This window comes from Sphingobacterium corticis (assembly GCF_042684745.1).
Lineage (GTDB): Bacteria > Bacteroidota > Bacteroidia > Sphingobacteriales > Sphingobacteriaceae > Sphingobacterium > Sphingobacterium corticis.
In genome coordinates this window covers 57,672-163,607 of sequence record NZ_JBHUMA010000007.1, presented here as the reverse complement: position 1 = coordinate 163,607, position 105,936 = coordinate 57,672, and the positions used below count along the sequence as shown (strand labels likewise).

General features: G+C 41.6%; 91 protein-coding genes and 3 tRNA genes (1 of these 94 cut by a window edge). 48 read left to right on the top strand and 46 right to left on the bottom strand.

What is annotated here, in order from left to right:
* Positions 1-413: 413 nt before the first annotated feature.
* On the bottom strand, positions 414-1,025 hold the full coding sequence (locus ACFSQ3_RS13940; protein WP_380870177.1) for a helix-turn-helix transcriptional regulator: 612 nt from the start codon (positions 1,023-1,025) through the stop codon (positions 414-416).
* A 534-nt stretch (positions 1,026-1,559) separates the two neighbouring features.
* On the opposite strand from ACFSQ3_RS13940, the gene ACFSQ3_RS13935 reads away from it, so the two are divergent.
* Entirely contained in the window at positions 1,560-4,037 is a 2,478-nt protein-coding gene (locus ACFSQ3_RS13935; RefSeq protein ID WP_380870176.1) for a TonB-dependent receptor, read from the top strand.
* 8 nt (positions 4,038-4,045) lie between these two features.
* On the top strand, positions 4,046-5,452 hold the full coding sequence (locus ACFSQ3_RS13930) for a hypothetical protein (protein WP_380870175.1): 1,407 nt from the start codon (positions 4,046-4,048) through the stop codon (positions 5,450-5,452).
* A gap of 67 nt (positions 5,453-5,519) precedes the next feature.
* Here ACFSQ3_RS13930 and ACFSQ3_RS13925 read toward each other — a convergent pair whose 3' ends face one another.
* On the bottom strand, positions 5,520-5,867 hold the full coding sequence (locus ACFSQ3_RS13925) for a phage holin family protein (protein WP_380870174.1): 348 nt from the start codon (positions 5,865-5,867) through the stop codon (positions 5,520-5,522).
* Between the two features lie 134 nt (positions 5,868-6,001).
* Between ACFSQ3_RS13925 and ACFSQ3_RS13920 the strand changes: the two genes are divergently transcribed.
* The 3 genes from ACFSQ3_RS13920 (at position 6,002) to kbl (ending at position 8,521) form a co-directional block, all read left to right on the top strand.
* Complete coding sequence (locus ACFSQ3_RS13920; RefSeq protein WP_380870173.1) at positions 6,002-6,682, top strand: hypothetical protein; 681 nt, start codon at positions 6,002-6,004, stop codon at positions 6,680-6,682.
* Positions 6,683-6,782: 100 nt separating this feature from the next.
* Positions 6,783-7,193, top strand: coding sequence for a DUF2147 domain-containing protein (locus ACFSQ3_RS13915; protein WP_380870172.1), 411 nt, complete (start codon positions 6,783-6,785; stop codon positions 7,191-7,193).
* A gap of 137 nt (positions 7,194-7,330) precedes the next feature.
* Positions 7,331-8,521: a glycine C-acetyltransferase gene (gene kbl, locus ACFSQ3_RS13910; protein WP_380870171.1), complete on the top strand. Its 1,191-nt coding sequence runs from the start codon at positions 7,331-7,333 to the stop codon at positions 8,519-8,521.
* An 84-nt stretch (positions 8,522-8,605) separates the two neighbouring features.
* On the opposite strand, the gene ACFSQ3_RS13905 is transcribed toward kbl, so the two are convergent.
* Positions 8,606-9,268, bottom strand: a complete 663-nt coding sequence (locus tag ACFSQ3_RS13905) for a GDSL-type esterase/lipase family protein (RefSeq protein ID WP_380870170.1) — start codon at positions 9,266-9,268, stop codon at positions 8,606-8,608.
* 114 nt (positions 9,269-9,382) lie between these two features.
* On the opposite strand from ACFSQ3_RS13905, the gene typA reads away from it, so the two are divergent.
* The 3 genes from typA to ACFSQ3_RS13890 all read left to right on the top strand — a co-directional run bounded on the left by typA (position 9,383) and on the right by ACFSQ3_RS13890 (position 13,157).
* Positions 9,383-11,188: a translational GTPase TypA gene (typA, locus tag ACFSQ3_RS13900; RefSeq protein WP_380870169.1), complete on the top strand. Its 1,806-nt coding sequence runs from the start codon at positions 9,383-9,385 to the stop codon at positions 11,186-11,188.
* 119 nt (positions 11,189-11,307) lie between these two features.
* Positions 11,308-12,174, top strand: a complete 867-nt coding sequence (locus ACFSQ3_RS13895; RefSeq protein WP_380870168.1) for a hypothetical protein — start codon at positions 11,308-11,310, stop codon at positions 12,172-12,174.
* 110 nt (positions 12,175-12,284) lie between these two features.
* Positions 12,285-13,157 carry a hypothetical protein gene (locus tag ACFSQ3_RS13890; RefSeq protein ID WP_380870167.1) on the top strand — a complete coding sequence of 291 codons (873 nt, stop codon included), beginning with the start codon at positions 12,285-12,287 and terminating at the stop codon, positions 13,155-13,157.
* A 97-nt stretch (positions 13,158-13,254) separates the two neighbouring features.
* Here ACFSQ3_RS13890 and ACFSQ3_RS13885 read toward each other — a convergent pair whose 3' ends face one another.
* The 7 genes from ACFSQ3_RS13885 to ACFSQ3_RS13855 form a co-directional block, all read right to left on the bottom strand.
* On the bottom strand, positions 13,255-13,944 hold the full coding sequence (locus tag ACFSQ3_RS13885; RefSeq protein ID WP_380870166.1) for an OmpA family protein: 690 nt from the start codon (positions 13,942-13,944) through the stop codon (positions 13,255-13,257).
* A gap of 111 nt (positions 13,945-14,055) precedes the next feature.
* Positions 14,056-14,823, bottom strand: a complete 768-nt coding sequence (locus ACFSQ3_RS13880; RefSeq protein WP_380870165.1) for a hypothetical protein — start codon at positions 14,821-14,823, stop codon at positions 14,056-14,058.
* 59 nt (positions 14,824-14,882) lie between these two features.
* Positions 14,883-15,281: a hypothetical protein gene (locus ACFSQ3_RS13875; protein WP_380870164.1), complete on the bottom strand. Its 399-nt coding sequence runs from the start codon at positions 15,279-15,281 to the stop codon at positions 14,883-14,885.
* A gap of 4 nt (positions 15,282-15,285) precedes the next feature.
* Positions 15,286-16,692 carry a 23S rRNA (uracil(1939)-C(5))-methyltransferase RlmD gene (gene rlmD / locus ACFSQ3_RS13870; protein WP_380870163.1) on the bottom strand — a complete coding sequence of 469 codons (1,407 nt, stop codon included), beginning with the start codon at positions 16,690-16,692 and terminating at the stop codon, positions 15,286-15,288.
* A gap of 66 nt (positions 16,693-16,758) precedes the next feature.
* Positions 16,759-17,235, bottom strand: coding sequence for a thioredoxin family protein (locus ACFSQ3_RS13865; protein WP_380870162.1), 477 nt, complete (start codon positions 17,233-17,235; stop codon positions 16,759-16,761).
* Positions 17,236-17,239: 4 nt separating this feature from the next.
* Complete coding sequence (locus tag ACFSQ3_RS13860; RefSeq protein ID WP_380870161.1) at positions 17,240-19,600, bottom strand: TonB-dependent receptor; 2,361 nt, start codon at positions 19,598-19,600, stop codon at positions 17,240-17,242.
* Between the two features lie 169 nt (positions 19,601-19,769).
* A complete protein-coding gene (locus tag ACFSQ3_RS13855) occupies positions 19,770-20,147 on the bottom strand; it encodes a hypothetical protein (protein WP_380870160.1) in 378 nt (125 codons plus the stop codon).
* An 89-nt stretch (positions 20,148-20,236) separates the two neighbouring features.
* On the opposite strand from ACFSQ3_RS13855, the gene ACFSQ3_RS13850 reads away from it, so the two are divergent.
* Entirely contained in the window at positions 20,237-20,773 is a 537-nt protein-coding gene (locus ACFSQ3_RS13850; protein ID WP_380870159.1) for a 3'-5' exonuclease, read from the top strand.
* Between the two features lie 60 nt (positions 20,774-20,833).
* Complete coding sequence (locus tag ACFSQ3_RS13845) at positions 20,834-21,664, top strand: UDP-2,3-diacylglucosamine diphosphatase (protein ID WP_380870158.1); 831 nt, start codon at positions 20,834-20,836, stop codon at positions 21,662-21,664.
* 5 nt (positions 21,665-21,669) lie between these two features.
* On the opposite strand, the gene ACFSQ3_RS13840 is transcribed toward ACFSQ3_RS13845, so the two are convergent.
* A complete protein-coding gene (locus ACFSQ3_RS13840; protein ID WP_380870157.1) occupies positions 21,670-22,191 on the bottom strand; it encodes an NADPH-dependent FMN reductase in 522 nt (173 codons plus the stop codon).
* Positions 22,192-22,411: 220 nt separating this feature from the next.
* On the opposite strand from ACFSQ3_RS13840, the gene ACFSQ3_RS13835 reads away from it, so the two are divergent.
* From ACFSQ3_RS13835 to lepB, 5 genes are read left to right on the top strand one after another with little or no spacing between them, the layout of a single operon-like run.
* Positions 22,412-23,212: a ParA family protein gene (locus tag ACFSQ3_RS13835; RefSeq protein WP_380870156.1), complete on the top strand. Its 801-nt coding sequence runs from the start codon at positions 22,412-22,414 to the stop codon at positions 23,210-23,212.
* A 2-nt stretch (positions 23,213-23,214) separates the two neighbouring features.
* Positions 23,215-24,150 (top strand): ParB/RepB/Spo0J family partition protein, encoded by a 936-nt coding sequence (locus ACFSQ3_RS13830; RefSeq protein WP_380870155.1) that lies wholly within the window; start codon positions 23,215-23,217, stop codon positions 24,148-24,150.
* A complete protein-coding gene (locus ACFSQ3_RS13825) occupies positions 24,113-24,904 on the top strand; it encodes a DUF5683 domain-containing protein (RefSeq protein ID WP_380870154.1) in 792 nt (263 codons plus the stop codon). The genes ACFSQ3_RS13830 and ACFSQ3_RS13825 overlap by 38 nt, the downstream gene beginning before the upstream one ends.
* A 27-nt stretch (positions 24,905-24,931) precedes the next feature.
* Positions 24,932-25,675, top strand: coding sequence for a 4-hydroxy-tetrahydrodipicolinate reductase (gene dapB, locus ACFSQ3_RS13820; RefSeq protein WP_380870153.1), 744 nt, complete (start codon positions 24,932-24,934; stop codon positions 25,673-25,675).
* A gap of 5 nt (positions 25,676-25,680) precedes the next feature.
* Entirely contained in the window at positions 25,681-27,123 is a 1,443-nt protein-coding gene (gene lepB / locus ACFSQ3_RS13815) for a signal peptidase I (protein ID WP_380870152.1), read from the top strand.
* A gap of 66 nt (positions 27,124-27,189) precedes the next feature.
* Here the strand turns inward: lepB and ACFSQ3_RS13810 are convergent, their stop codons facing one another.
* Positions 27,190-27,909 (bottom strand): pyridoxine 5'-phosphate synthase, encoded by a 720-nt coding sequence (locus ACFSQ3_RS13810; protein ID WP_380870151.1) that lies wholly within the window; start codon positions 27,907-27,909, stop codon positions 27,190-27,192.
* Positions 27,910-27,971: 62 nt separating this feature from the next.
* Between ACFSQ3_RS13810 and cdaA the strand changes: the two genes are divergently transcribed.
* Entirely contained in the window at positions 27,972-28,766 is a 795-nt protein-coding gene (gene cdaA, locus ACFSQ3_RS13805) for a diadenylate cyclase CdaA (RefSeq protein WP_380870150.1), read from the top strand.
* A 92-nt stretch (positions 28,767-28,858) separates the two neighbouring features.
* Here cdaA and ACFSQ3_RS13800 read toward each other — a convergent pair whose 3' ends face one another.
* Positions 28,859-29,701, bottom strand: a complete 843-nt coding sequence (locus ACFSQ3_RS13800; RefSeq protein ID WP_380870149.1) for a DUF2911 domain-containing protein — start codon at positions 29,699-29,701, stop codon at positions 28,859-28,861.
* Positions 29,702-29,823: 122 nt separating this feature from the next.
* On the opposite strand from ACFSQ3_RS13800, the gene miaB reads away from it, so the two are divergent.
* Genes miaB through secG form a run of 5 tightly spaced genes read left to right on the top strand, consistent with a single transcriptional unit; the run spans position 29,824 to position 34,538 of the window.
* Positions 29,824-31,257, top strand: a complete 1,434-nt coding sequence (gene miaB / locus ACFSQ3_RS13795; protein ID WP_380870181.1) for a tRNA (N6-isopentenyl adenosine(37)-C2)-methylthiotransferase MiaB — start codon at positions 29,824-29,826, stop codon at positions 31,255-31,257.
* 26 nt (positions 31,258-31,283) lie between these two features.
* On the top strand, positions 31,284-32,567 hold the full coding sequence (locus ACFSQ3_RS13790) for a sigma-54 interaction domain-containing protein (protein ID WP_380870148.1): 1,284 nt from the start codon (positions 31,284-31,286) through the stop codon (positions 32,565-32,567).
* A 9-nt stretch (positions 32,568-32,576) separates the two neighbouring features.
* Positions 32,577-33,101: an LptE family protein gene (locus ACFSQ3_RS13785; protein WP_380870147.1), complete on the top strand. Its 525-nt coding sequence runs from the start codon at positions 32,577-32,579 to the stop codon at positions 33,099-33,101.
* Positions 33,102-33,113: 12 nt separating this feature from the next.
* Positions 33,114-34,151 (top strand): tetratricopeptide repeat protein, encoded by a 1,038-nt coding sequence (locus ACFSQ3_RS13780; protein ID WP_380870146.1) that lies wholly within the window; start codon positions 33,114-33,116, stop codon positions 34,149-34,151.
* Positions 34,152-34,163: 12 nt separating this feature from the next.
* Positions 34,164-34,538, top strand: a complete 375-nt coding sequence (secG, locus tag ACFSQ3_RS13775; protein WP_380870145.1) for a preprotein translocase subunit SecG — start codon at positions 34,164-34,166, stop codon at positions 34,536-34,538.
* A gap of 86 nt (positions 34,539-34,624) precedes the next feature.
* Here secG and xylA read toward each other — a convergent pair whose 3' ends face one another.
* Together xylA and ACFSQ3_RS13765 are read right to left on the bottom strand one after the other, a co-directional pair.
* Positions 34,625-35,953 carry a xylose isomerase gene (xylA, locus tag ACFSQ3_RS13770; RefSeq protein WP_380870144.1) on the bottom strand — a complete coding sequence of 443 codons (1,329 nt, stop codon included), beginning with the start codon at positions 35,951-35,953 and terminating at the stop codon, positions 34,625-34,627.
* Positions 35,954-35,958: 5 nt separating this feature from the next.
* Positions 35,959-37,446: a xylulokinase gene (locus ACFSQ3_RS13765; RefSeq protein WP_380870143.1), complete on the bottom strand. Its 1,488-nt coding sequence runs from the start codon at positions 37,444-37,446 to the stop codon at positions 35,959-35,961.
* Positions 37,447-37,533: 87 nt separating this feature from the next.
* Between ACFSQ3_RS13765 and ACFSQ3_RS13760 the strand changes: the two genes are divergently transcribed.
* Positions 37,534-38,568, top strand: coding sequence for a LacI family DNA-binding transcriptional regulator (locus ACFSQ3_RS13760; RefSeq protein ID WP_380870142.1), 1,035 nt, complete (start codon positions 37,534-37,536; stop codon positions 38,566-38,568).
* Here the strand turns inward: ACFSQ3_RS13760 and ACFSQ3_RS13755 are convergent.
* Together ACFSQ3_RS13755 and ACFSQ3_RS13750 are read right to left on the bottom strand one after the other, a co-directional pair.
* Positions 38,565-39,080: a TlpA family protein disulfide reductase gene (locus ACFSQ3_RS13755; protein ID WP_380870141.1), complete on the bottom strand. Its 516-nt coding sequence runs from the start codon at positions 39,078-39,080 to the stop codon at positions 38,565-38,567. The genes ACFSQ3_RS13760 and ACFSQ3_RS13755 overlap by 4 nt on opposite strands.
* 28 nt (positions 39,081-39,108) lie before the next feature.
* The gene (locus ACFSQ3_RS13750) at positions 39,109-40,320 is read right to left on the bottom strand and encodes an alanine dehydrogenase (protein WP_380870140.1); all 1,212 of its coding nucleotides are present in this window, start codon (positions 40,318-40,320) and stop codon (positions 39,109-39,111) included.
* Positions 40,321-40,571: 251 nt separating this feature from the next.
* Here ACFSQ3_RS13750 and ACFSQ3_RS13745 point away from each other — a divergent pair, with 251 nt between their 5' ends.
* The 9 genes from ACFSQ3_RS13745 to ACFSQ3_RS13705 all read left to right on the top strand — a co-directional run bounded on the left by ACFSQ3_RS13745 (position 40,572) and on the right by ACFSQ3_RS13705 (position 50,562).
* Positions 40,572-42,329 carry a polysaccharide biosynthesis protein gene (locus ACFSQ3_RS13745; protein ID WP_380870139.1) on the top strand — a complete coding sequence of 586 codons (1,758 nt, stop codon included), beginning with the start codon at positions 40,572-40,574 and terminating at the stop codon, positions 42,327-42,329.
* An 80-nt stretch (positions 42,330-42,409) separates the two neighbouring features.
* A complete protein-coding gene (locus tag ACFSQ3_RS13740) occupies positions 42,410-43,081 on the top strand; it encodes a tetratricopeptide repeat protein (RefSeq protein ID WP_380870138.1) in 672 nt (223 codons plus the stop codon).
* Positions 43,082-43,146: 65 nt separating this feature from the next.
* On the top strand, positions 43,147-43,635 hold the full coding sequence (gene ribH, locus ACFSQ3_RS13735; RefSeq protein ID WP_380870137.1) for a 6,7-dimethyl-8-ribityllumazine synthase: 489 nt from the start codon (positions 43,147-43,149) through the stop codon (positions 43,633-43,635).
* Positions 43,636-43,800: 165 nt separating this feature from the next.
* The gene (locus tag ACFSQ3_RS13730; protein ID WP_380870136.1) at positions 43,801-44,805 is read left to right on the top strand and encodes a hypothetical protein; all 1,005 of its coding nucleotides are present in this window, start codon (positions 43,801-43,803) and stop codon (positions 44,803-44,805) included.
* Positions 44,806-44,935: 130 nt separating this feature from the next.
* Entirely contained in the window at positions 44,936-47,248 is a 2,313-nt protein-coding gene (locus tag ACFSQ3_RS13725) for a GH92 family glycosyl hydrolase (protein WP_380870135.1), read from the top strand.
* 5 nt (positions 47,249-47,253) lie between these two features.
* Positions 47,254-48,201, top strand: coding sequence for an endonuclease/exonuclease/phosphatase family protein (locus tag ACFSQ3_RS13720; protein WP_380870134.1), 948 nt, complete (start codon positions 47,254-47,256; stop codon positions 48,199-48,201).
* A gap of 420 nt (positions 48,202-48,621) precedes the next feature.
* Positions 48,622-49,182 carry a biliverdin-producing heme oxygenase gene (locus ACFSQ3_RS13715; RefSeq protein ID WP_380870133.1) on the top strand — a complete coding sequence of 187 codons (561 nt, stop codon included), beginning with the start codon at positions 48,622-48,624 and terminating at the stop codon, positions 49,180-49,182.
* An 88-nt stretch (positions 49,183-49,270) separates the two neighbouring features.
* On the top strand, positions 49,271-49,501 hold the full coding sequence (locus ACFSQ3_RS13710; protein ID WP_380870132.1) for a 4a-hydroxytetrahydrobiopterin dehydratase: 231 nt from the start codon (positions 49,271-49,273) through the stop codon (positions 49,499-49,501).
* Positions 49,501-50,562, top strand: coding sequence for an AI-2E family transporter (locus ACFSQ3_RS13705; protein WP_380870131.1), 1,062 nt, complete (start codon positions 49,501-49,503; stop codon positions 50,560-50,562). Before ACFSQ3_RS13710 ends, ACFSQ3_RS13705 begins: the two co-directional genes overlap by 1 nt.
* Before the next feature lie 18 nt (positions 50,563-50,580).
* On the opposite strand, the gene ACFSQ3_RS13700 is transcribed toward ACFSQ3_RS13705, so the two are convergent.
* The 3 genes from ACFSQ3_RS13700 to dnaK all read right to left on the bottom strand — a co-directional run bounded on the left by ACFSQ3_RS13700 (position 50,581) and on the right by dnaK (position 54,797).
* On the bottom strand, positions 50,581-51,720 hold the full coding sequence (locus tag ACFSQ3_RS13700) for a BamA/TamA family outer membrane protein (RefSeq protein ID WP_380870130.1): 1,140 nt from the start codon (positions 51,718-51,720) through the stop codon (positions 50,581-50,583).
* 295 nt (positions 51,721-52,015) lie between these two features.
* Positions 52,016-52,732 (bottom strand): hypothetical protein, encoded by a 717-nt coding sequence (locus tag ACFSQ3_RS13695; protein ID WP_380870129.1) that lies wholly within the window; start codon positions 52,730-52,732, stop codon positions 52,016-52,018.
* A 160-nt stretch (positions 52,733-52,892) separates the two neighbouring features.
* A complete protein-coding gene (gene dnaK / locus ACFSQ3_RS13690) occupies positions 52,893-54,797 on the bottom strand; it encodes a molecular chaperone DnaK (protein WP_380870128.1) in 1,905 nt (634 codons plus the stop codon).
* 235 nt (positions 54,798-55,032) lie between these two features.
* On the opposite strand from dnaK, the gene ACFSQ3_RS13685 reads away from it, so the two are divergent.
* Positions 55,033-55,584, top strand: coding sequence for a thioredoxin family protein (locus tag ACFSQ3_RS13685; RefSeq protein ID WP_380870127.1), 552 nt, complete (start codon positions 55,033-55,035; stop codon positions 55,582-55,584).
* A gap of 6 nt (positions 55,585-55,590) precedes the next feature.
* Positions 55,591-55,956: an MmcQ/YjbR family DNA-binding protein gene (locus ACFSQ3_RS13680; protein ID WP_380870126.1), complete on the top strand. Its 366-nt coding sequence runs from the start codon at positions 55,591-55,593 to the stop codon at positions 55,954-55,956.
* 481 nt (positions 55,957-56,437) lie between these two features.
* On the opposite strand, the gene ACFSQ3_RS13675 is transcribed toward ACFSQ3_RS13680, so the two are convergent.
* Positions 56,438-57,400 (bottom strand): isopenicillin N synthase family dioxygenase, encoded by a 963-nt coding sequence (locus tag ACFSQ3_RS13675; protein ID WP_380870125.1) that lies wholly within the window; start codon positions 57,398-57,400, stop codon positions 56,438-56,440.
* A 151-nt stretch (positions 57,401-57,551) separates the two neighbouring features.
* On the opposite strand from ACFSQ3_RS13675, the gene ACFSQ3_RS13670 reads away from it, so the two are divergent.
* The 5 genes from ACFSQ3_RS13670 (at position 57,552) to ACFSQ3_RS13650 (ending at position 64,099) form a co-directional block, all read left to right on the top strand.
* Complete coding sequence (locus tag ACFSQ3_RS13670) at positions 57,552-57,998, top strand: MarR family winged helix-turn-helix transcriptional regulator (protein ID WP_380870124.1); 447 nt, start codon at positions 57,552-57,554, stop codon at positions 57,996-57,998.
* A 266-nt stretch (positions 57,999-58,264) separates the two neighbouring features.
* Positions 58,265-60,691, top strand: a complete 2,427-nt coding sequence (locus ACFSQ3_RS13665) for a 3-hydroxyacyl-CoA dehydrogenase/enoyl-CoA hydratase family protein (RefSeq protein ID WP_380870123.1) — start codon at positions 58,265-58,267, stop codon at positions 60,689-60,691.
* Between the two features lie 34 nt (positions 60,692-60,725).
* Positions 60,726-61,085, top strand: coding sequence for a four helix bundle protein (locus tag ACFSQ3_RS13660; RefSeq protein ID WP_380870122.1), 360 nt, complete (start codon positions 60,726-60,728; stop codon positions 61,083-61,085).
* Positions 61,086-61,112: 27 nt separating this feature from the next.
* A complete protein-coding gene (locus tag ACFSQ3_RS13655) occupies positions 61,113-62,285 on the top strand; it encodes an acetyl-CoA C-acyltransferase (RefSeq protein ID WP_380870121.1) in 1,173 nt (390 codons plus the stop codon).
* A 23-nt stretch (positions 62,286-62,308) separates the two neighbouring features.
* A complete protein-coding gene (locus ACFSQ3_RS13650; protein WP_380870120.1) occupies positions 62,309-64,099 on the top strand; it encodes an acyl-CoA dehydrogenase family protein in 1,791 nt (596 codons plus the stop codon).
* Positions 64,100-64,176: 77 nt separating this feature from the next.
* On the opposite strand, the gene prfB is transcribed toward ACFSQ3_RS13650, so the two are convergent.
* A protein-coding gene (gene prfB, locus ACFSQ3_RS13645; protein WP_380870119.1) for a peptide chain release factor 2 occupies positions 64,177-65,260 on the bottom strand; the annotation gives its coding sequence in 2 pieces (ribosomal slippage) (positions 64,177-65,199 and positions 65,201-65,260; 1,083 coding nt in all).
* A 140-nt stretch (positions 65,261-65,400) separates the two neighbouring features.
* Here prfB and pgi point away from each other — a divergent pair.
* From pgi to ACFSQ3_RS13630, 3 genes are all read left to right on the top strand, one after another.
* Positions 65,401-67,047, top strand: coding sequence for a glucose-6-phosphate isomerase (gene pgi / locus ACFSQ3_RS13640; protein WP_380870118.1), 1,647 nt, complete (start codon positions 65,401-65,403; stop codon positions 67,045-67,047).
* A gap of 121 nt (positions 67,048-67,168) precedes the next feature.
* A complete protein-coding gene (locus tag ACFSQ3_RS13635) occupies positions 67,169-68,776 on the top strand; it encodes a M20/M25/M40 family metallo-hydrolase (protein ID WP_380870117.1) in 1,608 nt (535 codons plus the stop codon).
* A 245-nt stretch (positions 68,777-69,021) separates the two neighbouring features.
* Entirely contained in the window at positions 69,022-71,142 is a 2,121-nt protein-coding gene (locus ACFSQ3_RS13630; protein WP_380870116.1) for a carboxy terminal-processing peptidase, read from the top strand.
* A 1,102-nt stretch (positions 71,143-72,244) separates the two neighbouring features.
* Here the strand turns inward: ACFSQ3_RS13630 and ACFSQ3_RS13625 are convergent.
* Complete coding sequence (locus ACFSQ3_RS13625; RefSeq protein ID WP_380870115.1) at positions 72,245-73,321, bottom strand: tetratricopeptide repeat protein; 1,077 nt, start codon at positions 73,319-73,321, stop codon at positions 72,245-72,247.
* Between the two features lie 111 nt (positions 73,322-73,432).
* Here ACFSQ3_RS13625 and ACFSQ3_RS13620 point away from each other — a divergent pair, with 111 nt between their 5' ends.
* The gene (locus ACFSQ3_RS13620; RefSeq protein WP_380870114.1) at positions 73,433-74,713 is read left to right on the top strand and encodes a replication-associated recombination protein A; all 1,281 of its coding nucleotides are present in this window, start codon (positions 73,433-73,435) and stop codon (positions 74,711-74,713) included.
* Between the two features lie 7 nt (positions 74,714-74,720).
* Here the strand turns inward: ACFSQ3_RS13620 and ACFSQ3_RS13615 are convergent, their stop codons facing one another.
* Positions 74,721-75,635: a nucleotidyltransferase family protein gene (locus ACFSQ3_RS13615; protein ID WP_380870113.1), complete on the bottom strand. Its 915-nt coding sequence runs from the start codon at positions 75,633-75,635 to the stop codon at positions 74,721-74,723.
* Between the two features lie 239 nt (positions 75,636-75,874).
* Between ACFSQ3_RS13615 and ACFSQ3_RS13610 the strand changes: the two genes are divergently transcribed.
* Complete coding sequence (locus ACFSQ3_RS13610) at positions 75,875-76,522, top strand: carbonic anhydrase (RefSeq protein WP_380870112.1); 648 nt, start codon at positions 75,875-75,877, stop codon at positions 76,520-76,522.
* A 61-nt stretch (positions 76,523-76,583) separates the two neighbouring features.
* Here ACFSQ3_RS13610 and ACFSQ3_RS13605 read toward each other — a convergent pair whose 3' ends face one another.
* Positions 76,584-77,846 carry a hypothetical protein gene (locus ACFSQ3_RS13605; protein WP_380870111.1) on the bottom strand — a complete coding sequence of 421 codons (1,263 nt, stop codon included), beginning with the start codon at positions 77,844-77,846 and terminating at the stop codon, positions 76,584-76,586.
* Between the two features lie 88 nt (positions 77,847-77,934).
* On the opposite strand from ACFSQ3_RS13605, the gene ACFSQ3_RS13600 reads away from it, so the two are divergent.
* Positions 77,935-79,605: a glutamine--tRNA ligase/YqeY domain fusion protein gene (locus ACFSQ3_RS13600; protein ID WP_380870110.1), complete on the top strand. Its 1,671-nt coding sequence runs from the start codon at positions 77,935-77,937 to the stop codon at positions 79,603-79,605.
* Between the two features lie 585 nt (positions 79,606-80,190).
* Here ACFSQ3_RS13600 and ACFSQ3_RS13595 read toward each other — a convergent pair.
* Positions 80,191-80,913, bottom strand: a complete 723-nt coding sequence (locus tag ACFSQ3_RS13595) for a hypothetical protein (protein ID WP_380870109.1) — start codon at positions 80,911-80,913, stop codon at positions 80,191-80,193.
* A gap of 21 nt (positions 80,914-80,934) precedes the next feature.
* Complete coding sequence (locus ACFSQ3_RS13590; protein WP_380870108.1) at positions 80,935-83,196, bottom strand: glycosyltransferase family 117 protein; 2,262 nt, start codon at positions 83,194-83,196, stop codon at positions 80,935-80,937.
* A 114-nt stretch (positions 83,197-83,310) separates the two neighbouring features.
* Here ACFSQ3_RS13590 and proB point away from each other — a divergent pair, with 114 nt between their 5' ends.
* Together proB and ACFSQ3_RS13580 are read left to right on the top strand one after the other, a co-directional pair.
* Complete coding sequence (proB, locus tag ACFSQ3_RS13585) at positions 83,311-84,345, top strand: glutamate 5-kinase (protein ID WP_380870107.1); 1,035 nt, start codon at positions 83,311-83,313, stop codon at positions 84,343-84,345.
* Positions 84,346-84,431: 86 nt separating this feature from the next.
* A complete protein-coding gene (locus ACFSQ3_RS13580) occupies positions 84,432-84,830 on the top strand; it encodes a hypothetical protein (protein WP_380870106.1) in 399 nt (132 codons plus the stop codon).
* Positions 84,831-84,847: 17 nt separating this feature from the next.
* Here the strand turns inward: ACFSQ3_RS13580 and ACFSQ3_RS13575 are convergent, their stop codons facing one another.
* Positions 84,848-85,984 (bottom strand): acyl-CoA dehydrogenase, encoded by a 1,137-nt coding sequence (locus ACFSQ3_RS13575; protein WP_380870180.1) that lies wholly within the window; start codon positions 85,982-85,984, stop codon positions 84,848-84,850.
* 196 nt (positions 85,985-86,180) lie between these two features.
* Between ACFSQ3_RS13575 and ACFSQ3_RS13570 the strand changes: the two genes are divergently transcribed.
* On the top strand, positions 86,181-86,816 hold the full coding sequence (locus tag ACFSQ3_RS13570; protein WP_380870105.1) for a peroxiredoxin: 636 nt from the start codon (positions 86,181-86,183) through the stop codon (positions 86,814-86,816).
* Positions 86,817-86,906: 90 nt separating this feature from the next.
* On the opposite strand, the gene ACFSQ3_RS13565 is transcribed toward ACFSQ3_RS13570, so the two are convergent.
* The 8 genes from ACFSQ3_RS13565 to ACFSQ3_RS13530 all read right to left on the bottom strand — a co-directional run bounded on the left by ACFSQ3_RS13565 (position 86,907) and on the right by ACFSQ3_RS13530 (position 92,956).
* Complete coding sequence (locus ACFSQ3_RS13565; protein ID WP_380870104.1) at positions 86,907-87,986, bottom strand: S1C family serine protease; 1,080 nt, start codon at positions 87,984-87,986, stop codon at positions 86,907-86,909.
* 33 nt (positions 87,987-88,019) lie between these two features.
* A complete protein-coding gene (locus tag ACFSQ3_RS13560) occupies positions 88,020-88,604 on the bottom strand; it encodes an RNA polymerase sigma factor (RefSeq protein WP_380870103.1) in 585 nt (194 codons plus the stop codon).
* A gap of 495 nt (positions 88,605-89,099) precedes the next feature.
* Positions 89,100-89,594, bottom strand: coding sequence for a TetR/AcrR family transcriptional regulator (locus tag ACFSQ3_RS13555; protein WP_380870102.1), 495 nt, complete (start codon positions 89,592-89,594; stop codon positions 89,100-89,102).
* Positions 89,595-90,597: 1,003 nt separating this feature from the next.
* Positions 90,598-90,671, bottom strand: a tRNA-Asp gene (locus ACFSQ3_RS13550).
* Between the two features lie 36 nt (positions 90,672-90,707).
* Positions 90,708-90,784 (bottom strand) — tRNA-Asp (locus ACFSQ3_RS13545).
* 68 nt (positions 90,785-90,852) lie between these two features.
* Positions 90,853-90,926, bottom strand: a tRNA-Asp gene (locus tag ACFSQ3_RS13540).
* A gap of 74 nt (positions 90,927-91,000) precedes the next feature.
* Positions 91,001-92,074: a peptide chain release factor 1 gene (gene prfA / locus ACFSQ3_RS13535; RefSeq protein WP_380870101.1), complete on the bottom strand. Its 1,074-nt coding sequence runs from the start codon at positions 92,072-92,074 to the stop codon at positions 91,001-91,003.
* 126 nt (positions 92,075-92,200) lie between these two features.
* Entirely contained in the window at positions 92,201-92,956 is a 756-nt protein-coding gene (locus ACFSQ3_RS13530) for a UDP-2,3-diacylglucosamine diphosphatase (protein WP_380870100.1), read from the bottom strand.
* 151 nt (positions 92,957-93,107) lie between these two features.
* Here ACFSQ3_RS13530 and ACFSQ3_RS13525 point away from each other — a divergent pair, with 151 nt between their 5' ends.
* Complete coding sequence (locus ACFSQ3_RS13525; protein WP_380870099.1) at positions 93,108-95,258, top strand: prolyl oligopeptidase family serine peptidase; 2,151 nt, start codon at positions 93,108-93,110, stop codon at positions 95,256-95,258.
* A gap of 284 nt (positions 95,259-95,542) precedes the next feature.
* Here the strand turns inward: ACFSQ3_RS13525 and ACFSQ3_RS13520 are convergent, their stop codons facing one another.
* The 10 genes from ACFSQ3_RS13520 to ACFSQ3_RS13475 form a co-directional block, all read right to left on the bottom strand.
* Positions 95,543-96,727, bottom strand: a complete 1,185-nt coding sequence (locus tag ACFSQ3_RS13520; RefSeq protein ID WP_380870098.1) for a C1 family peptidase — start codon at positions 96,725-96,727, stop codon at positions 95,543-95,545.
* 66 nt (positions 96,728-96,793) lie between these two features.
* Positions 96,794-97,858: a TerC/Alx family metal homeostasis membrane protein gene (locus ACFSQ3_RS13515; protein WP_380870097.1), complete on the bottom strand. Its 1,065-nt coding sequence runs from the start codon at positions 97,856-97,858 to the stop codon at positions 96,794-96,796.
* A gap of 2 nt (positions 97,859-97,860) precedes the next feature.
* Positions 97,861-98,832, bottom strand: coding sequence for a polyprenyl synthetase family protein (locus tag ACFSQ3_RS13510; RefSeq protein ID WP_380870096.1), 972 nt, complete (start codon positions 98,830-98,832; stop codon positions 97,861-97,863).
* A gap of 66 nt (positions 98,833-98,898) precedes the next feature.
* Positions 98,899-99,465: a DUF3109 family protein gene (locus ACFSQ3_RS13505; RefSeq protein ID WP_380870095.1), complete on the bottom strand. Its 567-nt coding sequence runs from the start codon at positions 99,463-99,465 to the stop codon at positions 98,899-98,901.
* A 9-nt stretch (positions 99,466-99,474) separates the two neighbouring features.
* On the bottom strand, positions 99,475-100,263 hold the full coding sequence (locus ACFSQ3_RS13500) for a DUF3108 domain-containing protein (protein WP_380870094.1): 789 nt from the start codon (positions 100,261-100,263) through the stop codon (positions 99,475-99,477).
* 31 nt (positions 100,264-100,294) lie between these two features.
* Positions 100,295-100,810 (bottom strand): DUF2480 family protein, encoded by a 516-nt coding sequence (locus tag ACFSQ3_RS13495; protein ID WP_380870093.1) that lies wholly within the window; start codon positions 100,808-100,810, stop codon positions 100,295-100,297.
* A 67-nt stretch (positions 100,811-100,877) separates the two neighbouring features.
* Positions 100,878-102,980: a peptidylprolyl isomerase gene (locus ACFSQ3_RS13490; protein WP_380870092.1), complete on the bottom strand. Its 2,103-nt coding sequence runs from the start codon at positions 102,978-102,980 to the stop codon at positions 100,878-100,880.
* A 145-nt stretch (positions 102,981-103,125) separates the two neighbouring features.
* Positions 103,126-103,722 carry an LPS export ABC transporter periplasmic protein LptC gene (gene lptC / locus ACFSQ3_RS13485; protein WP_380870091.1) on the bottom strand — a complete coding sequence of 199 codons (597 nt, stop codon included), beginning with the start codon at positions 103,720-103,722 and terminating at the stop codon, positions 103,126-103,128.
* 1 nt (position 103,723) lies between these two features.
* On the bottom strand, positions 103,724-104,965 hold the full coding sequence (locus ACFSQ3_RS13480) for a hypothetical protein (RefSeq protein WP_380870090.1): 1,242 nt from the start codon (positions 104,963-104,965) through the stop codon (positions 103,724-103,726).
* A 201-nt stretch (positions 104,966-105,166) separates the two neighbouring features.
* Positions 105,167-105,936 carry the 3' portion of a DUF6427 family protein gene (locus tag ACFSQ3_RS13475; RefSeq protein ID WP_380870089.1) on the bottom strand. The gene runs 214 nt beyond the window's last position, so only the last 770 of its 984 coding nucleotides appear in the window; the start codon falls outside the window, past its right edge; its stop codon occupies positions 105,167-105,169.

Here is a 105,936-nt window from a genome sequence, read left to right as displayed (position 1 = left end):
CGCCAGAGCCGATGGTATTGCCGTAACAGGTGGGAGAGTAGGTCGGTGCCTAATTTTATACTAAAAGCCCTTGCATAATCGCAAGGGCTTTTTTGCGTTTATAGGTTTACATTTCTATATTCATATTCTATTCGAATGATAGTAGTTATTCGTGACCAGCGGTACTAGTTAAAGGGTTACACAGGTTACTGGTCAAAAAGGGGAATTCCGATTTTGTGTAATATTAAAGAATATTAGGAGCTCTTAAATTACGAATGAGCTACAACATCCTAACGAAATCATTGTAATAACTCCTATAATGATAATAATGTATTCAATCATACCTAAAATTACCCTATACAGTTTAACAACTTCATGACTTTTTCATCCTAAGCGGCCACCAACTCAATTAACTATTTCGATATCTTAATTTCTCAAATAACCAAACTTGTAAGACCTAGTTCAAACGCCTCAAGACTAATATTTATAATCAGAAATTTATCCGCAAATGTTTTAAGTTTATTGGATGCAGCGGGTTTCATTCCAAAATATTTTTTGAATGTTTTGGTAAAGTGCGTAGCGTATTTATAACCCGTCAATTCGGCAACTTCGCTCACTTTATAACTATTTGGATGGGAAAGATATTCTTTAGCAGATTCCATTCTACGGCGTAGTATATATTGATAAACAGTAGAGCCGAAAGCTATTTTGAAATGTCTCTTTAAGTATTGTTCGTTTGTACCAACTTCGCGTGCTAACCTGCCGATAGTAAGATTTTCTTTAAATCGTTCATCGATAATGCGTTTTACAGCAGAAACTCGATCAAGTTCTAAAGATTTAAGTTGCTGCTCGCAGTAGGTTCTTTGGTCAGAATCCGTTAAGAATTCTAAGCAGTTTTGAAGATGATGTAGCACAGTCATCTTAAGATTTAAATAATTAGTTTTTTTGTTAGCGATTAAATCCGAAAGGTCTTGCGCTTGTGTTGGAAAACAGTGATTAATGGATCGACGATATGTGATGCAATCGGTTTCCTCGAATTGATTCAAGTCAACTGTATCGTCAAGTAGGTAATTGAAATAGGATCTTCGGATAATCGCAAATAAGGATAGGTGCGTTTTCTTTGGAATCAGTAACCTATAGTATCCGTTTTTCAAGAAGACGATTGGATTCCTCGGATGATGGCTTATGCTTTCGGAATCGCTTGATATGGTGTGTTGTTCATTGTAAAGAGGGAGCAAAATCTGTTCTTCCTTTGACACAAATCTAAATACCGATGCGCTCTCGGATTTGGCTTTTATTACCAAAATATCCTTTGAAAATCTTAAATCAAAAATTTTTTCAGGATCAATCAAATTGTCAAGATTATGTATTCGACCAGAATCTAACATGATATTAAAGTTGACTTTATGTGTTTCTTCATTAGCTGAAATTATCACGACCGTTCATATAGTGTTAAAAGGATATATTTCCGATTTTATAAGTTTTATTTCCGATGTTATACTTTATAAATTCCTTTTGAATGTATTTTTGTGCGCCAAGATTTATTTAGACTTTGTCTAAATATACAGTTATTATAGTTTATGTTCAAATACATTTTTACGCTAATTGCTCTTTTTTCTTTCTCAATTGTTATTGCGCAAACAACTTCAACAGTTCGCGGTAAGCTAAGCCTAGCTAACGGCAATCCTGCTGCACAAGTTACGGTGCAAATTGAAGGAACCAATTTAGGATCGGTGTCGGATTCTGATGGGTTTTATATGATTAGTAATATTCCTTCCGGCTCGCAATATATAATTTTTTCCTCTATTGACATCAAGCGCCATCGGCAGCGTATTTTGGTAGACAAGGAAGAGTTGAGTGTGAATGTCAAGCTCGTTACACGCGATGACACGGATATTGAGGAGGTAGCAGTTTCGGGTACAACTGTTAAACGTAACATGGAAACCAGTGGATTTGCAGTTGGTGTTATTGAAACGAAAGAAGCCTCACTTCGTAACTTGACTACGAATGAACTGCTTGATCGCGCAGTAGGGGTGCGGGTGCGTCAGAATGGCGGAGAAGGATCTCCTATTGAGTATAATCTGAATGGAATGTCGGGGAGCACTATCGGATTATTTTTAGACGGTATTGAGATATCAACTTACGGATCATCTTTCAACCTAAACAATATTCCTCCGGCAATGATAGAACGCATTGAAGTGTATAAAGGTGTACTTCCAGCACATCTGAGCGGAAATTATGTTGGTGGTGCTATAAATGTGGTAATGAAAAAGGATGCGTCTGCAAATAATATCACAGCTTCCGTTTCGTATGGTTCCTTCAATACGTATAGAGCTGATATCGGCGGATTGTACAGAAACCAAAAAAATGGATTTACAGCCAGAGCATCGGCCTTCTACAGCTCTTCCGATAATAATTACGAAATGTGGGGGAAATTTTCAAAATACACAACACAAAATGGGCGTGTCGAGCGATATAATCGTACTAGACGACCGAACGATAAATTTGAAACCATTGGAGGGCGTTTTGAACTTGGATTTACGGATGTAAAGTGGGCAGATCAATTTTTCCTAGGATATAATGTTTCCGATTCCTATAAAGAAATTCCTCATGGTTTAACGATGACGAAGCCGTATCAAGGTAGATTCAATGAGTATCAGGCGCACGTAGTTAGTCTAAATTATATCAAGAAGGATTTATTTACTGAAGGATTGACGCTAAACGTGAATGCAGTTCATAGTATGAGAAATACGTATTTGCAAGATACTGTAAGTCGACGTTACAACTGGGCGCGAGAAGGAAGTGATAATTATGAGTTGGAGTTATTGCTGGCGCCGCCAAACGAACGTGGCGAAGTACGGCCGCTTCCTTATCAACCGGGGATGGGACAACAGGGCGTAGCTGTGATAAGTGATATTGATAGGACAATATCAAATGTGAGATCGAATTTATCGTACGAAATTTTCAATGGTCACCGTATTTCCTTAAATCACAAATTTGAACGTTCTACTCGCGACGATAAAGATTTGTTAAGACCGGATCGCAGTCGATGGATTACGAAAAATAATTTGCTAACGAACATTTGGGCACTAAACTATGAGTTGACGGGATTTGACGGTAGATTAAGAACAAATGTGTTTGGAAAATATGCCACCGTGCGCACCGATCAAATCATTCCAGTCAGTGAAGTGGATGGCGTCATGAATTATCAAAGACCATCTTCCTCACGTAGTAACCAAGGTTTTGGCGGAGCAGCATCGTATGAAGCAATAAGAAATGGTTTTGTAATTGTATCCGCTGAAAAATCTTTTGTGATGCCAACGGAGCGTCACGTCTATGGTGAACCGGAAAATAATTTATTGGCAAACCCAAATATACTTCCGGAAATGGCGGTCAATTTTAATGCCGGAGCAAGGTATGGCATGTTGGAAATTGGAAAACATAAGCTGAATTTCTATGGAAATATGTTTTGGAGAAATGGCTATGATAAAATTATTCTGCAAACGCGCGTTGATCCGGTAATAGAAGGTCGTGAAAATCAGGTAGAGGATATTCAAGTATCCCAATTTGTAAACCTTTCTAAAACACAATCGATAGGATTTGAGGGGGAGATCAACTATATATACGATAACAAATTAAATGCGATGATTAATTTCTCCAAATTCAATTCTCTTTTTAAGGTAGAATTGGATGAACGAGGAAATCCCCATAGCCTATATGATAAGCAAGTTCCCAATGAACCATTCTTTACGGTAAATGGAAACGTCCAATATCGATTTTTAAATGTATTTCAGCCGAAGTCAGCGTTGAATGTCTATTACAATACTGGATATGTAGCACCGTTTAATACCATTTGGTTTGAGTCAGAATGGTTCACTACACCTACACAGTTTTCTCACGATTTTGGAGCTAGCTATAGATTTCCAAGTAGAAAGCTGGTGGCCAGTGTAGACTGTAAAAATGCACTTAATGCAGAAATGTACGACAACTTTGGTGTGCAGAAACCAGGTCGCGCATTCTACTTAAAATTAAACTATACAATAAATAATTTCAATTAGATAATAGTATGAAAACTACAACATTAAGATCAATCGTCTTAGGCTCGGTCGTAGCTTTAGGAACAATGGTTAGCTGTGAAAAAAGTAATAATGGATCAGAAAATGATGGACCATCTGGACCAGATATTTGGGGGAGGAAGTTTATTACCTTAACTGCAGCGTTTCCAGATGGAGAAGGGACTGCTGGTAATGGTGGTACGAGAGCATTTTCTATTACACCCGAGCAGGCAGCAGATCCGAATTTCGAAGTAGATGCAATTGGACAAGGTTATGTTTTAAGATCTCAGAGAACTGCGCGCGTTCAGGGTTCCGTAAATGGCAATTTCTTATATAATATTCAATACACGGGTGCAGATGGCGGTATTTTTAATAAATACCGAGTGGAAGGGCAAGCAAAATTTGCTGATACTAGAGAGGAATTAGATACTGAGCCGATCTTAGGCCAAGCTCCACGTTGGGTGGTAGCTGCTGAAGGAACTGGCGTCGGTGTTTATGCATCAGCAACAGTTCAAGCCTCTAAAGAAGGTGCGGATGCCGACTTTATTGATGTAAAAAGTAACGCAAGAATAGCCGTAATCGATTTGGATAATCCTGAAATTTCACGTCAAACGGAGTTCGAAATTCCGCTTACTGCCGAGCAGACAAAAAATGGATACCAAATCGGTCGTATAGATGTTCCTATCATTAATGCAGCAAAAAACAAGTTGTTTATCGGTTGTAACTTAACACGTATTGATGTTACTAAAAAGTCTACATTGAATAACTCTGGCAACCAAACTTGGTCGTCTGCCACAGCAACTTTAGGAACAGCCACTTTGGTTGTCGACTATCCGTCTTTAGCTAATCCAAAATTGATCTATTCGACAAATAGCCGTGCGAATAATCATTCTTACCGCACGATGACTCAGTACCTAGGGTCTGACGGCAATATCTATCAAGCTACGGCAACTAGTGGTTCCCAAATTCTTCGTATTTCTAGTTCGACAGGTGAATATGACGCTAGCTATAACTTCGATGTGAAGGCTGCTCTAGGCGCTGGTGGAAACGTACAGATCAGGGCTTGGAGATATATTCAAGATGGTACAGCAGTTGTTATGTATACTGAAACTGGAGTTAATGGTGGTTTCTTGGCAGTATTGGATTTGAATGCTAAAACGGCCACAAAAATTTCTACCGAAAAGCAAAGTGATGTAGGTTATTCAGGTCTTTCTGCCAACCAAAATAATGGTACAGCATTGACTGGAACATTTGGACAATTCCAACATATCGCAGTTTCTGGAGATAACGTATACATTCCGATGACTCCAAATGGTGTTGATGGAAACTTGTATGTCATTAACTGGAAAACAAAACAAGCGGTTAAAGGCGCTAAATTGAAAAATCAATCTGGTAGTTTCTACATCGGAGCATACTAAGATATCCGTTGATAAATTACAAAAGGCAGCCATTTGGCTGCCTTTTCTTGTTGTAAGCTTTTTCGAATTAGTCTTTTTTATCGACCAAGCCGCCTAAAATCATTTCCATGACAGCCACTGCAATGGCGAAGAAGAAAGCCGACCAAAATCCGTCCACCTGAAATTTGTCGCCCATAATATTGCTGCTTAGCATAATCATCAAAACAGTGATGATGAAGGATACCAAACCGAATGTTAGCCAATTTAATGGGAAAGTGAAAATGCGAAGTATTCCGCCGACAATTCCATTCACTAATCCGATTACCAAACCAGTGACGATTGCCCAGCCAAAGCCTGCCACCTGAACGCCGGGAATAATAAAAGATGCGCCAGCAATAATAAGTCCTGTAAGAAGTAGAGATAGTATGAAATGCATGATCTGATTGATTTAGTTGTAATTTTTAAAATCTAGTCAAAATAGATGCCAAATCGTTTGCAGAGCTTTTCCGTTTTTCTTATTTTTAAAATACTTTAACCCTAAGTTTGGATCAGCTTCAAAGTTTCCGCATTATGAAAAAATCATTGACTGCTTACGAAGTTTCGGTTGTGCAGGAGTTCATTATCAAAAAGGGATTCAAATCGAAGGATATGCTGCACGCGATTGCGGAACGTTTTGTGCCGCTCGTAGAACAGGCACGGTTTAATCAACCTGAACTTCCACTTGAAGAAGCTATCCGAAAAGCACATGCTTCGCTTGGTTCGGCTGGTTTCAGTTCGATCGAAGATGCTTATCAACGAGATATTCAAAGCCAACATTGGAGAAACCTGAAAATGGATGCAAAGAATTACGTGCTGTCCATTCAAGGTGTTTTATCGTTTGTAGGAGTGATGATTTTAGCATACTATGCATTCAAACATGGCAACGACGATTTTTTGGAAGGTGCGCGTTATGGTATGATGATCGCAATCTGTGTTGCGGCTGTAACTACGGGGTTGATGTATCGTCCAGTCTCATGGAGGTACACGAAGTACAAGTCCTTTCTTGGCTTTGCCACGGTGATTCTGTCGTTGCTCATTAATTTACAGGTATCAATAAATACGACGTCTCTGCATGTGAGTTTAGCTTGGCAATGCAGTCTTTTAGTCGTCATAATCTACTCGACGGCAATTTTTATCCATGTATTTAATAATGGTTTGAAACGCGTTGTGGTCGATGTAGATGAACTTGAATTGAACTACGCAAAAGCTTAAAACCAATTCGTATTTCCATCTGTTTATATCGAACATAAAACTATGTTAGCATAGTAAATTATTTGTATATTCACGTTGACTATTATAAACAACAAAAGCTATGAAGAAATTAATGTTATCATGCATGGCAATGCTACTGAGTTTGGCCGTGTTCGCGCAAAGCAATGATCCTGTTATCGGAAAATGGGAAAACTCCAGTAAAGAAGGTCGTATTGAAATCTACAAGAAAGGCGATAAGTATTTCGGGAAATTGTATTGGATCAAAGATGCTTCGAAAAAAGATGTCAACAACCCAGATGAAAAACTAAGAAGTAGAAATATCCAAGGATTGGAAATTCTGACAAACTTCACTAAAAAAGGCAAAACCTACGAAGGTGGTGAAATTTACGATCCAAAATCTGGCAAAACATACAGCTGTAAGATGACACCAAAAGGTGACAAGCTTGAAGTGCGCGGATTCGTTGGCGTAAGTTTATTAGGCAGAACGGAAGTGTTTACAAAGATAAAGTAAGAACTTAAAATCAAATAGAAGAGCAATTTAGGTTGCTCTTTTTTTATGGGCATTACTCAGGTGCGGTATCGCATTCAGCGAGAGCTGTAAAAATGTTGTATCTTTGGTAAGACTCCAAATTAAACGTATTTAAGCTTATGTATAACAAGTTACAAACTGCTTTACAACAAGAATTAGCAGAGATCAAAGAAGCAGGACTTTACAAAACGGAAAGGATTATCACCACACCGCAGGGCGCTGATATTAAAATCAGTACCGGTCAAGAAGTAATCAATTTTTGTGCGAATAATTACTTAGGATTATCTTCTCATCCAAAGGTTATTGAGGCTGCTAAAGCAACAATCGATGCGCACGGTTACGGTATGTCGTCCGTTCGTTTTATCTGTGGAACACAGGATATACATAAGCAATTAGAAGATAAAATTTCTCAATTTTTGGGTACAGAAGATACGATTCTGTATGCTGCAGCATTCGATGCGAATGGTGGTGTTTTCGAGCCTTTGTTCAGCGCAGAAGATGCCATCATTTCAGATGAATTGAATCATGCTTCTATTATCGACGGCGTTCGTCTTTGTAAAGCGCAGCGTTTCCGCTACAAAAATTGCGATATGCAAGATTTGGAAGCGCAATTGCAAGCTGCATCTGGAGCGCGCCATAAAATCATCGTAACCGACGGTGCATTTTCAATGGATGGTTCGGTTGCGCCTTTGGACAAAATTTGCGATTTAGCGGATAAATACGATGCATTGGTAATGATTGATGAATCTCACTGTTCCGGATTTATAGGAAAAACTGGTCGCGGAACGCATGAGTTGTGCGATGTGATGGGGCGCATTGATATTATTACTGGAACTTTAGGAAAGGCGTTAGGCGGTGCTTCTGGTGGTTTCACGTCAGGGAGAAAAGAAATTATTGATATGTTGCGTCAGCGTTCAAGACCATATTTGTTTTCTAACACATTAGCTCCAGCAATCGTGGGTGCTTCGATCGCCGTTTTAGATATGTTGAGCGAAACCACGGAATTGCGCGATAAGCTGGAAAACAATACGACCTATTTCCGTGAGAAAATGACTGCAGCAGGTTTTGATATCAAACCGGGCGTGCATCCAATCGTTCCGGTAATGTTATACGACGCAAAGTTGGCGCAGGAATTTGCTGCAAAAATGTTGGAAGAAGGTATTTACGTGATCGGATTCTACTATCCTGTCGTGCCGAAAGATAAAGCGCGTATCCGCGTACAAATCTCGGCTGGTCATGAAAAGGAGCACTTAGATAAAGCGATTTCAGCATTTACTAAAGTCGGAAAAGCACTTGGCGTGATTTCGTAACAATAGAAAATACATTAAAAGACAAATGCGAGCCGAACGGCTCGCATTTGTTTTTTAATATTCTTGAAGAAAATAGTTCTTCGCTTATTTTTTCAACTTAGCTTGTAAAACCTCTTCCATGATTTCGTAAGCTGGTCCTGTCGGATGTACACCATCTTTCGCGAATTTTTCCGGCAACCCATTGCGATCATCTTTTAGTGAGGAATGGTAATCTACATAATCAAAACCTTCTTTTTCTGCATATGCGCGAATCATACTATTTAGTTTAATGATTTGATCGGCCGCATCTTTTATTGCTGGTCGCCAATCGAACGCATAAGCGGGCAAAACCGAAGTAAGATAAACTTTGATGTTATTGCTCCTCGCTAATTCCGCCATTCCCTGAATATTTTTTAAGATATCTTCTAAGGATATATATCCTTGATTTTGCGCGATATCATTGGTTCCGGCCGAAATCACAACCGCTCGAGGTTTCAGCGCTACGACATCATTCGGAAAGCGAGCAAGCATTTGAGCGCTCGTTTGCCCACCAATACCGCGGCCAATGTATTTGTTTGCTTTGAAGAAGTCCGGCCGCCAGCGCGCCCATCCTTCGGTAATAGAATTACCCATAAATACGACTTGTCCTTCTTCTTCGTGTGTATTCGCCGTTTCGTATTTAGCAAAATTTGCCCAATCTTTCTTATTCTGTGCCATAGATGTTTGTGTTATCAAACCCATGATAATCACGGTTAAAAGCTGTTTCATATTAAGGAATCTTTACTATTCAACTATTCCAAATATATCATTAAAAAAGTAGCGGTTAGTTCTTTTTATTTTTTTACTTTTGCACCTTAGAATTTTTATACGACAAGCTGTAGCATGCAGAACATCAGAAACATAGCGATTATCGCTCACGTTGACCACGGTAAAACGACGTTGGTTGACAAGATTCTTTATTTCACGAATCAATTCAGAGAAAATGAGAATGCAGGAGAATTAATCCTGGACAACAACGACTTGGAACGTGAACGTGGTATCACTATCGTTTCCAAAAACGTATCAGTTACGTACAAAGATGTGAAAATCAACATCATTGATACTCCTGGTCACGCGGATTTCGGCGGTGAAGTTGAACGCGTATTGAAAATGGCTGATGGCGTTGTGCTATTGGTGGATGCTTTCGAAGGCCCAATGCCACAAACTCGTTTCGTAACGGGTAAAGCGTTAGGTTTAGGTATCAAACCAATTGTAGTTGTCAACAAAGTCGACAAAGAAAACTGTCGTCCGGATGAAGTATACGAAAATGTATTCGATTTATTCTTCAACTTAGGCGCAACAGAAGATCAATTGGATTTCCCTGTATTGTACGGTTCTTCTAAACAAGGATGGATGTCGACCGACTGGAAACAGCCGACTACCGATTTCACCGATTTGTTAGAAGCAATTTTAGCACATATTCCTGCTCCTAAAGTATCTGAAGGTACTTTGCAAATGCAGGTAACTTCTTTGGATTACTCAACATTCGTTGGTCGTATCGCGATCGGTCGTGTTGCGCGAGGAGTTATCAAAGAAAATCAACCGGTATCTTTAGTGAAACGCGATGGTAAAATCGTGAAATCACGCGTAAAAGAATTGCAGGTTTTTGAAGGTTTAGGTCGTATTAAAGTGCCTGAAGTTCATGCTGGAGATATTTGTGCAGTAGTTGGTATTGAAGGTTTTGATATTGGTGATACCATCGCTGATTTTGAAAATCCAGAGCAACTAGAAGTAATGACCATTGATGAACCAACAATGAATATGTTGTTCACCATCAATAACTCTCCTTTCTTCGGAAAAGAAGGTAAATTGGTTACTTCTCGTAATATTTATGACCGTTTGCAGAAAGAGTTGGAGAAAAACTTAGCATTGCGCGTAGTTCCTACCGAATCTCCTGATGCGTGGTTAGTATACGGTCGTGGTATCCTTCACTTATCTGTATTAATCGAAACAATGCGTCGCGAAGGTTACGAATTGCAAGTAGGTCAGCCACAGGTTATCGTGAAAGAAATCGACGGTGTGAAATGTGAACCAATTGAAGAATTGGTGGTTGACGTTCCTGCAGATGTTTCTGGTAAAGTAATCGAGTTGGTAACACAACGTAAAGGCGAGCTTTTGATTATGGAAGCTAAAGGTGATATGCAGCACTTGGAATTCTCTATTCCTTCTCGCGGTATCATCGGTTTGCGTAACAACGTTTTGACTGCGACTGCAGGTGAAGCGGTAATGGCGCACCGTTTGAAAGGTTACGAACCTTGGAAAGGAACTATTCCTAAACGTATGGCAGGTGTATTGATCTCTTTAGATACGGGCTCTACAACAGCATATTCAATCGATAAATTGCAAGATCGTGGTCGTTTCTTCGTTGATCCAGGTGTGGAAATTTATGAAGGGCAAATTTTGGGTGAGCACATTCGTGATAACGATTTAACAATCAACGTAACCAAAGGTAAGCAGTTGACAAACATGCGTGCTTCCGGTTCGGATGATAACACACGTATTGCTCCGGCAATCAAATTCTCTTTGGAGGAATGTATGGAATACATCCAGGCAGACGAATACATTGAGGTAACACCACAAAGTATGCGTTTGCGTAAGATCTATTTAACGGAAAACGAGCGTAAAGTAAATGCGAAAAAATTCCAGTAAGTCGTTAATATTATATTTATATTAAATATGAGAATATTAAGCTCTTAGCCATTCGGTTAGGAGCTTTTTTTTATACCTTGGAAGGTAGAATCAAATTAATGTTATTAACTACTATCCACATGAAATTTATTTATCTATCGGTGTTGTTGATTTTGCTGGGAAGCAGCTGTTCAAAAAATAAAAACATTGTCGAGCCTGAGGTGGATCCTGAACCTAAACCGGAAATTACAGAAGCATTTCCTCTGCATTTAGATATGCGCGCAGAGCGTGTTTCAATTTTTAAAGGTGTGAAATTCTCTTTGCAGGATAGTTTAAGCCCGCTTGAAAATGGGGCGAATGTAATGAAATATGATTTTCTTGATTCGTTGATTTGGACAATTGATGGAGCAAGTAAGCCGCTTCAACTGATACAACGAAGAGAGAATAGTGAAAATTATAAAGGCTCATGGACGCATTATTTTTACGAGCCTGGAAACTTCAAGGCTTATCTTAAAGGATATTTGAAAGGTGACCTTGTTGTTAATGACTCTACTAATATCGCTGTTTCTTTAAATAATGAAAATGATTTTCTTTTTGTTTCTTGGAAGGATATAAAGGGCGACATGAAATCGGGTAATATAGGTTATCCCGTAAATGGTTTGGAGGATTACTCATATAGTGTTTTTCATGGCGTTTACGACGGAGTGAAATCTGCGACATTAAATCTACAGTTTGATGATATTTACAAATTATCGTTGGAAGAGCGGTTCGCTCGCAAGAAGAAAATCTTTAGCGATTACATAACCAAGCTTTATGGTAGCGCTAAACAATTTGCATCTGATGTAGAAGCAAACACTTTTTACACGGAAAATTTTAAAAAGCCTCTAGATGAAGCGTCTGTCATTCAAATTTGGCAAACGGAAAAAGCAAACATCGCGCTAATTGGCGAATCAAAAGATTTGGGCGATCGAGGAGATTGCTTTATATACGCTGAACCTCGAAATTAAGAAGCAGAATATTCTATACAAACTCCCAGCAGTTTTTGCTGGGAGTTTTTTATTGCCCCAATCGCTTTATATTCATATATTTACGAATATTCCAAGCTAGCTATCTCTTTATGAAAATACTTTACGTCTTATTTGCTGTAGCGATTTTGGGCACAGCGTGCTCGAAAGATGAAATTATTGTTGATCCAGAGCCGGAGCCACTTCCCGAAAAGCAATTGCCGGATTCCTACCCCGTTTTTCTAGAGGTTGATGGTAGCAAAACGTCCATTTTCAAACAAGTTATCTTTACGCTGCGAGATAGTTTATATCACGGAGAAAACGAGGATATAGCATTGTTTTTAAATTATGATTTTCTGGATTCTTTAGTTTGGACTATAAATGGAACTAAAAAATCCAAGCACTTGATAAAGAGAACATCCGCAGGTTCCAATACATTTACATCATCTTGGTCGCATAATTTCTATGAGCCCGGGAATTATGAGGTTGCGTTGAGAGGTTATTTCAAAGGGAAGTTGTTAATTAACGATTCAACAAGGTTGAATGTTGTTGTTGGCGATATGGAAGACTTTCTGCACCTTTCTTGGAAAGATGTGGTCGATTCCGCTTCAAACGGATTGACTTATGAGAATAATGGTTTCCAAGATTACATGCTTAGTATCTACGCCGGCATTCATAATGGAGTTAAATCTGCTTCGCTAGAAACGATGTTTAATGATGCCAAATCCATGGATGCAGCGGATGCCTCGGGTCGAAACGTAGAGATTTTGATCTCCTACATCACAGAACTATACGGCGAACCTAAAGCGATCGAATCGACGGATTCCCTTATAGCATACTATGAGAAGCATTTTAAAAATCCCCTCGGTAAAGATGCCGTATATCAAGTTTGGCAAACTGAAAAAACGAACATGGCGCTCATTAAATACCTGAATGAAATGAGTTCAAGAGAACGATATAAAATTCACGCGGAACCACGGCTTTAGTTATTTATAATGCCGAGGCATAAAAAAGCTCCAAACGATATTTTCGTTCGGAGCTTTTCTGTTTTTATGGATTTTCGCTAGAGCGGATTAGAACAGCTTATTGTCCTGCTTCGCGTTTCGCGTCTTGTTGCATTTTTTCACTCGCAACAATAACGATTTCTACACGGCGGTTTTCCGCACGTCCAGATTCTGAATCGTTACTTGCAATCGGCTCCGAATAGTTTTTACCTTCAGTTTTGATTCTTCCGCCTTTCAAGCCTTGAGAAACCGCGTAATCGCGAACGGATTTTGCACGACCTTCAGAAACTTTTTGGTTGGCATTCATCGAACCAACATTATCTGTATGGCCAATTACCATAATCTCAGTATCTGGTTCTTTGTTCAACGTCTCCACCAATTTGGCGATGTTTGTTTTAGCATCACCTTTCAACTGCGTACTGTTAAAATCGAATAGAATACCGCTATCAAATTTCACGATAATACCTTCATCTGCTTTGATTACTTCAGCACCAGCTACGGCATTTTCGATTTCTTTGGCTTGGTTATCCATTTTACGACCGATCAATCCACCAGCTGCACCACCGATTACCGCACCAGCAATAGCACCCACTGCAGTATTACCTGCTTTACCACCAATCACAGCACCTAACGCACCACCAGCAGTAGTACCAATTACAGCACCTTTTGTTGTGTTACTTGTATTTTGAATGGTTGAGCAACTAGCTAATAACATAGCTGATGTTGCTAATGACAAACCATACACGGAGATTTTCTTATTAAATTTCATAACGTAAAAGTAAATGTCTACGAAATGGATATAATCAAAGCGGATGCCAAAATGCAATTTTCGATTGTAATTCGATGGATTCTATCCCGCTGTCCGTTAGAAATGAGCGGTTTACTTTTCCTGTTCAGGAATCTCTAGCTTCGGTAATTTTTGGGATTTCGGACGGCCATTTGCCTCCCATGATTCAAAAGATTTGTTGATATACACCATCAAATCATATCTTCCCCAACGTTCTGCGGTTGCCAAAGATGGTCGATACCAATCCATGAAGGATTGCAATTCTTCGCCCTCCAATTTGGTCAATTCCGACACGATGGTTTTATTAAAGATTCGATCGATCTTGGTTTCTTCCAGCTCCTGATCCATGTATTCTTGGAAACGGCGCGCATTCTTTGGTTCTTTACCAAATAGGTTATATAATGCCGTAGCCGGACTTCCTAAGTAAGTGCCCACCGAGTTCTTTCCGCCACGATAAACGCCCTTTCTTTCGTAATCCTTCATCATGCCACGCATTTCTGCTTCGCGTGTTCCGCGAGAAACCACAACCGTTTCGATCTGCAAGCCCGGTTGCATATCAAGAATAATATCCTCAATCGTGTTGACACTCGTTTTAATAGGCCCGTAACCTACTTTTTCAATGGAAATACTATCGCCAATAGCGACAGCAACGGTGAAAATGCCCATACTGGATGTCCGTGTCGATTGTCCAGTAACCAAATTTACTACATTGGCATCAGCAATTCGTGTATTATTTGTGCCGCGCTCCAGCACCATGCCCGAAATATTTTTCCGTTCTGGTGTTTCCGTTTGAGCATAGGTGTTCGATATGCCGAAAAACAGCATACAAAGTAAAAATGGAATGTATAGCACGGAGCGCATCATGTCGAATTCTAAATTAAATAAAGATTGGGAATCGGGATGTTAAATAACGCTAAACCTTACTTGTAAGGATAGAAGACGAAATTTGCACCTTCCGGAACCACGACGAATAGACACATAAAATCTTCCGCAGGTTTAAACTGCTTCAGGAAATAGTCTTTTCGATCCTCTTTGATTAATCCTTGCTCCAAAAACTCTTCCAAAGTGCTCACATTGATCGTCCAAGATGTATTTAACTCCATCTTGTCTAAAATCACTTCGCCGATTTTTACGCTATGTTGATGCGCGATAAAGATGGGGTGAGCAGTATATTCGGCCGCCAATAAATCGTAAGAAACTTCTTTTATGGCATCGCTATAAAAATCTAAATCTACTTTCAAGCTTTCCAATGGACTACTTGATTTGCCCTTTTCACTGCCGTTTCCGGATTGGTCTGCTAATAATTCTTCGATGTTCATGCGTTTATTTTCTACTTAACAAAACGACATTCTCCACATGTTGTGTATGCGGAAACATATCTACCGGCTTAATGCGATCCACCTTGTACTTTTCGGAAAGGAGTTCCAAATCTCGCGCTTGCGTAGCCGCGTTGCAACTTACGTAAACAATTTTCGGTGCTTCCACTTCTAGAAGGCATTTGATTACATCGCCGTGCATGCCCGCTCTCGGTGGATCGGTGATGATTACATCCGGCTTTCCATGTTCTTCCACGAAAGATACCGTTAAGACATCTTTCATATCGCCCGCATAAAACTTCGTATTCTTCACGTCATTTATTTCGGAATTGATCTTTGCATCTTCAATTGCCGATGGCACATATTCGATACCAACCACCTGCTTTGCGTGGCGTGCTACAAAGTTAGCGATCGTGCCAGCGCCGGTGTACAAATCGTATACCACTTCATTTCCGGTAAGGCCGGCAAAATCGCGAGTAATTTTGTATAGTTCGTACGCTTGTGCGGAGTTTGTTTGATAGAATGATTTCGGCCCAACTTTAAATTTTAAGCCTTCCATTTCCTCATAAATAAAATCGCGTCCGCTGAACACTTCTATCTCCTGATCAAAAATGGTATCGTTACGTTTTTGATTGACGATATATAATAAAGACGCCAAATTTGGGAATTTACTGTTCACAAATTCCATCAGTTGATCGATTTGCTCTAGAGTTGGATAAGCAAAAACAACAATTACCATGACTTCCCCAGTGGATGCTGTGCGAATAATTACGTTGCGTAAAGCGCCTTCATGCGCACGTAAATCGTAGAATGAAATTCCATGGTTTGTGGCAAATTCACGAATGCTATTGCGGATGTCGTTGGAGGGATCGGCTTGCAAAAAGCAATGATCGATATCCAATATTTTATCAAAACGACCCGGAACGTGAAAGCCCAGAGCATTCATGTCGCGGTCGGCTGTTTCTTCGTCTTTGTTGGTTAACCAGCGTTTGTTGGAAAACGTATATTCCAATTTATTGCGGTAGTAAGCCGTTTCTTCCGATCCTAAAATCGGCTCCATAGATGATGTGTCTACTTTGCCAATGCGGCTCAACACATTATCCACATATTTGGCCTTGAACAACAATTGTGCATCGTAGTTCATATGTTGCCATTTACAACCTCCACATACACCGAAATGCGGGCAGAACGGTTCTACGCGGTGTGGCGATGGCGACTTCACGGCCGTCACTTTCCCTTCTACCAAATTCTTTTTCTTGCGCAGCAATTCGACATCCACGATGTCTCCCGGAATTGCTTTCTCGATGAACATCACCAGCTCGTCTCGTTTTGCAACGCCTCTGCCTTCTTCTGCGATGTCAATTATCTCTATATCAGCGACAAATTTCTTGTCCTGAGGTATTCTCTTTCCCATTTGCGCACAAAAATACGCTTTTAATTTTATATAAGTTACGGTGGAGAAACTTGCGCGTTTTGGAACTTATTTTTTGCGCAGCAATGTAAGCAGTTTCTTGCTGTGAAGGTATTCGAATCGACGTTCCTTAATGAAGAAGTTTTCATCCAAAATAATGGTAGTCGGTAGCACTAAATCGCCACTGCGGTTTCCAAGTAATAAAGCCAATTCATGGTATTGGCCGCGACGTTTTTCTTTCGATTTATTCGCAAATACTTGTCCGTCGAATGTAATCTCTTCGGTTGATTCCACATCAAGTTGAACGGCGTAATAATGTTTGTTGATCTCTGCAATAACCTTTGGATTAGTTAAAACTTCTCGCTGCATTTTTTTGCAGTAAACGCACCAATCGGCATGAAAGAAGATCAACGTTTTCTTGGGCTTTTGGCTCAATGAATCGGAGAGATTCTCAAAAGAAAGCCAATTAATAGCCAAATCTTCCTGCGCGATGGCTGGCGCAGGAAGAAGAAGCACTAAGATCCATATATAGAATCGACGCTTCATGTTTTTAGTGGGTGAAATTTCCAATTTTCAGACCGATGAAATACGTGCGCGGTCTAGCCGGGCCATATACATAATCCGAATCGCGACCTGCTCCGCTGTCAAAATCTTTTTGGTAGCTGTTGAAGATGTTCTGAACACCACCGCTCAACTCCAAAGAGAAACTTGGGTGAACGTGAATAACACGCGATAAGCGCAAATTCATTTCCATAAATTCTTTAGTTCGTACCAAATCCATGAAGCCTGATTCACGAACGACATGAGGAACTACCATTGAGCCCGTGTAAACGCCCGTAACATCAATGCCGAAATCTTCGGTCACACGCCAATTGGTGTTTAGGTAGCCATAGCTATCCGGTGTACGCACCAACTTTTGTACAAATACCGCGGGGTCACCATTCGGATCTTCTTCACCTTCAAAGAGTTCTTGCTCTTCGCGATATTTATTGCTTTGTATAGTTCCGCCCAACTGAAACGTCAAACGATCAGAAGGAGCAATGCCAATTTCTATGTTGCTGCCGGTTACATAAAGGCCTTTACCATTAATCATCTGTTCTAAACGTAGATTTTCGCCGACCTTACCTTGGGAAACATAAGTAAATGGATTACGCAAATCCGTGTAGAAACCTTCTAGTAAGATGTTTGTTTGAGTACTGCCCATTGCTTTGTTGAAGTTAAGCGATGCGGTGTACGTATTGGAAAACTCCGTTTTTAAATCATCACTCAACAAAATAAACTGTTGATCGCCACCAACGGATGAAACGTGCATATCTTCGTTGAACGCTTGCGGTGCGCGGAACCCACGAGCATAGCCTGCACGCAATTGAAATGCAGTATTGATATCGTAAAGCAAGGTTAAACGTGGGCTAAATGCAGAAACTGAAACATCAGATGCACGCGTAATATCGCCCAAAATGTAATTTCCGGAAACATCGACGTGATCGAAACGCCCACCTAATAACGCTTTAAAACGATCAATCGGTTTCCATTCGTATTGCGCATAAACGCCAGTACTGTTTACGTTTTGCTCGATCGCGCGGTTGTACCCTTGAATTTCGTCGTCCACCTGATTGTGGTTAAATTCTACTCCGGCCGTGAAAACGTCTTCGTTTCTTAAAGTATGTGCAATTTGGCCGCCACCTACGAAAGCAAAATCTTTGGTGGTTCCGTAAGCATTGGCCGCAAGTAAGCTGTCCGCTGCCGTGCGCCCACCGCCCAATCCGCCATAATAGCTTTTACGCATGGTGCGCTGTGCGGACGCGTACGCGCTGAACTTCGTGCGCTGATCCTTTGTGTATTGATCGAACGTTAAGCCACCCATAAAGGTGTTGTGATCCAATTGCTCTGTAATATCTGTGAAATGCGGCGCCAAATCCAAACGATCGCCACCGCGGCGAAATTCTTTAATCGCACTAAAATCCAAAGTCAACTTATTCAGATCCGAAAACTTGAAAAACGCTTTCGATCCGAAGGCAGTACTTTCCAATTCGGTAATTTCCGTAAAACCATCGCTGTTAGCATCGAAGGCTTCTCGGCTTCTTTTCGCACCATAGAATGTAGCACCATGCGTCAAATCTTCGCTAACGATCGAAGAATTAAATGTCAAACTATTATCCAATGCTTTTCCGTTAATCAATCCGGTATTGTTCTGTACTTCCCAAGAGTTGACTACTGGATCTTTGGTAATAACGTTGATTGTTCCTGCAATCGCGTTGGATCCGTATAACGCCGATCCGCCTCCGCGAACCACTTCTATACGCTCAATCATGCTGGTTGGAATTTGATCCAAACCGTAAACGCCATTTAATGCGCTAAAGATCGGGCGGCTATTCATTAAGATTTGTGAATACGCGCCTTCCAATCCGTTCATGCGAACTTGCGTAAATCCACAGTTTTGACAGTTCACTTCCAAACGTACACCGGGTTGATAGTTTAATGTTTCAGACATCGCCACACTTTGCGTAGCATTCATCAATTTTGAACCGATTACATTCACAATAACGGGCGATTGTTTCCGATTGACATCGTAACGCGTGGCGCTAATCACCACTTCATTTAAGTTCAATCGGTCGGATTCTAAAGTTGCTTGAAAGGTTGTGGTTTGTCCTGCAGTTAAGCTTACGGATTTTTTTAGTGGAACATAGCCAATAGCATTGACCAAAACGCGACGTTGACCTGCCGGAATTCCGGTAAGTGTGAAGTTTCCATTTTCGTCGGTCGTTGTCGCCAAGGATGTACCTTCGATGCGAATGGTAGCTGTCGACCCGCCGTCTTTTGTAGTGATTTGTCCTTGTAACGTACTTTTATCCTGCGCATATAATGATAAGGCAGAAAGAAAAAATATGATAGTATATAAAGTTGTTTTCATAAAGAATGTGTTGCTTTCTCAGCAATAGAATAATGATGATATGAGCACGAAATTGTGCTTATACATATACTTAATAAGTAATTTTTTGGCAGCATGCCCACAAGAATCTTGTGCGCTATTGCGGTTTACATGAAATGACTGCTATCAATAGCAGATTTGTCAGAAAATATTATGAGAATAAATGATGGCGGATTGCCGGAGGACCACGCAGTGTCGGAGAATCGTGGTATGGATAACGTACAATGCCTTCGTCAGCAACGATGGGATCGTATGCAAAAATGACGCAAGGAATAATTTCTAAAATAGCAGCAAGTGATTCTTGTTGAACGATTCCTTGGTGTGCCAAGAAATCATAGAAAACCATCTCGTCATCGCTGTGCTCGTGCGCCGGAACATCATCTTTCGTGTTGTCCCAAGCATACGGGTGCACGTGCATTACCAAATGCCCATGCGAAACGTGGCTGTGCATGAACAACGCGTTGCTAACCAGGATAGCACCAAGCAGTACTAACTGGAAATAAGCTAAAAAAGATCGCGTTATTCTCATGTGTCGTTTCGGGCATTCAAATGCCAATTCGGTCGCTAAGTTAACAAATAACCGTCAAAAGGTATATCTTTGCATCACAATTGATGCACATGTTGAATTTTACAGCGATTGACTTTGAATTAGCTACAGCAGATTATAATAGTATTTGTGCTGTTGGAGCTGTGCGCGTGGAAAACGGTGAGATCGTGAAAGAATTTTTTAGTTTGGTGAAACCTCCAAACAACAAATACATGTGGCAAACTTCTCGCGTGCACGGCATTAAAGCAAAAGATACCGCTGAATCGCCCACATTTGCTGAACTGTATCCCGCCTTAGCGGAATTGTTGCAAGGGCAAGATATGGTGGCGCATAACGAAAAATTCGATCGTTCGGTATTGAAGCAAACGATGCAATTATATGGATTGAAGTATGCTGATTTGCGAATCAGCGACCAATGGTTGTGTACCAGTATCCTTTATCAGCAACTTGGATTTGCGCGCACCAAATTGAATATGTGTTGCCAAATCATGGATATTCCACTAAATCATCATGATCCATTGTCGGACGCGCGTGCCACTGCACTACTGTATTTGCGAAGAAATGATGCGCCTGAGCGGCTTAAACAAAGCTTAGGCGATTCTTTATAAAATCTTAATCGTCTGAAAATGATGGCTTAACAATGCGCGCGTTTATTTGTAAAAACGCCCATGAGAAGAGCTTTGGATATTGCGGTCATTTCCGATGTGCATTTAGGGACACACGGCTGTAGAGCGGACGAATTGTTGCAGTACTTGCATTCAATAAAGCCCGAATACTTGGTTCTAAACGGAGACATCATCGATATTTGGCAATTCAAAAAAAGCTATTTTCCGGAATCTCATTTTCGCGTGCTGAAATGCTTGCTTGATATGGCCTACTCAGGCTGTCAGGTGGTTTACATTACCGGAAATCACGATGAAATGCTGCGTAAGTTCGGTCCAATGACCTTCGGTAAAATTCAGTTTGCCAATAAGCTTCTCCTCGATGTTAATGGAAAGAAAACCTGGATTTTTCATGGCGACGTTTTCGATGCTTCCATTCAACATTCCAAATGGATTGCTAAATTGGGAGGTTGGGGTTATGATCGACTAATCCAGCTCAATACGTTTATCAATGCTGTTCTTGTGCGTATGGGTCGAGAAAAATATTCCTTATCAAAACGGATTAAAAATTCGGTCAAGAAAGCAGTCAAGTTTATTTCAGACTTTGAGAAAACAGCTTCTGAACTTGCTATTGAAAATGAATACGATTATGTGATTTGTGGGCATATTCATCACCCAACCATCCAGCAAGTGGAAACCAAAAAAGGTTCATGTACATATATGAATTCCGGCGACTGGATTGAAAACCTTTCCGCTTTGGAATATAAAAATAACAACTGGAGTATCTTCTCATATGAAGAACAAAAGCATTTGCTGAATCGCGAAGTGCACGACGAATATAAGTTTAAGCACTCGATAGAAGAGTTGCTTACCAGCATTATCAAGGGAGATTTGTAATAATTCTACAAACGTACAATATCATCGACTTGCTCTTGAATGTATTTCACGGTAAGCGGATTGCTAAAATTTCCTTCCTCATCCAGTTCGTTCTGAATATGTGAAATATGAATCTTCAGCGGCATAACGTGCATACGCATATAATGACAGACGCCCGTGAAATGATCGATGCCACGCACGTTTCCGTACTTTCCGGTCGAAAGTCCAACCAATGCGGCCTTTTTATGGTGAAAGGAAGCGGGGTAAGCACATGCGTCCATAAAAACCTTCAAAACGCCAGGGAAACTGCCGTTATATTCCGGAATGACAAAGATAAATCGCTTCGCTTCGGAAATGCGTTCCTGTATCGGCGTAAACGCTTCGCTACGTTTTCCGTATAGATCAGAAACGATAATTTCTGTAGGTAAAGTATCGAGGTAGAGAATGTCCCAATCTTGCCCTCTAGCCGCCAGTTCACGTTGGTAATACTGAGCAACTTTCGTTGAATTATTTTTGGGACGGTTGGTTCCTACAATGATTAAATCCATATTTTAATTGTTCAATGTCCGTTGGCAAATGCGATAATCAAATGACGGACTACATCTATTTTTTTGTAACTTAGCGTCCTGAGATTTGAGGCCGTTCTGGGTTAGCAAAAGTAGCAAATTTAACATGTTTTAAGTAGGATGAATATCATCAGAATGTTATCTTGCTAACGCGTAACCGTCGGCTAATTAGCATCAAACTCAGTTACAGGTTATCATCAATATGGGAAAAATCATTGCAATTGCAAATCAAAAAGGCGGTGTAGGTAAAACAACCACTGCTATCAATCTTGCAGCTAGTCTTGCAGTATTGGAATATAAAACCTTACTGATCGATGCTGATCCGCAGGCGAATTCTACCTCCGGAATTGGTTTCGATCCGCGCGAAATTAAAACCAGCGTTTATGAATGCTTGGTAAATGATTTGGCGCCACATGATGCCATTCGTCCGACCGAAACGCCACATCTAGATTTGTTGCCTGCACATATTGATTTGGTGGGTGCAGAAATCGAGATGATCAATTTGGAAGAGCGCGAATACCGCATGAAAAAGGTATTAGATCAAATCAAATCCGAGTACGATTTTATCATCATTGATTGTTCTCCATCGCTTGGTTTGATTACTATTAATGCACTTACTGCGTCTGATTCAGTAATTATACCAGTGCAATGTGAGTATTTCGCTTTGGAAGGTTTAGGTAAATTGTTAAATACAATCAAAATTGTCCAAAACAGGTTAAATACTGAACTTGAAATTGAAGGAATTCTATTGACCATGTACGACGTGCGTTTACGCTTATCAAATCAAGTAGTTGAAGAGGTGCGTACGCATTTCAATGATTTGGTGTTCGATACTATTATTCAAAGAAATACACGCTTAAGCGAAGCGCCAAGTTATGGTATTTCCGTGATTATGCACGATGCATCCTGTAAAGGTGCTATCAATTATTTGAATTTGGCGCGTGAAATTTTGCAGAAAAACGGACTTTTGTCGATAGAAAATAAAGAGTCAGCTACGGTATAGATATGGCAGCACAGCAACGAAAAATTGGATTGGGTAGGGGATTAGGTGCTTTACTTCAGGATCAAGATATTAGTAGAGGATCGGCTACGGAAAAAACTGCTCAAGCTCCTAGTGTAAATAAATCGGACGCACAGCCCATGGGCAATATCAATTTCATTGAGGTAAGTCAAATCACAGTAAATCCTTTTCAGCCGCGTACAGAATTTGATGCGGTTGCCTTGCAGGAATTATCGGATTCTATCCAATTGCAAGGGCTGATCCAGCCAATTACCGTGCGTCAGGTCGGTAAGGATGCTTACCAACTAATCAGTGGTGAGCGCCGTTTGCGTGCATCGAAATTGGCAAACATCACGTCCATTCCAGCTTACGTTCGTACGGCGAATGACCAACAGATGTTGGAAATGGCACTGATCGAAAACATTCAACGTGAAAATCTGAATGCGATAGAAGTGGCGTTGAGCTTTCAGCGAATGATTGAAGAATGTAACTTGAAGCAAGAAGAGTTGGGTGATCGTGTTTCGAAAAACAGAAGTACGGTAACCAACTATTTGCGTTTATTGAAGTTGCCTCCGGTTATTCAGGCTGCTATTCGCGACGGGCAAATTACGATGGGACACGCACGCGCGCTGATCAATGTCGGTGAAATTGAAAAGCAGATTTATGTTTTTCAGCAGATCGTAGAACAAAGTTTGTCTGTTCGTAAAACGGAGGAATTGGTTCGCGCGATTCAACAAGGAAAAGAAGCGAAGAAATCAGCTGCCGCTGGAGAAAAGAAACCATTAAATTTCCAATATCAAAAGATAGAAGATGATTTGGCTTCCCGTTTCTCCACGCGCGTGAAGCTTAATTTAAAAAGCAAAAAAGGAAAAGGTGCTATTGAGATTCCATTTGATTCGGAAGATGATCTTGGACGTATATTGGAATTGCTTGACTGGTAATCGTATGCGTTATCTAGGGATTTTAGCGGTGATTTTGTTGTGTTGCCAAAGTGCAAACGCACAGCAAGATAGCATTATCCGTAGGACGGACAGTTTAGCGAATACCGTTTTAGCGGATTCTGTGTTGGTTGCCGATTCGATCAAAACGAAGGAAACCAGAGCGGAGCGTCGAGCACGTACCAAAGAAGAAAAGGAACGCGATAAATATTATTTTAAAGGTATTAAGAAGGATTCCGCACGCCTAGAAATTGAACGGATTTCACGCGTTGCGTGGCGAAGATCATTATTTGTTCCCGGTTGGGGACAATACACGAACGGTGGGTTGTGGTGGATTAAAGTGCCCGTTATCTACGGTGGATTTGTCGGTGGATATTTGGTTTTTGATTATTGGCAGTATTTCTATCGCGAATATCAAACGGAGCTTCAGTTTCGATTTAATAATAATGGAGATGTTTCTGACGGTCCGTTAGGCGATTCTAGAATCAATGAGCAGGCACTAATTCGTCAGCGAGATTTTGCCCGCCGGAATCGTGATATTACAATCTTGGTAACTTTAGGTTGGTATGGATTGAATGTGGTGGAGGCGTATGTAGATTCTATGTTGAGCAATCGCTGGAACATTAGTGATGACCTTTCTTTCAAAGTAACACCGACAATTATTCCGACATTCGCATCAGCACGATCAATAACATCCTATGGCGGCGTTTCATCGATGTTCACACCAGGATTGAAACTGACGTTCAATTTGAATTAGTATATTAACCAATTACAACGATTAAACATGAAAATTGGATTATTAGGATATGGAAAAATGGGGCAGCTCATTGAACGGTATGCCTTGAAACGCGGACACGACATTGCCTGGACTGTCGATGCAAATAACCGCGCAAATATTTCCGAGATGGATTTGTCGTCCGCGGATATCGCCATTGATTTCAGTACGCCCGATGCGGCGTTAGAAAATATCAGCTTATGCTTCGAGAATAATTTGCCGATCGTTGTAGGTACGACGGGTTGGTACGAGCATTTGGAAGAAGTAAAAGCTACCTGTCTAGAAGCCGATCAATCCATGTTGTATGGTTCCAATTTTAGTATTGGCGTTAATATTTTCTTTCACGTCAATCGCCTGTTGGCTCAAGCAGTTAGTCCATATAAGCAATACGATGCGCAAGTGGAAGAAATTCATCATATCCATAAATTGGATGCACCGAGTGGAACGGCTATAACTATTGCCGAAGGCATATTAGATGCTTATGACGAAAAAGATCGTTGGATTAATCGTTTGGACGGCACAGAGGATGAGGTAATTCCAGCGAAGAATGAATTGTTAATCGAAAGTTTGCGTCTGGAAGAAGTACCTGGAACGCATACCGTGTTGTACAGTTCGGAGGTTGATCAGATCGAGTTTAAGCACACCGCTCATAGCCGAGATGGTTTCGCTTTAGGGGCAGTTGTAGCTGCTGAATGGTTGGCTGGTAGAAAGGGATTCTATCAGGTAACTGAAATGTTTGATTTTAATAAATAGTATATATGATTTATTATATTTTTTTGGCGATATACTTTATCGGATCTTGGGTCGGACTTTCGCTTCTTTTTAAGAAGGCCGGAAAACCGACTTGGGCAGCATTCGTTCCCTTTTATCGGGAAGTTGTTATCGCTGAATTGGTTGCTCGTCCAAAGTGGTGGGTGCTTTGGCTGTTAGTGCCAATTGTGAACGTTTTTGTTTTCTTTGGGCTATATTTTGATTTGATTAAAAGCTTCGGAAAGCGTCGTTTTTGGGAAACAGTTGCGACCGCTTTGGTACCTTTTATCGTGTTGCCAATGTGGGGAAATGATCCCGCCGTGCGTTATTTGGGACCATCTAATACTGAAGAATTCAAAAAGAAATATCCCTACAAGAAATCTGCGGTTCGCGAATGGACGGATGCGATCATCTTCGCTACCGTAGCAGCATCGTTGATCCGTAGTTTCCTAATCGAGCCTTATGTGATTCCGACAGGATCTATGGAACGTAGTTTATTGGTTGGCGATTTTTTGTTTGTTAGCAAATTGAATTACGGTCCGCGTATTCCGATGACGCCATTGGCGTTTCCGTTTGCGCATCATACCATGCCAATTACCGGCGGTAAAGCTTATAGCGAACTGATTAAAATTCCTTATAAGCGTTTGCCAGGTTTTCAAGAAATAAAACGTAATGATGTAGTGGTTTTCAATTATCCGATGGATGCGGATGCGCCATACAATCGTCCGGTAGATAAACGCGAAAATTACATCAAGCGTTGTGTCGGTATGCCAGGTGATGTACTTACCATGAAGGAAACGAAACTGTTTGTCAATGGTGAAGAAGGTTACGAAAGTAAAAATTTGCAACCCAGCTTTATCGTCGTTACGGAGCAACCTTATGGTTTGGATCCAGAGCGCTTAAAAGAAAAGCGTTACGAATTGGCGAGCAGCGATCCCTCTCGTGGCGTATATGTATTGCTGATTACACGCGAAGAGGCGGAGGAACTTCGTCAGTGGAACAACGTGAAAGAAGTTATCGAGCAAATTTATTCCGCCGATGATAATTCTGCTGAAATTCAGGCTTTTCCATTTTATGAAGATGGCACGATTTGGAATTACGACAACTTCGGTCCATTTACTGTTCCTAAAAAAGGCTGGAGCGTTAAATTGGATAGCAAAACATTACCTTTATACCGCCGAGCGATCAGTATTTACGAAGGGAATACATTGGAAGAACGCAACGATGGCGTTTATATCAACGGAAAACTTGCCGATAGCTATACCTTCAAAATGGATTACTATTGGATGATGGGGGATAACCGCCATAATTCATTGGATTCAAGAGGTTGGGGATTTGTGCCGGAAGATCACATTGTCGGCAAGGCCGTGATGACGTTCATGAGCTACGATGAAGATGGTAGTTTCTTAACAAAAATCAGATGGAATAAGTTGTTCCGAGGAATTAATTAATCCTTAGAATCGAATCATAAGCGAAGGCGTATTCAAGATGTGGAATCTTGAATACGCCTTTTTTCTTTATGCTTTCAGCGCAGCTAAATAGCGCTTGATGGTTTCTTCCAATCCTAAAAATAAAGCATCTGCAATCAGTGCATGACCAATACTTACCTCCAAAAGATCGGGAATGTGTTGATTGAAATAGGCCAAGTTATGTAAATCCAAATCATGTCCTGCATTCAGTCCTAAGCCCATTTCACGGGCTTTTACAGCTGCCTTGTAATAAGGAGCAATCGCCTTTTCTTTATCATAAGCAAATTCAGCAGCATAGGCTTCGGTATATAATTCTACGCGATCTGTTCCGGTGCTCGCTGCTGCTTCCACCATATCTTCCACGGGATCAACAAACAAAGAAACGCGAATGCCCTGATCTTTAAACACCTTCACCATATCGCGAAGATAATCTTGATGCTTAATCGTATCCCAACCGTGGTTAGAAGTGATTTGTTCATTCGCATCAGGTACCAAAGTAACTTGCGTAGGATTATTGGCCAAAACCAATTCTACGAATTTTGCTTCCTGACAATTTCCTTCGATATTAAACTCGGTTTGAATATCTTTTTTCAAATCAAATACATCTTGGTAGCGAATATGACGCTCGTCCGGACGAGGATGTACGGTGATTCCTTGCGCGCCGAAACGCTCGCAAGCTAATGCTGTCGTAAGCACATTTGGGATATTGCCTCCGCGCGCGTTGCGAAGCGTGGCTACTTTATTGATATTTACAGATAGTTTTGTCATTCCGAAACGGTTGTTGTTTCACAAATATAGTTATTAAAAATATTCGTTAAATTGCCGAGTATATGCAAGGTCTGGATTTCAATATGCTCAGTGGTTTTCGGCTGTTCGATTTTATCGATATTCTGTTGGTTGCCATTATTATTTACTATGTATATAGTTTGATAAAAGGTACCATCGCCGTAAATATTTTGTTGGGCGTTTGGCTTTTCTACGTGATTTATTTGGTGGTAAAGCAATTGGAGATGCGTTTGCTTACCGAAATATTTGGTGGATTTATTTCCGTTGGATCTATTGCTCTAATCGTCGTGTTTCAACAGGAGATACGTCGATTCTTGCTTCACGTCGGAAAGAACATCTCTATGCGTCGGAAGAAATATCTTTGGTCATTTTTTGGTGCCCGGCGGGCCGTGGAAGGGGATCGTTCTGAATTGATAAAGCCAGTTATCGAAGCGTGCCGAAGCATGTCGCGATCACAAACCGGTGCGCTATTGGTTTTCTCCCGTCATTTTGATGAAGAATATTATCAATCCAGTGGTGAATATATTGACGCACCTATTTCTAAACGCCTGTTAGAATCTATTTTTTTCAAGAACTCGCCGTTGCATGACGGCGCTGTCGTGATTGTGGATTTCCGGATTATGACGGCAAGTTCAGTTTTGCCGTTGTCGGATAGTGAAGATTTGCCGCCACAGTTCGGTTTGAGACATCGAGCAGCCATTGGTGTTACCGAAGTTTCTGAGGCAGTTTCCGTGATTGTTTCAGAAGAAACCGGGGAGATTTCCTTTGCCAAAGATGGCAATGTAAATATGAATCTTTCTCCAGAAGAATTGGAAGCGATTCTGAAAGAAGAATTGTAGATATTATTCGCAAAAAATCCGTTTGTTCGGCGCTCTAATTTATGGATAGCCAGAACGAACGGATTTTCAGTTATTGGATCAAAAACCTTTGATTACTTTGCCGCTTTCAGCGCGTCGGTATTCAATTTGATGTATTCTACATTGTTGGATTGCTTCGCAATCTCAATACCTTCTTGTGCTGCTTTTGCTGCACCAGCTTTGTCGCCAGCTTTGTTTAAGATCTGCGATTTCCAGTATTTGATGTATGGAGCTTTCGTGTTGCCTTTGTCCGCTTCTTCTACCCATTCTTTCGCTTTGTTAATATCTAATCCGTTTTGGAAATAATATTGAGCAGCTTGGAAATACGGTTTCTTCTCTCCTTTCATTGCAGCTTCCAAAGAAGCCATGATTTCTTCCTTCTGATCCACTTTAATGGTAAATGGAATAGCTACATTTTCCCAACTTAAAACCACATCTAGGCTGCTGCTTGTTACATTCTCAAAGTTGATGCTGAACGTTTCTACTTTTTTCGCCAATTTGGTCGGCTTCACGTTGAAACGCAAAACATCATCTTCTTGCTTGTATGTATAAGAACCCCATTGCTCGTAAGTTTTGTTTAGAATTACCGTCCAATCTCCTTTCGTTGGGATCGTGAACAAACCGTATGTTCCGGCCGGAACTTTCTTTCCAGCAATTTCTACTTCGCTAGCAAAAGTAATAGCCGTTGCGTTATTGGCACCAGTACGCCAAACCTGATCGTAAGGCACTAACCCGCCGAAGATAGTCCGGCCATTTGCGCTTGGTCGTTGGTAGGTTAATTCAATTTTGCTAATTCCCAATCCTTGGGAAACGTGCTGAGAACTACTTGCAGGAGGTAATTTTGCTTGAGCGAATGCGCCCGATGCGGTAGCGAATAAAACGCCAGTTACGCAAAGTAGTGTTAGGATTTTTTTCATGTTTGAAATTTTTCTTCTAAAGTATCAAAGATTACAGGCATATGCAAGGATAGCGTCACAGATGACATCTTGTCACGCATTCTAAGATTTAATTATTAACTTTGGAGCTTTGAGAAATGGACATGTTAGACTTATTGCATACAACCAAAACACACGACGAAACGCGCCAAGGCGAAGCGTTGGATATGGTGCCCACAGGCGCTAGTAACGGTCGTAAATTATATATTGAAAGTTACGGTTGTCAAATGAATTTTTCCGACAGTGAGATTGTGGCATCTATACTGATTGATAAGGGTTTTGAGACAACGAAGGAATATAAAGATGCCGACGTAGTATTTATTAATACGTGCTCGATTCGCGAGAACGCTGAACAGCGCGTTCGTAAAAGATTGAAAGAATTTGAATCGGCTAAGGCGAAAAATCCGGGAATGATTGTCGGGGTTTTAGGCTGTATGGCGGAACGTTTGAAAGCGAAATTTCTGGAAGAAGAAAAATTAGTTGATGTGGTTGTCGGTCCGGATGCTTACCGCGATTTGCCTAATCTCATTGAGAAAGTCGACGATGGGAACAAAGCGGTGAATGTGTTGCTTTCACGCGAAGAAACCTATGCGGATATTTCTCCGGTTCGGTTGAACTCGAACGGTGTTTCTGCGTTTATTTCCATTATGCGCGGTTGCGACAATATGTGTTCGTTCTGCGTCGTGCCATTTACGCGTGGTAGAGAACGTAGTCGCGATCCACAATCAATCGTACAAGAAGCAAAAGATTTGTTTAACGCAGGCTATCGCGAGGTAACACTACTTGGTCAGAATGTAGATTCTTACAAGCATGCACCAAAAGTGGATGAAAGCGGTGAAATTGTTCCAACGGTAAATTTTGCGCAACTCTTGGAAATGGTTGCTCAGGTTGATCCCTTATTACGGGTTCGTTTCTCCACATCACATCCAAAAGATATTACCGACGAAGTGCTGCACACCATGGCACGCTACGAAAATATTTGTAAATACATTCACCTTCCGGTGCAATCAGGCAACTCACGCATATTGGATATCATGAATCGTACATACGATCGCGAATGGTATATGGAGCGTGTGGATGCGATTCGTCGTATCATTCCAACGTGTGGAATTTCTACGGACGTGATCACGGGATTCTGTACGGAAACCGAAGAGGAACATCAGGAAACTTTATCGATGATGGAATATGTGAAATACGATTTTGCGTATATGTTCGCGTATTCAGAGCGTCCTGGAACACTGGCTGCAAAACGTTTTGAAGATGACGTGCCGGAGGAAGTGAAAAAACGTCGTTTGACAGAAGTGGTCGATCTACAACGCGCGCATGGTTTGTATCGGATTGAAAACTTTGTTGGAAAAGTACATCGCGTTCTTATCGAAGGTTTATCGAAACGTTCGGATCAAGATTTCTGCGGACGTAACGACCAAAATACGATGTTAGTTTTCCCGAAAGACGATCGCTTTAAAGTGGGCGAATATGTCAACGTTTTAGGCGAAAGCTGTACATCAGCAACGCTAATTGGACGTATTATTGATTAAAATTTTATACCCCAAAATTCAGACCTGTGGATCATCAAGATATAAAAAGTAGATTTGGAATCATTGGCAATTCGCCATTATTAAATCGTGCAATTGATATTGCTCGACAAGTTGCTCCTACAGATATATCGGTGTTGATTCAAGGGGAAAGTGGTTCGGGTAAGGAAGTGTTCTCACACATTATCCATCAATTAAGCACGCGTAAGCACGGGCCTTTCATTGCAGTAAACTGTGGCGCGATTCCCGAAGGAACGATCGATTCTGAATTATTTGGGCACGAGAAAGGATCGTTTACCGGGGCTACCGAAGCGCGTAAAGGCTATTTCGAAGTAGTGGATGGCGGAACGATCTTTTTGGATGAGGTGGGTGAGTTGCCGTTGGGAACGCAAGCGCGCTTGCTGCGCGTATTGGAATCCGGCGAATACATTCGCGTAGGCTCTTCCAAAGTACAAAAAACCAATGTGCGCGTCGTTGCTGCCACAAATGTGGACATGTACGGAGCGGTGCAAAAGAACAAATTTCGCGAAGATCTTTATTATCGCTTAAACACGGTTCCATTGCGCATTCCTGCATTGCGCGAGCGTCCGGAAGATATTTATTTATTGTTCCGGAAATTTGTGGTGGATTTTGTTGATAAATACCGCACACCAAGCATTCAGCTTACGCCGGATGCACAAGAATTGTTGGTAAGCTACGGTTGGCCAGGAAATGTGCGTCAGCTAAAGAATATTGCGGAGCAGGTTGCCGTGCTTGAAAAAGAGCGTGTAATCAATGCGCCGATTTTGAGTAATTATATTCCGGTGGATGCGAAGCAATCCAATCTTCCTGTTTTCGTTAACGAGCAAAATAAGGAAGATTTCTCCGAAAGAGATTTATTGTATAAAGTGCTTTTTGACATGAAGCGCGATATGGTCGACTTGAAGAAGTTGGTGGTAGAATTATTACAAAACGGTATTGATTCGGGTACATACGAGCAGAATTCGCCGATTATTAATCAGCTTTACAAGGACGTGGATAGCAACAGCAATGGAAATGCATTGGCACGTTTGGGAGATGATTACAGTTTGCGTGCTCCCTCAACTTTGACCATTCACAATCCAAATCGTCCAAAACCTGCAAACGGTGATTACCATTACAATACGCAGGATGTGGAAGAGGTGGAGGAATCGCTTTCGTTGGTAGATAAGGAATCTGACCTGATCAAGCGCGCATTAAAAAAGCATAAAGGAAAGCGTAAAGCTGCGGCGCAAGAACTAGGAATTTCGGAGCGAACGCTGTATCGTAAAATCAAAGATTTAAACTTAGATTAAGGGCTTTTCATGAAAAACTATTTTTCTATTCGTGCCATCGTGATAGGCTGCATCTTATTGATGGGCAGCACGCAAAGTTGCGGTGTAAAATACAGCTTAAGCGGAGGGAGTATTCCCGAAAATATGAATACCTACACGGTGCTATTCTTCGAGAATATTTCCGCAATGGTTATCCCAACATTAAGTCAAAACTTTACCGAGGGTTTAAAAGAACGTATTCGTACGCAATCGCGTTTGAATCAAGTTGATCAAGATGGCGACGGGACATTTGAAGGTGTGATTACTAACTATGCGATTGGCTCTTCCGGCGTTGAAGCAAATACGGGTCTAGCGGCATTAAATCGACTGTCTATCACCGTTAAGGTAAAATATACCAACCGCAAAGACGAAACTGGAGAAAGTGATTATGAAGAATCCTTTACACAGTTCAAAGAATTTCGTGGCGATATTAGTACAAATGAGGAGCAACTTACCCGTGATATCATTTTGATGCTCACGGAAGACATTTATAACCGCACATTTAATAATTGGTAATAAGGAAAGTTGATGAGCAGCGCGATGAATTTAGATGTGAAGCAATTATTTGCTCAAGTATTAAAGAATCCAAATTCCGTTTCGGACGAGGAATTCGATTTTTTGCTTGATGCTTATCCATATGCGCAATCATTGAGCTTTGCTCGCCAACGCAGAACAAAATTTTCAGAAAATCAACAGGTTGACGTTTCGCAGAAAGCTTTGCTGCATACCGACAACGCTTATTGGCTTTATGAATTTGTTAACGAAATGTTTGTTGTCGAAGAGCAGGAAGTGGGTGGTGAGCCTGTTTTTTCTAGCGAAACCAATGAAGAAAAGCAGGAGATTACCGCAAAGCATACTGAAAACAAGGAATTAGAAGAATTGATACTCGGCCAAATGCAATCGGCGGATTACTTTGCTTTAGAAGAGGTGCAAAGCGTTGATCAAATGCATTCTGCTGAGGCAGAAGAAGCTGCTCCATTTCTTCCTGATGTGGTAAAGTCAGAAGTGGAAAAGGATCAGATCAATCAAGAACAAGATGATGTCAGCGTGTACGATGATGCGCTGATGCCTTACAGTTTTCGTTGGTGGTTGTATAAAACGCGATTGGCACATGCTGATACGTATCAGCCATTCGTAACCAAGGATACACTTTTACGTACGGATGCGCATATTTTCCAAAAGAATTTCGATGAAACGATTTTGGATCATCAAATCCGGGAGAATATTTTTCATCTGCAGAATCCGGAAGATAAATTGAGCGATGCGGTAAAGCAGAAAACCGTTGAAGTGGTGCTCCCAAAACGTACCGATGCAATCATCGAACGCTTTATCCGCGAAGAACCACAAATACAACCGCCAACGCCGGATGTTGTCAATAATGAAAATAAGGCGAGAAAAAGCGCAGAGGATCGATTCTCTTTAGTGACGGAAACGTTGGCTAACATCTATATAGAGCAAGGTTTATATCCGAAAGCAATTGATGTTTTTCGAAAATTAATTTCGATTAATCCAGAGAAAAAATTGTACTTTGCGAGCCGAATTGAAGAATTAGAACAAAAAACTTAATTACAATATAACATGGGTACCCTATTCATTATTTTAATCGTGTTGGCCAGCGTTTTACTTGGTCTTATTGTTTTGATCCAAAACCCAAAAGGTGGAGGTTTGTCATCTGGCTTTGCAGGTGGTTCAAATTTAATGGGTGTACAGCGTACGGGAGATTTTTTGGAAAAAGGTACTTGGACTTTGGCGATCGCTTTGATGGTTTTCTGTTTGGCATTAAACATGGTTGGAACCGAAGGTGCTGGTTCTCCAGATCGTTTGAACGATCAGTTGGAAGCGCCTGTACAAAATAATCCAGGGTTGAATCTTCCAGGAACACAAGGTCCTGCTTCTTCAGCCCCAGCTCCTGAAGCCACTGCTCCAACTGCTGGAGATACTAGCGCGAACTAACAACTAAAATAAAGTTGTAATCATAAAAACGGGCTCGACAATTTGTCGAGCCCGTTTGCTTATGTTGGTTTTCAATACTGCTATTTTTAAATGTAGCGATTGATCAAATTTTCCAGATATTCCTGACGACCGCTAATTACGGCCGGCTCGCCATTCGCTACCGCGAAATCACGTAAGCTTTCTAAACTATGTTCGCCTTTTTCAAAGGCTGCGCCAGCTCCGCTGTCAAAGGAAGCATAACGCTCCTCGCGAATTTTCTTGTATTCCGACTGCGTCAGAATTTTGTCGGCTGTCACCAATGCACGTGCAAATAAATCCATTCCACCAACATGGGCATAAGCCAGATCCAACGGATCGGTCGAGTTTCGGCGAATTTTTGCATCAAAGTTTACACCACCGCCTTGAAAACCACCAGCTTCTAAAATAATCAGCAAACTTTCCGTCAGCTCCATAATATCATTTGGGAACTGATCCGTATCCCAACCATTTTGATAATCGCCACGATTCGCATCGATAGATCCAAGAAGTCCGGCATCAGCCGCTACTTGCAATTCATGTTGAAAGGTATGTCCCGCAAGCGTCGCATGATTTACCTCTAAATTCAATTTAAAATCGCCCAACAAATCGTATTGTCGCAAAAAGCTAATCACTGTTGCAGCATCATAATCGTATTGATGTTTGGATGGTTCGCAAGGTTTTGGCTCGATGAAGAATGTTCCTTTAAATCCATTTTTACGTGCATAATCTTTGGCTAGGTGCAGGAACTTTGCTAAATGTTCTTGCTCTCGTTTCATGTTTGTGTTGAGCAGGCTCATGTATCCTTCGCGTCCGCCCCAGAATACATAATTCTCTCCGCCCAAGGCAATGGTTGCGTCAATTGCTGCTTTGACCTGAGCAGCACCGTGCGCCAATACGTGAAAATCAGGATTTGTTGCTGCACCATTCATATATCGACTATGGCTGAACAAATTTGCTGTCCCCCAAAGGAGCTTAATGCCGCTTTCCTGCTGTTTTCCCTTAGCATATTCGACCATGCTTTGCAGCCCTTGCTCGTTTTTCTCTATGTCATTGCTGAAGTCAATCAAATCGACATCGTGAAAGCAATAGTAAGGCATTTGCAATTTCGTCATGAACTCAAAAGCCGCATCCATTTTGTCCTTCGCGCGAGCCAATGGATCGGCTTGTCGATCCCAAGGAAAATGATGTGTTGCTCCGCCGAAAGGATCGCCGCCATCGCCATTGAAAGAATGCCAATAGGCACAAGCAAATTTAAAATGTTCTGCCATTGTTTTTCCGGCAATCACTTGCTGCGGATTATACCAGCGGAACGCTAAGGGATTATCGCTTTCCAGCCCTTCGTATGTTACTTGTTTCAACGATTTGAAATATTCGGTTTCACCCGTTATTATTTTCATATTCATCAATTATTAAGTTTGTCGATTAATAGTTTTTTCCAATTTTGGTAATGTTCTTCGTATTGCTCGGTTTCGAGCTTTTTAGGTTCTATACTGGATTTACTTGCCAAATTTTTAATTCCTTCGGAAGCATCTTTATAAACTTTTGCACCAATGCCCGCTCCGATAGCAGCGCCGACGCTTCCATCATTTTCGTACAACTCAAGGGGCGTATTTGTTACACCGACAAATGCCTGACGGAACACGTCACTCAAGAACATATTAGCGTTTCCCGCGCGGATATTACTCGGCATCATGCCATTCGCTCGAAGGATGTCCAAGCCATAACGAAAAGAAAAAGCAACGCCTTCTTGAGCCGAACGAAATAGTTCAGCCTGAGTGTGTCGATTAAAATCAATTTCGTTAACGGAAGCTTGAAGCACACGATCGCGAAGCATACGTTCTGCACCATTTCCAAAAGGTAACGTGTACAATTTTTTTGCTCCAATAGGCGAATTTTCCGCAATAGCATTCATTTGTTCATAGGATTGGGAAGCTCCGGTAATTTGACGAATCCAGCTATTCGTAATGCCAGTTCCGTTAATGCAAAGCAGTACACCCAATCTAGGAAGTTCTCGGCTATAATTAACATGAGCGAAAGTGTTTACACGGGAATGTTCATCGTGTACAAGCTGGTCGGTTACGCCATAAATAACGCCCGAAGTGCCAGCAGTGGCTGCAACTTCTCCGGGCTCTAAAGCGCCTAATGAAAGTGCATTATTGGGCTGATCGCCGGCTTTATATGTAACGCGAATATCCGTACTCAAGCCTAATTCATGGGCAACCGTCGGTAGTATTTTTCCGTGGTCTTCAAAAACCGAGTGGACATCTGGGATTAGGTTTCGGTCAAATCCATAATGATCCAATAAGGTATTGGAAATGTTTTTCTCACGGAAATTCCAAAATATACCTTCAGATAGTGCACTAATGGTGGTGTTAGCTTCGCCAGTAAATCGGTAGGAAACGAAATCGCCCGGCAGCATCAAATGATGTATTTTTTCAAAAATATTCGGTTCGTATTCCTTTACCCATTTTAGTTTTGATGCAGTAAAATTTCCTGGAGAATTAAGATGATCTTTCAGAAACTTTTCTTCTTTTAGCGTTAACAAAGCATGCTGACCAATTTCTACAGCTCGGCTATCGCACCAGATAATAGCATTTCGCAAAGATTCACCTTGCTTATTTAATAACACCAATCCATGCATTTGATATGCAATTCCAATATATTTGATGTCGCTTGGCTGATAGAGATGCGAAGCGTTGAGCTTAAGAATTGCTCCTTTAATATGTTGCCACCATGTATTAGGATCTTGCTCTGCCCATCCGCTTTGCGGTGAAATGATGGGCGTTTCTTTGTCCGGAAAACTTGTCGATGCAATGATCTTTTGCGACGAAGCATCCATTACGGATACTTTAATAGAAGATGTGCCGAGATCTATACCAAGTAGGAGCATAGCAAATGATTTAAGGTTTATGTGCAAGCGCTTGCATAAAAGTAATTAGATTATTCTATATTTACAACACCTTATAAACATCAGCCGGTGAAAAAGAGAGCAACCATTTATGACATAGCAAAAGCATTAGGAATAACGATTTCTACCGTTTCGAGAGCATTAAATAATTCTGATCTTATCAGTGCGACGACTAAGGATTCGGTGCTACGGATGGCCAAGCAATTAGATTATCGACCAAATCGTTTGGCATCTTCGTTAAGTTCCGGAAAAACGTATATTATCGGTGTGATCGTGCCTAGTGCGGAGATTCATTTCTTTTCATCCTTCGTTTCCAGCCTGGAAGTAGAATTCAAGCGTGCCGGATATTCCATTTTGCTTTATCAAAGCAATGAGTCTTTCCAGTCGGAAGAAAATGGTGTAACCACGCTGTTAGAAGCGCAGGTGGATGGACTAATTATTTCGCCGTCTTTGGCTACAACAAATTTTAAGCATTTAGAGCGGTTACATCAGGAGAATAAACCATTGCTGGTTTTCGATCGTACAGATAATCGGATAGCTGCGCCACAAGTAGGTATTGATGATGAAAAAGCAGGTTATCTGGCTGCATCCCACCTTGTACAAGCTGGTTATCAACGGATCGCGTTTGTTTCGACAGCCAGTGAAATCACTATTTTCAAAAATCGTTTTGAAGGTTATCTTCGGGCATTAAAGCAATTTAAAATTCCGTTCGATTCGAGTTTGGTAGTTAGGAAAGGTATGTCGATCGATGCCGGGATTAGCGGAACGAATGAATTGTTAAAATTAAGCAGACGTCCGGATGCAATCATCGGGGGCGATGATTTTACCGCATTGGGAATTCTTAACGCTTTGAGCAAAGCCGGGATACAGCCTCCAGAAATCGGGGTTGTAGGTTTTGCAAACCAATTGTTCTCGGCATACATCACACCGTCGCTCACAACGATTGATCAGCAAGCAACAAAAATGGGCGCTGAATCAGCAAAGTTATTCTTAACGATGTTGCAATCTGCATCTCCACAAGAAATGGCCGAAAAGCGTGTTGTTTTGGAGCCGATTCTAATTACCCGAAATACTACTTCGTTAGAAAAACAGGTTTTAGATTAATAGGGTTGATCTAAGTGAAGTTGAATTAAACGTACCATTTCATCGAACTCTTTCGGTTCGTAACCAATTTCCTGATAAATAATTTTTCCGGAACGATCTAGTACGACATTTCTTGGGATCGTGTCCTCGGCAAATAGGCCGAAAACGGCGCGGTTTAAATCCGGGTAGAACGGAAAGGTGTATTTAAATTGTGCGATGAATGGGTTTAGTTTGTCCCAATTTTCTTCGCGAGCCAATACCAACAACTCAAAATCTTCACGATCGCCGAATTTGTTCCAAACCTCCGATTGAACTTTCGGTAGTTCCTGCCGGCAAGGAGGGCACCATGTTGCGAAGAAGTTAAGCAGCACAATTTTTCCTTGCAGAGAATCGGAAGTTAGCTTCGATCCATCTTTCGATGTTACTTCGAACTTAGGCGCTTGTTGTCCAATCGCTGTTTTCCAAGTTTGCGCGAAGCTCAATGAACCTATGAAGAATAAAGCGATGCTGGCAGAAAATATATTTTTATACATATGTTTTACGTTTTTAGTGGATGCTTAATTACAAATTCGCGACAACAATTAAGTTAAGGTCTTTGGACGGGAGGTTGAACTGCGAACCGATATCTTTGTTTGTTAAATTTCCGTGGTACAAATAAATAGCACTTCGAATGCCCGGATTTGCCCAAATCATATTATTCATTCCACCACATTCTCCGATGTCCAACAGAATCGGTGTGAAAATATTAGTCAACGCGTAGGTTGCAGTTCGCGCAACACGCGATGCAATATTCGGTACACAATAATGAATGACGTCGTGTTTTCTGAAAACCGGATCATCGTGCGTGGTAACTTCGGATGTTTCGAAACAACCTCCCTGATCAATGCTTACATCGATAACAACAGAGTTAGGTTTCATCTTCGAAACGGTTTCTTCGGAAATCAAGCACGGTGCCAGGCCATTTTTTGCACGTACCGCTCCGATCACTACGTCGCAAGATTGAATAGCTTTGTTCATCACGACAGGCTGGATGACGGAAGTGAATACGCGACTTCCTACGTTGTTTTGTAAGCGACGCAGCCGATAAACAGAGCTGTCGAAAACTTTTACTTGTGCGCCGAGAGCGATTGCTGTTCGCGCAGCAAATTCACCCACTGTGCCCGCCCCAATAATTACCATCTCCGTTGGTGGAACGCCAGTGACACCGCCCAGCATTAGTCCTTTTCCGTCGAAAACATTGCTTAAGTATTCCGCTGCGATAAGTACAGAGGTGGCACCCACAATTTCGCTCATCGCGCGAACTACGGAAAGGTGGCAGCCTTCGTCTTGCAAATATTCGTAAGATAGCGCCGTAATTTGTTTGCGCATCAATCCCTGTAACACGCGGATATCTAAAAGGGATGGCTGTTGAGAAGAAAACAGAACTTGTCTGTTCTTCATCAATCCAACCTCTTCGAGTGTTGGGGATGCAATTTTGATTAAAATATCACACTCAAAAACTGCTTTCGTATCTTTTGTAATTTGTGCGCCTTGTTCGCTATAATGGTGGTCTAAGAAGTTGGAGGCATTGCCAGCACCCGATTCAATCAGAACCTCATGGCCGTGCTCAACAAGCAATCCCACGGATAAAGGCGTCAATGGAATTCGATTCTCTTGAAACGAAACCTCTTTGAGAAGGCCTATTTTAAGGGAGTTTTTTTTACGGCCTGCCACCACTGGCGATTCTTTGGTTTGAAAGATAGCCTCATGGGCTATTTTCGACATATTACTCATCCTTTTTTCCGCTAGTAAACATTAAAAATAGGAATAAATAACTAACTTGTCAATCAATAGTAGATAAGAAGTGTAGGTGTATGGCCGGTATTAATCCCTTTAAAAATTTTAGGATCGTTCCTAGGTGGATCATTTTTGTTTTCGACATGGCCGTCGCCGCTATCGCATTCGCATTGTCGAGCTTGATTTTCAACTCTTTTGAGTTTACATCGCTCTTGCAGGTCAGGGTGTTTGGGGAATTTATACTAGTTATGTCGGCTACCGCTGTCTCGTTCTATTACTTCAAATTGTACTCTGGAATCGTTCGTTACACTAGCGCCATAGATTCCATTCGAATTTTATCAGCAGTTCTTTTCAGCATTATTTTGCTATTGGTAGCAAAGTTTTTGGTGGTAGTCGCGCTTAAGGAGCATGGTGTTTTGTCGGTTATGCTGACCATTTTGTACGGATTATTTCTTTTTACTGGCTTAACAATTTATCGGGCATGTATCAAGATTTTCTTTCAATACACTAAGTTCGCAAAGCGTAAGGTAAGAAACATCGTGATTTATGGTGCTGGTGATTTGGGCTTAGCCGTCAAGAGAACGTTCGACCATGATATGTACGCCGATAAGCTGATCGTCGCATATGTTGATGATGATGAAGGTAAAATTGGGAAATCTATTGATGGAATCAAGATATATCGGTCTTCGGCTCTAGGGAAGATGATTGATAAATACTTGGTAGATGAGTTGATTTTTGCCTCCCAAAAAATTAGTTTGGAAAGTAAGCAAGCGGCGGTCGACATGTGTTTGGATAACGACGTGAACGTGCTCACTTTACCTCCCGTGGATCATATAATGAATGGGGATTTGTTGGCTAAAAAAATTCAAAAGGTAAAAATCGAGGATTTGTTAGAGCGGAAACCTATTCAGATTTCTAATGAGAATATAATGCACCAATTGCGCGGAAAGCGCGTGCTCGTTACCGGAGCTGCGGGATCTATCGGAAGCGAGATAGCAAAGCAATTGGGAAAATTTGAGCCTCAAATGATCGTTCTTTGCGACCAAGCAGAATCTCCACTGCATAATTTACAGCTTGATCTACAAGATTTGTATAAAGATCAGATTTACCACACGTTTATCGGGGATGTTCGGGATGATAATCGAATGCGCATGCTATTTGAAGTTTTTCGTCCGCACGTGGTGTACCATGCTGCCGCTTACAAACACGTACCATTGGTAGAAAGTCATCCAATTGAGGGCGTTCGTACGAATGTTTGTGGTACCTACAACATCGCTAATCTAGCGGTAGAATTTGAAGTACAAAAATTTGTTTTCGTATCGACTGATAAAGCCGTCAATCCCACCAATGTGATGGGAACCACCAAGCGTATTGCGGAAATTTACGTGCAGACCTTAAATAATAAACTGGCGAAAAACAGCAGTGAAAAGCGTACGCGTTTTATTACTACTCGCTTTGGTAATGTTTTAGGTTCGAATGGCTCCGTTATTCCACGTTTTCGTGACCAAATTGAACGCGGAGGACCAGTAACTGTAACACATCCAGATATCACGCGCTATTTTATGACCATTCCGGAAGCTTGCCAATTGGTAATTGAAGCAGGAAATATGGGTGAAGGCGGTGAGATATTTGTGTTCGATATGGGCAAATCGGTTAAAATTGTACATCTGGCAGAAAAGATGATCAAGCTTTCCGGACGAACGCCATATAAAGAAGTAGATATCAAGTTTACCGGACTGCGTCCGGGTGAGAAACTATATGAAGAATTGCTGAACGATTTGGAAAACACACTTCCTACGCATCACAGCAAAATTATGATCGCGAAAGTTCGTGAAAATGATATTGCCGAGGTAGAAAAGGCATTTCATCGATTGTTTGAACAGGTTAAGACAAATAACGAAAATGAAGTGGTGCGCCAAATGAAACGCATGGTGCCCGAGTTTAAAAGTCAAAACTCTGTATATGAGCAACTCGACAAAGAGGAGCAGGACGGCGTGTTAGGCTAATTTAGTGAAGAAATTATGGCTGAAATTGTTGCATGTAATTTCGAAAAGTGTATTTTTGCGTTCCAAAATAATATGAACTGATGTCGACAAACGAAATTAACCATACAGGGAATAGCCCGTTAAACAAAGGATCTTTCCTACAAAACAACTCTAAAAGTATAGTATTTATTGCAGTAGGAATCGTTGCTTTAATCTTATTATATGTAGGTTACCAATTCTTATACCTTAAGCCACGTGCGGAGAAAGCTGCTAGTTTGATGTATAAAGCAGAACAATATGCGGTTATAGATTCTTTGCAACAAAAAGCCATCAACGGCGATGGATCGTTAATCGGTTTGAAAGAAATCGCCGACGAATACTCTAATACATCTTCTGCGAATATGGCTAATGCTTATTTGGGCGGATTGTATTTAAGACAACGTAATTTCAAAGAAGCGATTAATTATTTAGAAAAATATAGCGAAACAGGCAGCGAGGTTTTGGATCCTTTAGTGATCGGATTACTTGGTGACGCTTATTCGGAGGAAAAGATCTACGATAAAGCGGCTAAATTCTACAAGAAGGCGGCGGATAAATCAAGCAATTCATTTACATCTCCGTTATTCTTGAAAAAACTGGGATTAGTTTATGAAGCACAAAGTGATTTTAAAAATGCAGAAGATGCATACGCTAAAATTTTGAGTGATTTCCCAGAAAGTAACGAAGCGAATGGTATTGAAGGATACATCGCCCGCGTTCAAGCGAAAAAGTAGATTTAGAAAACATTATTATAATAATTGGGCTGCTGTCAAGTAGCCCTTTTTTGTATATTTGCATCATGTCAAGCAGCCTTAAAAACTTATCGGATTTTTCTCATTTGGATGTTCAAAATGCATCCGGATCTCGTTTTGCTATTGTGGTAGCTCAATGGAATGCGGCGATTACTGGGGCGCTTCTTTCGGGAGCGGTTGATAAATTGTTAGCGCACGGGGTTGCTGAATCTGATATTGAGGTCATTCAGGTTCCAGGGAGTTATGAGCTGATTTCGGGCGCTGATATTGCTTTCCGCAATAAATCCTTTGATGCGGTTATTTGCTTAGGTTGTGTGATTCAAGGAGAAACACGCCATTTCGATTTTATTTGTAACGCTGTCGCTGATGGTATTGCTAATGTAGGATTGAAGTACAATAAGCCGGTAATCTTCGGCGTGCTTACTACCGACAACGAACAGCAAGCATTAGATAGAGCAGGCGGTAAACACGGGAACAAAGGTGAAGAGGCTGCCGTGACTGCAATCCAAATGAGCCATATCGCACGTCGATTCTAATTGCTTATTTTCAAGCATACTTTCATTAAATTTTGTTGTAGATTTGGCGTACTTTTATACCGCTAAATTATGATGCTACGATCTATTTTTATCGCAACTTGTTGTTTTGGGATAAGTTGCTCCATTGTCTTAGGTCAAGATACCACTACCACGGCGTTGTCTTCCATGCAGAAGACACAACAACATCTTGAACAGACTAATAGAGAGTTAGAAACGCTTCGGAACTCCTATGAAACGTTGAAAGATCAGTCTGCAAGATTGCTTCGGACAAACGATAGCATTCGCACTATGATTGCAGAGTCGCAGGAGGTAACTCTTGTCGAACAACGCCAACTTTATGAAAGTAATTACAGTTTATTGCTGAAAACTTTTCAAGATATTGCTGCCGTAAAACAGCAAGTAAGAAATTACAACAAACTTCTTGACGTTACTTTTGCCGGAACGTTAATAAGTCAGCTGAATAACCCCACAAGTGGGGAATTAGGTACTAGTTTCTCGAAAGTTTTGTTAGAAAACTCGGAAGCAATTCTAGGTCGCAGTTTAAAAGGAAATCAAAAGACTAAATTTTCGGAAACCATCCGGCGTGTAGTAGGCATTCCTTTAGTAGGAACCATTATCGATGCTAATCCAATAACTTCATTGGTTAAAAGTGTGTACGATCAGGCGGTTTCTTTCGGTGAAAATGCCGTACGAGATCAGGATTTAAAAGATTTTTTAAGCAGTATCAAGCCATATACCGATTTCTATTATAGTTTGGATCAGGCGACCGTTAGCTTTAAAGATGAATTATTAGGCTATCGTCGAGATTTGATGACTTTCGATAAAGCGCTTTTAAAGCACGAAGATCGTCTGTTGAGTGCATTGCAAATTGCACAAGGGTCACCTGAGGCAGCGGTAAACCGTATATTTAGATACAACGATCGTCAAAAGCTAGGAGCTGTTGATTTTCGTAAGATAAACGATTCGCAAGAAGTTGGCAAGGCAATTCGTCTGATCAATTCATCGCCAGAAATGACGCTTGATCAAAGCGCATTTGAAGCGTCGTTCAACAATTATATTGAACAAATAGCGATTATTTTGGATCGCGCTGGTCGAAATGAGCGGCTTCAATTTGATGCAAATACCGTCGATAAACTTATTCGAAACCTTAAAAACACAAGACTAAAATAAATGTCCTAACTGTAAAATGACTATTACATCATAAACAAACACCTCATCAAACTCCCAAAAACGGCTGAATATTACTATCATTGCTAACACGTTTTAGCAAAAATTGATATAAACCTTAATAAAAAGCAATATGACGTTCGTAAGTTGGAGAAATAGCTCCATAATTGCCTTGATTGTTTCCGTATGCGTAATTGGAGCAAAAGCCCAATCGCTCAAATCTACAAAGCTGGATCCGGTCGATTATGCCGATCCAATTATTGGAACCATGTCCAAGTACGAGTTATCCAACGGAAACACCTACCCCGCCATTGCTCGACCGTGGGGAATGAACTTTTGGACACCTCAAACCGGAAAAATGGGCGACGGTTGGACGTATACCTACACAGCCGACAAAATCAAAGGCTTCAAGCAAACGCATCAGCCAAGTCCTTGGAATAATGATTATGGTCAGTTTTCCATCATGCCAATAACCGGTAAGCCAGAATTTGATCAGGAAGCACGCGCAAGTTGGTTTTCACATAAAACGGAAATTGCGAAGCCTTACTATTATAGCGTGTATTTAGCAGATCATGATATCACAACCGAATTGACACCCACAGAGCGAGCTGCTATTTTCCAATTTACCTATCCGCAAAGCGATAGTGCATATTTGGTAGTCGACGCTTTCGATAAAGGATCTCATGTAGAAATATTGCCGGAAAAAGGAATGATAAAGGGATACACGACGCGTAACAGTGGGGGTGTTCCGGAGAACTTCAAAAATTACTTTATCATTTTATTTGATAAACCATTTACATCTGCTTCCGGCGTGGACAATGGTGCGCTTACCGGAAACGCTCAAGCAGTAACTACAAATCATGCAGGGGCGATTGTTGGCTTCAAAACCAAGCGTGGAGAAAAGGTAACAGCAAAAGTTGCTTCCTCATTCATCAGTTTTGAGCAAGCTGAAATCAACTTAAACGAAGTGCGTGAAAAAGACTTCAATACGGTGGCTAAAGCAGGTCGTGATAGCTGGAACGAGGTGCTTGGAAGAGTTGAAATAGAAGACGATCGTCAAGATTTATTGAAAACCTTCTATTCCTGTTTATATCGTTCTACCTTATTTCCACGAGATTTCTCTGAATGGGATGCGGATGGAAATCAATGGCATTATAGCCCGTACAATGGACAGGTTTTGCGTGGTCCGATGTTTACGGATACTGGCTTTTGGGATACATTCCGAAGTCTTTTTCCGTTGCTGAATTTATTGTATCCTTCTATGAATACACAAATGCAAGAAGGATTGGTGAATGCATATAAGGAAAGCGGATTTCTGCCGGAGTGGGCGAGCCCGGGGCATCGTGCTTCTATGATCGGGAACAACTCAGCGTCGGTCGTAGCGGATGCGTACATGACAGGTTTGCGCGATTATGATTACAGCACTTTATGGGAAGCTGTAAGGCACGGGGCAAATAATGTGCATCCAACGAATTCTTCTACAGGACGCGCTGGTTATACTTTCTATAATGATTTGGGATACATCCCAACAGATAGTAAGATTACACAGAATGTTGCACGGACTTTGGAATATGCGTTCAACGATTGGTCAATTTATCAATTTGGAAAAGCGATTGGCAAACCGGCGGACGAGATCGAAATTTATAAACAGCGCGCAATGAACTATAAGAAATTATACGATCCATCAACAAAATTGATGCGCGCGCGAAGCTCAGATGGCACTTGGCGTTCGCCATTCGAGCCAAGTGGTTGGTCGAGAGATTATACCGAAGGAAACGCTTGGCATTGGAGTTTCTGTGTGTTTCACGATCCGCAAGGTTTGATTGATCTGATGGGTGGAAAAAAAGAATTTGCCGCGATGTTAGACACGGTCTTTGTCATTCCAAGTCATGAAGGCATGAAGAGCCGGAGCATGATCCACGAAATGCGCGAAATGCAAATTATGAACATGGGACAATATGCGCACGGAAATCAGCCCATTCAGCACATGCCGTACTTATATAATTATGGTGCTGAACCTTGGAAAACGCAATATTGGGTACGCCAAATCATGGATCGCCTTTATTTACCTACGCCAGATGGCTATTGTGGTGATGAAGATAATGGACAAACATCTGCTTGGTACGTGTATTCTTCTTTAGGGTTCTATCCGGTTGCGCCGGGGACAAATCAGTATGCATTGGGATCACCTCAATTTAAGAAGGTTACTTTGCATTTAGAGAATGGCAAGAAGGTCGTTATCAGCGCCTCAAACCAAGGGAAAGATCAAGTTTATGTGAATAGTTTAAAACTAAACGGCAAGAAATACAGCAAAAATTATCTGGATATTCCTACTTTGCAGGAAGGTGCTAAACTGCATTTTGATATGTCTGAATCGCCAAATAAATCGCGTGGTATTCAGGATGCTGATGCGCCGTATTCGTTCACCAACGAATTGAAAAAATAAAGCTTATGAAAAAGAAAAGTATGCAATGCATTAAATCCATTTGCGCTGCGGTGTTATGTGCAATTTCTATTTGCACGCCGACGGCGAAGGCGCAAGAACCTGTTGCGTTGAAAGTGGCCAGTTACAATGTGCGATACGATAATCAGGGCGATCGCGATAAAGGAGATGCTTGGGAAAATCGGCTGCCTGTAATTGCATCCTTGATCAAGTACAACAGTTTCGATATTATGGGTTGTCAAGAAGTTTTGGCTCATCAATTCGAAGATTTAAAACAACAGTTGCCCGATTACACGTTCATAGGTGTAGGACGGGATGATGGCAAGTTAGCTGGCGAATTCGCGCCAATCGTCTTTAAAACGGATCGTTTTTCGCTGTTGGATTCCGGTGTAATGTGGTTATCGGAAACACCGCATATGCCATCGAAAGGTTGGGACGCTGCATTACCAAGGATTTGTACATGGGCTCAGTTGGAAGATAAATCCAGCGGAAAGCGCTTTTGGTTCTTCAATCTGCATCTAGATCATGTTGGTTTGAAAGCCCGCGAAGAAAGTTGCAAGCTGGTTCTACAACGTATTCGTAATGTGGCGAAGGATGATCTGATCCTATGGACAGGCGATTTTAATGTAGATCAACGGAATGAGATTTATCACATCATTCAAGGGTCGGACTATATGCAGGATGCCTTCGAATTGGCGAAAATTCGCTATGCGCACAACGGAACATTCAATGCGTTCGATCCGAACCTGTGGACAGACAGTCGTATCGATCATATTTTCGTAAGTAAAGGCATCGAAGTAGAAAAATATGCTACGTTGTTGGATACGTATAGAAGTGGTGTTGATGAAAAGGATGTTAAAAAGGGCGATTTCCCGAGCGAACTATCGTTCAAAAACCATCAAGCACGGTTGCCCTCTGATCACTTTCCAGTAGTGGCGGAAATTAAAGTGCATTAATTAAAAATCCCCAATAATCTGTGTTCCAAAAAAACAGATTATTGGGGATTCCCTTTACTAAGTACGCGTAAAATTACTTCACCGTGTACTCAATAACGAAAAGCAAAAATATGATTAGGACAAGCATAGAAATGTTTCCTATCATATCGCGGATTGCTTTAGGCTGCCGACTGATCGAATTCCTGATATTCATTGTGTTCAAAATTAAACTGTATGAGTGCGGGCTGTGTGTCATAGGCTAAATCGTATTCCTACTTAAAGTAGCTGGGTATCACACGCGCCGCATTCTCAATTACAAAAAACAAGCCAAAATGTTTTATTCTGAATCCGGTATTTTTTCGTTCGTATTTTTTATACGTTTAAATAAGGTTCATTCGATTAGAAATACTATTTTGTGATAACACAAAAACGAGAATAGCCATGCTGAATGAATATATAAAAGAACACACGAAAGAAGCGCATCAATCATTGGAAGGGAAAGTAGTTAGGCAGATGAAGGCAATAAGAAGTGAAGCCGATTACGCAGAAGTACTTAATCTATTTTACATATACTTTGCCTCCATAGAACGCGCAATTGCACCATTTATGGCGGATGATGTTTTATCGGACTACGCCGAGCGAAGAAATTCATCATACATTAAAGCGGATATCGAAAGCTTGGGTGTGCAACCAGAATTGGATCCCAATGCATCTGTGCCGCAGATCAACAATAAGTTGGAAGCGCTGAGCGCATTGTACGTTTTGGAGGGGTCGATTATGGGCGGACCTTATATCGTTCAGATGCTAAAGAAGTATGGAATGGACAAAGGTTTTACTTTTTTCTCCGGCTATGGCGATGAATCTGCGGCGATGTGGCAAAAGTTTGTGGCGGCACTTAATGCTGTGGCGGAATCCACTCCCGACAATAAAGAACGCGCGGCAGAAATTGCTAACCAGACCTTTGCCCGTTTTGAAGAACTTTTTAACGCGAAATCCAGCTAATTTCCAAAGCCTGTTTCGACGAAAAACAATGCGCTGAAAGGAATGTTATAGCTATACGTTTACCTAATATTTAATAAGATTTATAGCTATGTGGAAGCACCTAGATAATCAACTATATCGCGAATCTAAATTCGCGGATTTCTCACAAGCGTTTGCGTTTATGACACGTGTAGCGATGCTTGCGGAGTCTGCAAATCATCATCCTACTTGGAAAAACACTTTCAATAAGGTAGAAATTTGGTTGACTACACATGATGCGGAATCCTCTGTTACGGATAAGGATATTGCCTTGTCGGAAGCTATTAATAAATTGGTGTGATGAAGTCGACAGCAAATAAATTAGTCGCTATTGGAGGATTCAACCGTGTTCTTCTGTTTATCGTTTTGTTATTCGCTATCTTATATTTCGCGAAACCTTTTCTCGTTCCTATTGTGGTGAGCGGTCTGATGGCGATGTTGTTGCTGCCAGTATGCAAGAAACTAGAAAGTTGGAAGATCGGTCGAGGCGGTGCAGCAGCGATAGCTGTACTAACCACACTTTTAATTATCATTGGTGTGCTTTACTTGCTCGTTAACGAACTGATCGGTTTAGGTTCAGAAATGCAAGCTATCGGCGATAAGTTTAGCGCTATATTCGCGCAGGGGCATAGCTTGGTTTCCGAACATTTTGATGTCTCAATAGCCAAGCAAAAGGAATATTTACAAACGCAAGTTTCCGCTTGGTCTAGTTCGGCGGGCAAATTGCTTGGTGGCGTTTTGTTTTCTGTCGTTACCGTATTGGGGAATTTGCTTATTATCACTGTATACACAATCCTGATGTTGATTTACCGTTGGCGGATCAAAAATTTCGTGTTGCAGATTGTAGATAAATATGCTGGTCATAACGAAATTGGGCATACCAAAGATATTGTAAATAAGATTACACAGGTGTCCAGTCGTTACGTTGCTGGTATATTTCTAGTGGTTCTAATACTTTCTGTTATCTATTTTATCGGACTTACGATAATCGGGATTGAAAACGCTTTATTCTTTTCGATCGTAGCAGCGCTAATTAATGTAATTCCTTACATTGGTTCAGTGGCGGGTGGTGGTATTGTGGTGCTTTATGTGCTCATCACACGCGATACGCTAAGCGTGCCTATCATTGTTGCTGTATTTTTTACCCTTACTCAACAATTAGATAGCTATGTATTAACTCCAAAAATTACCGGGGGGAAGGTGCAACTAGGTCCCCTTTTTACTATTATGGTGTTGTTGTTGGGAGGCTTAGTTTGGGGCACAGCTGGAATGATTTTGTTTATTCCTCTCCTTGGAATCGTCAAGGTGATATTTGATCAAGTAGAAGATTTAAAACCTTATGGTTACCTCATTGGAGATTAGCAGAAAGGATTTCTTTCCCTAAAATGCTTCTCCATTAAAGATGTATAAGTTTGCACCTTCTTTGGTAAAACCAACATCAAAACGAATGTAAATATCTTTCTTAGGAAACAATAAAAATCGAAGTCCAACACCGCCAGCCACACGCGTATTCCGCATTTGAAAACCGCCAAGGTCAGGAGCAACGTTACCGATTGATCCAAACACGGCTGCGCCCAAGCGCTTGCTGAACTTAAAAGGAAGAATACGATATTCCGCTTGTGCAGAAAGCATGTTTTTATCACGATATCGACCCAAGTAATACCCACGCATCAGGCGATCTCCACCAAGTAGCGCCATTTGATGAAACGGCGGATCGCCATGAACGAACTGCCCACGCACTTGCCAGGCAAATACATTATTTTTATGTACGCGGTGATACGATCTGAAATCTAAATTAACGGTTCCAAAATCATATTCGCTGGCAAAGCCTTTGAAGTTTTTCAGGTAGGCAATTTCTCCAAACAAACCTTCACGAACATTCAATACATTGTGTCGATTGTCGTAAACAATTCCGGCACCAAATCCAAGGTTGTGCGTGCCATCGCTGCCTGCAGGTAATGGATAAGGTTCTCCTTCTTCCGGTTGCTTGAAGTTAACGCTCGAAAGCATCTGGTAGTCAACCTCCGGTCCGACAAATAAGTTCTTTGCAATTTTTCTTAAAACGCGTTGCTTGGCTGTTATTTGAAAGGCGTCGACAGTTGCTGGGTTTTCTTTTGGTGTATTGGGTCCAATGCCGTAATACGATAATGGAAAACGTTGGATTTTCGTTTCTCCCAAGAAAAACCATTTGTCTTTATCTCCATAAAGCGCATTTTCAAGATGAATACCATATTGGCCTTTGAAGGTAAAGAATGTAAAGGCTTGCAATTCGCTAAGACGATTTAACGTATCGCCGTTGGCGTAATAAAGTTTTAAGATTGATGCACCCAGCTCAATACCTGTTTCTGGCGCATTCGCAAAAGTGGGATATACCGTAAAAGTGGCCTTTTCAGCGTCGGTCGTATCGTTGATGACTGAATTTACGTAGCGCCAAACCCATCCGTTTTTAAAACCTTGCCCGTAACTCGTCGAGCTCAAAATAATTGAGAAAAATAGGAGCAGGACAAATGATCTAAACATACTTTGTGATTGGGTAATTTTCAAACTGCTTGCCGATATCGGTATGTCGTCGACATGTAATTATCTCCATGGAATCTCACACTGCAATATGAGTGCCTAACTGCTGTGGAAGTGGATTAATTCACACAGTAAAGTGCTGTAAAAATCGCTATTTTATTTCAGAAAGGAACTCCTGCTGCCAAAGTTTACGTAAGATTTACACTCTTGATGTTTGAACATGATAATAAAGCATAAAAAACGGATAATCCAATTAAGGGTTACCCGTTTCAACTAACTAAATGCTTTCTACTATATATTAATGATTGTGATCATGCTCCGCATGAATTTCAAATTTCAATTCCAATACGTTTTCTCCGGCAAACAAATTGGCATAATCATTTTTGTTCCAGTCTAAACGTGTGATTTTACTTTTTACTTCTGGTTGCAATTTGCGTAGCACGAACGTAACATCGCGAGATTTATCCGCATTGTCGTGGCCGGCACTGAAGTAAGAAAGAATGCCCGTGGTACCAACACCTGCAGCTCCCGTTACCGCAACGCCGTCACCGTACACCGTTTCACGAGGCTGAAATATTGCGCCCGTTTCGTTGGTGGTGTTCGGATTTAAGATAAAATCTCCACCGATTAAAAATGCTTTATAGTTATTTGCGGTAGTTTCGTTCGCAATAAAATCTGCCGCTACTTCACGACCCGTGTGATCCCAAGCTTTCAAATCTAATCGATAAACAGCTTCTGCATCCAAATGCAAGTGCCCATTTTCTGTCGCTTCTCCATTAGCATCGAATTTAACGACGATAGCTGTACTGTCTTTAGCATCTGCTAGGCCGTGAAAGTGGTCGCCATGCGGATAAGCTGCTCCAGTAACTTGCGTGAAAGTAATTTCCGAACGTTGGATACCTTCTTTTACAGGTTCTATGATATCATCGTCGTTACTGCAAGAGGTCATTGTTAAGCCGAATAAGCTAAATGCGATGATCGTACTGAATAGTTTGGTTTGTCTTAATGATTTCATGTATATATTATTAATTGTTGAACGCTTATTTATTGCAACATTGTGGCAAATATAGTATATCGAATCATGAATTGCAACATAGTTGCTAAAATAAAAAAAGGACTAGTGGTAAAAACCGCTAGTCCTTTTAAAAACATTCGCGAAGCGAATGCTAGATGTATTATTTTACTTCTTCGAAGTCTACGTCTTGAACATCGTCGCCACCGTTTCCGGATTGATCTTGTCCAGCATCGCCTGGCGCACCTTGTGCAGAACCATCTTGAGATGCTTTGTACATATCTTCTGAAGCAGCATTCCAAGCAGCTTGAAGCTCTTCTGAAGCGGTGTCAATCGCAGCGAAATCGCGAGCAGCATGTGCTGTTTTCAATTTCTCTAATCCGGCTTCGATAGCAGATTTTTTCTCTGCAGGGATTTTGTCGCCATATTCTGTCAATTGTTTTTCTGTAGAGAATACCAATGCATCCGCTGCATTGATTTTGTCTACTTCTTCTTTCAATTTTTTGTCTGCTTCAGCATTTGCTTCCGCTTCTTGCTTCATTTTTTGGATTTCCTCATCGCTCAAACCAGAAGAAGCTTCGATACGAATATTTTGCTCTTTACCAGTTGCTTTGTCTTTTGCGGATACCTTGATGATACCATTCGCATCGATGTCGAAAATAACCTCGATTTGAGGAATTCCGCGCGGTGCAGGAGGAATATCTGTCAATTGGAAACGACCTAATGTGCGGTTTTGTGCAGCCATTGGGCGTTCACCTTGCAATACGTGGATTTCTACCGAAGGCTGATTATCTGCCGCTGTAGAGAATACCTCTGATTTTTTCGTTGGGATTGTGGTGTTTGATTCGATCAATTTCGTCATCACACCACCCATTGTTTCGATACCTAAAGAAAGCGGCGTAACATCTAATAACAAGACGTCTTTTACTTCTCCAGTCAATACACCACCTTGGATAGCTGCTCCTAAAGCAACAACTTCATCCGGGTTAACACCTTTAGAAGGCTCTTTTCCGAAAAATTCTTTCACCGCTTCTTGGATAGCAGGGATACGTGTAGAACCACCTACCAAGATAATTTCGTCAATGTCTGATGTGCTGTAGCCCGCATTTTTCAATGCTGTTCTACAAGGATCGATAGTACGTTTCACTAAATCGCTTACCAAGCTTTCGAATTTCGCACGAGATAGGCTGCGCACTAAGTGCTTAGGTCCTGTCGCGTCAGCAGTGATGTAAGGCAAGTTGATTTCTGTAGAAGTAGTAGAAGATAATTCTACTTTCGCTTTCTCAGCAGCTTCTTTCAAACGTTGCAATGCCATTGCATCTTTTTTCAAGTCGAAACCATTGTTTTCGTTTGCGAACTCAGATGCCAACCAGTTGATTACCGCATTATCAAAGTCATCACCACCTAAGTGCGTATCACCGTCGGTTGATTTTACTTCGAATACACCATCACCTAATTCCAAAACAGAAACGTCATGCGTACCACCACCACAGTCAAACACGACGATTTTCATGTCTTTGTTTGCTTTATCCAAACCGTACGCTAAAGCAGCAGCAGTTGGCTCGTTGATGATACGTTCTACTTTCAAACCAGCTACCTCGCCAGCTTCTTTTGTAGCTTGACGTTGCGCATCGTTAAAGTAAGCAGGAACAGTAATTACCGCACGAGAAACTTCTTGACCTAAATAATCTTCTGCCGTTTTTTTCATTTTCTGCAAAATCATTGCAGAGATTTCTTGTGGCGTATATTTACGATCGTCGATTTCTACACGTGGCGTATTATTGTCGCCTTTTACTACATTATAAGGTACTTGAGAAACTTCTTTTTCCGACTCTGCGAAAGAAGTACCCATAAAGCGTTTAATGGAATAAATGGTTTTGTGCGGGTTGGTGATCGCTTGACGTTTCGCCGGATCTCCTACTTTGCGCTCTCCACCTTCAACAAATGCAACAACAGATGGCGTAGTACGCTTTCCTTCGTTGTTCGCAATCACCACGGGCTCGTTACCTTCCATTACGGCAACACATGAGTTCGTGGTTCCTAAATCTATACCTATTATTTTTGACATATCTTATTGTGTTTTCTTATCTCAATTTCCATGATTCTATCAACCGTTGTGCCAATATTGGTAAAGCCAAATTTTCCTTGCATTTACTCGCAATCTGTCTCATTTATGTCAAGATCGTGTGACATCCTGTCATTTTTTCAATATGGAAATCCATAAGTTTGGCAAAATTATGACACAGCATTATGCAGTTGCAGCTGAATAAAATTCCGTAATTTAGCGCCAAACTTTTTTCAATATGACTTTTGATGAGTATCTGGTGTATTTCGGTGATATATTAGCACAGCCTGAGAAATACGAGCGCTACCAAAATGAAGAATATTTGCAATACGCAAAAATGAATTGGACGCGCATGAGCCGCTGGATTAAACGTTTCGAACCTAGTGAGGATATGAAACGTTATGTGCAAAATATTACGGAAGAGCAACATTGGATCGTGATTACTGAGCCTTGGTGTGGCGACGCGGCGCATTCTGTTCCGCAGATTTACATGATGGTGAAAGACAATCCTAACATCGATCTTGATATTCAGCTTCGTGATGCCGAACCGTTTTTAATTGATGATTACCTGACGAATGGTGGTAAATCCATTCCTAAAGTCATTATCCGCAACGATGTTGGACACGATAAGGCAGTTTGGGGTCCTCGTCCGGCTGCGCTTCAAGCTATTTTTGAGCAAATGAAAGCAGAAGGGAAAGAATTTCTGGAAATAAAAGAAGCTTTGCAGAAATGGTACAATGACGATAAAGGTGTGGCCATCCAACAAGAATTATTGTCTTTGTTAGCGTAAGCGATTATGGATATTGAACAACTTCGTCTGTATTGTATACAAAAACAAGCGGCGTCCGAGCAATTGCCTTTCGGACCGGAGACGTTGGTGTTTAAAGTGGGATCGAAAATATTTCTTTTAGTGGGATTGGATCAGATTGGAGCGCTAAGTTTTAATGTAAAATGCGATCTGGAGCGAGCAGTGGAGCTACGTGAAGAAAATCCGCAAACGGTGTTTCCAGGTTATCACATGAATAAGAAACATTGGAATACGGTGTTTGCTAATCGAGAACTTGACGATAATAAGCTGCAGGAACTGATCGATCATTCCTACGATTTGGTGAGGAAATCGCTTACAAAAAAAGAACAAGCAGAAATACAAAACGCGGAGTAACTAGTTATTCCGCGTTTTGTTTTATAAAATACGAGACGTTTTGTTTTATGATGTTCTCACGCAAGAGATTCGTTCTGGCGAATCTTAGGAATGAGAATGAAGTGATCTGATTTCAAACTTTTTCTTGATAAAAAGTTTTACAAAAATCAAGTCTGCATTCCTTACTGCTATCCGTTCGAAAGAAATCCTAAACAAAAGTAAACTCGCTACGCTCAAACAGACTTTTGTTTTTAACGGATTTGCTTTCGTTCAGATGACCGCAGCCGGAATGCTAGGACGGATGTCGTTTCCAAAAAGTTTTATGCTTGAAAAGCTTTATCGAAGCAATACTCTTTCCATCTTCGCACAATGCCGCCTGAGCGGATTGGCAATAGCACAAGGATGCACGAACGTTGTGCCAATACGGTAAGCGGCGAGTTTTTGCATACTTTTTTCTCAAAAAAGTATGAGCCTGCCCGGCTCAAGGGCAAGCTCAATCATGTTACATCTTCAAACCAATTTCGCGCAAACGCTCGTCCAAATACTGACCAGCCGTATAATCTTCATATAATTTTGGATACTCCTCCGAAATCGTAGCATCCAAACTAGCTAAACTCATGCTTGCTTTTGGGTGCAAAAAGAACGGTACGGAATAACGCGATGTTTTCATCAATTCGCGTGGCGGATTGACAACGCGATGCGTAGTTGATTTCAATTTATTATTCGTCAACCGCTGCAACATATCACCAACATTTACTACAATATCCTCACCTTTCGCTTTGATTGGGAACCACGTATTATCCTTCGTCAACACTTCCAACCCATCCGCACTCGCACCGATCAACAAAGTGATCAGGTTAATATCCTCATGCGCGCCAGCACGTACAGCGTCGGGCGAAATAGCATCTGGATTTTCGATCGGAAAATAATGGATCGCGCGTAAAATGGAGTTGCCGTTGATGACAAATTGCTCAAAATAATTCTCCGGTAATCCCAAATAAACCGCAATTGCTTGCAGCAAGTTACGTCCTGCATCTTCCAGTTTTTTGTAAACTTCCGCAGTCACTTCGTTGAAACGAGGTAATTCGTGGACAATAATATTATCTGGAAAATCAGCTTTGCTGTATTCTTCGCCAACAATAGTTTGTCCGCGTTGCCAAAACTCTTTCAAATCCGGCGTATTTGCATCCTTCGCTTTCTCTTTACCTTTGGATGTGTATCCACGCTGACCAGCTAGCTCTGGAAACTGATAGGCGTTTTTAACCTCCTCCGGCAGTTCGAAAAATGCTTTTACTACCGAATAAAGCTCGTCGATTAGTGATTGGCTCAATCCATGGTTGGCAATAGTAACGAATCCAGTTTCGTTAAAGGCTTTCCCAATATCTTGCGAAAACTGCTTACGTTGCGCTGCATCTCCTTCGGTGTACTGCAACAGATCTAGTCTGGGTATATTTATTTCTGCCATGCGACTTATGTCTATAATAGATGACAAAGTTAATGTATAAATCGCGTAAAATGCCGGATGAATTTTTACAAAAATCCCAAATAAAAGTTTTGCTTTCTAACAAACATCCATTAAATTTGTTATGCTTGCATAGTAAATCAGGTAGCTAATTATGAGTCAAGATAACACGATCGACTATTTTTTGAAAGCCAGTTGGCAGAATTTGGCGAATAAATACAACCAGATTGCTGCTCAGCATGGATTTACCCAGGCTGCTGGATATATTTTGATCAATATCCATCGGGATGGTACGCCTGTTTCTCAAATTGCTAATTCAACGGGCGTGAAAACGACCAGTTTGTCGCGCGTTCTAAACAATTTAGAAAGTTTGGGCTTTATTTATAGAGAAGCAAGTACAACGGATAAACGCTCCGTAAAAGTGTATTTGACGGAGCTAGGCGTAGAAAAAAGAAACATTGCGAAAAATGTGGTTCGCGCGTTCAATAATTTTTTGGATGATGAGTTGACCGCAAAGGAACGTTCGCAGTTGATCAAAACATTACTCAAGATTAATGAGTTGGTCGCTAAGTACGATCCTAAAGTGGAAATGGAGGGCTAATTAATTGGGATACCGTTTTTAGTTCTCCGAATTGCACAACTAGTAATTGAAAAAGCGTTCTCGCGATAGATTAAGAAATTGGATTTTCAGATCATATCCGATGATGATAACCATAAAAAGATAAACTTATACACGCGTGAAATATTTGTTTTCTGCGTTCACAACGCTCCAATAAATATTCCGCGTCACTATTAGAAGTCAAACCGAGCTTGCGAGCTCATCGAAGATAAACCGAGCCAGCGAGCTCATGAAATAAATTGATAGATATGAAAAGAAATGTCAAGAAAGTAGCCGTGTTGGGTTCGGGCGTAATGGGCTCGAGAATCGCGTGTCACTTTGCGAACATCGGCTTGGAAGTGCTCCTTTTGGATATCGTTCCGAAAGAATTACTCCCGCAGGAAGAAGCGAAGGGATTGAGTTTCGAAAGCACTGCAGTTCGCAATCGCATCGTAAACAGTTCGCTGGATACGGCGCTGAAAAGCAATCCTTCTCCGATCTACAGCAAGCGATTTGCTAATCGTATCAAAACTGGAAACTTCGACGATAACATGAAAGATATCGCGCAGTACGATTGGATTATTGAAGTCGTTGTGGAGCGTTTGGATATCAAAAAATCTGTTTTTGATCAAGTCGAAAAACACCGCAAACCCGGAACGTTGGTTACCTCAAACACTTCCGGAATTCCTATCAACCTCATGGCGGAAGGCCGAAGCGAAGATTTTCAAAAGAATTTCTGCGGAACGCATTTCTTTAATCCGCCGCGCTACTTGGAGCTTTTCGAAATCATTCCTACAAAACACACAGATTCTGCAGTTGTCGACTTCCTGACATATTTCGGCGATAAGTTGTTGGGTAAAACGGTGGTATTATGTAAAGATACTCCGGCGTTTATCGGAAACCGAATCGGCGTGTATTCCATGTTGGCTTTGACGCATTTGGTCGAGCAAATGGATTTGACAGTGGAAGAAGTCGATAAATATACGGGTCCGGCAATGGGACATCCAAAGTCGGCAACATTCCGCACAGCGGATGTCGTTGGTTTGGATACGTTGGTGAATGTGGCCAATGGATTGAAAGAAAATGCGCCGGACGATGAAGCAAAAGGTGTCTTCGAATTGCCTGCGTACATTGGCAAAATGGCCGAAAACAAATGGTTGGGCGAAAAGACTAAACAAGGTTTTTATAAAAAGGTGAAGGATGATAAAGGGAACTCCAACATCCTATCGCTAAACCTAAAGACCTTAGAATATGCGGATCAGCAGAAAGTGAAATCATCGACACTGGAAGCGACGAAACCTGTGGAGGACATCCGTAAACGTATGAAGGTTTATGAGCAAGGAACGGATAAAGCCGCAGAACTATTCCGCGCGATGCATTATCCACTTTTTGAGTACGTTTCGAATCGTGTTCCGGAAATTACGGACGATTTTTATCGTATTGACGACGCCATGCGAGCAGGTTTCGGATGGGAGTTAGGTCCATTTGAAGTTTGGGACGCTCTAGGCGTTCGCGAAACCATAGAAAAAATCAAAAGTGAAGAAAAACGTCTTCCGGGACAATCTGGTAAGGTAGCCGATTGGGTGCAAGAAATGTTAGATGCCGGTCATGATCATTTCTACAAAATTATTGATGGCGTAAAGAATTTCTACGATATCGCCGCAAAATCCTATAAACCAATTCCAGGCGCGGAGGATCTTATCGTATTAGATCACATTCGCGAGAAGCAAACCATTTGGAAGAATTCCGGTGTAACGATTACGGATTTGGGTGATGGCATTATCAATTGCGAATTCCACACGAAAATGAATACGATCGGTGGCGATGTTATTCAAGGAGTTAATAAAGCGATCGATTTAGCCGAGAAAGAATATCGAGGATTAGTAATTACCAACGAAGGAAAAAATTTCTCCGCTGGAGCCAATATCGGGATGATTTTTATGATGGCCGTGGAGCAGGATTATGATGAACTTAATATCGCGGTTCGCATGTTCCAAAATACCGCCATGCGCTTGCGCTATTCGTCGATTCCGGTGGTAGTGGCGCCTTTCCAATTGACTTTAGGCGGAGGTTGTGAATTCTCGATGCACGCTGATTTTGTGCAATTGCATGCCGAAACCTATATGGGCTTGGTGGAATTTGGCGTTGGCGTTATCCCTGGCGGTGGCGGTTCAAAAGAATTTGCCTTGCGCGCTTCTGACGAATATAAAGACGACCAAATTGTGCAGAATACCTTAAAAGAGCGTTTCCTAACGGTCGGTCAAGCGAAGGTTTCGACTTCTGCTGTAGAAGCATACGAGTTGGGTTATTTGCAGAAAGGTAAATATGCAATTACGATGAACCGGAAGCGTTTGTTGGCAGATGCCAAGGCGAAGGCATTGGAGTTAGCGAACGAAGGTTACGTGCAACCGGCACCTCGGAAAGATATTAAGGTGTTGGGAAATCAAGGTTTAGGCATTGTTTACGCCGGAGCTTCTTCGATGCAAGCCGGAAATTACATCTCCGAGCACGACAAGAAGATTTCAGAGAAATTAGGTTGGGTAATGTGTGGCGGAGATTTGTCCGCACCGACCGAAGTTTCCGAACAATACTTATTAGATATTGAGCGAAAAGCATTCTTGGAATTGGCTGCGGAACGCAAAACTTTGGAGCGGATACAGCACATGTTGACCAAGGGGAAACCATTGAGGAATTAGATTAAGTAGATGGAGAGTATTTAGTATTTAGACCGTGCATCAATACAGAGAATTAAAACTATGGCAAAAGAGTATTGAGGTTGTTTCTGAGCTTTACAGGATTACAAAGATGTTTCCCACAAGCGAAAAGTTCAATCTAATCACTCAGATAAATAGAGCCGCCGTTTCTATTCCATCCAATATCGCGGAGGGAGCTGGTAGAAATTCCGACAAAGAATTTTTACACTTTCTTGCTATAGCGCACGGATCTATGTACGAAGTGGAGACACAATTAATAATATCAAACAATTTAGGTTATTTGTCAGGATCGGAATTAAATCGAATGCTTGAAATGCTGGCTGAACTTCAAAAGATCAGTTACGTATTCCAACAGAAATTAAAGTCTAAATACTGATATCTAACTACTAAATACTAAAAAAACATGGAAGCATATATTATAGCAGGTTATCGTACAGCAGTAGGTAAAGCGCCCAGAGGTGTGTTCCGCTTTATGCGTGCAGACGAATTAGCAAGCGAAGTGATTCAGCACATGGTATCAACGATTCCAAACCTGAATGTCGAGCAGATTGATGACGTTATCGTCGGAAATGCGACTCCGGAAGCCGAGCAAGGCTTAAATATTGGTCGTATGATTTCCCTGATGGGATTGAAAACCGACAAAGTACCGGGCGTAACGGTAAACCGTTATTGCGCGTCTGGATTGGATACCATCGCGACCGCGGTAGCGAAAATCCGTTCGGGAATGGCAGATTGTATCATCGCTGGAGGTGTTGAGGTGATGTCGGGGATGCCTTTTGGCGGATGGAAATTGGTTCCAAATCCGAAAGTTGCCAAAGAAAATCCCGATTGGTATTGGGGTATGGGATTGACGGCCGAAGCGGTAGCGAAAGAATATAAAGTTTCCCGCGAAGATCAGGATCAGTTTGCTTTTGAATCCCATAAGAAAGCGGTAGAAGCAATCAAAAACGGGAACTTAAAAGACGGCATTGTTCCGATCAAGGTGACCGAAAAATATTTGAAGGACGATAAAATCGCGACGCGAGATTACACAGTGGATACCGATGAAGGGCCGCGCGCGGACACTTCCATCGAAGTTTTAAGCAAGCTGAAGCCGGTCTTCGCCGCGGATGGTGTGGTTACGGCAGGAAATTCATCGCAAACTTCGGACGGAGCTGCCTTTGTTTTAGTTGTTTCTGAAGCAAAGCTGAAAGAATTAAATGTAGAGCCGATCGCTCGTTTGGTAAGTTACGGTGTCGCTGGTGTTCCGCCGCGCATTATGGGAATAGGACCAATTGAAGCCATTCCGAAAGCGTTGAAAATGGCAGGATTGAAACAACAAGATATCGACTTGATTGAGTTGAATGAAGCGTTTGCTTCGCAGTCGTTGGCTATTATCCGCGAATTGGATTTAGATACGAGCAAATTAAATGTAAATGGTGGAGCGATAGCGCTTGGGCATCCGCTGGGCTGTACTGGAGGGAAATTAACCGTACAGGTTATGCATGAGCTGAAACGCCGCCAAGGAAAGTACGGAATGGTGACGATGTGCGTGGGTACCGGACAAGGTGCTGCCGGAATTTTCGAAATGCTGTAGTAAAATTAACCGTTGTAAACAAAATGAATATGAGCACGAATAAAGCAATAAAAGGTGGGGAATTTGTGATTCGCGAAACTTCCTATCAAGATGTTTTCATCCCAGAAGAATTCGACGAAGAAGCGAAAATGATTCGCCAAACTTGTTTAGATTTTTTGGATGCGGAAGTATTAAATAATCTGGATCGCATCGATCAGCAAGAAGAAGGTTTGATGGAAAGCTTGTTAGATAAAGCTGGCGAATTGGGTATGCTCGGCGTATCTATCCCAGAGCAATATGGTGGTTTTGGAAAGAATTTCAACACTTCTATGCTAGTAACCGATGCGGTGGGTGGTGGACATAGTTTTGCGGTTGCGCTTTCAGCACATACCGGAATCGGAACCTTGCCAATCTTGTATTACGGAAACGATGCACAAAAGGATAAGTACATTCCTAAGCTGACAACTGGTGAATGGAAAGCGGCATATTGTTTAACTGAACCGAACTCCGGTTCTGATGCAAATTCCGGACGTACTTCAGCAAAACTAAACGCGGAAGGCACACATTACATTCTTAACGGACAAAAAATGTGGATCACCAACGGTGGTTTCGCGGATATATTCATCGTTTTTGCCAAGATTGATGATGACAAAAACCTAACAGCATTTATCGTAGAACGCGATTTTGGAGGAATCACGATGAATCCTGAAGAACATAAATTAGGAATCAAAGGTTCATCCACGCGTCAGGTGTTCTTTAACGATTGCGCCGTGCCGGTAGAAAACATGCTATCCGATCGGGAGAATGGATTCAAGATTGCAGTAAATATTCTGAATATCGGGCGTATCAAATTAGGTGCTGCAACCATCGGATCTTCACGTTCCATTATCAATTCGGCTGTTCGTTACGCGAACGAGCGCGTGCAATTCAACTTGCCGATTTCTAAATTTGGCGCTATTCGCTACAAATTGGCGGAAATGGCAACACGGTTATATGTCAACGAAAGTGCGGCGTATCGTGCCGGACAAAATATTGATGATGCGTATGATGCGTTGATTGCCGAAGGCATGGACGAAGCGAAAGCGAAATTGAAATCTGTTGAACAATTTGCCATCGAATGCGCCATTATCAAAGTTTGGTGTTCGGAAATGTTGGATTATGTAGTGGATGAAGGGGTGCAAATCTACGGCGGGATGGGCTATTCGGCCGATGCGCCAATGGAACGCGCTTACCGTGATGCACGGATTAACCGAATTTTCGAAGGAACAAACGAGGTGAATCGTCTTTTGGTAGTCGATATGTTGTTGAAGCGGGCAATGAAAGGCGAATTGGATTTGATGGGTCCAGCAACTGCCGTTGCGAATGAATTAATGGCAATTCCGGATTTCGGAGACGAGGACGATGCACCATTTGCAGCAGAGAAAAAACTAATCGCTAATTTGAAAAAGGCCGGATTGCTGGTAGCCGGAGCGGCTGTGCAAAAGCTGATGATGTCTTTAGCGAAGGAGCAAGAAATCTTGATGAATATTGCGGATATTATTGGCAATGTTTACGTCGCAGAATCCGCTTTGCTTCGCGTAGAGAAGATTTATCATACGAAAGGCGAAGAAGCGGCCGCGTTGCCGACGGATATGGCGCGCGTTTACTTGCACGAAGTGCTCGATAAAGTATTAATCTCAGGTAAGGAAGCATTAAACTCATTCGCCGAAGGCGATGAGCTACGCATGATGTTGGTTGGTTTGCGCCGATTTACGAAAGCTGAACCATTCAATATGAAAGAAGCACGTCAACGTATCGCTCGTAAATTAATCGATGATAATAAATACGGGTTTTAGTTAGACAATTTCTATAATATAAAAGCCTGAGCAATTCGCTCAGGCTTTTGTATTATGCAGTAAAACAGATTGTCTATTTATCCGCCAAATTCCATCAAATAAGATTTTAAGAATCCGTCCAGCTCACCATCCAATACAGCTTGTGTATTCGAAGTTTCTGTTCCCGTACGTAAATCTTTGATCAATTTATACGGATGGAGTACGTAGTTTCTGATCTGCGATCCCCATTCAATTTTCTTCTTCGATCCTTCGATGGCTGCCGAAGCTTCCTCGCGCTTGCGCATTTCAATTTCGTACAATTGCGATTTGAGCAAACGGAGTGCGTTCTCTTTATTCTGTAATTGCGAACGTGTTTCTTGATTTTTGATAATAATGCCCGTTGGTTTGTGGTGCAATCGAACCGCTGTTTCGACTTTGTTCACGTTCTGTCCACCGGCACCTCCAGCTCGGAAGGTATCCCATTCGATTTCGGAATCTTTCACATCAATTTCAATATTATCATCTACCAACGGATAAACATACACCGAAGCAAAGGACGTATGGCGCTTCGCATTGGAGTCAAACGGTGAAATACGCACCAAGCGATGCACCCCGTTTTCTCCTTTCAAATACCCGTAAGCAAAATTACCGGAGAATTGTAAGGTCACGGATTTAATTCCGGCCACATCGCCCGCCTGATAATCTTGCTCAGTTACCTTACAGCCATGTTTTTCGCCCCACATAATGTACATGCGCATCAGCATCGCTGCCCAATCGCAACTTTCCGTTCCTCCAGCGCCAGCTGTAATTTGCAGAATAGCATCAAGCTGATCCTCCTCCGCACTCAGCATATTCTTGAATTCTAGTTCTTCCACAGCAGCCAGAGCAATCTGGTATTGCTCTTCTAACTCCTGATCACTAGCATCGCCGCTTTGGAAAAAGTCGTACATTACCGCCGTGTCATCTACTGCCGAATTAACGTCATCAAATTGATCCGTCCAAACTTTGGTGTTTTTGATGGAAAGTAAAACGCGTTCCGCCGCCTTGCTATCATCCCAAAAATCGGGACGTAAGGTGATTTCCGTCTCTTCTTCTATGGATTTTTTTCGGACATCAATGTCAAAGATGCCTCCTCAGAGATGTCACACGATCTCTCAAGTCTTGTATTTGTTCTTTCGTCATGGTTTTTATATTGCTGTGCAATGTACAAAGATGTTCATTTCATCACGAAAATCAAAAGACCCTGATGCTGTAAGATGTCTGGATTGGGATCTGTGTTTTCGCTCAATTTTACGTAAGTTTGGCTATAAATGAATTTACTTATGTTACCCAAAATCGATTTTACAAAGACATCTGCCTATCAATATCTAGTAGATCATTATATTGATATTAATAAATATACCCTCAAAGACCTTTTTACCTCGGACAAAGATCGCTTCGATAAGTTTTCCTTGTATTTAGGTGATATTCTATTGGATTACTCTAAAAACCGTATCAACGACGAAACAAAGGCCTTATTAGTACAGCTTGCGCGCGAGTGCAAATTGGACGAGGCGATTAAATCCATGTTTGCTGGTGATGCTATTAATGAAACCGAAGGCCGTCCTGTTTTGCATACCGCGCTGAGGAATCGAAGCAATAAACCCGTTTTGGTGAACGGTGCTGACGTGATGCCGGATGTCAATCAGGTATTGGCGCAAATGAAAAATTTCTGTGAGGAAATTCATTCCGGTAATTGGAAAGGATTTACGGGAAAAGCTATTACCGATGTGGTTAATATTGGAATCGGTGGTTCGGATTTAGGTCCGGTAATGGTTACGGAAGCGTTGAAATCGTACAAAACGCATATCAATGCACACTTTGTTTCCAATGTCGATGGTACGCATATCGCCGAAACGTTAAAGAAAGTCGATCCGGAAACAACCTTGTTTTTGATTGCTTCTAAAACGTTTACTACGCAAGAAACGATGGCGAATGCCAATTCGGCGAAGGATTGGTTTTTGGCGGCCGGTGCTTCGCAAGAGGATGTTGCGAAACATTTTGCTGCGTTGAGTACTAATGCGGAAGCGGTGGCTGCTTTTGGAATTGATACTGACAATATGTTTGAGTTCTGGGATTGGGTTGGTGGCCGCTATTCATTGTGGTCGGCGATCGGATTGTCCATCGCGTTGAGCATAGGATACGATAATTTCGAAGAATTATTGGCTGGAGCACACGAAGTAGATCAACATTTTAAAGGAGCCGATTTTGAAGAAAATATCCCGGTCATTTTAGGTTTGTTGGGTGTTTGGTACAACAATTTCTTCCAGTCCGAAAGCCATGCTATTTTGCCTTATGATCAATATTTACATCGCTTTGCAGCATATTTCCAACAAGGAGATATGGAAAGTAATGGGAAATATGTGGACAGAAACGGTAATCGTGTAGAATATGAAACCGGACCTATCATTTGGGGGGAACCTGGAACAAATGGACAGCACGCATTTTATCAATTGATCCATCAAGGAACGAAGTTAATTCCTTGTGATTTCATCGCGCCAGCGATATCTCATAATCCAATCGGCAACCATCATACGTTATTGTTGTCGAATTTCTTTGCGCAAACCGAAGCGTTAATGAACGGTAAGGAAGAGGATGTCGTTGTTGCGGAGTTGCAGAAAGCGGGTAAATCAGCCGAAGAAATCGAAAAGCTAAAAGCATTTAAAATTTTCGAAGGAAACCGTCCAAGTAACTCGTTCTTAGTGAAAAAGATTACGCCTCATACATTAGGATCGTTGATCGCACTTTACGAGCATAAAATTTTTGTTCAAGGTGTTATCTGGAACATCTTTTCTTTCGACCAGTGGGGCGTAGAGTTAGGGAAGCAATTAGCAAACCAGATTTTGCCCGAATTAGAAGGTAATGAAGCCGTTACTTCGCATGATAGTTCCACAAATGGATTGATTAATCAATACAAAAGCTGGCGATAAGCAATAATAATTGTAAAAAATAGGAAACAATGGCTTTTTTCTGGTCACGATTTCCGACTTTTAGCACAAACTCATGAGATAATCATGAGTTTGTTGCTTTTTAACCTTAATAATTATCCTTATGAATAACTCGAAAAGGTCGATGTTAAACCGTAAAACTAGTTTTTTCTTAGCGAGCGCCGTTTGGTTGGCGACGATTCCCGCATTGTACGCGCAACGCGGCAGAGCTCAAGCGGAAGTTCCGATCACCGACCCAGTCATCCAGCAAATTGTCGGAGAAGCCAATAATAATTCACAATTAGAAGATCTTGCTTTCGAGTTGTTAGACGTAGTCGGACCGCGTTTGGTAGGTACGCCGCAAATGACGAGAGCGAATGATTGGGCTTTGGAGAAATTTAAGAGCTGGGGATTAAGTGCGGAAAAGCAGCAATTTGGGGAGTGGCATGGTTGGGAGCGTGGCATTTCACATATCGACATGGTGCATCCGCGTGTGAAAACGTTAGCCGGGACGCAGTTGGCGTGGAGCCCAAGTACCAATGGAAAAGCGATTGAAGGGGAAGTGGTCACTATGCCGCAATGGAAAGATTCTTTGGATTTTAGAAAATGGTTGCCGTCCGTCAAGGGCAAATATGTAATGATTTCGCAACCTCAGCTCACCGGTCGTCCGGATTATAATTGGAAGGAATACGGGACGCCGGAATCTATAACAAGGATGAATGCGCAACGCGATTCCCTAACTTCCATTTGGAACGCAAATGTGTCGAAGACCGGGTTTTCCGCAAATTCTCTACCATCGATTTTAGAAGACGCTGGAGCTGTAGGTATTTTGACGAGCTACTGGTCATATGAGTTTGGTGCAAACAAGATCTTCGGTGCGCGTTCGAAATCTGTTCCTTCTTTAGATATATCTTTAGAAGATTATGGTATTTTACATCGTCTTGCCGAGAAAGGACATAAACCGCGTATTCAAGTAGAAACTTCTTCCAAATCATTGGGCGTCGTTCCTTCTTTCAATACAATTGCAGAGATAAAAGGAACGGAGTTTCCGGATGAATATGTAATTCTTTCTGCGCACTTGGATTCTTGGGAAGGCGGATCCGGCGCGACGGATAATGGAACAGGAACAATTACGATGATGGAAGTAGCGCGTGTGTTAAAAAAGATTTTGCCGAATCCTAAACGTACCATCCTGATTGGTTTATGGGGAAGCGAGGAACAGGGGTTAAACGGTTCTCGTGCATTCGTAATCGATAACCCGGAAATTGTCGAGAAAACGCAAGCCGTATTCAACTTAGATAACGGAACTGGTCGGGTTGTTAATATTGACGGTTCTGGTTTTGTTCACTCGTATGATTACATCGGAAGATGGTTGTCTGCTGTGCCAAACAATATCACGAAAGAAATTAAAACAAGCTTTCCGGGGACACCGGGTGGTGGTGGGTCAGATCATGCTTCCTTCGTTGCAGCTGGTATCCCGGCGTTTATGTTAAGCTCCCTTTCTTGGGGATATTTCAGCATCACTTGGCATACAAATCTGGATACCTACGATAAATTGGTATTTGATGATTTGCGAAGCAACGTGATCTTAACAGCGACGATGGCTTACAAAGCGTCCGAAGAGCCGGAGCTGGTAAATCGCGAGCGACGCGTGATGCCGGAAGGTAGAAACGGACAGCCAAATGCTTGGCCAGCTATTCGTCAGCCACGCCGCACAGGTGTTGGATATTAATTGATCTAAAACTTTTTATAAGCAAGACTGTTCCATTTAGGTGCAGTCTTGTTGCTATAACATCACCGCGTTGCCAACAGCTATTGATCGGCAAAACAGTACCGGACGACAATTCGTTAATAAATCTTAAAAGAACGATTACTTGATCGATAATTCTTTAAATTTACGCAGGCGAATTAGTTTTATAATACAATTTGAGCCGGAATTTAATTCTTAAAATGATACATTTTAATCAGACAGTATATATGTTTAAACAGTTGTTAGTTTCGTTGATGTTGGTGTCCGTGTTGGCCTGTGGATCGAAACCGAGAGTAAGTCTGAAAGAGGAGGAAACGTTAAAACCTTCCGCTCAGCATGAAGTCATTGCGAAAGAGGTGGCCAATATTTTAGAGAACATCAGCTATAAGAAAGTAGCAATGGGTGATTCGATATCCAATATTGTTTTCACCAACTTATTGAACAGTGTGGATATGGGGAAAGTGTATTTATTGCAATCCGATATCGACGATTTCGAACAATATCGCAATTCCATTAGCCAAGATTTCAGAGAAGGTGATTTGTCGGCTCCTTTCTATATGTTCAATCAATATGCGAAGCGTTACATTGAGAGCATGGAATATGCACTGTCTCAGGTGGACGTAGAACATGATTTTACGAAGGATGAAGAATACATCAACAATCGCGAGAAATTAGGATGGTTCAAAACGAAAGACGAATTGAACGATCAATGGCGTAAGCGTGTGAAATATGATTTGTTGAACCTAAAGTTGATCGGAAGCGATACAACCAGCATGGAAAAACACAAAGATGTATTGCGTTCTCGTTATAAAAACTTGATTTCTCAGGCGAAGAAGATTGATGCTAACGAGGTATTTCAAGTTGTTATGGGATCGCTAACGGATGCGGTCGATCCTCATACCACGTATTACAATCCATTCTTTGCGCAAGCTTTCAACGAAAGCATGTCCAATACGTTAGAAGGAATCGGTGCACAGCTAATGTTGGAAAATGAGACAGTGAAAATTACGGATATCGTTGCTGGCGGTCCAGCATTCAAGGATAAGCGCTTAAAAGTGAATGATCGTATTATCGGTGTCGCGCAAGGTGATGGTGAATTCGAAGATATCGTAGGTTGGCGTTTAGATGCTGCGGTATCGAAAATCAAAGGTCCAAAAGGAACAAAAGTACGTTTGCGTATTATCCCGGCAGGTCAGGATATGACTTCGCAACCGAAAGTAATCGAGTTGACGCGTGATAAAATTGTTCTTGCGGAAGGTTCTGCGAAATACGAAATCAAGGATGTTAAAGGCGATGATGGTGCGAACTACAAAGTTGGCGTAATTAGCTTGCCTAAGTTCTACATCGATTTTGATGCGGTTCGTCGTCGTGATCCGAATTATAAAAGCGCAACACGCGATATCCGCTACATTTTGGATACCTTGAAGCAAAAGGATGTTCAAGCCGTTGTTTTGGATTTGAGAAATAATGGCGGTGGTTCTTTGCAAGAAGCGATCGAACTTACCGGATTGTTTATCGATCAAGGTCCTGTAGTGCAAGTGAAAGATGTGCGCAACCGTGTGGAAATCAATAGCGACCGCGATGCGGGCGTTGCATGGGATGGGCCGCTCGGCGTAATGGTAAACAGATTCTCGGCATCTGCTTCGGAAATCTTCGCTGGAGCGATTCAAGATTATGGTCGCGGTTTAATCCTTGGTTCAACGACCTTTGGTAAAGGAACTGTACAATCGGCTTTAGATATGTCGCGTTTCATTAGTACTACCAGCCGATTATTGTTGAAGGCTTCGGAAGCAAATGAAGATGTAAAGAAAAATGAGAACGTCCCTGCTGGCGCTCCTGAGTTCGGACAAATTAACGTTACAATGGGCATGTATTACCGTGTGAGCGGAAGCAGTACACAGCACCGTGGTGTGGAAGCTGATGTGGAATTTCCATCTCAATTTTCAGCAGATAAATTTGGTGAAAGCTCCGAGAAATCAGCGTTACCTTGGGATTCCATTAAACCGGCGTCGTTCAAACGCGTGGCTGATTTGAATGATGTAAGCAAAACGTTGAAAGAGAAGCATGAAAAACGCATTAAGAAATCGCCAGCTTATGGCTTCTTATTAGAAGATATTAGGAAATTCAATGAGGAAGATTCTATTCCGAAAGTGAGTTTAAACGAAGTGAAATTGAAAGCAGAACGCGATAAATTTCGCAAGGAAAACCGCGATCGCATCAACGAGCAACGTAAGTTCTTAGGTATGCCGTTGTGGGAAGAAGGAAAACCGCAACCTCAGAATGAGTTTGACTTCATCTTGGATGAAAGCTTAACAGTAATGACAGACTTCATCCGTATGAAGCGTTAATAAAGTATAATCGCATTAGGAATGCGAAAAGGCCGATTTACTCAGTTTGAAGTAAATCGGCCTTTTTTATGTTAAGGATTTGTTTTCGTCTAGAATTGTTGGACGATTGGAAAGGAAAGATGGGTTGGTTTGTAATTACTAAAATTTGCCGTCTTTCCGAACCCGAGGAACAAGCGGTGAAGCAATCTAATGTGATAAGTTTTTAACGCTGATATTCAGAATATATGTATGGTTGAAAGATCGCTTTGTCGTACCTCCGCGCGACGATGGCATTGCTTGGTATCACAATCCGATTTTTGTTCTTAACGGATTTACTTTCGTCTAGATCGCCGCAGCCGGAACGTCAGGTCGGGTTAGGCTCGCTTTAAAATATTTAACTTTATAGACAAAACTATCCATCTTCGAAAATTGCCGCCTCAGCGGATTGGCATTAGCACCGGGATCCACGAATTTTTCTTCGAACTTTTTCTTGATAAAAAGTTCATAAAAATCAAGACTGCATTCCTCATCGCTATCCTTCCTCACCAATCCTAAACAAAAGTAAACTCGCTACGCTCAAACAAACTTTTGTTCTTAACGGATTGACTTTCGATCGGACGACGCAAACGGAACGCTAGGTCGGTTTTAAAGTCCTAGGAAGTTGGTGTTCGAAAAAAACTTTACCTAAGCAAGAAAAGCGTCTTGGCGAACCCGAGAAACGAGCGGAGAACCAATCTCACATGACCACAGATTCTCATATTGAACTTGAACTTATCACCCATCCGATCCATCTTCGGAAATTGCCACCTCAGCGGATTGGCAATAGCATAGGGATGCACGAACGTTGTGCCAATACGGTCAGCGGCGAGTTTAGCTTCGCTGAGCACTCCGTGGTTTTGCATACTTTTTTCTCAAAAAAGTATGAGCCTGCACGGCTCGAGTGCATAATTTTAAAACTGCTTTGTCATACCTCCGCGCGATGACGGCGGAGCTTGGTATCACAATCAGATTTTCGTTGGTACGAACCCGAGGAACGAGTGGTGAAGCAATCTTCCAACGCTAGCTTTTATGAACTTCCTTAAAAAGTAAAAGCCTGCGCGGCTAGAGCGCAAAAGAGAAAGAATTAAAACAATTGCTCACGCAATTTCCAATACGCTTCCAGTTCTTTTTTTGCTTCCTCGAATTTGGAAAGCCCTAAATAAACCTCGCCTTTCTTGTCGTGGATAGCTAACGATAATAAATCGTCTTTATCTTCTGCTGCAATATTTTCTGCACGCTCAAATTCGGCTAACGCAACTTTGTAGTTCTTCTGAGCAAGTTTAGACGTTGCAAGCATGTATTCAATTTCTCCCAACTCCTTCGTAAAGTTTCTCGATTTTGCCAAATCACGCGCTTGAATTAGAAACCATTGTGCTTCGGTGTGTTTATCGTGCATCTGATAAATAGCTGCAAGCTGTTGCCAAGCTAATACCTTACTTTGCATCGCTTTCGCACGATTATACAATGGAATGGCCTTGCGGATAATAGAGTTTTCCGCCAATTTAAAGTCTTTTAAATAAGCCTGTACCAATGCAATTTTTACCCAGGAATCACCTTGTTCTGTCAATCCGCTTCGCGTGTCGTAATTTGCTAGCAAGCGCTCATGCTGCTCCGCAGCTTCGCGATAATTTTGATTAAATAGATAAGCATCCGCTAAATTTCTACGCAGACTCAACATATCTTGTTCTGCACCGGTATCCATATCTACTGCGCCGATCAGTAAACCGATAGCTTGCTGCACTGATTTTTTGTTGAGCGATTGCCACGCGTATTCGTTCAATAGGGCAGCAGCCAATGCACGATTGCCATAAGATTTTTCTTGATGTACGGCGTGATTCCAATCTTCGCTGGTTGCAGGTAATGGGTTGTATGTTTGCTCAATCGATCCTTTTCTGCTGGTAAATCGGAAATCAGCGAGCACTTGTTGGAATTGCATCGCGCGCATGATTGAATCTTGAAACGGCTTTTTATCCGCGTAATCGTCGCGCAGGATTTCTTCCTCGCTACGCGGCGGTGGTAAATTGTACACACGCGGACCGACTCCATTGAACGCTGCATTATATTTCGTCGCATGCGGTGCAGAATCTTTGTTCTGCGCATAGCTCAGTCCGCTTACGAAAAGCGCACCGATTGTGAAAACTAAAGTATGTATCTGCTTCATCGTTGTTTTACTAATATACGAAAGTCTGCAACAACTCGGCAGGCTATCTCCATTTGTGCGTCAATGCGGAGGAATTCTGCTAACTTAGTCTTGCAAATTGAAAGGAGTAAGATGGCAACGAGAATACCTTTAGCGGAACGGATGCGCCCAAAAGCGCTTTCCGAGTATATTGGGCAGGCGCATATTGTGGGAGACGGTGCGGTATTATACAATGCGATCAAGCAGAAAAATATTCCGTCCATGATTCTTTGGGGACCTCCCGGAGTTGGAAAAACAACTTTGGCCCTGCTGTTTGCGAAGGAAATTGATCGTCCGTTTTTTAGTTTGAGCGCGATCCAATCCGGCGTAAAGGAAGTGCGTGAGGTAATCGAAAAGGCACGCCAGCTTTTTGAATTTAACCAAGAACAACCCATTCTATTTATTGATGAGATCCATCGCTTTTCTAAATCACAACAAGATTCTCTGTTGGGCGCTGTAGAGAAAGGATTGGTTACTTTGATCGGTGCGACGACGGAAAATCCATCTTTTGAAGTGATCAGTGCTTTGCTATCTCGATGTCAGGTTTACGTGTTGGAAGCACTTTCTGAAGAACAATTGGTTTCTATTGTTCAGCATGCTTTGACTACGGACGAAGTTCTTCGGGAACAAGATTTGAAAATTAAAGAATACGAAGCTTTATTGCGGTTGTCTGGCGGTGATGCGCGGCGTTTGCTAAATGTGTTGGAGCTGGTTGCGCAAGCTGCTTATCAGCAGCAGGTCGTTATCGATAACGATTTTGTGTTGAAGCAGGTACAGCAGAATATGGCACGTTACGATAAGACAGGTGAACAACATTACGATATTATTTCGGCGTTCATTAAATCCATTCGTGGGAGCGATCCCAATGCGGCGGTGTACTGGTTGGCGCGCATGATTGCCGGAGGAGAAGATCCGAAATTTATCGCGCGGCGATTGTTGATTTTAGCATCCGAAGATATTGGCAATGCTAATCCAAACGCTTTGCTGTTAGCAAATAACTGTTTTCAGGCTGTTAATGTAATCGGTTGGCCGGAATCACGAATTATCCTTTCACAAACCGTTACCTATTTGGCCAGCTCGGCAAAGAGCAACGCCTCGTATGAAGCAATTAATCAAGCGCAAGCTTTGGTGAAACGTACAGGTGATCTATCCGTTCCGCTGCATCTACGCAATGCGCCAACGAAATTAATGAAGGAGTTGGATTATGGGACGGAATACCAATATGCACATGCTTTTCCAGGGAATTTCGTCGATCAAGAATTTATGCCGGATGGACTTTCCGGAACCACATTATACGACCCCGGCCGCAATGCGGCCGAGGATAAGCTTCGTCAGTCCCTTCGTGATAAGTGGAAAGACAAGTACGATTATTAATAATCGCTTAGAATAATTTTTCCGGATAAACACCGTCCTTTATCAGTTGAGAAATGCTTTCCTGAACGATTGGTTTATCTTCTTTATAGGTTACGCCGAACCATTTCGACGAAGTCGGAATTACTTTGAAATCTGCTAAACCATGCTTTACCATGTAATCGGGAATAGTCGGAATGAAAAATTCTGATTTCGGATTGTCGGCGTTATTCTCCACAAAATCTGGAAATAAGCCTTCGGCAACGCTGAAAATATGTGGTGTGAATCCCCAGAAATTCATCGATACGCGCGTGTCGAAATCTAATTCGTTTTGTACGCCATCTTCTTCGTAAACGATTTTCGTATCGTTCGCTTCGTCTTTAACATAGTAAATATTTGTGCGCTCCGTCACCGATTTCAAATTGCCTTGCTCGTCCACTTCGCAAACACCGCGTGAAACATAACCATAGTCTGACATCGTATTGCCCAATTGGAAGCCCATCAGTGCCATGTTTTTGTCCGAAACATCCTGTGTTAGGAATTTTGCCATCTTGTCGAAAGCATCAAACCCGTAGAAATCATCCGCATTGATGACGCAGAAGTTTTCTTGCACTTGCTCTTTCGCGCACATCACGGCATGCGCAGTACCCCAAGGTTTTGTACGTTCAATTTTACGATTTACTCCAAAGCGACTTAGGTCAAAATTTTGAAAAGCGTAGGCTACATCAATTTTACCTTTCAGTTTTTCGTCAAAATTTTGGCGCATGATTTCCTCAAATTCTTCGCGAATAACGAATACTACTTTTCCGAAACCGGCACGTATTGCGTCAAAGATGGAATAATCAATGATCGTTTCTTTGTGCGGACCGAAGCCATCTACTTGTTTTAAAGAACCATAACGGCTGGCCATTCCGGCAGCAAGCACTACGAGGGTGGGTTTGTTCATGATGTTTATCTCTATCGTTTTAAACTACCTTTCAATAAAAATACCAAAGATAAAACTTTATCCTACGGGAAATGAATTTTGTTAATTTTGTTCAGAGGATCAAATCATTCTACCGCTTTCAAACATCTTTGGCGATAATTTTGTTAAAACTGATATGGGGAGATTACAAATGAGTGGTTTACCCAATGAGCGAAGAGAACTTTTTACAGAGAAACAATTAAAAACTAAATAGAGATATTATGGGAAATAAGGCGTTAGAAGAAAGCTTCGACGAGATTTTAAAGGGCAATAAAGATTGGGTTAATTTTGTAAAAGAAGATCAATCCGGCATTTTTAAACAGTTGGCTAAAGGACAAAGTCCGGATATTTTATGGATTGGCTGTGCAGATAGTCGCGTGCCAGCAAACGAAATTACAGGCCGAAAGCCGGGTGAGGTTTTTGTGCATCGTAACATTGCTAATATGTGTGTACACTCAGATATTAGTATGTTGTCGGTACTCGATTATGCAGTTAACGTTTTGAAAATTAAGCATATCATCGTTGCTGGCCATTATGGTTGTGGTGGTGTAGCTGCGTCGTTGAGCCGCAAGCAGTTCGGTATCATTGATAACTGGTTGTGCCATATCAAGGATGTTTACCGTTTGCACGCCGAAGAAGTGGATGCCATCCAAGACGAAGAAAAGAAAGTCGATCGTATGGTGGAATTGAACGTAAAAGAACAAGTGTTTAATTTGTGTACAACATCTATCGTACAGAACGCTTGGAAAAACAAACAGGATTTGGCTATTCACGGTATGGTAATCAACATCGGAACCGGAGAATTGATCGATCAGGATTGTACTTTCGATTCTAATGAAGATTTAGGTAAAGTATTCGCTTATCAATAGGATTGACAGCATTTTAGCGATTTATATTCCAAGGCGAAGCATTAAGTTTCGCCTTTGTTGTTTATCTGCGGATTTCTCCAGCATGCGTAACGGATACGGCATACGGATTAGCAAATTGATCTAAAATAACCGCAAATTCGCCGCGGGTTATCGGTCGATTAGCATCATATTCGTTTCCAAATCCAAATCTATTGGTCCATCCTTCCTCAATTTGTCGATTTACTTCCTTTCCGCGCGTACTTACAAACTTGACCAGCTCAATAGCATCTTTCCACGATAGCCATTCGCCTTCGTTATCCAAGAACCAAAGTTGGCTGCGCGAAAAAAGTTGAGTCATCGCTGGTTGAATCTCAGCGTAGCTGACTTGCTTATCTTGCTGAAAATGATTATTCTCCGTGCTAAATATTCCCGTCAAGAAAATTTTTTCCAAGCTTTTGAAATGTTTGTTTTCCGTGGAAACATCTGCCGTCGGCAGTAGTCTGACACGGTACGTCAATAGCTCCGATTGGAGTTTGCGGACATCAATTTTATCGGCTGCTTTTTTGAAAAAGGCGGAATAAGCGGCCGCTCCGCCAACCGCTTGTGCATACTGCATGCGCAAAGCGATGTTTTGGTTGTTGGATTCTAAACCATTCAGGCATTTCAACGTGAAAAAATTGTTTTTGACGGGCTCAAGAAGTTCGGATGACAGAAGTTGATGAACGTTTCCTTGATCTGTTCCGACAGCGAGGATTGTTCGCTGTGATGCGAAATCCGAAAAGTTGCTGACGGCGGTCGTACTTTCGCCTTCTTGCAATCGATCTTCCAATGCGGTGCGGCTGACCAATTGCTGGGTTTGCGATGCGTCGACGATCGCGTACGGAGCATATCTTTTTCGATCGCTTAATAGCACTTGCCAACCACGTTTTCCAAGTTTTATTTTCTCTATAGTTGTATTTTCTAAAATCGTTAGCTTGGACAAGCCTGAAAGTAACGCATTCGATGCTTCCGATAATTGAATGGCGGTAAGTTGTTTTTTGACTTCTTGCGCAATGCTATCGTTCGGCGATTTGTGTTTGGCTACATCCATCAGCAACTTCATCCAAACGCCACCTTCTAAATTTTGTTCGCTCCGTGCCAATTCCTCAAAATCAATATCCCAAATTGCATCTATTTTTTGAGGTGTAACCCACAAGGTTGGAACACTAGATAATGCGCTTTGCACAGCCGCACTAACAGCTTCTACGCTTTCGCCATAAACCAACAACGTTGGCTTTTCTTTTCTTTGCGCAAACAAGCAAATCGGTAAAAAGAAGAAGGCAAGAACGTATAATTTCCATTTCATAAGTATCCGCATTGAGAAAATAAAGTTCACGATAAATAGCGGTTTAATCAATAGTACATATAATCGGCGAATTGTATAAATTTGCAAGATGTTAGAGGAAGAAAAATCACTGAATTTTATCGAAGAGATCATTGAGGAGGATCTGCGCGAAGGGAAGCATGGCGGTCGAGTATTGACGCGTTTTCCGCCGGAGCCGAATGGTTATCTTCACATCGGTCATGCCAAATCTATTTGCTTAAACTTTTCCATCGCAAACAGATATCAGGGTAAAACCAATTTGCGTTTTGACGACACGAATCCGGTTACGGAAGATGTTGAGTATGTAGAAAGCATTAAGAAAGATATTCAGTGGTTGGGATTCCAATGGGCGGAGGAATTGTACACGTCCGACTATTTCGATCAATTGTATGCGTTTGCTGTGGAGCTTATTCGCAAGGATTTGGCTTACGTAGACGATAGTACAGCGGAGGAGATTGCTGCATCTAAAGGTACACCGACAGAGCCGGGTATTCCAACACCTTATCGCAGTCGTTCCATCGAAGAAAACTTGAAGCTTTTCGAAGAAATGCGTGATGGTATTTATCCGGATGGAGCAAAAGTTTTGCGTGCTAAAATCGATTTGGCAAATCCGAATATGCACTTGCGCGATCCATTATTGTATCGCATTAAACATGCAAATCATCACCGCACGGGCGACAAATGGAAGATTTACCCGATGTACGATTTTGCCCACGGGCAGTCGGATTCTATTGAGAAAATCACTCATTCGATTTGTACGTTGGAATTTATTCCACACCGTCCTTTATACGATTGGTTGATCAATAAGTTGGAGATATTTCCGTCTAAACAATACGAGTTTTCGCGTTTGAATCTGAATTACACGATGATGAGCAAGCGCAAGTTGTTACAACTGGTGAACGAGAAGCTTGTTGAAGGTTGGGACGATCCGCGTATGCCGACCATCTCCGGGTTGCGTCGCCGCGGTTATACGCCAGCCAGTATCCGCAATTTCTGTGATCGTATTGGCGTGCAAAAACGCGAGAATATGATTGACGTAGGTTTGTTGGAATTCTGCATTCGTGAGGATTTGAACAAAACGGCATGGAGACGTATGGCGGTGCTGGATCCAATTAAATTGGTGATTACCAATTATCCGGAAGGACAAGAAGAAACTTTGATCGGAGAAAATAATCCGGAAGTAGAAGGCGGAGAAGGAAGTCGAGAAATTCCATTTTCGAGAGAACTTTGGATTGAACGTGACGATTTCATGGAGAATGCACCGAAGAAATTCTTCCGTCTTGGTCCAGGTTTGTCAGTTCGTTTGAAACATGCGTATATTGTGGAATGCCACGATTTCGTGAAAGACGAATTCGGTAACGTAACGGAAGTGCACGCAACGTATGTTCCAAATTCTAAATCGGGAGCAGATACGTCCGGATTGAAGGTAAAAGGAACGATTCATTGGGTTTCCGCGCCGCACGCTAAAACGGTGGAAGTGCGTTTGTACGACCGTTTGTTTCAAGATGAAAATCCGGCAGCAGCGGAAGATTTCCGAACTTCAATCAATCCGGATAGTTTGAAAGTCGTGGAAAAAGCATTCGTTGAACCTGATTTGGCAAATGCTGAACCGGGCAAAGGATACCAATTTCTGCGCATAGGTTATTATACGCTAGATACAAAATCTACACCGGAACATTTAGTGTTCAATAGAACGGTAACGCTTAAGGATTCTTGGGCGAAAGAAGTGAAGAAAGGATAGTTTTTAATATTCTTTGTTATTTGATATTCAAGGCACCGCAGTCGTGGTGCCTTTTTGATTTTTAATTAGGAATAAATCACTTCGTCGAATCTCGTCGTGATGACGAGCTAGTTTGCGCTTTTTCGGTTTGCCACTAGGAAGATCGGCATTGCGAATCCGAGGAATGAGCGGTGAAACGATTTTATTTCAAACTTTTCTTGATAAAAGTTTGGCAAAATCAAGACTGCATTCCTCCTTGCTATCTGTCCAAAAGAAATCCTAAACAAAAATGCACTCGCTTCGCTCAAACAGATTTTTGTTCTTAACGGATTTACTTTCGTCCAGATGACCGCAGTCGGAACGCTAGGTCGAATTTGTTTGTCGGCATTCTGACCCACTTAATTATCCAACCACCAACCATCCATCTTCGTCAAATGCCGCCTCAGCGGATTGGCAATTGCATAGGGATGCACGAACGTTGTGCCAATACGGTCAGCGGCGAGTTTTTGCATACTTTTTTCTCAAAAAATTATGAGCCTTCGCGGCTCGAGCGAATATCTAAAATATCAACCTTCTGAACTCCTCAACCATATTACCTCCGGTACCCTACTCCAGCAACCTTCTATATTTCTTATCCATCGCTTGCACTTGCGCTAACAATTCCGGTTGTTTGGCTTCCTGTAATATTTCCTCGTACAAAGCCAACGTACTCATGCCAATGTGTAAACTGCGAACGTCCGTGTCGCCTTTTGTATTATACACCGATAATTTTTGATCCATATCTGCGGACAAGTAAGCCAAATTTTGTGCTAACATCGTGTTTGCTTCATCTTGCTGTTTCGTTTTGTATAACGTGTCAATTACGACGCTGTTTTGGTAAGCCTGCACGGTGCTGCTTACATTTTTAGGACGTTCTTGATAAGCAATGCTAGCTACCTTTCCGGCTTTTTCCATTTCGTTGTTTTGTATCAGTTCCTCTAAGGCCGTTTGTACTACATCTGGAAATAGGAAGTTTTCATAAATAAAACGAGAGTCCGTATCTACATGATTTAGATTTTTGACATTTCCCCATTGCATCTTTTGAGTTATATTCGCATACAAACTGTCTTTGTTAACCAAGGTAGATTTACCCTCAACTTGTCCACGTTCAACGGGCATCAAGCGGTGTACCAACCCTTCGGAAACTAAATACCTGTCCAAGCCCATTGTATGTTCCTCCGGCATTCTCGAAAAGAAATATACGGGGCGTTCCCAATTATTGTTGACCAACAATGACATCAAGCCCAATTCTGCTCTCGAAACATAGTTTTTGTTATACGTCCACTGCAAAACGTTGGGAATACTATCTTCCTAAGCTTTCGGCACGGCTTGGTTTGCTACGACAGCGTCTTTATCAATCGCTAATTGGAAATTCTTGGTTGGTAATATGTTCGCGTACTGTCCATTTTGCATTTGTACTTGATTGCTTGGATTGTCGGACAGCATAATTTCCAGCAATGTTTTTACATCGACAGGTTTATTAATGTGCATGTCGACGAACATCAATCCGTCTCGAACTCCTTTGGCGATTTTTTGCGGTTCGATGTCAATCGGTAAACGCGCTAAATCAACTTGATCGTTCATTAATTGCTTCAAATACCAATCCGATTGTAGATAACCAATATTAATAACCCGAACATCGCGGCGAACGCCTTCTACTTCCTGAAGGTACCACAACGGGAACGTATCGTTATCGGTGTAGGTAAACAAAATAGCGTTTGGAGCGCATGATTCGAGGTAATTACTGGCCATGTGTTTCGCCATTGTTCGATCGGATCGGTCGTGATCGTCCCAATTTTCTTTAATCAAGAGTGTTGGCGCAGCAAGTAAACAAACGGCAGTTGCAGACATGGTTGCCCAGCGTAGCTGAACGCGTTTTCGCAATATTTCTGTGATACCCAAAACGCCCATTCCGATCCAAATAGAAAACATATAAAATGATCCTGCATACGCATAATCGCGTTCTCTAGGTTGCAGTGGCGATTGATTCAGATATAACACGATGGCAATTCCGGTGAAAAAGAAGAGTAAACTCAACACCAACGCATCTCGTTTATTTTTCCGGATATGCCAAATTAATCCGGCGATCCCCATGAGAAGTGGTAAGAAGAAATAGGTGTTTCGCGATGGATCTTTTGAGAGAATTTCATCCAAAGATTGTTGTCCGCCTAGTCGCAGATCATCGATGGCAGGAATGCCCGACAGCCAATTTCCACTGAAAGCTGTTTGCGTTGGGTTCGGCGTATCATTCTGCCTGCCGACAAAATTCCACATAAAATACCGCCAATACATGTGGTTGAGTTGGTAATCGACAAAGAAGCTTAAGTTATCACGTTGCGAAGGCGATTCCCCATCTTGAAGCGACAAATAGCTTTGATAGAAAGAAGCATGACGGTCGCTCCAAACGCGCGGGAATAACATTTCGTTATCGTATGTGTATTCTCTGCCGGAAAAAATGGAAGTGTACTTATCAGCATCTTTGCGGTAGAATGTCTGATCTTCCACATCAATAGCTTGTGCGTTAAATGCTGGTCCTTTAAATAGCGGCTCGGACGGATATTGCTCTCTCGTTAAATAACCATAAAAAGAGAAAACGTTATCCGGCGTATTGTTATTCAACGCAATTTCCGTTTGTGCGCGAATCGGTAATAATACATAAGAACTGTACCCAAACAACACAAAACATACACCTAAAATTGCGGTATTTAAGATCGGCTTATTCCGTTTTTGCGAAATACGAAGCCCGTAAACTAAAGCTCCGATAGACAGAATAGCAAAAAAGGTAATGCCGCTTCCGAATGGTAAACTCAAAGAATTGACAAAGGCTAAATCAATGTAAGCAGCAATTTTTACGGAGTATTGGATTATTCCCCAAAGGATTAACCCCAACGCGCCAACGCCGATCAATAAGGTTTTGGTAATTCCTTTCCAATCCGTTCTGCGGTTCACTTCAAAATAAATCAACAAGGCAATTGCTGGAATCGTCAATAAATTCAACAAATGTACGCCGATGGATAATCCCATCACATAAGCAACGAGTAGCAACCATCGATTGGAATCCGCTTGTTCTGAGCGATGCGCCCATTTCAGCGCTAGCCAAACAACAGCTGCTGTACATAAAGACGACATGGCGTAAACCTCTGATTCCACCGCCGAATACCAAAATGTGTCCGTGAATGCATACGCTAATGCTCCGATAGCTCCTGCGCTCAATATTTGGAAACTGGTTATCCCGTCGGGCGTTTCGTTGCGTTTCACCATCACCTTACGAACCAATGCGGTGATTGTCCAACATAGAAAAACGATCGTCATACCGCTACATATAGCGGATCCAACATTCATCCAAAAGGCAATTTTGCTTGCATCGCCCCCTGCCAGATTACTGAAGATATTTTGAATCATCAGGAATAACGGTGCTCCGGGCTGGTGGACGATTTGCATTTTGTATGCGGACGCGATGAATTCGCCCGTATCCCACCAACTTGTGGTGCTGTCAGCAGTCAATACGTAAACTCCGGTAGCCAGCAATCCGCAAAGCCATCCAATCGCGTTATTCCATTTGTTGAAGTTCATAGATAAGGTCAGTTTTGATCAATGAAAATACCAAATATTATCATGCTAAATCGATGGTTAACAATTCTTAACACTATTGCGGATATCCCAAATTTCGGCTACATTACAACTGTTATGAAGAAGCCTGTTTTGGTGATAAAATTTGGTTCGGCAGCGGTGACGAATCAGCTTGGCGATGTCGATGAAAGGATTATTTTGGAGATCGCTCGGCAGACTGCGGTTTTACAAGAAAAATATAATATTGTGCTGGTTTCCTCCGGTGCTGTGGCGGCCGGTAAACGGTTCTTACCCAAATATCGCGGAACACTTTCCGAACGCAAAGCAGCCGCGGCGATCGGGAATCCACGTTTGCTACAAACTTATGCGACGTATTTCAAACCATTTCAAATTGCTTTGGCACAAAGCTTATGCGAACGTCAACATTTCGCCAATCGGGATCAATTTCTCCAATTGAAAAATACATATGAAACGCTATGGCGAAATAATATCATTCCGATTGCGAACGAAAATGATGTGGTGAGCAATCAGCAACTGAAGTTTTCGGACAATGATGAATTGGCTACTTTAATTGCCGTTGGTTTCGGTGCGGAGAAATTGTTGTTTAGCACTTCCGTTTCCGGCGTGTTGGATAAAGATGGCGTGGTGGTTTCGGAAATTAAGAAAGTGGACAGCGATGTGCTCGGGTTGGCACGCACAGATAAATCATCCGTTGGATTAGGCGGCATGACATCGAAGCTGAACTTTGCGCGCTTGGCAAGTCAAATGGGTATTGAGTCCGTAATTTTTAGTATGAAAACCGAAGACGGTTTGCTGAAAGCGATGAAAGGGGAAACGGGGACAACATGTCGAGCGATAAATAATCGAATTTCCTCTAAAAAGAAATGGATGGCATCTGGAAGTTTGATTTCCGGGAAGTTGAAGTTAGATGCTGGGGCGATAGAAGCGATAAAAAAGCGAAGCAGTTTGTTGGCGGTTGGTGTGAAGCAGGTTTTGGGTGAGTTTGTTTCAGGTGAAATTTTTCAGATTGTTGATCATCAGGATGTTGTTGTTGCGGTGGCGAAATCCAAGGTCAATTCTGTTGAAATTGAGCAGCAAACCGGAAGAAAGAATGTGGAAGTTGCGCACGCAGATGATATCGTCCTGCTATAATATTTGTTGACATTCGAATTTATAATCTTACCGAAAAAGCGTAAAAATATGCACATTTGCTTCGGCACGTTTATGCTATACATGACATGGGAATACGAGTAGAAAAGGATACGATCCTGAATTGGATCAATGAGATGGGAAAGTTCTTGCGGTTGATCGTTGAGAAGTGGGAGAGTGGTTTGCAATCGTCGGAGGATGATGCGGAAGTTTCTGCCGGATATTTGGCATTTTTTGGTCTGGAGAAGAGTTTTTTCCAAGAGTCGGAGATCGCTGCATTGAAAGATTATGCAGATAGCAGTTTGCAGGATGAACAAATCCGACCTTTGGCTTTACTGTTGATGTACGACGGATTTATTAGTGCCGACAAATCTTTATTAGAAAAGGCGAAAGCATTATTGGGACACCACGCGGCCAAAACGGGAAGTTTTTCCTTCGAAGATTTCGATCATTTGGCAAAGATTGATGCTAAGCTGAAAGAGGTTTAAAAACCTCTTTTCAATCGTTAACGCAATATCTCGCGTGCAATAACCAAGCGCTGTATTTCGGATGTACCTTCGTAAATCTGCGTAATCTTCGCGTCGCGCATCAATCGTTCTACGTGGTATTCTTTTACATATCCATATCCGCCGTGTATTTGAACGGCTTCAACCGTATGCTTCATTGCTACCTCCGAAGCATGCAGTTTTGCCATCGCAGCTTCTTTCCCATAAGGCAGCTTCTGATCTTTTGTCCAGGCCGCCTTGTAAGTAAGCAAGCGCGCAGCCTCAATCTCTACTTCCATATCAGCTAACTTAAATTGTATAGCTTGATGGTTGCTTATTGGCTTTCCGAATGTTTTCCGTTCCTGAGAATAAGCAACCGATAAATCGTATGCTCCCGCTGCAATGCCTAGCGCTTGAGCTGCTATGCCGATTCTTCCGCCATCCAACGTTTTCATAGCAAACTTAAATCCGAAGCCGTCTTCGCCGATGCGGTTTTCTTTCGGAACTTTCACGTCGGAAAACAACAACGAATGCGTATCCGAACTGCGAATTCCCAGCTTATTTTCTTTCGGCCCAACTGTAAAACCTTCCATGCCTTTCTCAACAATCAGGACATTGATTCCTCGATGACCCAACGAAGCGTCCGTTTGCGCAATAACCAAATAAATGTCTGCATTTCCACCGTTGGTGATCCAGTTTTTAGTGCCATTCAATAGATAATGATCGCCGCGATCCTCTGCGGTAGTATGTTGCGACGATGCATCGGAGCCAGCTTCCGGTTCGGAGAGCGCGAACGCGCCAAGTTTTTCGCCGATTGCTAATGGCTTTAAGAATTTTTGCTTTTGCTCTTCCGTGCCATATTCATTTAGCCCCCAAAGTACCAAAGAATTGTGCGCCGAAAGGATCACCGCGGAAGAAGCATCGATCTTGGCAATCTCCTCCAAAACTAACACATAAGCCAGCGTATCCAATCCTGCGCCGCCATAAGCTTCCGGTGTCATAATTCCCATAAATCCTAAATCCGCCATTTTCTTCATGAAATCGTGCGGAAACTGCGCTTTTTCATCTCGCTCAATTACGCCTGCTTTTAGTTCTTGGGCGAACTCGCGGGCGGCGTCACGAATCATAATATGTTCTTCGGACAATTTAAAGTTTATCATAATACTTCCGTTGGTTTACAATCAAATATAAAATAATTTGTTATGCTGGCATAATAAAAATGGAGAATTGCTGGCGAGACAATCTGTCGGCAATCCGTAAAATTTGACAAACAAGTTTGGGTTAAACTTTGTTTATAGTATAAAATCTAGTACATTGGTAGATATTATCAATTAAAAGGAAGGAGTTTATTATATGAGTTTAAGATTAGGCGATGAAGCCCCAAATTTTCAGGCACAAACTACGGTTGGCGATATTGATTTTTACGATTACACGGCGGGAAGCTGGGTGGTTTTATATTCCCACCCTTCAGATTACACGCCAGTTTGTACCACTGAGCTGGGACGTACTGCGCAATTGAAAGATGAGTTCGAAAAGCGCAACGTGAAGGTTTTAGCGCTGAGCGTTGATTCGGTTGAAGATCACCACGAATGGATTAAAGACATCAACGAAACGCAGAATACGAACGTGGATTTTCCGGTTATTGCTGATAAAGATCGTAAGATTGCGGAGTTGTATGATATGATTCATCCGAATGCATCTGCTACAGCTACCGTTCGTTCCGTTTTTGTAATTGGTCCCGATCATAAAGTGAAATTGACGTTGACTTACCCAGCTTCTACGGGAAGAAATTTTCAAGAGATCTTACGTGTAATCGATTCACTGCAACTTACTGCGGATTATTCCGTAGCTACGCCAGCGGATTGGAAGCACGGAGAAGATGTAATTGTCGTTCCGGCAATCAAAACAGAAGATATTCCGGCTAAGTTTCCGAAAGGACATACCGAAATAAAACCGTATTTGCGTACAACACCGCAACCGAATATTTAATATTCGATAACGACGGAAATTATCTACATAGAAAAAGGCCATGTTTCAACGAAAACATGGCCTTTTCTATGATTTAGAACAATTGTTCTATTAATATACCTTAACGATGTAGATGTAGTCCTGTACTTTTTTGATTTGCTCCGTACGGCTCATCGCAGACATGGAGTTTTTATCATTAAGGCTCACATCACCTTTCAAAACATCTGCCGGAATGTCCTTTAAGGCATTCATTAGCGCCTCTGTTTTGATTGCAAATCCGGCGCCGTCAATTCCTTTTTGTTTACCGGAAATAATACCGATAATATTCCCGTAATGGTCGAATACCGGACCTCCGCTATTGCCTGGATTCAATGGAATGGATATCTGATAAGCCAATGTATCTCCGGCATAACCGGTGGAAGAACTTAAATAACCTTCACCATAAACAGCTTCGTCGCGCGGATAACCAATAGTGAAAATGTCATCGCCTAAATCCAAATCTTGACTGCGGAACGAATAAGGAATGTTTTTGTTGGGTTTGAATTCGCCATCGCTAATATGTAGAATAGCCAAATCTTTCTCCATATCCTTATAGATAATATCCGCTTTATAAGAATTGCCTTGGCGATTTTGTAGATGAACAGAATCGGCATCATTCACTACGTGGTAATTCGTAACAACATAACCATTCTTGTTTAACAAAAATCCGGTTGCTCCGTAATGAATGGTAGGTTGTTCGTTTTGATTATTGTTGATTTTTTTGATAGCTGTGTGCTGTGCGTTTACGTTGCGTTTCACGTTGTTTACCTCACGGCGCAACGCGCTATAATCGGATGTGGTTTTCTTAATGGTCGAAAAATAGCCCGTGCTATATAAGGTAGCCAGTGATGATATCACAGCTACAACCGCTGCTGCAACGCCGTTGATGCGTAAAACATTCCACATCTTCTTGACAATTCCTGGAGAACGGTATTCGTGTTCGAACACTTGATCCAATGATCGTTTGAAGTCGGCGCGTCTACTATGTAGCTGCATCTGCTCGACGAACTTTTGATGCTCGACAAACTTTTCCTCAAATAATGGATTTTCCCGACGGAATGCGTCGAAACTTGCGCGCTCTTCCTGCGTAAGTTCGTTGGACAGATATTTATCTGCCTGCTCCAAAAACTCCTGTAAGCTCCATTTGCTCATCTCACTATCCTTTTTTGGGTCTGCCAAACTATTTTAAAGTGCATTGCTAAAGAATAACTTCTTTAGACGTTGCAAACATTTGTATTTCTGTGTTTTGGCATTGTCCGTGTTTGTATAATCAAATTTGTCGCATATATCCTGCATGGATTTATTATTAATATAAAAATCCGTCAGTATACTTTGACAAGGTTCGCCTAACAAATGAAGTGCGTTTTCCATTTTCTCAAACCGCTGCTCTTGCTCTTCGTGCAATTGCAGGTCGTCAGAAACGTCGATTTTCTCTTCGTACCCATCTTGTTCGATGGATATATGTTTGCTGGATTTCTTGCTGAGTTGTTTCAGCCAAAGCCGTCGACAAACTGCATACAAAAATGTCTTAAGCTTGCTTTCCAGCACAAACCCTTCGCCGGTAACCTTATCAAATAATACCATTACCGCCTCCTGAAAGATGTCTTTCGCTTGATCTTGCGAACCATTGTTATTGATAATCATGTGTTCCACGTAAGGAAAATGCAATTTATATAACTGCAGTATCGCGCGATTGTCTTTAGCAGCCAATCCCTTTAAAAGGCTCAGATCATCGATCTCTTTCGGCAATATGTTTCTGATATTACTCACTTGTTAATACGTAACTTCCCTAAATAGTAACCCACCTTTGCACAACTTTTACGATTTTTAACGAATCGGATAATTCTTACATCAAACCTACTCTTTTTTTTGAAATAAGCGAGGTACAAAAATAGTTTGTTGAAGATAGATTTTTGAACAGTAATCCAATGTTCCTTATCAAAATTAAACGGATAATTGCTCTTGATATTATTTGCAGTCCTTTAAAGCAAAGTTAGGGATTGTATTGCTTCTAGATCTGATCGCGACATGGAGTATTTCAAGCATCAAAGGATGCTCTCTGCTACGCGTAATTTTAAGATATGCAGAAGATGGCGTCTGATAGCTTGAACTATCAAACCTCCATTACTACCGTACTAATCGCGCTTATTGGTAAGCACGGTCGTGTTAAGATTGTATCTGGAATGTGCGAAATTTTGTAGCCGTTACAGGATAGTCATCTATCGCTGTGTTTGGATTTATGCATACGAGCGGCGATAAGATTCGCTATGCAACCGCTTCTATGTTGAGTAACTTGTAAGTTTGTTGTTTGTAAATACTGATCTTTTGCTCAAAGTCCTTCGCTGTCGACGCGACACTTAAATAAAAATACGCTCCGTCAACTAACGCAAAAATCAAATCCGTCGTCACACTTGGCTCTGCAATATTAGTAATCTTGTGTTCATTACAAAGCTCGATAAGTGATTCTAATTTCGAGCGCAACATGTCCGTCAAATCCTTGTACATGGCCTTTACTTTTCGCTCTCGAAAAGTAAGCGCATAGCAACTGTAGAAAAGTCCATCGTCAAACAATCTGTTCCACTTTTGCGAGAACAAATCATTGATCATCTTATGTAGCGTGTTTTTTATCTCAGCGTATGTATCTGTTTCCGCATATTGAAACATTAAAGAATATTTTTCTAATATATACTCGATCAATGCGAGGGTTAATTCTTCTTTCGTTTTAAAATAATGGATGACGAGACTAGGATTGATGTCCATTACGGTAGCAATTTTTGCAATGGAGCAGTTTTCTAGCCCTATTTTTTTGCGACTTTGTAAAAAATTTTGACGATTTCTAGTCTTCTTGTTTCTTTAATACTTTTTCTACCCATAATAATTTAACGTGAGCGGCATCCGATAAAAAACACTCATGCTACTTAGTGTGCGGATCAATATTTTTTCCTCTTCATGAACCGATTAATGGCAACACTAAGTATTTAATAATAAAATGATGTTCCTTTTGTATGTAAATATAGCTTTAAAGTTTCGAAGGGCATATCCCATTGAGAGGAATTTATAGGATATTATTAGACTTATCTGCATTAAAAAGCGGTTGCTCTACATCCAGTTCTTCGAGAATGTCATGTAGTTTGAATGACCATTTGATTATTTTTATGGTTCAATTTCCTTCATAACAAGATGTGTACGCGATCCTTGCTTTTATATCGAATAAATGTAATTTTGATGAAAACAGCTTGTTTCCATAGAGCAGGATAGTACAGGATAGTAAATGATATCAGACTATTTCTAACCTATTTTTATTTCACTTTTTGTTGCGAAATTTAATGTCGTGTGAGAAATTTTGCTTCTGTGGATTTTTAAAAATATGGATCGGATAAATTTTGCTGCGCTAAAATTTTCCTTTTTCATGTGCTCATACAATTCTTTGAGAAGACAGCTTCTCCTTCTGAATTCAACGAATTTAGCGGAGTGATTGGGATCGGGTTCTCTGATGTTACCTTTGGGGCGATGTGATCAAGTTTGTAAGCTTCTAGTGATGGCGCACATCTATCAAGAAGAATGATCTAGACTATTTGCTGATTGAAGTGAAGATGCGAGTGTTTTCTTAATCTATAAAAATATAGCAGCGAATTTTTCGATTCTGAATAAACCGACTTGTAGATTATTGAAATCTTTTTTGGATGGCTTTTACAACGCCAAAAGCTTCTAAAAAAGAAAAGCCCAATGTGATAACACATTGAGCTTTCTCCAAATTAATAAGCGGTCTGGACGGGACTCGAACCCGCGACCCCATGCGTGACAGGCATGTATTCTAACCAGCTGAACTACCAGACCTACTAATTTTTTGATTAAGAAGTAAAAGAGAATTATTGGCGGTCTGGACGGGACTCGAACCCGCGACCCCATGCGTGACAGGCATGTATTCTAACCAGCTGAACTACCAGACCAGTATTCTCAAAAACTTTTAATCCGTATTGAAAAAGAACGTTTCGAAGATTTCTCTTCTTTTTTTGTGCGGTCTGGACGGGACTCGAACCCGCGACCCCATGCGTGACAGGCATGTATTCTAACCAGCTGAACTACCAGACCATTTCCCCTGATTTCGACAGGGTGTGCAAATATAGTGTTTATTTCTAAATCCGCTAACAAAATTTTCAAAAAAGCTACTCTACAGTACCTTCTTTCATCTTTTCTGCGTTCTCGGCAAACTGCAGTGCATCGATAATATCTTGGATAGCTCCGTCCATAACGGCAGGCAAGTTGTACATTGTCAGACCAATGCGATGTTCTGTAACGCGACCTTGCGGATAGTTGTACGTGCGAATCTTCGCAGAGCGGTCACCCGTAGAAACCATTGTTTTTCTTTTCGCAGCCACATCGCCATGTTTCTTTTGTACCTCCAATTCGTACAATTTGTTACGAAGCATCTCCATAGCAAGCTCACGATTCGCCAATTGCGAACGCTCAACCTGACAAACTACCACGATTCCGGACGGTTTGTGCGTAAGTTGTACTTTCGTTTCAACCTTATTTACGTTCTGTCCGCCGGCACCACCAGATCGAGATGTTTGCATCTCAATATCACCCGGATTAATTTCCACATCGACTTCCTCTGCTTCTGGAAGAACCGCCACAGAAGCTGCTGATGTATGCACACGGCCTTGTGTTTCAGTATCTGGAACACGTTGAACACGGTGCACGCCTGATTCATATTTTAATTGTCCGTAAACGTCTTCGCCAATTACCTTTAGAATCACCTCTTTGTAGCCACCGGAAGTTCCTTCCGTCACGTCCATTACCTCGTTTCGCCAACCTTTCGTTTCGAAATAGCGTGTGTACATACGGTACAAATCGCCTGCAAACAGAGCAGCCTCATCGCCACCACTACCGCCGCGAATCTCGATAATCGCGTTCTTGCCATCTTCCGGATCTTTCGGAATCAACATCAAACGGATTTCTTCTTCTTTTTCTTCGCGTTGCGTCAACAAAATATCCATTTCTTCTTTGGCCATTTCGCGAAGTTCTTGGTCTTTTTCGTTGGCCAAGATATCCTTGTTGGTGTCGATATTGCTAACGATGTTTTTGTAGATATGATATTGCTCTACAATCTTCGATAAATCCTTGTATTCCTTGTTTAGCTTGGCAAAGCGCTTCATGTCGCTAATCGTGTCCGGATTGCTCAATTCAGCTTCAACGCTTTCCCAACGCTCTTTTATGGCTTGTAATTTCTCTAACATAACAGTATGTTCTCAATGTAATGTTCATGCTCGCTGCTGACCGATTATCCGGCTATAGTTCGCGAGCGAACAACTTGTAAAAGTGCACAAAAGTACTGAAAAAAGTTTGCTTTAGGCGGTGTTAATTTAAGGCTGTTCTTTCCAATTATGAAGCGCCAAACTTTCTCCATCCCAAACTGCATAGGTTTCGTAGTTAACCCATTCGCCCAAATTGATGATGCGACTTTCGGTTCCTATTGGCAGATCGTAGGGCAAATGCCGATGTCCGAAAATGTAAAAATCGTGATGTTCTTTGTCTTCGATTTCGCTTGCATATTGGTAAATCCATTCTTTGTCCTTTCCCAAGAATATTTCATTAGCTCCGCTAGTCAGTCGACTGTGTTTCGACCATCTTGTGGCAATTCCAATTCCGAGGTTGGGGTGCAGTCTAGCAAATAACCATTGGCACAGCGAGCTGCGAAAGATTTTTTTCAAAAACTTGTATTTTCGGTCACCTGGTCCTAATCCGTCTCCATGATGCAGATAGAAGGATTTTCCATCCATCTGAATAACCATTTCGTCGGAAATTATGGTTGCATTGAGCTGTTCTTTCAGATATCCAAACATCCACATATCGTGGTTTCCTTTGAAAAAGGTAATCTCAATGCCCAAATCTGCAAGCTCTGCCAATTTTCCTAGAAAACGAACATAACCTTTCGGTACAACCGTGCTGTATTCAAACCAAAAGTCAAAAATATCGCCAACCAAATACAAAGCCTTCGCATCTTGTTTGATATGATCTAACCAAGAAACAATACGGCGTTCGCGCGCGACGGAAGCCGATTGCGGATAAGCTCCAAGATGAAAATCGGATGCGAAATATACTTTCGTTTTCGTGGACATTTGCTTACGAAATTACCTAATTTTTATTTCATATATAAGTGATTTGCTTTTTAATGGTCATATGGAATGTCCATGTTATTTTTGATCTTATTTTTCAATCTTGGACATTTCATGACAGAATATTTATTTTTGTGGAAACAGCTATAAAATTATGGTACATAAAAAAATTGGTTATCTCGTAGTTACGTTAGCCGTTGTGGCGTGTAATCAATCGAAGGAAATCGCTCCGTCGGAGGAAATTAAGTTGAAGCCTTATCCGCAAACAGAGCGCATCGATCAAAAAGATATTTATTTTGGTACATCCGTGGACGATCCATATCGTTGGTTGGAGGATGATTTGTCGGACAAAACCAAATCTTGGGTTGCTGCGGAAAACGAAGTTACCAACGACTATTTAAGTCAGATTCCATTTCGCGAAGCGATGCGCGATCGTTTAAAGAAATTGTGGGATTTCGAGAAAGTAACTGCACCATTTGAGGAAGGCGATTTTACCTATTTCTACAAAAATGATGGCTTGCAGAACCAATACGTATTGTATCGTAAGAAAGGCGACGATGGAAAAGAAGAGGTTTTCCTAGATCCGAATAAATTTTCGGAAGACGGAACGACATCTTTGGCGGGAATTGAGTTCAGCAAAGACGGTTCATTGGTTGCTTACCAAATTTCGGAAGGCGGATCGGATTGGCGTAAAGTTATCGTGCTAAAAGCGGAAGATAAATCGGTTGTCGGCGATACCTTGTTGAATGTGAAGTTTTCAGGACTTTCTTGGAAAGGGAACGAAGGTTTTTACTACAGCAGCTACGACAAACCAAAAGACGGATCGGCACTTTCAGCGATGACCGACCAGCATAAATTGTTTTTCCATCAATTGAATACGCCTCAAGCGAACGATGAGTTGATTCTTGGAGGAGCCACTTTTCCTCGTCGCTATATTTCTGCAGGTGTAACCGAGGATGGTCGTTATTTAATTGCTAGTGCGGCAAATACGACTTCTGGTAATTCGCTTTACATTAAGGATTTGTCGCAAGCAGATTCAAAATTCGTTGCCATTGTAGATAATATGGATAAGAATCATTCCGTAATCGATAATGATGGTACGAAGCTGTTTATCTATACGGAGCTCAATGCGCCAAACGGACGCGTTGTTTCTGTGGATGTAGCTAATCCGGGTATTGCTGGCTGGAAGGATGTTATTCCGGAAACGGAACATGTTTTACAGCCATCCACCGGAGGTGGAAAAATCTTCGCAAACTACCTGAAAGATGCCACTTCCTTGGTGAAGCAGTTTGATAGAACTGGTAAGTTGGAACGAGAAATCGAGCTTCCGGGCGTGGGTACTGCAGGCGGATTTGGTGCGAAGCACGATGATAAAACCTTGTATTATTCGTTTACATCTTACGTAGATCCGGGTACGATTTATAAATATGATATCGCCGAAGGAAAATCCGAAGAATATTTGCGTTCAGGTGTTTTGTTTGATGCCGATAAATATGAATCGAAGCAGGTTTTTTATACGTCGAAAGATGGAACCAAAGTGCCGATGATTATTACGCATAAAAAAGGTTTGAAGCTGGACGGTACCAATCCAACATTGTTGTATGGTTACGGTGGTTTCAATGTGAGTTTGACCCCATCATTTAGCACCAGCAATATTTTGCTTTTGGAGCAAGGTGGCGTATTTGCTGTCGCGAATTTGCGTGGTGGCGGTGAATATGGTGAAAAATGGCACTTGGGCGGAACGAAGCTGAATAAGCAGAACGTATTCGACGATTTCATTTCCGCTGCGGAATATTTAATTAACGAGAAATTCACCTCTTCTGAGCGCCTAGCGATCGCTGGTGGATCGAATGGCGGATTGTTGGTCGGCGCTGCAATGACACAGCGTCCGGAATTGTTTAAGGTTGCTTTCCCAGCAGTTGGTGTTTTGGATATGTTGCGTTATCATAAGTTCACTGCAGGAGCAGGTTGGGCTTTTGATTACGGAACCGCAGAAGATAGCGAGGAGATGTTTTCTTACTTGTATAAATACTCGCCTTACCACGCTTTAAAACCGGATACTAACTATCCGGCGACCATGGTAACAACAGCGGATCACGATGATCGCGTAGTTCCAGCGCATTCGTTTAAGTTTGCGGCTCAATTGCAATCTTATAATAAAGGAGATAATCCGGTGCTGATTCGTATTGATACAAAAGCCGGACATGGAGCTGGAAAATCTACCGAAATGGTAATTGCCGAGCAAGTAGATAAATGGGCTTTTATGTTCCAAAATATGAATCTGCCGTTTAAGGAGATTAAGTAGGTTTAATAAGTAAATTCAGATACAAGAGTCGGAATGCGCCAGCATTCCGACTCTTGTATTTTAGTATGGAGAGGTCACAGACTTGCTTTTGCTATCTCGTTGGAATGTTCGAAACTCTGTAAGTTTTCTATATTTCAACAGGAACTATGTTGGCGTTAATTGTCCTAAAGGTGAGTTAGACTTTTTATTATGGCACATACATGGCCACGCATCTTTATATTTCAAAAAAAGGCTGAAAACCTTCTCGGTATTCAGCCCTTTCTCTTTCTATCGGATTCGTCTTTCTACGATCCCAATTTCTTCTTAACTGCAGATGACAAACCATCTTTGTGTAGCAACAGAGAAATCGTTTTGTAGCGAACGAATTCTTTGGTTACATACATATAACCTTTGTAGTCATTCGATTCTCCCCAAGAATTTTTGATCTTGTAGTATTCTTTGCCGTTTTGATCTTTTACCAAACCAACGATGTGCATACCATGATCGTCCGTTGTCGAGTAATTGTCGAATGCTTCTTGACGTTGCGCAGGAGTGATTGAAGGTTCCGCTTTTGGTCCGTTGAACATATCCGCTTGCTCGGTAGCAGTCATCATCTCCACGGGTTTCTCAGGAACGTAAGCGACACCGTTGCGCCAGCTGAAGCTTTTCTCCGAAACATCCGTCGCCCAAGCGATCGTATAACCTTTGCTCAACGCATAGTCGACGATGTCCGTTAAATCATTGATTTGAACATTTTGAAAGCTTTCAAACGACCAATTGTCTGGAATTAACAAAACAAATGGTTCATAATATGGATAAGCATCGAATGAAGAAATAGCCACGTAATCCTTTGGATTGATGCCAATTACTTGATCCGCGAATGTTCTCGGCGTGTATTGTTTACCTTGATACGTAAAGTTTTCCGGCGCTTTTCCTAAGTAAGAATCCAGCACGTTCGTGTATGCTTGCACCCAGTTATTTGCCGGTTTTTTTGATTTAGCCACCGTTTCCGCCATATTCTGCAAGATCGGCGTCATATCGCCGAAGTTGTTGCGTAATTGGTTTGGTTGCAATCCAGTGTACGCTTCGCGAGGTACAGCACCATATTTTTTAAAAATGGTTAACACGTCATGCACTTGTCCACCTTCGCCTTGTGCTTGATCACCGTGCAAGCGAACAAAATTTTTCGCTTTCTCGATGTACGTTTGGCGAGCCGTATAAATCGGTGAAATCTCCACCGGTGTTTTACCCATGCGGATCATCTCCGATTCCAAAAAGGAATTTCCCGAATAAGACCAACATGTTCCGGTAGAACCTTGATCTCTAACAGGTGTGTTTTCTAGATTGATGACTTCAGTAAATTGAAACCCTGCTTTACTATTACTGCTAGCATTTCCTTTAATAGAGTTGATAAGATCGTCCTGCGCATGTACGCTGAATGAACCTACAAAAAGCGCTAAAGCTAGCGCGATCGACTTGTTTACATTCATGATTTAGTTGTATCGTTGTGTTATCGATACGAATGTAGAAAATCTATTCCACAAATAAAGCCTAAATTATGGTCTAGATAACGGGTCGCCTTCGACTTTTTTTGGAAACATTAATGATGCTATAATACTGATAGCCAGTATTCCGATGATGATAATGAGCGAATGAATCGTTTCGAATCCCCAACTATGCAACCAATCATGCAACAACATTTTTGCACCAATAAATACCAAGAGAAAAGCTAAACCAACTTTCAGATAATGGAATTTGTGGATGATGTTGACTAATAGGAAGAACATAGAACGCAGACCCAGCACCGCAAAGATATTCGAAAAGAACACGATATACGGATCTTGCGTGACAGAGAAGATCGCCGGGATAGAATCTACAGCAAAAATTAAATCCGTGAATTCAATAACAAGCAATACCAAAAACAACGGGGTAATGTAGCGAACACCGTTCTGTATATCAAAGAAACGACCGCTATCCGTTTCATGAGTTACTTTGAAATATTTGGAAGCGAACTTTACCACAGGATGGTTTTTAGGATCAACTTCCTCTTCTTCATTTCGTTTCACGTACATCATGATGCCTGTATACACCAAGAAAGCACCGAATAAGTAAAGAATCCATCCAAACTTGGCAATCAGTGCAGCGCCAATGAAAATGAAGATACAGCGGAGCAAAATAGCACCAATGATTCCCCAAACTAGAATCTTATGGTAATATTTTTCGGGAATGCCGAAAGAAGAAAACAACAGCACCATCACGAAGATATTGTCTACGGAAAGCGCATACTCCACCACGTAACCAGTCAGGTATTCTAAGCTTAGATTGCGGTTGTAGATAGAAATGCTTTTCGCGAAATCATTTTCTACAATGTCAATTTTATGCGAATGCTTAGCAATGATATCCTTCAACGTAGTTAAATCGGTGATGCTGTGCAATTCATGCCCCCAGATGTAGAGGATGCCAGCAAAACCTAATGCAAAGCAAATCCAAACGATGCTCATGATCGTCGCAGATTTCAAACTAATCGGTTTATTGTCTTTAGCAAATAATCCCAAGTCAATAGCTAACATGAGGACAATGAATAGAATAAACCCTCCAAAAAATAGCAATTCGTGGCTCATAATTATTTGTTACGTTCTGTTGTATATCGCACCAATTGTTCTAATCCGGTTTTGTATACGTTATCTGGAAATTCGGCTAAGATATCGAAAGCTTCTTGTTGATATTGTAGCATGCGCTCGGTTGCTAATTCCAACCCATTTCCACTACGTACAAATTCAATCACTTCAGTAATTTTATCCCGATCGTCGTTATGGTTTTTAACTAAGTTGATAATCCGACGTTTCTCCTTCTTGTCCGTTTGTTGCAAAGCAAGAATCAGTGGCAAGGTCATCTTCTTTTCTCGAATATCGTTACCTACTGGTTTTCCCACATCATCCAACCCAAAATCGAATAAATCATCCTTGATCTGAAAGGCAATTCCCACCTTCTCGCCAAAAAGATGCAAGCGTCTTGTAACCTCTTCGGACGCTCCGGCAGAAGATGCGCCGCACGCGCAACAAGAGGCGATCAGCGAAGCAGTTTTCTTCCGGATAATCTCGAAGTAAATCGACTCTTCGATATCTAGCTTACGCGCTTTTTCGATTTGCAAAAGTTCGCCTTCTGCCATTTCTTCCACCGCGTCGGACATGATCTTTAGCAAATTTAATTCGTCGTGCTTCACCGACAAGGACATCCCTTTGGATAGCAAAAAATCGCCAACCAAAACAGCTACTTTGTTTTTCCAAAGTGCGTTTACCGAGAAGAAACCACGACGTTCGTATGCGTCATCCACCACATCGTCGTGCACCAAGGATGCGGTATGCAATAGCTCCACCAAAGATGCGCCACGATATGTCGATTCTGTAATCTCGCCCGACAATCCGGCCGACAAGAAGACAAACATAGGACGCATTTGTTTGCCTTTTCTTTTTAGTATATATTGTGTAACCCGATCCAATAATGGAACCGAACTTTGCATCGAAGCCTTGAATGTTTTTTCAAAGCGTTTGAGATGTTCGGCTATAGGTTGTTGTATGACGTCAAGTTTAAGCATGGATAGGTTCTGAAACCGAATAATAATTGTCCAACGGAATTTGTTTCGGGGATAAAAGTACTAAAATTACACGTCGGAATTTACCGCAAGTTCCAACTCTTCATACCAAGCTTCGCCATATTCGCGAATTAAAGGACCTTTTAAGAATTTATAAACCGGAACACCTAATTCTTTTCCGAAAGTACACGCATCGCTACAAATCGACCACCGGTCATAATGCAATACATCAAATTCCGGATAATGAGTCGTTCGGATTGGATAGAGGTGGCAAGAAATAGGTTTTTGCCAATCTACCTCACCTTCTTCGTACGCTTTTTCAATTGCACATTTCGTCATGCCATTTTCCCACATCACATACGCACATTCCTTATTGGTATCTACGCACGGAGTGGTCAGATCGCCGTCCATATCCACCACGTGTGTTCCTTGCTGCTCAATGGCTTCGATGCCTTTCTCCGTCATGTAAGGTTTTACCTTCGGATAAATTTCTTTCAAAATATCCAACTCACGCGGCAATAGTGGCGCACCCGAGTCGCCCTCTACACAGCAAATTCCTTTACATTTATTGAGATTGCAAACGAAATCGTTGCTTATTACATCTTCATTGACGAGGACATTTCCTACTTCAATCATGGCATTATTTTATTTAGAATAGCTGGCGCGTTGTCCCAGTTTGTACTTTAATCCTTCTGCTTTCGCCAATTCTAGCGTAATCGAACCAATCAGGATTTCGACATGTGCTTTCACCGGAATACGATTTCCGTCATTGGTGACCCAAAGATACAGTTTACTATCCTTTTTGAAAATGCGACCCGGTGAGATTTGTGGACTTAATTTGATGCAGTCCAATGTGCCTAGCGCAGTTTTTACTTTTTCCGTGCCCACATATTCCACACTAAGCTTGGATATTTCATCACTCAAGAAATACGTTATATCAAATTTATCACCGGATTTCAATTTAGAAAAATCTAAGTTTCGAGCGAAGTAATAGGCAGAAACCAAGTCGAAGAATTGGGCTTCCGGACTTTTAAACGTACCTTTTTTGCCCGTTACCGTTCGGTTTCGCTGATCGAAGGAGGCGTATTCTTCCCTGCTGTAACTGCCTTCTTGAATATTTTCTACATAAAGATACGGTTGCAACGTACGTTTATTTATGTATGATTCGTACTTATTTTTAACAGTATATAGAGAAAACGCGCCGGATGTTTGTCCGCTAGCAAATAACCGAAAGGTAGCATCGGGGCCAAATTTCAAATTGGAATCGCTCACTTGTAAATAAGCGGATGCTGCATTGAGAAAACCGTATTTCAGCCGATACCGCAATTTCTCGCCAGCCTGAAACGTTGGCTCGGAAAGATAAGGCAGTTTCTGTCCAAAGGTGAACAAGCAAATAAAACACGTAAAGGCAATGGTAACAAACGTTTTTCTCATAGCGGTTTAGACCGTTGCGAATGAATATAGTTTAAGCTTTCCGCTTGAACACCGGGACAGTAGAACATGGTTCGCCGTACATCACGCTTTTAGCCACTTGAGTGAGTTTTCCGGTAAATGTGACGAAAGCCTCCGTAGGAATTGGGATATCTCCACAACCTTTTACCACAACGCGTTCGTCCGCAAACCGCGCATAATCCATGTTGGATAATAAATCGCGAAATAAATTCGTACGAACCATATCTGCATCGCCAAAATGAATGGACGCTACAATTGGTGTCAACTTCGTTGCCAACAACATATACGCCCAAGTTGGGACGATAGCATCCGTAGAACAAATAATGCCGACGTGTTTGTTCGTGTATTCCGACCAGTCGTGGTTCTTAATAAAATCGCGGAAATCTTTTTCTTTCAGAATCAATCCGTGAAACAGATTGTCTTTGATGTCGTAAACAACGATATCTTCTTGTGGAGCAAAATGTGCCAAATCCACCGTGATCAATCCGCTCTGCGCAACTTTGTTTACAATGGTTTCCTGTATCTCCATAACCTTTAGATATAAAAAAGCCGGATATACACATGATATATCCGGCTGTAAAGTTAGCTATTAAATCCTAATAGAATCTAATGCGATTGTCATCAATCTTTGCCTTATCCTGTAGCGCACGGAAGATGCCGCCCCAAGCGCGTTGTGTGCTTGTGCTCATCATTTGGCGTTGTTGTTTGTTCAATTCTTCTCCGGATAGCGCTTTCGGATTTACGAAGCCAATTACCTGCACCGCATAGACGCCTTGGTTGCCTTCTACAGCAGCTGATGGTTTATTTGGTTGTAAACCGAATACTGTTCCTACTACCGCATTTTCTAATGCTACTCCAGGAATAACTGGATTAGCAAAAACAACGTTTTCTACCGTTTGTACGTTTTTGCCGACTTTTTGTGAAATCTGCTCGATCGTAGAAGAACCGCTGATTGCATTATTCAATTTTTCTTTCAGCATGCGTGCTTTTACCATATTGCGAACCGCTGGTTGAATTTCTCCTTTCACTGATTCCAATGGCTGAATACCTTTTTCTTGTACTCCTGTAACGCGTGCTACAATGTAATGACTATCCGATTCGTAAACTTTATCGGAAACTTCGCCATTTTTCGCTTCAAATGCCCAACGGATCAGTTCGCGAGGGATCGTTGTTCCGTTTAAGCTATTGTCCATCGCTAATGTGCGAGCAGAAGTTTGCAGATTCAGGTTTTGCTTGCCAGCAACTTCTTTGAAGTTGTCTTTATTCGCCTCCGAGTAGAATGCATTAGCTTTCGCATAAGCAGCATCCTGCGTTGCTCTTCCTGCTACGATGCTTTTATCGATAATCGCTGTTTTAGCGATTTTGGAGTTGCCGATTTGACGTTCGATTTTTAAGATGTGAATACCATAATCGGACTCCACTACAACTACATCACCCGATTTTCCGCCGAATGCAGCATCTTCGAAAGCCGGGATCATGCGTCCGCGCGTGAAAGTTCCTAAACTCCCGCCGTTTACTTTACTGCCTTCATCTACACTGAACTCAACCGCCAATCCAGCAATGCTTTCACCGCTTTGAATTAATTTCTTGATCGAATCCGCTTTTACTTTCGCTTGTTCCACACCGCCTTCAGCTACCGGATTCAACAAGATATGGCTTGCTTCCACCGAATCTGGACTGAATTTAGTATCTAGCACTTTCGCAATTTCGTAGGAATTTCCGCTTAAAAATGGACCTACAACTGTACCAGCCGCCACATTAAATACCACAGAATCCAACGCTGGGTTCAATTGATTTTTTGAATAGTAACGAACTGGATATTTCGTTTCCGAAACGCTCGCTGCCAATTGTTCTTCTGTCGAAGAGTTTTGTAAATCAGATTTCAATTGATTTACTTCTGAAAGAATCATTGCTGTATCTGCCGCAGTTGGTCTTGCATCAAAAGATACAAACTCTAAAGAGCGAACTTCTTCCGTGTTACGGAAAGATTTTTTATGCTTATCGTAATATTCTTTGTAATCGCTATCTGCCAATTTTACTTCCGAATCTTTTACAGAAGCGTAGTCCAACATCACATATTTAAAGTTCGCGATTTTGTTGCGGGAATTATGTTCTTGCTCTGCTTCTAATGCTGTTGTGTACATGCTGTTAGAAAGCAAGTTCGAGTATTTCTCATTTAAGCGTTGCGCGCGAATGCTTTCCAAAAGAGCTTCCCATTGTTGAGCAACTTCGGGATTTGTTTTAGCTTGGCTACTTACCATCGCAACTTGGTTTTTATCGTATTGACCAGTTTGCGGGTTAGTAAACATCTGCAGAATTTGCGGAGATGGATTTTCTCCGAAAACCAAATTGTTTAACTCATCTTTACCAACGCTTATGCCAATTTTTGCGATTTCTTGTTTCAACAATTCTTCAGAAACGTATTGATTCCAAACTTGTTGAACTGCGTAATTGGTCATTTCTGGAGAGCTACCGCCGCCCATTTGTTGCTGAAAACCTGCAACGGCTTGGTCTACCTGTTGATTGAATGTTTGGTAGTCGATTCCTTCACCATTTACACTTCCTACCTCATTCTGGTTTTTCATCCAAAATGGTGTTCCATAATTGATGATATCACCTAATAAAAATGCAACAATTGCTAAACCAATAACGAATATCACTAGGCCTGCTCGGCTTCGTAAATAGCTCATTAATCCCATATCTACTTATTTGATGTTGTTAATTGCTTGATTATACTGTTTTATTATACCTTATTTAAAACAAGGCGCAAGATACAATTTTTATTAAAAAATAGATGTATTTTTTTGTGCCTCTAAATTCTAGCTAAATGACTTACCCGAAGGGCTAAAAACCCGTGGAAGGGAAGAGGTTATTATCTCTCGAAATCCAATATCCTGTTGGTGATTCCATTTCAATACGATTGAATCCGGCGTCGGATGAAAACGATGTTGCTGCCTGATTGCCGCGCTCATCGCTAAAGAAGAAAATGATCGGAACCGTGTTGTAATAACGTTGTTTTTTTTCGTCGTAGAAAAGCTCTTCAGTTTTGATGATTGAACCATCAGCTTTCGTAATAACTACGTTGTCGCGAAACTCGGTCAACTCTTCTTTTTGATGCATTAATGCATAATTAGATGTGATTCGTTGTGTTTCTTTTAGCGCTTCGTCATAAAATATAATTTCGACGCCTTTTTTGAACTCTGAATTTCCCGTGCTATCATGATAGACACGCATTTCGGGCGAAGTCATTACGGCTTTCACTTTTGCGGAATCGCTGTAGGTAACCGAAACATTTTTCGATATATCAACCGCTTCTTCTTCTGTAAGTGATGCGATGCGATCGATATCACGCATATCGTTTTCACAGCTTGCCAAAAATGTCAAGACACAGAAAAGCACGGAAATCCGTGCTAGAATATGCTGCGTTCGCTGAGTATTCATATTAGTCAATGCTGCCTCGAATAAACCAAGTATCATTTATTGTAAATCCTAAATGCAAGGTAATATAGCGCTCTCGAACCAAATTATTTTGTAATGTACCGCGTTGGCCAAATTCTCCGGTAATGTTAATCATAGAGAAGGTTCGACCGAAACTTTTTTGCGCCAACGGAATTCCAAATCCGGCAGAAACGGCCATATCATTAATACGACGGTTGTTCAATGTTACTTCCGTTTGGTTATACCGGAAACCTAAACGGTAATCGACAATGTTTAAGTAACGTGGCGATGTAGGATCAGGTTTGAACTGACCTCCAATGGCAACACCCATATTTTTACCCAATTCCGGTTGGCCCTCCCGTTGTTGTACTTTCGACCAGTCTGAATATTTGAAATCTGCTCCGACAGTCCAGTTGTAGCCTTTGGATAGCGTTACGCCGACACTGTGTCTTAAGGGTAAGTTCAAGTTTCTATCAAACGTTACCGGACTGATAACGGTGTCGAGTGCTCCGGTACCGCCAGAACTAATTGTTCCCATGGAAGAAGTTTCATTGTTCACCCGGTTATCCAATGATCCGGAATAACCAATCGTCATGCTCATACGATTACCCAGTGAGCGGAAATATTGCATACCGTAGTCCAACAAGACGCCGCGGACATAACGATTGTTTGTTTGTACGGTATTATAAATTTCTGGATTGTACGGGAATTCAACGGTTGATTTATCCGTTAAATTACCAAATAGATAACCAACGTTCGCCCCGATGCTCAAACCTTTTATGGGAAGATTTACACCATAACCTAAGTATGCTTTATTCAATCCGCCTTCGCCTGCAATGCTCTTGCGGTAGCGTAAATCGCCAAGGTTGTGATCTTCATATGCGTTATATCCAACATCCGAAAACGGAAGCAAACCAAAGGAAAGACCACCTGCTTTTTTCAATGGTATACCGAAAGCAATGTGCCCGAAAGCAAAATCTGCTGTATTATCCGATGCGTTGCTTTTACTTAGTTGCGTAAAATTTCCGTACATACTACCATCGAAAATTACGCGGTTCATGGCCGAATAAGATGCTGGATTGGAAATGTTTAATGTCGGCATTCCGCCTAAGTAACGTACACCAGCAGATAAGCCACCCATGGATCGTTGTTGAGGGGTTAAATCTTCGCGTAATTGTCCCAAACCAAATTGAGAATATGGAGAATGGGAGGTAGTTGTTTGCGCTTGCACTGTTGTCTCGTTCATGCATATCAAACCGCCACACAACAACATGGAAGAAGCAACCCTTAGTAATCTATTTTTCAACGCGTGTAATATTAAGTGTTCTCGGTATTCACCTATTTTCGGAAAATAATCTAGATGAAATTTGCTACAAAACTATCTAAATTTTGACGCTTTAGCCTGATTATCTTGTTAAAAAAGGTTAAAGCATTGATGTTTAGTATTTTATATAAATTGTGATGCAATGATGCCGGCAACCATCAATAAATACATGGTTTCGTATATCCATTTGCTTTTAGCATACGTAAAATAGTAAGCCAAATAAATAGATAGAGGAGGAACGCAAAGGAGAAAATGGTTAATGGTAATGGTGTGGTCTAGAAAGAAGGACGCGAGAATAAGTACAAGCATATAAAATAATAGCTTGAACGATTTTCGAACGTGCACCACGCTTTTAAAATATTGATCCTTCAATAAACTTAAAAATAACAGCATAGCTATGGCTACCGGAGCCAACGCGATTAAATCGTAGCGATCTACATGTAAGCTTGCACTAAATGGTGTAGTAAAGGGCGAAAAAATGGTCAAAAAATCGTCCAGCCGATAATTCCAATAATAAACGACGCCAAGTAGAAAATATACTGTGATAAAGCCCAACAACGGCGTCAGCCATTCTCGCCAATCGAATGGACGGAAGATGAGTAAACTTGCCCACAGCAAAGCCAGCATGACGATGAAAGGAAAATACACCAAACTACCTAACGCCACAATAATCCCCAGATCATACATCCGTCCGCGGATATTGCTTAATTTGTATATTTTAAATAATTTGGATAACATCCAAATGGTTAGAAAATTACAAATCAATGTCGGGGATAAGATTAAGAACGGTAGAAACAAGCTGACCAACGTCATGAACATGAGCGCCGTCAGAAAGCTTGGTTTGCCAAGAAAATTGTAGTAGTTGACGATTCTATTGAGCTGGAAAGCTTGAA

Coding starts and splice junctions, on each gene's coding strand:
- ACFSQ3_RS13935 (WP_380870176.1), top strand. CDS start 1,560: ATGTTCAAATACATTTTTACGCTAATTGCTCTTTTTTCTTTCTCAATT.
- ACFSQ3_RS13930 (WP_380870175.1), top strand. CDS start 4,046: ATGAAAACTACAACATTAAGATCAATCGTCTTAGGCTCGGTCGTAGCT.
- ACFSQ3_RS13925 (WP_380870174.1), bottom strand. CDS start 5,867: ATGCATTTCATACTATCTCTACTTCTTACAGGACTTATTATTGCTGGC.
- ACFSQ3_RS13920 (WP_380870173.1), top strand. CDS start 6,002: ATGAAAAAATCATTGACTGCTTACGAAGTTTCGGTTGTGCAGGAGTTC.
- ACFSQ3_RS13915 (WP_380870172.1), top strand. CDS start 6,783: ATGAAGAAATTAATGTTATCATGCATGGCAATGCTACTGAGTTTGGCC.
- kbl (WP_380870171.1), top strand. CDS start 7,331: ATGTATAACAAGTTACAAACTGCTTTACAACAAGAATTAGCAGAGATC.
- ACFSQ3_RS13905 (WP_380870170.1), bottom strand. CDS start 9,268: ATGAAACAGCTTTTAACCGTGATTATCATGGGTTTGATAACACAAACA.
- typA (WP_380870169.1), top strand. CDS start 9,383: ATGCAGAACATCAGAAACATAGCGATTATCGCTCACGTTGACCACGGT.
- ACFSQ3_RS13895 (WP_380870168.1), top strand. CDS start 11,308: ATGAAATTTATTTATCTATCGGTGTTGTTGATTTTGCTGGGAAGCAGC.
- ACFSQ3_RS13890 (WP_380870167.1), top strand. CDS start 12,285: ATGAAAATACTTTACGTCTTATTTGCTGTAGCGATTTTGGGCACAGCG.
- ACFSQ3_RS13885 (WP_380870166.1), bottom strand. CDS start 13,944: ATGAAATTTAATAAGAAAATCTCCGTGTATGGTTTGTCATTAGCAACA.
- ACFSQ3_RS13880 (WP_380870165.1), bottom strand. CDS start 14,823: ATGCGCTCCGTGCTATACATTCCATTTTTACTTTGTATGCTGTTTTTC.
- ACFSQ3_RS13875 (WP_380870164.1), bottom strand. CDS start 15,281: ATGAACATCGAAGAATTATTAGCAGACCAATCCGGAAACGGCAGTGAA.
- rlmD (WP_380870163.1), bottom strand. CDS start 16,692: ATGGGAAAGAGAATACCTCAGGACAAGAAATTTGTCGCTGATATAGAG.
- ACFSQ3_RS13865 (WP_380870162.1), bottom strand. CDS start 17,235: ATGAAGCGTCGATTCTATATATGGATCTTAGTGCTTCTTCTTCCTGCG.
- ACFSQ3_RS13860 (WP_380870161.1), bottom strand. CDS start 19,600: ATGAAAACAACTTTATATACTATCATATTTTTTCTTTCTGCCTTATCA.
- ACFSQ3_RS13855 (WP_380870160.1), bottom strand. CDS start 20,147: ATGAGAATAACGCGATCTTTTTTAGCTTATTTCCAGTTAGTACTGCTT.
- ACFSQ3_RS13850 (WP_380870159.1), top strand. CDS start 20,237: ATGTTGAATTTTACAGCGATTGACTTTGAATTAGCTACAGCAGATTAT.
- ACFSQ3_RS13845 (WP_380870158.1), top strand. CDS start 20,834: ATGAGAAGAGCTTTGGATATTGCGGTCATTTCCGATGTGCATTTAGGG.
- ACFSQ3_RS13840 (WP_380870157.1), bottom strand. CDS start 22,191: ATGGATTTAATCATTGTAGGAACCAACCGTCCCAAAAATAATTCAACG.
- ACFSQ3_RS13835 (WP_380870156.1), top strand. CDS start 22,412: ATGGGAAAAATCATTGCAATTGCAAATCAAAAAGGCGGTGTAGGTAAA.
- ACFSQ3_RS13830 (WP_380870155.1), top strand. CDS start 23,215: ATGGCAGCACAGCAACGAAAAATTGGATTGGGTAGGGGATTAGGTGCT.
- ACFSQ3_RS13825 (WP_380870154.1), top strand. CDS start 24,113: ATGATCTTGGACGTATATTGGAATTGCTTGACTGGTAATCGTATGCGT.
- dapB (WP_380870153.1), top strand. CDS start 24,932: ATGAAAATTGGATTATTAGGATATGGAAAAATGGGGCAGCTCATTGAA.
- lepB (WP_380870152.1), top strand. CDS start 25,681: ATGATTTATTATATTTTTTTGGCGATATACTTTATCGGATCTTGGGTC.
- ACFSQ3_RS13810 (WP_380870151.1), bottom strand. CDS start 27,909: ATGACAAAACTATCTGTAAATATCAATAAAGTAGCCACGCTTCGCAAC.
- cdaA (WP_380870150.1), top strand. CDS start 27,972: ATGCAAGGTCTGGATTTCAATATGCTCAGTGGTTTTCGGCTGTTCGAT.
- ACFSQ3_RS13800 (WP_380870149.1), bottom strand. CDS start 29,701: ATGAAAAAAATCCTAACACTACTTTGCGTAACTGGCGTTTTATTCGCT.
- miaB (WP_380870181.1), top strand. CDS start 29,824: ATGTTAGACTTATTGCATACAACCAAAACACACGACGAAACGCGCCAA.
- ACFSQ3_RS13785 (WP_380870147.1), top strand. CDS start 32,577: ATGAAAAACTATTTTTCTATTCGTGCCATCGTGATAGGCTGCATCTTA.
- ACFSQ3_RS13780 (WP_380870146.1), top strand. CDS start 33,114: ATGAGCAGCGCGATGAATTTAGATGTGAAGCAATTATTTGCTCAAGTA.
- secG (WP_380870145.1), top strand. CDS start 34,164: ATGGGTACCCTATTCATTATTTTAATCGTGTTGGCCAGCGTTTTACTT.
- xylA (WP_380870144.1), bottom strand. CDS start 35,953: ATGAAAATAATAACGGGTGAAACCGAATATTTCAAATCGTTGAAACAA.
- ACFSQ3_RS13765 (WP_380870143.1), bottom strand. CDS start 37,446: ATGCTCCTACTTGGTATAGATCTCGGCACATCTTCTATTAAAGTATCC.
- ACFSQ3_RS13755 (WP_380870141.1), bottom strand. CDS start 39,080: ATGTATAAAAATATATTTTCTGCCAGCATCGCTTTATTCTTCATAGGT.
- ACFSQ3_RS13750 (WP_380870140.1), bottom strand. CDS start 40,320: ATGAGTAATATGTCGAAAATAGCCCATGAGGCTATCTTTCAAACCAAA.
- ACFSQ3_RS13745 (WP_380870139.1), top strand. CDS start 40,572: ATGTCGGCTACCGCTGTCTCGTTCTATTACTTCAAATTGTACTCTGGA.
- ACFSQ3_RS13740 (WP_380870138.1), top strand. CDS start 42,410: ATGTCGACAAACGAAATTAACCATACAGGGAATAGCCCGTTAAACAAA.
- ribH (WP_380870137.1), top strand. CDS start 43,147: ATGTCAAGCAGCCTTAAAAACTTATCGGATTTTTCTCATTTGGATGTT.
- ACFSQ3_RS13730 (WP_380870136.1), top strand. CDS start 43,801: ATGCAGAAGACACAACAACATCTTGAACAGACTAATAGAGAGTTAGAA.
- ACFSQ3_RS13725 (WP_380870135.1), top strand. CDS start 44,936: ATGACGTTCGTAAGTTGGAGAAATAGCTCCATAATTGCCTTGATTGTT.
- ACFSQ3_RS13720 (WP_380870134.1), top strand. CDS start 47,254: ATGAAAAAGAAAAGTATGCAATGCATTAAATCCATTTGCGCTGCGGTG.
- ACFSQ3_RS13715 (WP_380870133.1), top strand. CDS start 48,622: ATGCTGAATGAATATATAAAAGAACACACGAAAGAAGCGCATCAATCA.
- ACFSQ3_RS13710 (WP_380870132.1), top strand. CDS start 49,271: ATGTGGAAGCACCTAGATAATCAACTATATCGCGAATCTAAATTCGCG.
- ACFSQ3_RS13705 (WP_380870131.1), top strand. CDS start 49,501: ATGAAGTCGACAGCAAATAAATTAGTCGCTATTGGAGGATTCAACCGT.
- ACFSQ3_RS13700 (WP_380870130.1), bottom strand. CDS start 51,720: ATGTTTAGATCATTTGTCCTGCTCCTATTTTTCTCAATTATTTTGAGC.
- ACFSQ3_RS13695 (WP_380870129.1), bottom strand. CDS start 52,732: ATGAAATCATTAAGACAAACCAAACTATTCAGTACGATCATCGCATTT.
- dnaK (WP_380870128.1), bottom strand. CDS start 54,797: ATGTCAAAAATAATAGGTATAGATTTAGGAACCACGAACTCATGTGTT.
- ACFSQ3_RS13685 (WP_380870127.1), top strand. CDS start 55,033: ATGACTTTTGATGAGTATCTGGTGTATTTCGGTGATATATTAGCACAG.
- ACFSQ3_RS13680 (WP_380870126.1), top strand. CDS start 55,591: ATGGATATTGAACAACTTCGTCTGTATTGTATACAAAAACAAGCGGCG.
- ACFSQ3_RS13675 (WP_380870125.1), bottom strand. CDS start 57,400: ATGGCAGAAATAAATATACCCAGACTAGATCTGTTGCAGTACACCGAA.
- ACFSQ3_RS13670 (WP_380870124.1), top strand. CDS start 57,552: ATGAGTCAAGATAACACGATCGACTATTTTTTGAAAGCCAGTTGGCAG.
- ACFSQ3_RS13665 (WP_380870123.1), top strand. CDS start 58,265: ATGAAAAGAAATGTCAAGAAAGTAGCCGTGTTGGGTTCGGGCGTAATG.
- ACFSQ3_RS13655 (WP_380870121.1), top strand. CDS start 61,113: ATGGAAGCATATATTATAGCAGGTTATCGTACAGCAGTAGGTAAAGCG.
- ACFSQ3_RS13650 (WP_380870120.1), top strand. CDS start 62,309: ATGAATATGAGCACGAATAAAGCAATAAAAGGTGGGGAATTTGTGATT.
- pgi (WP_380870118.1), top strand. CDS start 65,401: ATGTTACCCAAAATCGATTTTACAAAGACATCTGCCTATCAATATCTA.
- ACFSQ3_RS13635 (WP_380870117.1), top strand. CDS start 67,169: ATGAATAACTCGAAAAGGTCGATGTTAAACCGTAAAACTAGTTTTTTC.
- ACFSQ3_RS13630 (WP_380870116.1), top strand. CDS start 69,022: ATGTTTAAACAGTTGTTAGTTTCGTTGATGTTGGTGTCCGTGTTGGCC.
- ACFSQ3_RS13625 (WP_380870115.1), bottom strand. CDS start 73,321: ATGAAGCAGATACATACTTTAGTTTTCACAATCGGTGCGCTTTTCGTA.
- ACFSQ3_RS13620 (WP_380870114.1), top strand. CDS start 73,433: ATGGCAACGAGAATACCTTTAGCGGAACGGATGCGCCCAAAAGCGCTT.
- ACFSQ3_RS13615 (WP_380870113.1), bottom strand. CDS start 75,635: ATGAACAAACCCACCCTCGTAGTGCTTGCTGCCGGAATGGCCAGCCGT.
- ACFSQ3_RS13610 (WP_380870112.1), top strand. CDS start 75,875: ATGGGAAATAAGGCGTTAGAAGAAAGCTTCGACGAGATTTTAAAGGGC.
- ACFSQ3_RS13605 (WP_380870111.1), bottom strand. CDS start 77,846: ATGAAATGGAAATTATACGTTCTTGCCTTCTTCTTTTTACCGATTTGC.
- ACFSQ3_RS13600 (WP_380870110.1), top strand. CDS start 77,935: ATGTTAGAGGAAGAAAAATCACTGAATTTTATCGAAGAGATCATTGAG.
- ACFSQ3_RS13590 (WP_380870108.1), bottom strand. CDS start 83,196: ATGAACTTCAACAAATGGAATAACGCGATTGGATGGCTTTGCGGATTG.
- proB (WP_380870107.1), top strand. CDS start 83,311: ATGAAGAAGCCTGTTTTGGTGATAAAATTTGGTTCGGCAGCGGTGACG.
- ACFSQ3_RS13580 (WP_380870106.1), top strand. CDS start 84,432: ATGGGAATACGAGTAGAAAAGGATACGATCCTGAATTGGATCAATGAG.
- ACFSQ3_RS13570 (WP_380870105.1), top strand. CDS start 86,181: ATGAGTTTAAGATTAGGCGATGAAGCCCCAAATTTTCAGGCACAAACT.
- ACFSQ3_RS13565 (WP_380870104.1), bottom strand. CDS start 87,986: ATGAGCAAATGGAGCTTACAGGAGTTTTTGGAGCAGGCAGATAAATAT.
- ACFSQ3_RS13555 (WP_380870102.1), bottom strand. CDS start 89,594: ATGGACATCAATCCTAGTCTCGTCATCCATTATTTTAAAACGAAAGAA.
- prfA (WP_380870101.1), bottom strand. CDS start 92,074: ATGTTAGAGAAATTACAAGCCATAAAAGAGCGTTGGGAAAGCGTTGAA.
- ACFSQ3_RS13530 (WP_380870100.1), bottom strand. CDS start 92,956: ATGTCCACGAAAACGAAAGTATATTTCGCATCCGATTTTCATCTTGGA.
- ACFSQ3_RS13525 (WP_380870099.1), top strand. CDS start 93,108: ATGGTACATAAAAAAATTGGTTATCTCGTAGTTACGTTAGCCGTTGTG.
- ACFSQ3_RS13520 (WP_380870098.1), bottom strand. CDS start 96,727: ATGAATGTAAACAAGTCGATCGCGCTAGCTTTAGCGCTTTTTGTAGGT.
- ACFSQ3_RS13515 (WP_380870097.1), bottom strand. CDS start 97,858: ATGAGCCACGAATTGCTATTTTTTGGAGGGTTTATTCTATTCATTGTC.
- ACFSQ3_RS13510 (WP_380870096.1), bottom strand. CDS start 98,832: ATGCTTAAACTTGACGTCATACAACAACCTATAGCCGAACATCTCAAA.
- ACFSQ3_RS13505 (WP_380870095.1), bottom strand. CDS start 99,465: ATGATTGAAGTAGGAAATGTCCTCGTCAATGAAGATGTAATAAGCAAC.
- ACFSQ3_RS13500 (WP_380870094.1), bottom strand. CDS start 100,263: ATGAGAAAAACGTTTGTTACCATTGCCTTTACGTGTTTTATTTGCTTG.
- ACFSQ3_RS13495 (WP_380870093.1), bottom strand. CDS start 100,810: ATGGAGATACAGGAAACCATTGTAAACAAAGTTGCGCAGAGCGGATTG.
- ACFSQ3_RS13490 (WP_380870092.1), bottom strand. CDS start 102,980: ATGGGATTAATGAGCTATTTACGAAGCCGAGCAGGCCTAGTGATATTC.
- lptC (WP_380870091.1), bottom strand. CDS start 103,722: ATGAATACTCAGCGAACGCAGCATATTCTAGCACGGATTTCCGTGCTT.
- ACFSQ3_RS13480 (WP_380870090.1), bottom strand. CDS start 104,965: ATGAACGAGACAACAGTGCAAGCGCAAACAACTACCTCCCATTCTCCA.